Genomic DNA, 114,367 nt, shown 5'->3' with positions numbered 1-114,367 from the left:
AATAGCCTCGGTAAGTCTATCTATGACAAAACCAGCCCAAGAATCCATGCCTTTATTAGCATCTTTTAAAACTATATATCTAGTTTGAGGAGTTATTTTGGTCTCTCCTAGATTAAATAGTCTAGCTAAATCTATCAAAGGCGTAACCATTCCACGCATATTAAAAACACCCAAAACATACTCAGGAACGCCAGGCACCCTTGTGTATTCTATAGGTTTAATTATCTCTTGTATGTTTAAAATAGGAACAGCATACTCCTCATCACTTACGATAAAGCCTACAAGTTGCACAATCTCATCATCTTTGTGATTTTGAAAAGGCTGTGCGATTTGTTGTTTTTGTCTCTTTAAAACCTGGTCTAATTTGTTGCTCATAGCCTATCCTAACTTCAAATTTTTTCTAACTACATTTTCTAGGTATTCTGATGAGTAAGGTTTTGTTATATACTCTGTCATACCAACCTCAACACCTCTTAGTCTGTCTGTCTTGCTAGTCCTTGAAGTAACTGCTATAAGAGGTAGATTTCTGTATTTTGAATACTTTCTGATTTCTCCAGCCAGAGTGTATCCGTCCATTTTAGGCATTTCAATGTCGATTAGCACAGCATCTACTTCCTTATCGTTGGATTTAATAATCTCTAAGGCCTCAACGCCGTTGGTTGCTTCTAATGTACTAACTCCAAGCGGCTCAAGCGCTTTGTGCATAAGGGTTCTATCCATCTTAGAATCATCAACAAGTAAAACTGTGTAATCACTAGGTTTTTCCTTAGTCTTTTTAGCCCCTGACTCTGCTTGTGCCTTTATGTCTATCTTGATATTTTTAGCCAAATCCATCATAGCAGCAACATCAACTATAAGCATAATCCTGCCATCGCCTCTAACGGTGGCACCGGCTATCCCTCTTATGTTTTGCAAATAATCACCCATTGACTTAACAACGACTTCCTCTTGCCCTACCATTATATCTACTATAATTCCAAGCTTTGACTCAGCTACTCCAATCACAACAACATAAACAAGGTCATTGCTTTCAAACACCTGCTTAACGCCAAAGACATCAGATAATCTAACCAAAGACAAAACCTCATCTCTTAAACGAAGAACATTTTTACCTTCTATGGTATATATGCTATCTATGGATACTCTTACTGTTTCTAAAACGCTAGTAAGCGGTATAGCATAAATTTCTTCTTGAGTTCCCACCACCAAAGACTGCATAATAGCAAGAGTGAGTGGAATTTTTAGCTTAAAGGTGCTTCCTTTTCCAAGCTCGCTATCTATATCTATAACGCCATTTAGCTTTTCTATGTTTGTTTTAACAACATCCATACCAACGCCGCGTCCTGAGACATTAGTAACCTTGGCCGCAGTAGAAAAACCCGGTCTAAATATAATACCAAAGGCTTCTTTGTCGCTCATCTCGTCAGCTTCTTTTTCTGTGATGAGTTTTTTCTCAACAGCCTTCATCTTAAGCATATTTGTGTCTAAACCCTTGCCATCATCAGTTATTTCTATAACTATGTGGTTGCCTTCATTATAAGCTTGAAGTTGGATTATTCCTTTTTCTGGCTTACCATTTGCAAGTCTTGTAGCTGGATCTTCTATACCATGATCGCAAGAATTTCTAATCATGTGCATTATAGGGTCGCCTATTTCCTCAACTATTGACTTGTCAAGCTCGGTTTCCTCGCCTGTGATTTCAAGTTCGATTTGCTTTCCAAGCTCTCTACTTAAATCCCTTACAACTCTAGGGAATTTGTTAAAGACCTTAGCAACAGGCTGCATTCTAGTTTTCATAACAGCAAGTTGTATATCTGTCGTAACTACGCTTAGCTGTGCTACTACTTGATTAAGCTCTTCTAGGAATTTCTCGCCCTCATATCTTTCCTCAACATCATTATGGATATTGATAATTCTGTTTTTATTTAAAACAAGCTCGCCGGCTAAATTCATAAGCTGATCAAGTCTTTTTACATCAACTCTAATCGTTTGCTCCATAGCAGAAGCATTGCCTGAGCCTTGTGCTGGAACCTTATTAGCATTCGCATTAGCAGCTACAGCTTCCTTTGGCTTGGCACTTGCAGGGCTTGGTGAAGGTGTGTTGGCCTTAGCCTGTCTTCTTGCTTGATCTTCGGCCTTTCTAACCTTTAAAAGCCTTTCTATTTCAGCTTCTACCTCAGCATCGCTTAAGCTATTCACATCCACTTCATCAGCAGTATCATTTTGTGCTGCCTGCGGTGCCTGCGCGTCTGCTTGCGGTGCGGCTTGCGTACTTTCCTCCTTAGGAGTATCAGCACTTAACGAACCCTTTTCAGAAATATCAGTTAGCTTTTGGCAAATAGGGCCTATATCCATGCCTATTGAAGTATCGTTACCATTATCTCTAATGCAGCTTAACAAGGTCTTCATCTTATCAATGGATTCTAAGACAACATCCATTATATCAGGTGTTATTTCTAATTCACCGTGTCTAGCTTTATTAAGCACATCTTCCATATGATGAGTTAGCTTTGTTAAAACATCGAAATTTAAAAAGCTTGACGAGCCCTTGACCGTGTGAGCAACACGGAAAATACTATTTAGTAATTCTAAGTCACCAGGATTTGCCTCAAGCTCTACCAAGTCGTGGTCTATTTGCTCGACCAGCTCAAAAGCTTCGACCAAAAAATCCTCAAGTATTTCTTGCATATCTTCCATCGTCTTACCTCTGCTTTTCTTCGTGTTCTTTTATAACACGAACAATTTCACTGAAGAATGTATTGGCATCAAATTTAACTAGATAGCCTTCTCCTCCAGATTCTTGAACACCCTTTTCATTCATAAATTCATTTGAAAGAGAGGAATTAAAAATCAAAGGGATATCTTTAAATCTATTATCTGCCTTAACCTGGGCAGAAAAATGAAAGCCGTCCATTTGAGGCATTTCAACATCGCTTACTATTATCTTTAAGTGCTTGCCTAAATCATCTCCATGAGTAGCATATAGTTCCTCAAGTTTTTGTAAGCCCTCAACCCCGTCTCTAGCCTCAATAACAGTAAGCCCCATTTTCTGCAACATATCTTTTACTCTTCTTCTAGCTGTTATGCTATCATCAAGCGTTAAGGCTAAACCACTTAAGCGTTCTATCTTAGCAGTGTCAATCTCTGTTCTAGGAGTGTAAATTCCTAAATCCTCAACAACACTTTCTAAGTCTAATATCAGCAAAACCTCATCATTTTCTATACGAGTTACGCCTGTTATCCTGCCCTTATCAAAGGCACCCGCACCCGTTGAAAAATTTGCTGGCTCTATATCTTTCCAAGAAATTCTACGAATTCTTTTAGCCTCATGAACTATAAAGCCTATTAGGATATTACTAAATTCGGTTATGATAACCCTAGGTTTTAGCATTTCGCTACTTGGCTCGGCAATTTGCATCCATCTTGCAAGGTTTACAACGGGTATAACAACACCGCGAAGGTCAAATATGCCTTCTATATACTCTGGTGCACCCGGTAGCTCTGTGAGATTGGGAATTTTAATGATTTCTCTAACCTTAGAGACATTAACACCATAAATTCCCTCATAAATTTTGTCTTGACCTTGCTTAAAGATACGAAAATCGACAAGCTCCATTTCATTTGAACCCGTTTTTACGATTTTTTCATCAAGCATCTTTACTCCTGAGAATTTGCAAAAATACCGCAAAAAAGTGGTAATTTTGCTTCATTGGCAACATTCTACTACAAAAAAACTTTCCTTATATGCAAAACTTGGCAGATTGATGTATTTAATTTCATCCTCATTTAGCATGAAATTTTGATGATAATGTCCTTCTATAACCAACTCATTTTTTACATCATAATGCTTAAATCTCTGCCTTGCCAAGTCATCAAAATTATCTATCTTGTAAAACAAATTCTTTTTTGTTTGATTTTTCTTGATTTTATTGCTTAGTGAATTTTTTGTTAGCCTATCTAGTAAATTCAAAACACTTAGCAAAAAATGGCCTCTTAAGCTTCGTAAGGCAAGGCCTAAAAAGAATTTTAAAAATATATCTCCGTGGGAAAGTTTAAGTGCTTGTAAGTTAAAAAACTCGGTAGTTTTATACTCTAAATTTAAGCTTCTTTCTGTGAATTTTAGCCTTTGTTTGCACTGTAAATTTAAAGGTTGTTTTTGAATCGGTATTACCTTTACTTGTTTAAAAAATTTGCTTAGATTAAAATCGTGATTTCCCTCTAAATAAATAATTTCAATCCTAGCACTAAGACCTTCCAAAAGCTCAATATAAGGCTTTGCGAAGTGATGCGTGGCTGAAATTTCGCCTACTAACAAGTCAAAAATATCGCCCATTAAAATCAACTGCTCGCACTCTATCTCAGCTTCTTTAAGTGCCAACAAAAACCTTAAAAAGCCATCTCTTTGTTCATTTTCGTGTGCGTCGGCTAGAAAGATAGCCTTATTTTTAAGCTCAAACAAATTAAAACTTAAGCTCTTCGTATCTTATGGATAAAATTTCAAACTCGCTCTCACCCTTTGGCAATTTTACCTTAAAATCATCCCCTTCTTTTTTGCCAAGCATAGCCTTTGCAAGCGGCGAATTTATGGATATATAACCCTTGTCCAAGTCAGCTTCTACCACGCCTACTATGGTGTAGCTTTTCTCCTCATCTGTATCCAAATCACTTATAACAACGGTGGAGCCAAATTTAACGGCATCGTGTTCATACTCGCTAGGATCGATTACATTTGCTCTTGAAATAAGGTCTGAAAGCTCTGAAATTCTGCCTTCTATAAAGCTTTGTTTTTCTCTTGCTGCGTGATACTCGGCATTTTCTTTTAAATCCCCATGACTTCTTGCTATGTCGATTTCTTCAACAACCTTTGGACGCTCTTTTGTTTTTAAATTTTCTAATTCAGCCTTGATTTTTTCATACCCATACTTACTCATAGCCTCTTTTTGCATGCTTTGTCCTTTTATGTTTCGTATAAAATTTGTGCTAAATTTTTAGCACAACCAGATTTTAAATATTCTTTTAAAAATGAAACTTTAGCAAAAAATTCCTTATAATCATAATTTTTATAAGCCTCATAAAGATTTTTTACGGTTACAGCTTCTTGTATGAACTCGGGGTGCAAGCTTTCATTTTTCGCAAAATCAAGCATAATGTTTGCAAGACCTATGTATTTTAGCTTAACAAAGGCTTTAGCTATTAGATAATCAAGTTTTTTAGCCTTATAAGCTAAGACAAAAGGAGTGCCTATTAAGGCTGCTTGAAGCGTGGCAGTTCCTGAGCAAATAAAGGCAAAATCGGCTTCATTTAAGGCTAAAACGGCATCATCCCTTAAATCAAATTCGCTTGTATCGCCGTAAATATCAAGCTTTGAAAAATTAAATTTAGGCACAGCTAAAAGCTTTTTGCCTTTAAAATTCTTTGATAAATCCCTAAAAATAGGCATTAGTCTTGCTATCTCTCCTCTTCTTGAGCCAGGCAAAAAAGCTATAGTTTTTTCATCATCATTCTTGTCTTGCGTAATAGTTTGCTTAAAACTTTTAATCTCATCTAGTAAAGGATGTCCCACATAAGTGCTTTTGCTAAAGAATTTATCATCAAAAGGAAGTATGGAAGCTAGGATGTCAAAATTTGCTTCTATCACAGGAATTCGCCCTTTTTTCCAAGCCCAAACCTGAGGCAAGATGTAATAAATCTTTTTTTGCCTTGCCTTTGCCTTATTTAAAGCCTTTGCTAAGGGTATGTTAAAGGCTGGCGAATCTATACATAAAAAGCTTGTGGCGTCTGAGTTTTTAGCCAAAGATACAAGCTCTTTTATGGCTCTTTTTGCTTTAAAGATGAGAGGCAGCACTTCCACAAAACCCATAGCAGAAAACTCGTGAGAGCTGTAAAGAGGCCTGCTTTTAAGCTTAAATTCCTCGCACAAAGCCTCATCATAAATTCCTAACAAATCAAATTCCTTACCCTGCTGCTTTAAAACAAGTAAAATTTCTCTTAAATGCAAATTTGCGGACGGCTCTAAGGCACTTACTAAAAAGCTTTTCATCGTCTAAGCCTTGTTTTTTTAGTTCTAAAAAGTCTTATCATGCTTGATGATTTAGCCTCATATAAAGGCTCATCAAGCACTATATCTGCTACTTTTTTAGCCCAAAGTTCATCAAAATTTTGCCCGTGTTTATTGGCTGAACTTGAGTAAAAAAAGCCAAATTTTTTTAAAAATTTACTATGTCTTTCGTCATTTACAAAGCGAAAAGAAAAGGAATTTGAAAGCACAAAACTTGTTTTTTTAGCCTTTCTAATCATATTGCGAAATTTAACAGGACACCTTGTAAAGCTTTTTAGCTCGCTTAAAAAGGCTGTGCTAAGTATGCAAGGTGTGTCTAGCTTTCTATTTTTAATCTTATTTAAAAGCCTAAAATCCTTGCTTAAAAAACCAACAGTCGTGTCAGTTTGCGCCAAAATTATCTTATTTTCTAACTTATTCATTTTCAAACTTTAAATTTAAACAAATTCTACTACAAAAACTTAGCATGTAAAATACTTTTTTAATTCTAATAAAAAAAAATAAATCCAAAATCTAAAGTAATTAAAATACCTGTCGATATAGAGATTGAATCTTTTCAAAATATTGCTAATTTAAGTTGGGCTAGCCCCAACTTTCTTTTACTTTCTTGTGTTACAATCCTTAAAAATTTAACTTGTTTTTCTTAGATAAAAAAGGATTTAAATGAAAGAAATTTTAGTTACAAACGATGATGGTTTTGACTCAAAAGGCTTAAACAAGCTTGTAAAAATGCTAAGAAAAGAATTTAAAGCAAAAGTAACTGTTGTAGCGCCCGCAAGCGAGAAATCAGCCTGTGCTCACTCCATCTCACTTAAAAATCCTTTAAAATTAATCAAGCTTTCAAAAAGATTTTACAAGCTTGATGATGGCACCCCGTCAGACTGTATATATTTAGCACTTTTTGCCCTTTATAAAAAGAAGCTTCCAGACCTTGTGATAAGCGGCATAAACCACGGAGCAAACATAAGCGAAGATATAACATACTCGGGCACTTGTGCAGGGGCAATGGAAGCTGTTTTGCAAGGAATTCCAGCCGTGGCACTGTCACAGTATTACACAAAAAAAGAAGATAGCAAAAACTTAGATTTTTCAAAATCTTTAAAAATTCTTAAAAAAATCATAGCTTCCTTGCTAAAAGATGATTTTCCTCTTGATAAAAAGCAGTTTTTAAACATAAATTTTCCCTCCGCAAACACCAAATTCAAAGGCTTAAAGGTAGCTAGAGCTGGCAAAAGGGTATATAATTACAAGGCTTACGAGAAAAAAAATCCTCATGGAATGAAGTATTATTGGCTTGGAACTAGCGAGCTAGAACATATTCATGAAAAGGACTCAGATGTTAGCTTGCTTTTACAAGGCTATGCTACAATTACTCCTATCATGCTTGATTTAACGGCTTATGACAAGCTGGAGAAAGTTAGAAAGTGGATTGAAAATGCAAGATAGATACACAAGGGTAAAATGGCTAGTAGGAGATGAAAATTTCGCTAAATTTAAATCTACTAAAATTTTACTATGCGGACTTGGCGGGGTTGGGGGCTTTTGTGCTGACGCTTTGTTTAGAAGTGGCTTTTGCGATATCACAGTAATTGATGCTGATAGCTTTGAGCTTACTAATCAAAACCGCCAGCTTCACAGCGAAAACATAGGCGAAAAAAAGGCCTTTGTATATGAAAGAATTTACGGCTTTAAGGCCGTGGTTGCTAGGATAGATGAGGATTTTTTAAAAGAATTTAAGCTTGATAATTTTGATGTGATAATAGATGCGATAGATGATATAAAGGCTAAGGTAGCTTTGGCAAAGGCTGTAAATTTGCAAGAACAAATTTTTGTTTCTTCTATGGGCGGTGCAAGGAGAATTGATAGTTCAAGGATAAAAATAGCACCCATTTTTAAAACTCACACAGATGCTTTTGCTAGAAAAGTTCGCTATGAGCTAAAAAAGGCAAATTTTAAAGGCTCTTTTGATGTTGTTTTTTCGGATGAAAGTGCAAAATGTGTAAATTTGGGCTCTTTTATGGGCGTTACTGCTTCTTTTGGTTTGGCACTCTCATCTTTGGTGTTACAAAAAGTGCTTAGCAAGGCTTAGGTTTTGCAAAGGCGCATTTTTTACAAAGCTCTTGTGTTAAAATTCCTTTCTTAAAACCCTCTTTCATATCCATAGCCTTTTTTCCTTTTAAAAGCTCATCTAAATCGCTATCAAGGAGATTTCCTAAAGACAAAACTCCGTCATAATCCATACAGCAAGGCACAAGCAAAGCATTGCTTAACACGCCAATTTGCTTGCTTAAGGCGTGACAGTAGCCACTTTCTTGCACTGTGTTTTTAAAAGACCAATCAAATCTATACTTTTGTTCTAAAATCACATAGTCTTTTAAGCGAATTCTAGGCTCTTTTGTATTTATTTTTATCTTAAAAAAATCCTCAAAAAGGCTGTAAAAACGCTCATTTGTTTTTAAAAATTCAGCATTTTTATCTAAATTCCACAGTCTTAAATTCACGAATTTATGCTTAAAATCAAGACTTAAAAACTCAAGCAAGGGTCTTGTGTATTCATCAAAGCTTTTTTTATTTTGCGAAAAAAACGAGGCCAAAGAAAAATTTATCTGCCTTATGTTTTTAGCCTCGTACAAAAGCTTTTGTATATTTTCATCAAGATAAAAGGCACTGCTAGTAAGCTCTAAGCTCATATTGTATTTTTGCGCTACTTCCACATAAGCCTTTATGTCAGGCAGACAAAGCGGGTCACCTAAGATATGAAAGGTGAAAATTCTAGCTTTATTATGAATTTTTTTAGCTATTTTTTCAAAATTTTCAAGCCCCATTACGCCCCGCCTAGCCTTTTTGGCAGGGCAAAACTCACAGTTTAAACCGCAAATATCGCTTAATTCTATATATATTTTTTGAAATTTCATAAAAAAATTATATGTTTTTTCCGTAAATTTAAGCTGTGCAAAGTGTGATATAAAATGTATGAAAACTTAAGGCAAAAGCAAAATATCTACCAGCTCATTTTCTTTTATTTCTTTTTTATCATTCATAAGTAAGGCAGCCTTGCTTAGATTGCTTATTATCGCGCTTGAGCCTTGTTTTTTGCCCTCTAAATTTGCATAAATTTTTGCATCCTTAAACACTAAATTACAAGTTAAAAATTCCAACAAATCATGTTCTTTTGCGTGTGAGCCTTGAAAATACGCCTTTAGATAATAATTTTTTTCTTGCAAAAGCCAAGTGTAGATGATGTGTCTTGCAAAAAGCGTGAAAGTACATATCGCAGAATACGCAAAACCGGGCAAAGCTAAGATAAATTTATTTTCAAAAGAAGCTATTTTTACGTGTTTTCCAGGCTTTATGCAGACCTTATCAAAGATAAGTTCGTAATCTTTTACAAGCTCTTTTAAAAAATCAAAGTCCCCCATCGACACCCCGCCCGTGCTCACCACTATATCAGAGCTTTGCAAAGCACTTTCTAGATGAAAGGCTATCTCGTCTTTATCATCCTTTAGCAAAGGATAAAGCACAGGCTTAGAATGAAGCTTTTTGGCTATATTGGCTAGGGCTATGTGGTTTGAGGAGCGAAGCTGGGCTGGATTTTGCAAGCTCTCGCCTAAATCCTTTAGTTCAGAACCTGTGCTTAAGATGCTTATAACAGGCTTTTTAAACACAGTTATATGAAAATAACCAAGCTCAGCTAAAAGCGCTATCTCAGCAAAGCCAAGTTTCGTGCCTTTTTTCAGCAAAATTTCACCCTTTTTGTAGCACTCAGCTACCTTTCTTACGGCAAAACCTTTTCTAAGCTTTTCTTTTATGCGAATTTCATCGCCCTCGCGCTCGACAAATTCAACAGGCACCAAAGTATCGCTATTTTTGGGCATTAAAGCACCTGTCATAGTCTTTATACAAGTATTTTCACTTATGCTTAAGTCTTTAAATTCTCCGGCTGCTATTTCTCCTACAATCTTGAAGGCTTTATCAAGCGATGAAAAAGAAATCGCATAGCCATCCATTGAAGCTGTGGCAAAGCTTGGATTATCATCCATTGCACTTATATCTTGTGCTAAAATTCTATCTAAACACTCTGTAATGCTTACTTTTTCGATGAAGTTGTAATCTTTTATGTGTAAATCTAGCAAAGATAGGGCTTGCTTGTAAGTTATCATTGTAAAAGTCCTGCTTCTTTTAACACCGTAGAGCGGTCTTTAGCATAAATTCTTTGAGAATTTTTAATATCATACTTCCAAATCGGTGCCCTGGCCTTAAAATCCTCCACAAAGTCATTTAAAATTTGCAAACCCTTTTTTCTTTGAGGCGATAAAACAGCCACAAAATAAGAACTTTCATGAATTTTTACATCCCCTCTTGAGTGGGCAAAACAAAGCTTGATATTATCCTTTTTAACGCTTTCTTGCCACTCATCAAACCAAGTTTTTAGCAAATTATCATATATATCAAAGCTTAAAGCTTGTATATTATCCTCAGCCCTTACTATGCCGCAAAAACTCAAAAAGGCACCAAAATTTTTATCCTTATAAAAATTAAAATACTTCTCATAAAAATAAGGCACATTTAAGGGCCCATCAACAAGCTCAAACACTTTAGCCTCCACTTACTGGCGGCAAAAGATTTACCACATCATCATCTTTTAACTTTATATCTAAGGAGGAAACTATCTTGTCATTTACAGCGACAGCACAAAGACTAAGCCATTCTTTTAAGTCTTTATCCTCGCTTAAAAACTCTTTTAACTCTTTTAAGGATGAGCAAGTTACGGAAATTGATTTTTTATTTATGGGACCCAAAAAATTCACAGTTGCCATCAAAAACCCTTGAAAATAAATATATAATAACATAAGTTAAATTAAAAAGGTTTGATTATGCAAATTTTACAAAATTTAGACAAGATTGAAAAAACTCCAATTTATGTTGTGGAGGAAGCTGCATTAAAAAGAAATTGCGAACTTTTAGCTAAAATTAAAGAACAAAGCGGAGCGAAAATTTTACTAGCCTTAAAAGCCTTTTCATTTACAGCAAGCTTGAAATTAATCTCTAAATACCTAGATGGCGCCACTTGTAGCGGACTTTGGGAGGCAAAGCTAGCAAAGGAGTTCATGGGCAAGGAAATTCATACTTATTCTCCAGCCTTTAAAGATGATGAGATAGATGAGATAACAGAACTTTCAAATCATATAGTTTTTAACTCCTTAAACCAGCTAAACAAATACAAAGACAAAGCCTTAAAAAAAGGAAAAAGCATAGGACTTAGGGTAAATCCTGAACTATCGCTAGCTCCAAAAGCTTTGTACAATCCTTGTGCCAGGTTTTCAAGACTTGGAATTTTAGCCAAAGATTTACAAGATGAGCATTTGCAAGGAGTAAGTGGCTTACATTTTCATGCACTGTGCGAGGAAAGTGCTGAAAGCTTGGAACTTGTATTAAAATCTTTTGAGGATAAATTTGGCAAATTTTTTAAAAAACTTAGGTGGCTAAATTTTGGCGGAGGACATCACATAAGCAAAAAAGGCTACAATGTAGATAAGCTAATAAAGCTATGCAAGGATTTTTCAAGCAAATACAATCTTGAAATTTACCTTGAACCAGGCGAAGCGGTTGCGTGGCAGTGCGGAAGCTTGGTAAGCTCTGTAATTGACATAGTGCATAATGAAAAAAATATAGCCTTGCTTGACACCTCAAATGAAGCTCACATGCCAGATACAGTTATCATGCCTTATACTAGCGAGGTGGCTAATGCTAGAATTTTAGAAAAGAACTCAAAGCCAAAGCAAGATGAACACAGCTTTTTATTAGCAGGAATTTCTTGTTTAGCAGGCGATGTCATGGGAGAATATGCCTTTAAAAAGGAACTTAAGGTAAATGATAAAGTGGTGTTTTTAGACCAGGCGCATTATAGTATAGTGAAAAATACTACTTTTAATGGGGTTAGGTTGCCTAGCCTTGGTTTTCTAAGGGAAAATGGGGACTTAGAGCTTGTTAAAAGCTTTTCTTATGAGGACTTTAAAAGGAGAAATTGATTGATTTATTTACAATTAAGCTTAAATTTTTGTAGAATGCAAAGAAAGCCGTAAGGAGTTTTTATGTTTAAAAGCATAGGCTTAAAAATTTCGCTTATACTGTTTATAGTTCTCATCTTTAGTTTTTCAATCATACTTGCTATTTTGTATTTTAATGTAAAAGAAACTACCGCAAAAATGGCTTTATCAAATTTAAATAGCATAAGTGCTTCCGTTTTTCAGTCTATGAGACTATCTATGGACTTTGGAATGCGCGAAAAGATAGATGAGGCAATAGCCAATGCAAAAAGCATAGAGGGCGTGGCTGACATTAGAATTTATCCATCAAAAGAGGTTATAGAAACTTTCGATATGAAAAATCCTCAAACCAGCGATGAGGATGTGATAAAACAGCAGTTTAAGAACCCGAGCATAGTATCCATGCAAGCAACCTTAAACGATATAGCACATCTAAGGCTTATTAGGCCACTTTTGGCTGATGATTCTTGCATAGCTTGTCACGGCGATGTGAAAAACGGCGAAGTGCTGGGGGTTATGGACATATATCATAGTCTAGAGGAGACGCAAAGGGACTTAAATACAACCTCTAATATATTTATATTTATCTTTTGCATAGCCTTGATTTTAACACTAACTGTTATAGGATTTTTCTTAAAAACTGTAGTTGGAAAGCCTATTTTAGAGCTTTTAAACACGGCCAAAGAGCTATCTCAAGGCAGTGGAAATTTAAAAAGTAGATTAAGGATAAGAGGAAAGGACGAGATAGCTAGGGCTTGTAATTTCATAAATCTTTTCATAGAAAAAATTCAAAAAACAGTATCAGCAACGGCTGCAAATTCAAACAACATAGAAAAACAAGTAAAGCTTTTAAATACAAATGCAAGTTCGCTAAGCCAAATTTCAAGCAACACAGCCTTAAAAATTTCAAACTCATACAAAACTAGCAAAGATGTGAATTTAGAGCTTAACAATCTTTCCCAGCTTTCATCCTTAGCAAATGAGGCTAATGACAAATCCTTTGCCTTGCTTAATCAAATGATTGATTCTTTGTTTGCTTCGGCAAATAAAATCAACACGGTTGCTAGCAGTGAAAGCGAGTTAGCAACTAGGGTTGAAAGCATGGTTGAGTATGCGGATAAGATTAAAGACCTTACAAACAAAATGGATGATATAGTAGAGATGATAAATTTGCTAGCGCTGAATGCAGGGATTGAAGCAGCCCGTGCGGGAGAACACGGACGCGGCTTTGCGGTGGTAGCCGATGAGGTAAGAAAGTTAGCTGAAAATAGCGAGGAATTTTTAAGCAATATGCAAGCAACCATCAAGGACTTAGTAAGTAAAATTCACGACCTAAGCTCTACCTTAAAGCAAAACTCAAACAATATAATATCCTTAAACAAAGAGGCAACTTCTTTAGTAAATGACGCAAAAGAAGTAAAAGATAAAAATCAAGAAGCTAAGAACTTAGTAGAATCTTGCATGGACAAGATAAAAATTTCACAAGATAGCATACAAATCTTGCTAAAGGATATGGAAGAAAGCGTTTATGCCTCAGAACAAAACGAGGAAATTTCAAAGACCTTATCAAAGGTGGCTGATGAGTTAAAGATAGTTTGCGATAATTTAGAAAAAGAGCTTAGTGCTTTTAGAATTTAAAGTTAGGAGAAAAAATGTTAAAAAAACTTACATTGTGTCTTTTCGCTCTTCTTTTCATAACATCTTGTGCCAAAAATACAAGTGAACTTTCTAGCGAAAAAGAAAAATCTGTGCTGGCAACTTACGAACTTAGCGTGATGAAAATCAATAACAAAAGCATTAAAGTGCCAAAAGGCTTTGAAATAATACTTTTTGATGATAATACCTTAAGCTACAAGGGCTGTAATGTAGGCTTTGGAAGCTATCAAAAATCAGATAGTGAAATTTCGGTGCAAATTTCAGGTCTTACAAGAAAGATGTGTGAAAAAAACTTAATGGACCTTGAAAATACCTTTGTTGGTGCTTTTAGGGGCGAGTTTAAAACTCAAACATCTGGCAAGAATATATCATTTATAAATAAAAATTCAAATTTTTTCTTTAATATACTAGAAAAATAAGCTAATCTTAGGCAAAAGCCTAAGATTAGTAAAGAATTATATGCACCTTTTGTGAGCCGTGTACTCCAAAAACGGTTATGAGCTCTATATCAGCGGTTCTTGAAGGTCCTGCTATAAATAAGATATTATTAGGCAAAATTTCATTTTCTTTTTTTACCAAATTTAAAGCCTGCGATAAGCTTTTTACTATATTTTCCTTTTTTAGCAAGATTATACACAGCGTTGGTGCTAATGAAAGCATTCTTGGCTGTTCTTTTGAGGATAATACTAGGGCTACTCCATGAGAGCTTACTCCAAGCCTAGCGTGAATTACTGAAAATTCACTGTGAAAAACTTCTTGCCTTAAATTTTCTATCTCTTTATCAAAGCAAATTTTTTCATTAGCTTCAAGCTTAGACAAATCAAGCCCAAGAGAGCTACCATGTATAAGCTTGGCATAGCCATAACTTTTAGCTATCTCATTTATCTTTTCTTCAAGCTTATCCTCAGTGCTTTCTTCTACTATGTATTTGTTTGCCTCCATCTTTTGCTTGAGCTCTTCTAAGGCAGTGCCACTGCTTTGTATGTGAGCTACAGGATCGACACTGTCCTCAAAAACAAAGTCTTTTATACTATGAGCAACATTTAGTGCGTTTAAAATCTCTTCTTTGCTTTTCTTGCTTATCTCATCTATTCTACTCATAGACAACTCCTTCCATATTTTCAAGCTCTTTGTAAAGGTTAATTTTAATCTGTGGCAAATCCTTAAATTTGCTCCATTTTTTAATCACAGGCATGGATTTTCCCACGCTATGAAGTAAGGAGTTAAACAAATGCGTTTTAGACAAAGAAAATCTCCACAAAGCACCATTTGTAGCCATTTTTTCATAGCTTTTAAAAACAAAGGCTTCGCTAGAACTATGTTTTAAGGACTTTGCACCTAAAGGAGGATTTTTGCCCTGCCCCACCTTGTTGCTTCTTAGCTTTCTAATCAAATCAGCCAAAGGAATTTTCACAGGACACACTTCAGAACACCTTCCACAAAGTGAGCAAAAGCTTAAAATATCGCCCGTGTTATCTATACCAAAGATATTTGGACTTATCACCTCTCCTATTGGACCTGGATAAACTGTTTGATAAGTATGCCCTCCTATCTTATCGTACACAGGACAAAAATTCATACAAGCACCACATCTAATACATCTTAAAGCCTCGTAATAATCCTCGTGAGCTAGCATATCGCTTCTGTGGTGATTAAAAAGCACTATATGAACTTCCTTTGGTCCGTCTAAATCTCCATTTTTTCTAGGTCCAGTGATGATGTTATTATAAGTTGGGATAAATTGGCCTGTAGCTGAAGGAGTTAGCAAAGACACCATAGTAGCAGCATCCTCAAAACTTTGCATAACCTTTTCTATGCCACAAATCGCCACATGTATATCAGGTGCCGTGGTACACATCCTACCATTTCCCTCATTTTCTATAAGCCAAATAGCACCTTCCTTTGACATAGCAAAATTTACCCCGCTAAGCCCCATAGTTAAGCTCTCAAATTCACTTCTTAAATGCTCTCTAGCTATGGCATTTAGCTTTTCTATCTCATTTTCTAGCGGTGCGTTTAGTTTGTCTTTGAAAATTTGCCCTATTTCATAGCGGTTTCTGTGTATGGCTGGAACCACTATATGAACGGGAGTTTCGCCATTTAGCTGCAAAATAAGCTCGCCCAAATCAGTCTCAATCGCCTTAATCCCCTTTTTTTCTAGGTAGTGATTAAGCCCTACTTCTTCTGAGGCCATGGACTTACCTTTTAGAATTTTATTTATATTTTTTTCTTTCATAAGCTCGTAAATGATTTCACAGGCCTCATCGCTTGAATTTGCCCAATGCACCTTCATACCATTTTTCGTAGCGTTTTTTTCAAATTCTAAAAGCCTATCTTTTAAGGACATCAAAGCATTATTTTTAGCCTTTTTTGCCTTAGCTCTTAGTCCTTGCCAATCCTCAAATCTATCCTTAATGACATTTAGCCTATTTCTTTGCAAGGTGTGCATAGCATTTGAGAGGTTTTGCCTCATTTGAGCATCGTTTAGCTTTGTATTTACTATTTCTTCGTGTGGAATTTTATCTATACTCATAAAGCTACTCCTTGCACTCTTTTAAGTAAAAAATCATAAAGATGAATGCCCTTTATATCAAGGTTCATACGGCTCATAGTCCCGCTAATATTTAGCAAACAGCCTCCATCGCCACTTACTACATACTTAACGCCCGTTTTTTGTATATCAGCTATCTTTGCTCTTGCCATAGCATCTGAAATTTCAGGCTCTTTAACAGAAAATGTCCCGCCAAAACCGCAGCATTCCTCCTCAAATTCCAAAGGCACAAGCTCAACATTTTTAAGCTTGTTTATAAGAGATTTTGAAGCCTCTATACTTTTTTGAACCCTTAAAGCGTGGCAGTTTGAGTGCCAAGTTATCTTAATAGGCTCTCCTTTATCCTCTAAATTTACCTTTAAAACATCATTTAAATACTGCGAAAGCTCTATAACTCTTGAGCTAAAGGCTTTTACCTTTTCATAGTCCTTATCGTCTTTAAAAAGCTCTAAATAATCATGACTCATCATACCAGCACAAGAGCCACTTGGCACAACGATGGGATAATCCTCATTAAAAAGCTCTACATTGTAAAGGGCTACATTCTTGCTTTCTTTAAAATAGCCTGTGTTAAAGGAAGGTTGAGCACAGCAGGTTTGATTTTTCTTAAAAATCACTTCCACGTCATTTAGACGCAGAAGTTTTATAGCATTTAAAACGCTCTCTTGCATGGCAGCAGAGCCAAGACAAGTAGCATAAAAATACACTTTTTTCATACTACTTCCTACCTTTGTAAAGGCACAACATCAGGTATAATGCCTTGCATAAAGAAAGCTATGATAGCAGTCCAAATGGCTATGATAACTATGAAGCCTATGGAGTATTTAAGCGTAAATTTAAGCAAGTCAGATTCTCTTCCTACGAGCCCCACAGCAGCACAAGCAATGGCTATACTTTGAGGCGAAATCATCTTACCAACAACACCACCAACTGAATTTGCTGCTAAGAATAAGGCTTCGCCTATTCCAAGCTCTCTAGCTGTAACTTGCTGAAGCGTTCCAAACAAGAGATTTGAGCTTGTATCAGAACCGGTTAAGAATACTCCTATCCAGCCAATTACCGGACTAAAGAAAGCAAAGGCCTCGCCTGTTTGTGCAAAAGCCATACCCAAGGTTGCACTCATACCGCTATTTTTAGATATAAAGGCAAAAGAAACAACCAAACCTATGGTTACACAAGGTATAAACATTTCCTTAAGGGTTTCCCAAAAGCTTTCAGAAATTTGCTCTGCCTTAATCCTTAAAAAGACTATGCTAAGAAGTGCGGCTACTAAAATCGCTGTTCCTGCTTGAAAACCTACAAAATGTATAGGAAGTCCTAAGGATACTTGCTTGTTATTTGGATCTAAAATGCTTCCTTCAAGATTTGAAAAAACTAGGCTTACTTGAGTGTAAGAAAAAATTCCACCCTTTTCAAAAAGAGCCTTAAACCAAGGCTGAACCCAGATTACTATACAAAGGATTAAAAGCAAGAATGGCAACCAAGCTTTAAAAATTTGCCCAGCACTTAAAGAGCTTTTATTTTCAAAATTTGTTTCATTGTCAAGTCTAAAGATGTTTTTTGGAGACCAAAATTTTAGGAAAATTGTAGTACATATCAAGGAAACAACAGCAGATACTATGTCAGGAAGCTCGGCACCTAGGTGATTTGAGCTGTAAAACTGAGTTGCGGTAAAAGATATGGCAGCCACTAAGATAGCAGGAAAGGTTTCTTTAAGGCCTTTAAAACCATCCATCAAAAAGACTATGAAAAATGGAACTGTTAAAGAAAGTGGCACAAGCATACGACCTGTCATTGCTGATACTTGAAGTTGCTCTACTCCAACTAAATTACTCATAGCTATGATAGGAATTCCAACAGCACCAAAGGCAACCGGTGCGGTATTTGCTATCAAACAAAGTCCAGCCGCATACAAAGGCTTAAGTCCAAGCCCAACAAGCAAGGCAGCGGTGATGGCAACAGGACCTCCAAAGCCTATCGCACCTTCTAAAAAAGAACCAAAACAAAAGCCTATCAAAATCACTTGAATTCTATGATCAGGGGTGATTGACATAACGCTTTGTCTTATAACCTCAAAAGAACCAGACTTAACAGAAAGCTTATAAAGAAAGATTGCTGCTATAATTATCCACGCAATAGGCCAAAGTCCGTTGATAAAGCCTTGTACAAAGGAAGCTCCCACCAAAGAAAAAGGCATAGAATAAACAAAAACAGCCACCACAGAAGCAAATATAACAGTAACAAAACCTGCCACATAAGCTTTCATCTTAAGCACTAGCAAACACAGCAAAAAGCACAGTATGGGCAAAAAGGCCACCAAGGCACTTAAAAATATGTTTGAAAGTGGATTAAAATTTTGTATATACGCATTTGCAAGATCCATCGCAAAGCTCCTTTCAAATAAATTCATAATTACATTTAAATTCTATATACAAAAACGAAAAGTAATCTTAAAAAGCCTTTTTATGCGTAGAAATAAAGATAGTACTGTGTAAAATTTGCAAGTATAAATTTTATGTTATATTAAATTGTAACACCGTATAGGCTCTCATAAACGAAAGCTGTAAAAATTATCTTAAAAAATAAATTCTTTTCTAAATTTTATTACAAAATTAAACAGTAAGAAACAAAAACAAATAAAAAATTATAAAAAACAAATAAATTTTTGTAGAATGTATAGTTTACAAGTTTAAATTCAAATTTTAGGAGATTAAAGTGAATGCTATCGTTGAAGAAAGCTTAAAATTTGCACAAAGTTTGCAAGAAAAAGTTACAGCAAATATTGATGAAAGCGAAAGAATTTTTCATCAAAAAATGCAAAAACTACTAAACAATCCAGAAAATAAAGTAATGCTAATAGAATTACTAGACCGTTCTTTTCGTTGTAAGAATAAAGCCGCTTCGTTTGACCTTATAGAACATACCTTAAACAAATTTGGGATAGCTGATTTTTTCACAGCTTTTGAGAAATTTTTACTCTTTTGTTTTTTAAATTTTGGAAAAATTGCACCAAATTTCAGCGTGCCTTTCTTTGTATCGCATTTAAGAAAGGATACAAGTGCTATGGTGCTAGATGCTAGTGATGAATTTTTAAGGGCTCACAGCGAAAAGAGACAAAAAGAAAACAACATAACCTTAAATATAAATTTAATCGGCGAGGAAGTCTTGGGTGAGGCTGAGGCTAAATACAGACTAGAAAAATACGAAGAAACCATAAAAAAAGACTATATAAAATACATCTCTATAAAAATTACGACTATTTTTTCGCAAATTAACATTATAGATTTTGAGTACTCAAAAGAAGAGGTTGTAAAAAGACTTGATAGACTTTATGCTTTGGCCTTAGAGGAGGAGAAAAAACAAGGCGTAGAAAAATTCATAAATCTTGATATGGAAGAATACAAAGACCTAGAACTAACAGTTGATGCTTTTATGGAGAGCATTGCCAAATTTGACATAAAGGCGGGTATTGTTTTACAGGCTTATATACCTGATTCTTACGAGTATCTTAAAAAGCTTTTTGCCTTTTCAAAAGAAAGGGTTTTAAAAGGAATGAAGCCTATAAAAATTCGCTTTGTAAAGGGTGCAAATATGGAAAGCGAGGAAACTATCGCAAGCCAAAGAGGCTGGGAGCTTCCTACCTTTTCTAAAAAGGTTGATACAGATAGCAATTACAACAAAATGCTTGATTTTATCTTGCAAGATGATAACTACAAATACATAAACATAGGCATAGCAAGCCATAATATCTTTGAGATAGCCTACGCTTATACTAGGATAAAAAACGCAAATGCGTTGGATAGCTTTAGCTTTGAAATGCTTGAGGGTATGAGCTTGCAATGCTCTTATGAGCTTTCAAATTTCCATAAACTCATACTTTACGCCCCGGTTTGTGATGAAAAGCACTTCAACAACGCCATAGCATACCTTGTAAGAAGACTTGATGAAAACACAAGTGCTGATAATTTCATGCGTTATTTTTTCAATTTAAAAGTAAATGATGAAAACTACAATGCACAAAAAGAACTCTTTATAAGCTCCTTAAAAGGCATAGCAAATCTTGATAACAGCCCTAGAAGAAAGCAAGATAGAAACAAAAAATCAGACATAAAAGGCACTTATGAGACAAACAGCTTTAAAAACGAGCCAGATACTGATTTTATCTTAGCTGCAAATAGAACTTGGGCTAAGAAAATCAAAGAAAAATATGAGAATTTAAAAGCACTTGAAATTTATCCTGTAATTGGCGATGAGCTTAAAAACACCGAGCTAAACAAAATGACTGTAAACGATAAAATCAACAATCAAAAAGTAGCAGATGTGTATCTAGCAGGAGAAAAAGAAATCAAACAAGCCTTAGAGGTGGCAAAAAATTCTAAATTCAAAGAACTTGATACTGAGGAAATTTATAAAATTCTAAATCAAGTAGCCATAAATTTAAGAGAATCAAGAGGCGATTTAATAGGCATTGCTGCCTTAGAAGTGGGCAAAAATTTCATAGAAATTGACGCTGAGGTGAGCGAGGCGATTGACTTTGTTGAGTTTTACCCTCACTCTTTAAGAAAATTAAAAGAGGATAATAAAAATACCAAATTTAAGCCAAAGGGCGTTGGAGTTGTCATAGCACCTTGGAATTTCCCTGTTGGAATTTCAGTAGGAACCATAGCTGCACCACTTGCTGCGGGCAATACCGTGATTTACAAGCCATCTTCCTTATCAAGCGTTACTGGTTATATGCTTTGCAAATGCTTTTGGGATGCTGGTGTGCCAAAGGATGCTTTGATTTATTTACCATCTAAGGGTTCTGATATATCAAAATATCTCTTAGTTGATGAGGCTGTTAAATTCTCTGTCTTAACGGGTGGAGAAGAAACTGCTTATGCGATGTTAAAGGCAAATCCTACCCTAATGCTTAGTGCTGAAACAGGGGGCAAAAACGCTACAATCGTTTCAAAATACGCAGACAAAGACCAAGCTGTTAAAAATATAGTGCATTCAGCCTTTTCAAATTCAGGGCAAAAATGCTCAGCCACTTCCTTGCTGATACTTGAAAAGGAAGTTTATGAGGATGAGGACTTTAAAAAGAATTTGGTGGATACTGCCATGTCCATGTCTCTTGGCTCGCCTTTTGTGCTTAAAAACAAGCTTTGTGCCTTAGCTGACAAGCCAAATGATAAGCTTAAAAAGGCTATGGGTGAGCTTCAAAGCTATGAAAGCTGGGCTTTAGAACCTAAATTTAAAGATGGTAATGAATATTTAATGAGCCCGGGCATAAAATACGGCACCAAAAAAGGAGATTTCACGCACAAAACCGAGCTTTTCGCACCGATTTTAACAGTCATGTGTGCTAAAAATTTACAAGAAGCCATTACAATTGCAAATTCGACAGATTACGGTCTTACTGCTGGCTTTGAAAGCCTTGATGAAAGAGAGTGGGAGTATTTTCACACAAATATAGAAGCTGGAAATATTTACATAAACAAACCAACAACCGGTGCTATAGTGCTTCGTCAGCCTTTTGGTGGTATTAAAAAATCCGCCATTGGTTTTGGTAGAAAGGTTGGTATTTATAACTACATAACGCAATTTACAGATATAAGCCAAGATAGTGCAGATGAAAATTTACTTGACTGCGAATTTGCTAAAAAACTTGATGAAGCCTCACAAAATAGTAATTTTGCTTCTATAAAAGATGAGCTTAAAAAGGCTGCTTTAATGGCAAAAAGCTATGCTTACCACTACAAACACGAATTTTCTCAGGTAAAAGAATATGTAAAGGTAAGGGGTGAGGAAAATTTATTCTCATACAACAAGGTATCAAGTTTTGCGTATAGGATAGATAAAAACGATAGTTTAAGCGATATTTTAGGCGTAATCTTGGCCTTAAATATACTAAATATTAACGCTGTGCTAAGCTATAAAAACAATGCTAACATAGAGCTTATAAAAGAAAATTTACAAAACTTTGGCCTAAAGGCTAAATTCGTAAAAGAGGATGAAAAAGCCTTTGTAAGCTCGATACCAAACTACGAAAGAGTGCGCTTTATGGGCGAGGTCAGCAAGGACAGTGCTATATATAAAGAAGCTGCTGCAAATGCTAAGATAGTTATTAACACAAAACCGCTGATAAATGGTCGTTTCGAGCTTTTACTCTACCATAATGAAAAATCTGTGAGCATTTCTTATCACAGATATGGAAATCTAGGCAATAGAGCACTAAAAGAAAGGAGTTGAAATGGAACAAGTTGTAATAAGCACTGAAATTGCCATAACCTTTGTGGCATACTCGGCTTTAATGCTATACATAGGTTTTTATTTTTACAAGAAAAATAAAAACACAGAGGATTATTTCTTGGGTAACCGCTCTTTAGGGCCTGTTATATCGGCACTAAGTGCGGGGGCTTCTGATATGAGCGGTTGGCTTTTAATGGGTTTGCCAGGTGCCCTTTATGTAAGCGGCTTGGTAGAAAGCTACATAGCCATAGGTCTTAGCATAGGTGCTTTGCTAAATTGGAGCTTAGTAGCAAAAAGACTAAGACTTTACACAGGCAAGGTAAAAGAGTGCATAACCATACCTGATTATTTTGAGTCAAGATTTCAAGATGATAAGCATGTGTTACGTGTGGTGTGTGCCTTGGTTATCTTGGTGTTTTTTACCTTTTATGTTTCATCAGGACTTGTGGCTGGTGCAAAGCTTTTTGAAGCCACATTTGGCATAGAATACTCTTATGCGCTTACAACAGGAACTTTGATCATAGTTATTTATACATATTTGGGCGGATACAAGGCTGTGTGCTGGACAGATATGATACAAGGGCTTTTGATGATGCTAGCCTTAATTACTGTACCTATTGTTATGCTTTATCATATAGGCGGCTTGGATGAGACTTACAAGTATGTATCAAATTCAGATGAGGCGAAAAAAGAGTTGGTAGAATTTCAAAAGCAAATTCCAGAGCTAAGCACTAAGCTAACTCAAGACTTAAATGGTGTAAAAGCTGAACTTGAAGCCTTTGCTAGCAATTTAAGAAAAACTCAAGATAAATCCTTAAGCATAAAGGATATAAACACAAACAATCAAGACTTAAGCACTTTGGCAAATTATAAAGAAATCGTGGAATTATTTGACGGCGATACAAGCAAATTTATCTTCTTTAAAGACATAGCAACTAAGCTTGAAAATGCACTGAATCAAGCGGATGTGGCTCAGATAAATAGCATTTTATCGGCCTTTGCAAGCATAGAGCTTAAAACAAGCGATAGACTTGCAATGACTTCAAATATATCTTTATTAGCCGTTATTTCAGCGCTTGCTTGGGGGCTTGGATATTTTGGGCAACCTCACATAGTCATACGTTTTATGTCCATACGCTCGACTAAAGACATACCAACAGCTACCTTTGTGGGCATTTCTTGGATGGTGATTTCACTTATAGGTGCTTGCTTCATAGGAATTTTAGGCGTTGCTTATGCTAATAAATTTGAGCTTTCCTTGCAAGACCCTGAAAAAATCTTTATAGTTATGTCGCAACTTTTATTTAATCCTTGGATAACAGGTATCTTGCTATCTGCTATCTTGGCGGCCATTATGTCAACTGCCTCATCTCAGCTTTTAGTATCTAGTTCTACAATAGCTGAGGACTTTTACAAAAGAATTTTCAACAAAGAAGCTGAATCTCAAACAGTTATGAGGCTTGGAAGATTTGGCGTTTTACTTGTTGCTGTTGTGGCCTTTTTGATTTCGACCGATAAAAATTCTAGCGTTTTAAGCATAGTAGCTTACGCTTGGGCTGGTTTTGGCTCGGCATTTGGTCCTGTTATGCTCATATCTTTATTTTGGTCTAGGATGAGCAGGGCTGGTGCAATCAGCGGTATGATTGTTGGTGCTGTTATGGTTGTGCTTTATAAAAATGTTTTAGCGGATGCTTTAAATTTCCACATATATGAGATAGTTCCGGGCTTTTTATGTGCTACGCTAACTATAATCATAGTAAGCTTGCTAAAAGAGGATAAAAAAAGCGAAAAAGAATTCGAAGTTATCTCGAAAAATCTTTAAACATAGCCCCTTTAGGGCTATTTTCTCATTTTACACAGGCATTAAAAAAAATATTTATTTCTTTGTATAAAAAATAAAAACTATGTTAGAATTATATGTGACATATTTTTTAAGGAGTCATTATGAAAAAAAGCCTTTTGTTGGTTTTTGTTTTGTTTTCTTTTGTTGCAAATTCTTTTGCGTACACACATACATACGAAGACAATCCATATAAATGTTCATTGCAAAATCTAATAAAACCAAATTCTTGCAAACCTCAGTATATGTGGAATGACAAATATAAATGTTACGCTATACCTTATATAACAGTAGGCGGAGAGCCTGTTTGCAAGAGCTAAAATATGCTTGTCATAGCTGCTAGTAGTTTTTACAGAACGCAAAATGAAGCTGTTTTTAGAGCTGAATCTTCAGAGCTTAAGATAAGACAAAAAGAGGATTTTAGCCTAGATAAAAACGAAAACAGCTATGGCGAAAACACCCTTGTTAAATTCTTTAGTGATGAAAAAGAACTTTCTTTAAAACTTAACAAACAAAGCCTAGAACTTTTAAAATCTAACTTTGCTGAAACAAATTTTATAGATTTGGGCAGGGGTGTGATAGGCTTGAGTGGATCTGCGGCCTCTTTTGTTGATTCTTGGTATAAGGACATAAGTATAAATAGGAATTTTTTAAAGGCTGATTTAAACAGAGACGGCAAGATAGAAGGCAATGAATTTAAGCTTTTAAGAAATTCTGTAAAAGATTTCAACGAAAATCAAGATTTAAGAGAGTTAAAAGACGCACCTACTGTTGTGCTAAGAGAGGTTACAAAAACGCAGGGCTACATGCAAAGCGAAATAAAAGATAAGGCATTAAGCCTTGAAGAGCTCTTAAATCAAGCTATAATAAGCGATAAAAATTTAGACGGCAAAATTACCAGGCTAGAATATGCTGCACAAGGACAAAGTGATGAAGAGGGCTATAAAAACTGGGCTTTAGAGGAAGTAAAGGATATGGGCAAAATAAAGGCTATGATAATAGACCCTAACAATACCATAACTCCTTTTTTTGAGGGCAAGTCTATTTATGAAATTTATAATGCCTTTGCCAAACAAAGCTCTACAAATGCCTTTGAAGGCATACAAGAAAATTCTAAGCAAATAGGGGTAAAGGACATAAAAAAGGGCGAAAAAGACGAGGAGAAAGAAAAACTGCTTAGAGAATTTCCTGAACTAAAAAGTATCATACAAAACAACCCAAACATAAGCAAAGAAAGCCTAGAAAAGATAAGAGAAAAAAAGAAAATAGCTAGTGCTTACAGTCAAGAAGACTTAAAAACACTCTTTTCAAAAACTCTTTTATCCTTTGAAAAAAGAGCTTAAGAAAGATATAATAATCTCACTTATAAGTAGCATACTAAAGAAAATATTTTAAAAACACTAAAATAAAATTAAGAAAAAACAAGCTTTAAAAGTAAAAGAATAAAAATCAAAGCCCACCGAGGCAGGCTTTAAAGAGTAAATTACGCAGGATAAACAGAAACTTTTTTTCTGTTTTTATCCTTTCTTTCAAATTTAACAAATCCATCAATTAGAGCAAATATAGTATGGTCTTTGCCCATGCCTACATTGTTTCCCAAATGAGTGGCAGTGCCTCTTTGGCGGATTATGATATTTCCAGCTCTTACAAATTCACCGCCGAATTTCTTAACGCCTAAGCGGCGACCTATGGAATCTCTGTTGTTTTGAGTTGAACCTTGACCTTTTTTGTGTGCCATTTTATCTCCTTAAGCCTTTATATCACTTACTCTTACGCGAGTTACTTGTCTTCTAAAGCCTCTTTTAAGCTTAGAATCTTTTCTACGCCTTTTCTTGTAAATAATCACTTTCTTATCTTTAGAGTGTGCTAAAACCTCTAAGACAACCTTTGCACCAGCTACAAAAGGTGCACCTACCTTTAAGTCCTTGTCATTCACAGCAAGCACTTCGCTTACTTCTATGCTAGACTTTACTTCAGCTTGCAAACGATCAAGCTTTAGCTCATCGCCAACGCTTACTTTATACTGTTTGCCGCTATGTTTAAAAATAGCATACATCTTTAACCTTTCTTGGTAAGTTACCACAAAGCACCACGAGGGATTTATAAGCTTTAATGGCTTTGATAAAAGCCTAGATTATAGTGAAATTTACTTAAATTTTATATTAAATTTACTCATACGCAAAAGATAGATAAGTATATTTTGACTTTTATTTTAAAATTTTCGTGAATTTTACCGTGTTCTTTAGATAAAAATATTTTGAAATTTTTAAAGCCCATTTAAGGGCCTTAAAAATCAAAAGCCTAAATTTACGCCGCCGCCCTCGCCTAGCTTATAATTTGCTTCCTTGCCTTTATCGTTTTCAAGACGGCACACATCAGCTAGCCTTGGCTGGCCTTCAAGTATCTTTGCACTTGAAGTATTTTTTGATGAGCTTAGTATCTGCACTTTTGAGTTGGTGCTTCCCTCGCACAGATAAACATCACCCTTTTTTAACTCTGCTTCAAAAACAACCTCTTTATCGCTAGCCATGGCCACATACAAAGGATATAGCTTGGAAATAAGCTCGGCAGAAATGGCATTAGCTATCTTTTTGCTAGCCTCTTCATTGCTTTTAACATCATCTTCCTTTACAGAAATGCTAAGGATGAGGCTATCTGCTGCTTTAATTTCTTTCGTGGCAAATAAAAGCAAGCGGTAATCAACCACAACATCACCCTTTAAGCTTGAATTTTGCACCGTTATATTAGAGCTTTTAGATGATGAGGCTCCTATATCTCTTAGGTTAAAAACAAGCATATAATCAGAGCCTATAACATTTCCAAGTTTGTATAGGTCCTCGCCTGAGCTATCCTCGCTTTGCATTAAGGCTTTTTCTGTCTTATAGTATTTATCACTCTTTCTATCAAGAACAGTGAATTTGCCGCTTTTTATAAGCTCATTATTTAAATTTATAAGTATATTATCGCCCAAGGTTTTAAAATACGAGTCATTAAAAACGGCTATAGTAGGCTTTTCATCTCTTTTAAATAGTGTTTTATAGGCATTTACAGACACTGTATATCTGCCATTCTCATCTATCTCAACACTTGTTATCTCATAAGTATCTATCCTGCCCTTAGTTAAGGAGTAAATTTGAGTATCCAAAGTAGAGCTATAACCAACATCAAACACATGCAGCTTTTGCTTTGCTAAAGCGGTTCTTACATTAGCCGTGCTAAAACCTCTCATCTTGGTAATAGCCTCAAGCAAGGCATTTATGGTAGCTTCTTCCTTGCTTAGCCCGCTGCCTTGCCCCGCAGAGACATTTATATAGGTACCATCCTTTGTGCTTAAAGATAGGCCTATTTCCTTTTGAAAATTCACACTCGTGTTAGTTTCAGCATACATAAAACAAGATAAGATAGCAAAAACAAAAAGTGCTTTTTTCATATCTTATCCTTACCAAGTTACAGATTTACTAGAACCTGTTTTGCTAACAGTTTGCTCATCTTCCCAATATGCCAAACCGCTTGTTAAATCAGTTACGGTTAGGTGAAAGAAATATTCAGCTTGAATTTTACCATTAGGTAGTTTTACTGTGTCTTGTCTTATCTTACCTGCTAGTGAGAAATCAGGCGATACAAGTGTGCCTTTTTTTGCTATGGTGTTTTGATTAAACTCATCATTATCTCTTAAAGATCTTACATCATGGCTCATACTATCCTTTGCCCCGCCAGCTGCAACTGCGGTAGTTAGCACGAATTTGCCTGATTTTCTGAGAGCTATGGTGATTTTAGAAATCATTCTATCAGTGTCTATCCTTTGAGGAGTATCATTTACTATCCTACCTATGGCTATAACCTTTCTTTGTCCCGGTCTTATATTAGCAAAGGCTGGATCTCTTAGCATGGACTGTATCATAGTATCAGCAGCATTTTCAAAATCCTCTCTATCAAGTCCTAGCGTTAAAGCTGCTCCTTGTTTTTCCTGAGTAGCCTTGCCATCTGTGTATGAAACCGCAGCGGTAGAACAAGCATTTAAAAGAAAAGCCGTAGCTAAACCTAAACCTAAAATTTTAATCTTTTTCATATCTTATCCTTTCTTAAGTATTATTTTAAAACTAACAGCATCTTTATTTGCTGCAACTCTTTGTACGACAAATTCCTTATTTTTCTTAAGCTTTAACTTATCTTTTTTATCAGCATAAGCAGGGCCTTGAATTTTAAAGCCATCCTCATCAAACCAAGAAATCTCATAAGATATAGTTTTGTCATTTCTACTAAGTAAGATAAGCTCTACTTCTAACAAGGAATTTGAGTTTGTCCTATAGTTAAAACTTTTAACTATATCTTTACTAAGCCCTTCAAAAACTATATGCTTTTCAATCCTTTCTTGCATAGGATCAACAGCCTTGCTAGCACAAGCATTAAAAACAAAAAGCACAGCAAAAGCTGTGAAAAACATAAAAATTCGTTTCATACTCTTCCTTTATTATTTTTGTATAAGCCAAACCTTGCTTGGAGAATTCTCACTAAAGGATCTTAGCACAAGTAAGGCATTTTTATTTTTATCTAAATTTTCATTAGTGTATAGTATCTTTCCCGTATTTTGCTCAATGCTTATGCTTCCCTTATTTTCAAGCATTACAACCTGAGCACTCTTAGGCAAGGCTGACCAGTATCTAAGGTCTGCATTTGTTGTAACAGCATTTAAAACACTAGTTGCAAGGCTTAGCAAACCTCCGGTTGAGTCATTGTTTGCCACTGCCATATTAATAGCAGTTTTTGATATGGAAGAACTTACTGCCTTTAGAATTTTTAAAGGCAGTTTTATCTTAAATTCAGTGGCTATGATATTATCAAAATTTACCAACTCAACGCTTTGTTGATCATTTGCGATTAAATAAGGATAAGAATAAGACCTAGTCTTTAAAACCGGCAGGGCAAAAGAGGTATTTACAATGTTATCATTAAACACATAAGGAATACTAAATTTAAACTCCTCAAGCCCGGCACCAAGCCCATTTTCATATACCACAAAGATGTATTTTTTAAGCCTTTGAGGAGAACTTGAGTTTGCGTATTGGTTAAATACCCTAAGCTGGGCATTAAGCTCTGCTTTCTTAGAATTTACAACAGCCACTTCTTTGAACAAATCAGCAGCCTTTATATAATCATCATCCAAAAAGAAAAATAAAGCACTCATATAGGTAGCATAAGGATTTACAAAATTTTTAGTCGTTTGAAAGTCCTTTAACAAATGCTCGTACTGCTTACTTATATCATTAAAGCCTGAATTTATTTGTCCGTAGTTTTCGTCCTTTTTATTCTTATCAAATTCAGCCCTTAAAGCCGCTATGTCGCTTGCGAAATATTCCTTTGCTCTGTCTTGTCTATTTAGGGCTCTGTTAAATTCAACTCTAGCATTTTCAAAGTCGTTTAAACTCATGAAATTTAAGCCCTTGTATACATTTAACATAATTCTTTCGTACAAGGTTCCGTCATAATCGCTGATATTATCATTTATCAGCGTGGTTCCAACTGTTTTTAGGGCTTTTGAACCCACACTTTTAAGGTCAACATCGTATTTATAAGAATCCTCAACCTTATCAAACAAATAATTACTTCTATTAAAATCATCGCACTGCCTAGCTATATAGGCTGCATTTAAACCAACATAAATTACATCTTTTTTATTCTCTACCTTTTCTTGTTCCTTATCTAAAAAGCTATTAGAACAAGAGTTAGCTAAAAGTGCGTTTGCGTAAATTAGATTATCAGAGCTATGATTTGAGCAAGCAATAAAAAATAAAGATAAAACAGTAAAAATTAAAATCCTTATCATAAATGCTCCATTTATAAATTTATGAGAATTGTAATCTTAAAAGGTTAACAAATCCGCCATTAAGGCGGATATTAAAGAGCAAAAGGAACTATTAAAAAGCCAAGAGCCACAGATATAGCTATAGCCATAACTCCCGGTAAAAAAAAGGCGTGATTAAAGATAAATTTGCCTATGCGAGTTGTGCCTGTATCATCCATTTGCACCGCACCAAGCAAGGTAGGATAAGTAGGAAAAACACACAATGCAGAAACTGCAGCAAAACAAGCAACAAGCATGTAAGAATCTGCCGGATTTGCAGCTGAAATTCCAAGTGCTGATATGATGATAGGCGTGATTGCCTTAGCAGTTGCGGCCTGAGAATGCAAAAGTATGGAGGCAAAAAAGAAAGCAACAGCTAGCATAGCAGGGCTTTGTTTTACCCATTCACCAGCCACATCTTTAATGTCTTGCTCATGACCACTTACAAAGGTATTTCCAAGCCAGACCACACCAAAAACGCAAATGCAAGCAGTCATACCGGCCTTAAAAAGGCTTGTATCTGTTATCTTGCTAACATCAACCTTGCAAAATATCACAATCAAACAAGCCGCACTCAATAAAAAGCTCATAATCGCCGCATCTCTTGTTACAACAGGATTTTCTATCAAGGCAACATTACTTGAAATAGCAGTTGCATAAAGCACAACCGCCAAAACTGTAAATAAAAATATAAGCACAGAAAGCTTTGCACCCGGTTTATCCTCAACTTGTAAAACCTCTTGTGCGTCCTTTACAAGCCCAGCCTTTAATCTAGCTTGATAAACAGGGTCTGTATCTAGACGGGTATTTGTAAAAAGTCCTATGATAAGAGAGATTAGTATGCAAGCTAAGATGGTAGTTATAAGCCAAATTCCAAGTAAGGTAGGGTAATTCCATCCAAGTGGCTCTAAAACACCGCTCATATAAACAACCGCAGCTGAAACAGGAGAAGCGGTAATTCCAATTTGCGATGACACGACAGAAACCGAAAGAGGTACTGAAGGCTTGATGTTTTGTGCTTTTGCCACATCGATAATAACAGGCATTAGCGAAAATACCGCATTACCTGTTCCAGCTAAGATAGTAAGCCAATAGCAGCAGCAAGGTCCAAGATAGTTTATATACTTAGGATTTGCACGCAAAAGCTTTTCTGTAAGCCTTACTAAATAATCAAGGCCTCCGGCTTGTTGCATAGCAGATATAGCACAAATCGCAGCAGCTATGATTAAAATCACGTCCCAAGGTATGTTTCCGGGTTTCATTCCAAGCACTATACCAAGCACAACAACGCCAAGCCCACCAGCATAGCCAATGCCAATACCACCTAAGCGAATTCCCAAGAATATAGCACCTAAGAATACGACAAGTTGTATGATGATTTCCATAACACTATAATCCATAATCTCTCCTTATTTTTTAGCCTCTAAGTGAGGGTTTAGCATATTTTCAGGCAGAATTATAAACGAAATCAGAGCAAACTTTTTCATTTGCACTAATTCCGTCTATACATTTATCAGCTAAAGTATACATGGCCTTTTCAAGCATTATTACAGAATTAAATAAATTATAAGCAGCCACAGGCTCAAAGACATTTAGTTGTAGCTGTCCTCCCTCGCAAGCCATAGTAATGGTCACATCAGAGCCAATTACTTGAAAGCATACTTGATTTACAACCTCTAGAACAAGAGTTAGCTAAAAGTGCGTTTGCGTAAATTAGATTATCAGAGCTATGATTTGAGCAAGCAATAAAAAATAAAGATAAAACAGTAAAAATTAAAATCCTTATCATAAATGTTCCATTTATAAATTTATGAGAATTGTAATCTTAAAAGGTTAACAAATCCGCCATTAAGGCGGATATTAAAGAGCAAAAGGAGCTATTAAAAAGCCTAGAGCAACAGCTAAGGCTATGGCTAAAACGCCCGGTAGAAAAAAGGCGTGATTAAAGATAAATTTGCCTATGCGAGTTGTGCCTGTATCATCCATTTGCACCGCACCAAGCAAGGTAGGATAAGTAGGAAGAACAAACAGTGCAGAAACTGCAGCAAAACAAGCAACAAGCATGTAAGAATCTGCCGGATTTGCAGCTGAAATTCCAAGTGCTGATATGATGATAGGCGTGATTGCCTTAGCAGTTGCGGCCTGAGAATACAAAAGCATGGAGGCAAAAAAGAAAGCAACAGCTAGCATAGCAGGGCTTTGTTTTACCCATTCACCAGCCACATCTTTAATGTCTTGCTCATGACCACTTACAAAGGTATTTCCAAGCCAGGCCACACCAAAAACGCAAATGCAAGCAGTCATACCGGCCTTAAAAACGCTTGTATCTGTTATCTTGCTAACATCAACCTTGCAAAATATCACAATCAAACAAGCCGCACTCAATAAAAAGCTCATAATCGCCGCATCTCTTGTTACAACAGGATTTTCTATCAAAGCAACATTACTTGAAATAGCAGTTGCATAAAGCACAACCGCCAAAACTGTAAATAAAAATATAAGCACAGAAAGCTTTGCACCCGGTTTATCCTCAACTTGTAAAACCTCTTGTGCGTCCTTTACAAGCCCAGCCTTTAATCTAGCTTGATAAACAGGGTCTGTATCTAGACGGGTATTTGTAAAAAGTCCTATGATAAGAGAGGTTAGCATACAAGCTAAGATGGTAGTTATAAGCCAAATTCCAAGTAAGGTAGGGTAATTCCATCCAAGTGGCTCTAAAACACCGCTCATATAAACAACCGCAGCTGAAACAGGAGAAGCGGTAATTCCAATTTGCGATGACACGACAGAAACCGAAAGAGGTACTGAAGGCTTGATGTTTTGTGCTTTTGCCACATCGATAATAACAGGCATTAGCGAAAATACCGCATTACCTGTTCCAGCTAAGATAGTAAGCCAATAGCAGCAGCAAGGTCCAAGATAGTTTATATACTTAGGATTTGCACGCAAAAGCTTTTCTGTAAGCCTTACTAAATAATCAAGGCCTCCGGCTTGTTGCATAGCAGATATAGCACAAATCGCAGCAGCTATGATTAAAATCACGTCCCAAGGTATGTTTCCGGGTTTCATTCCAAGCACTATACCAAGCACAACAACGCCAAGCCCACCAGCATAGCCAATGCCAATACCACCTAAGCGAATTCCCAAGAATATAGCACCTAAGAATACGACAAGTTGTATGATGATTTCCATAACACTATAATCCATAATCTCTCCTTATTTTTTAGCCTCTAAGTGAGGGTTTAGCATATTTTCAGGCTTTAAAATTTCATCGATTTGTTCTTTGCTTAAGAGCCCACGTTCTAGTGCAAGATCAGCTACAGGCTTGCCTGTTTGCATAGCTTCTTTTGCTATAGAGGCTGAGTTTTCATAGCCTATGTAAGGATTTAAGGCTGTTACAATACCAACAGAATTATAAACGAAATCAGAGCAAACTTTTTCATTTGCAGTGATTCCATCTATACATTTATCAGCTAAAGTATACATGGCCTTTTCAAGCATTATTACAGAATTAAATAAATTATAAGCAGCCACAGGCTCAAAGACATTTAGTTGTAGCTGTCCTCCCTCGCAAGCCATAGTAATGGTCACATCAGAGCCAATTACTTGAAAGCATACTTGATTTACAACCTCTGGGATAACAGGATTTACCTTGCCCGGCATTATAGAGCTACCTGGTTGCATTTTTGGTAAATTTATTTCATTTAAACCACATCTTGGACCAGAGCTTAACAATCTTAAGTCATTACAAACCTTAGAAAGCTTCACAGCAACCCTTTTTAGCACACCGCTAACTTGAACGAAACCACCGGTATCTTGGGTAGCTTCTATCAAATCCTCGGCCACAACATATTCATATCCGGTTACTTCTCTAATCTTTTTTTCAACCACTTTTGGATAATCAGGGTGCGAATTTATGCCCGTTCCTATGGCGGTGCCTCCCAAATTTATCTCTAAAATAAGCTTTCTAGCTTCTAAAACTCTTTGTATATCCTCTGCAATCATAACAGCAAAGGTTTGAAATTCACGTCCTAATGTCATAGGCACGGCATCTTGAAGCTGAGTTCTACCCATTTTTAAAACATTTTTAAACTCATCAGCCTTTTTTTCATAAGACTTTTTAAGATGTTCCATAGCCTTAGCCAAATCACTTAAATAATCATGCAAAGCAAGTCTTATGGCCGTAGGATAAGCGTCATTTGTGCTTTGAGACAAATTTACATCGTCATTTGGGTGCAGGTATTGGTATTCGCCCTTTTTGTGTCCTAAAATTTCAAGGGCTATGTTAGCTATAACCTCGTTTGCGTTCATATTTGTGCTAGTTCCAGCACCGCCTTGTATCATATCAACAACAAACTGATCGTAATATCCGCCTTCTAGAATTTTATCACAAGCCTTAACTATAGCTTCTTCCTTAGTCTTATCTAGCAACTTAAGCTCATAATTTGCCATAGCAGCAGCCTTTTTTACTCTAGCTAAAGCCCTTATAAAACGCGGAAAATCCTTTAATTTATCATGTGAAATATTAAAATTTTCCACAGCTCTAAAGGTTTGCACACCATAATAAACATCGTTAGAAATTTCTAACTCGCCGATGAAATCGTGTTCTTTTCTAGTAGACATAAATAAGTCTCCTTAAAATATAATTTAAAATACCTACTTGGCATTTTGCAGATATTTTAACAAAAAATTAACGGATATTATATAAAAAGTAACAAAAATCTTATCAAGTTGTTTTTTTAGATAGAATTGCACTGAATTTAAAAAATGCAGATATAAACAAGGATTAGAAAGACTTTCTAATCCTTAAAAGTATCAAAAGAGCTAAAACATTACACTATGCAAAAGCATTAAAAGATAAGTATTTCTAAAGGCTAGAAATTATAAATTTAAAACTTATAAGCATAGCCTATATAAATACCAACATCGCTAGTTTCAGGTTTTACTTTAGAGGTTGGGTCGTCCGGATCAAACGCCTTTTCTGAATAAGTTCTTTGTGTGTATCTTAAGCTAAGATCTATTTCATTGTTTTCATTTATATCAAAGATAGTACCAGCTTTTACACCATAGGCAAAACCTGAAAAATTTTGTTTAAAACTTTCATTTACTGCAAAGTAATCACCTTTCTGTTCAACTTCTGTTTTTAAGCTAGAATGACCGACATAAACACCAAATAAACCTCTAATACCGTCTGTAAGACTAGGTGTAAAATCATATCCTACTAAGATATCTGTAGTTGAATTTTGTACATCATAATTTCCTGACAACAAAGAAACTCCAAAAGCAGTAATATCTATTTTTGTTTCTTTACTAGCTCTATGACCCATTCCTACACTTAGATATAACCTATGATCTGGATTAAATCTATAACCAAGCTTTAAAGCTCCGTCAAATCCTGCATAGCTAATAGGGTTTTTAGTAAAATCCGGACCACCACCTATTATATCTACACCTGTGGGTAAGTTTGAATTCTTATCTTTAAAAGTACTATAGCCAATTCCTGCTTCAACACCTAAAAAAATCCCCGAATTCTCATCAGCAAAAGAAAAAGAGGAAAGCAAAGAAAGAGCTATAACAGAGCCTAAAATTTTCTTTTTTGCAACCATAAATATACCTTTCAAATGTAAAAATTAAAGGGCAAAATTATAAAAAAAAAAAAAACAAAAGTCAAGGATATTTTTATACTTTATATCAAGTACTATTTTAAAGAATTTATTAAGCTATACTTTAAAACATATCGCAGGAAAGGTATTTTAAGCTAAGTAAAAAGTATAGGTAGACCTTTAGTTAAAAATTTTCAAGTAGCTTTAACTCAAAAAAGTTAAAGCCTTACGAGCCTATCTCTTGTATCAAAGTAAATTTCACTTTTTGCTTTTATTTCTATCTTAGCTTTTGGAATTTGTTCTAAAACTATGATAGGACTTAGATTGTAAGGATCAAAAAGCTTAGCTCTTATCTTAATTTCTTCTTCTATGCTAAGTGTTTTTTCTAAAAACTCATCAAAGTTTTTAAATTTATTTTCACAAAGCTCGTTAAAAGACTTAAAGGAAAGTAAAAGTATCTCATCTTTTGAGATGAAAATTTTTTCGCACTCATTTTCTAAGCTAAATTTGGAAAGCTTGTTTTTAAAATGAGAATAAAAAAGTATATGAGATTTTAAAGGCTTTTTATCAGCACTTACAAGAGCAGATAAAAGGCGGTAGTTTAAAAATTTCTCCTTAAATATATCATAGTCCTTGCCCTCTTTTTCAAGCCTTGCAACCTCTTCGTAAGTTTGTATCCTTTCTTCTACGCTAGCTGGTAGAATTTGTTTATTTAAGGGAGAGGAAAATTCATTTGTTACTATTTTGTTTAAATTTTGTTTATTTAGGGCAAAAAAGCAACCGCAGTAGTTTTGATGATAAAGCTTTTCTTTTTTGGATAGCTCAAACTGCTTTTGTGTGCCACCGCCTTTTCTAAAATCCGGGGTTAAAAAGTTGATGTTACTATCCTCGCACTCTTTTTTTATAGATCTTGTGAGTTGCTCTAAGTCCTTTTTAGGGCTCATCAAAAGGGTTGAGGTAAAAAATTTTTTCTTAAGTTTTTTTGCAAGTTCAACGCTTCTTTGCATCCTAACATCAAAGCAAACATCGCAGCGAAGCCCTTTTTCTGGCTCATTTGCATACTCTTTAGCCTGCAAAAACCAAGCTTCATAATCATACTCGCCCTTGATAAGCTCGATACCCAGCTTATCACAAGATCTTTTTACATCCACATATCTTAGCTCGTGCTCACTTAGGGGATGTATGTTTGGATTATAAAAAAAGCCTGTTATCTTTTCTTCTGGGTAAAGCTTTCTAAGCTCTGTCATAAAATAATGCGAATCCACACTACAACAAATATGCACTAACAAGCCAAATCCTTAAGCAAAATGTCTATGTGCCCCTTTGCCTTTACATTTTTATAAATTTTAGCTATCTTTCCGCTTTCATCTACAACAAAGGTGCTTCTTATAAGCCCTTCATATTCTTTGCCATAATTTTTCTTAAGACCCCAAGCACCGTAAGCTTTGATAACCTCTTTTTCAGTGTCGCTTAAAAGTATGTGTTTTAAGCCGTATTTATCTATAAATTTTGAGTGAGACTTGCTATCATCAGGACTTATACCAATGACTACTATATCATTAGCCCTTAATCTTTCATAATTTTGTGTAAAATCACAGGCCTGTGTGGTGCAACCCGGAGTATCATCCTTTGGGTAAAAATAAATCACAACTTTTTTGCCTAAAAAATCTTTCAAAGAGATTAAATTTTCATCGCTATTTTTTAAGGCAAAGTCAGGCGCCTTATCGCCTATGCTTAGCTCTTTCATTGCTTAGCCTTAAGTTTTTCCACGGTTTCTCCGCCAAAGCCTATGTCAAAGCTTTCTATATCTTCTATTTGCACTACTATCCTTTCTTTTGTTTTATTGTATTTTGTAGAAAGTAGCTCTGTTACATCCTTTATCAGCTCAGCCTTTGTTTCTTTATCAAGTGCTGGTTTTGCTAGTTTTATATTAACAATTGGCATCTTCATCCTTTCTTTTTTCTTAAGTCTAGCATAGATTTATGAACCGCCATCACTTAAAAACCTATTCTAAACAGCTTTTTGGGTAGAATTTACAAGAAAGGATAAAAATGATAAAACTAGAAGATATAAAGATAAATGAGGATTGGAAAAATTTTTTAAAAGATGAGTTTTTAAAGCCTTATTTTGCAAAAATAAAAGAAAATTATATAAAAGAATTAAAACAAGGCAAAAACATCTTCCCTCCCGCAAATTTGGTTTTCAACGCCTTTAATCTATGCCCTTTAAACAAGATTAAAGTTGTACTTTTAGGGCAAGATCCATATCATCAAAAGCATCAAGCCATGGGGCTTTCTTTTTCTGTACCAAAAGATCTTTCAATACCTCCTTCTTTAAGAAATATTTTTAAAGAATTAAAAGATGATTTAAACCTTGATATAGCCAAGAGCGGAGATTTAAGCAAATGGGCTAAAGAAGGCGTTTTGCTCTTAAATTCTATCTTAACTGTTGAGGAGGCTAGGCCGCTGTCTCACGCTAATTTTGGCTGGGAAATTTTTAGCGACGCAGTGATAAAAAAGCTAAGCGATGAAAAGGAACATTTGGTCTTTTTGCTTTGGGGAAATTTCGCTAAAAGTAAAAAAAATTTAATAAACCCAAAAAAACACCTAGTGCTTTTAGCAGCACATCCAAGCCCTCTAGCAAGGGTTGGGTTTTTAGGCTGTAAGCATTTTTCAAAGGCTAATGCTTATTTGATAGAGCACAAGAAAAACCCTATTGATTGGGATTTATCTAAGTAAAATGCTTGATTATATCACTTGCGATTTCTTTTTTATTAACACCTTTTATCTCGCTAATATATCCATCTTGAGCTAGCAAAATTCTATCTGCTGCGTCAAAATAAGTCTCATCGTGACTTATCGTAAGTATGGTTTTGCCTTGCTTTTTAAGTAAAGGCAAAAGCTCTTTATAAAAAAATCTCCTAAACACAGGATCTTGATCTGCTGCAAATTCATCAAAAATCAACACATCTCTTTCTTCTAGCAAACAAATCAACATCGCAAGACGTTTTTTCTGCCCGCTAGAAAGCTTAGTATCCGTTAATTCTGCGTCTTTTACCTTAATTTTATTTTCTAACTCAAGTATTTTAAGATAATGCTTTATATCTTTTTCATCAGCGCAAACGCCGTTTTTTATGGTTTGAGTAAAAAGATGAAATTCGCTAAAAATCGCTGATATAAGTGCCCTGTAAGCATAGACATTATCATCATCTATCTTGTGCTCATCTAAATACAGCTCCCCGCTCTTAGCTTTTATCAAGGCCGAAAAAAGCAAGGAAAAGGTTGATTTGCCGCTGCCGTTTTTTCCTATTAAAAATATCAATTCTCCTTTGTGAATGTCCAAAGTTGTGGGCTTTAAGGAAAAATTGCCGTAAGAAAAGGCCAAATTTTTAAAGCTAATTTTGCTCCACTTACTAAAGGGTTTTGCGATATGAAAGCTATCATCATACGAATTTAGCTCTAAATTACTTATCTTATCAAGCGCAATCTTAGCCGTTAAAAGCGTAGGCACAGAAGAAAGCAAAGAAAGTAGGGGTGCTCTTAAGAAAAATATAGCCAAGGCTATGGTTGTGGCGTTTTCTATGCTTGTTAGCTTAAAATTTAAGGCTAAGAAAAATTCAAAGCCAACAAGGGATAAAAAGCTTATATTTGTGAAATTGCTTGAAATGCTGTGCATTAAATTTGCTCTTATATTGCTAAATCTTTTGCTAGAAGCTGCTTTTTCAAAGTATTTTTCATAATACAGCTTCGCTCTGTGCGAATTTAAGCTTAAATTCTTGTGCCCGTCTATTATGTTTTGATATGAATTTTGCAAGGCATCATCGCTATTTCTTGATAGTTTAAAATACCTGTGTATTTTACTAGCTAAAATATAATTTATAAAAGCTGTTATCGCAAAAAACACCAAACACAGCAAAAAAATTTCTCTTGATAGATAAAAGATATAGGCTAAAAGTGCTATAAATAAAATGCTTGCTTGTAAAAAATCAGGCACTCTAAGCAGGGCAAAGGATATAGAGCGAACATCAGAGCTAAGAGAGGCTAAGAGCTTGGCTTTTCCTATCTTTTCTATCTGCAAGATGTTGGTGTCTAAAATTTGCTTTACTACTTTTCTTTGCATTTTAAAGATGAAATTTTGTCCAAAAACAGATAAAGCAAATTCCACGCACACGGACGATAAGAACAGGGCAAGAAGCAAGAGGATGAAATAAAAAAGTAAAGAAATATGAAAACCTTGCAATTTGAGCAAATAATTATTTATAAAAGATAAAAGCCAAATGCTAAAAAAAGAGGATAAGGATGAAAAAAATACGAACAGTGTTATTTTTACTTTATTTTCTTTGATAATTTTTAAAATAAAATCCATAAGCAAGACTCTAAATGATATTTTTTATCAATTATATGAAAAAATAGTAAATTTAAAGCCGTTTAAACTTTACATCCAAGAAAATTTATTTTAAAAATTTAAGCTTAATTTCTTTTTTAAAAACTCATTTTCAAGCTCTTTTTTTTCTTAACTTTTCTTCTAAAATTTGCATTTTTAGCTTAAATTCATAGCCTTTATAATGCGATAAATCTTGCTCTAAAGCTTTGATTTTTTGCTCTAAACTTTCTTTTTGGCTATTTAAGTGCTTAAGTTCAAAGCTTAAATTTGAGTTTTTATTGTATAAATTTTTGATTTGCCTTAAATTTAGCAAATTATTATCCAAGATTTTTTATCCTTATTTTTTAGGCTTTTCTCAAAGCTAGAAAAGTCCTTTTCATCATAATCAAAAAGCTCAAAATCATCTTTATAAAGCTCTTTTACCACAGCAAAAGCCGTCTTATCATAGTATTTTTCAAAACTTAAATGCTTGCTTTTATTTGCCTTGCTTAAGCTTTCTTTTCTGTTTAAAATTCTTAAAAGTTTAGAAAAATCCTCCTCTAAATTCTCAAATTTCCCAAGAAAATCCACCAAGACATTTTTATCCTCATCGCAAACATAAATATACTGTGGCACAAAGTGCATCCAAGCTAAAATTTTTTCCTTGAAAGCATCATTTTTTAATGCAAAATAAAAGATTTAAAATCAGCACAGTCCTTTAAATGCTCATCAGCAAAGTTTTTATCTATAGCATTTCCGCCACCTTGCTTAAGATAATGAAAGGCAGAAACCATCCTATCAAAAGGATTTATAACAAAGGCAAAAGAAAAATAACTATGAAATTTCTCCTCATCAACTCTCACATAATCAAGAGCCTTTCTATGCCCCACAAGCCAATGCTCAGTCTTAAATATCGCTCTTTCTACGCTTGTGCCTGCGGTTTTTGGGATGTGTATAAAGATACAAGAAAATTCATCATGAAAGCTTTGAAACATATTTTTTCTTTTTTGTTTTAATTTTTACAAAAAAAACGAATTGTTAATAAATAAAGAAGTGGTGCGGATGAAAGGACTTGAACCTTCACGCATTGCTGCACCAGATCCTAAGTCTGGCGTGTCTGCCAATTTCACCACATCCGCATAAGTGGTACGCTCAAGAGGATTCGAACCTCTGACCTACGGCTTAGAAGGCCGTTGCTCTATCCAGCTGAGCTATGAGCGCTCAAACAATGTAAAATGGTGCGCCCGATAGGAGTCGAACCCATAACCTACAGATCCGAAGTCTGTTGCTCTATCCAGTTGAGCTACGAGCGCGACTGGGGTGAGTGATGGGAATCGAACCCACGACCCTCAGGACCACAATCTGATGCTCTAACCGACTGAGCTACACTCACCATTTTAAAAAATGGTCGGGGTGAAAAGATTCGAACTTTCGACCCCCTGGTCCCAAACCAGGTGCGCTAACCAGACTGCGCTACACCCCGAAGTTGCAAACTGTAAAAAAAGAAACATGGATTATACAGCAAAAGAAATTAAAAGTCAAGAAATATAAAACAGTTTAAAAAAGTTAAAAACTAAAAATTAAAATTTTAATAATTATTTTCAAAATAAATTTAGTTTTTTATATTATAATAACCATTATTAAAATCGTTAAGGAGAAAAAATGCAAGTATTGGTAATAGGCGCTGATGAAATAACTCCTATAAAAGCAGTTCTTAAGGATTTGGGTGCTGAAAATATCGAGCATTGGGACGCTAGAAACGAAAATAGAGTCAATAAAAAGCCCATACCAAAGAATGTTGAGTGTATAGTTATGCTAACTAGCTTTTTAAATCACAACACCATGAAAAAGATTAAAAGCGAGGCTAAAAAAAGAAAGATAGCCTTAGTATGTGCCAAAAGAAGCGTATCTTGCGTTTATGCTGAGTATTGTAAAGTGTTTAAGCTACACTCAAATTTCAACTGTAACGAGTGCGTTCAAAAGCACTGCACTAACCAAAGCTTTTAAATCAAATGGCTAAATTTTGGTGTAAAAAATTTCGCATAAATAAAAAATATTATCTAAACTGTGCTAGAATTTAGGCTTTAAATTAAGAAAATTTCAAAAAGGAGAAGTAAATGTCTGTTGCGGTAATTTACGGAAGTTCTATGGGAAACACAGAAGGTGCGGCAAATTTAATAGCTGAAAAGCTTGGGGTTTCTGATGTATTAAATATATCTGATATAGACGCTGCTAAGATTAATTCTTATGACAAGCTAATAGTTGGCTCATCTACTTGGGGAAGCGGTGATTTGCAAGATGATTGGGATGCTTTTGATTTCTCAGGCTTAAAGCTTGACGGCAAGACTGTAGCTGTATTTGGCATGGGAGATAGCGAATCATACTCTGATACATACTGCAATGCTATGGGTAAATTAGCTGAAAAATTACAAGCTGCTGGCGCTAAACTAGTAGGCCAAGTTTCAACTGATGGCTATAGCTATGAAAGCAGCGAAGCTGTAGTTGATGGCAAATTTGTAGGACTTGCCCTAGACAATGACAATCAAGAAGATTTGACAGAGGAAAGAATTTCTAACTGGGTAGAGCAAATCAAAGCCGATTTTAACTAAAAATAAGCTAGGTTTAACCTAGCTTTTGGTTCCGTAACTCAGTTGGTAGAGTGTCACCTTGACATGGTGGAAGTCGTTGGTTCGAGCCCAATCGGAACCACCATTAAAAACCTTCCTTTATAATCTTATACATATCGCTTACTTCATTATCATCAAAGATAGACGAGTTTTTGTTTTGATAAAAGTGCTTTAATTTATCTTGTGCTACCTCATATACAAAGGCGCAATCCTTGTGTGCTGGCAAAAAAGCCCTTACCAAGCCTATATTTTCATTATCTATAAGTTCATCGCAAACAAAACATCTAAATTTTGTATGCAAACGCCCCTCAAAGCTTAAAAGTTCAAGATAAGCATCTAAAATAACACGCTTTGAATTCTGCCTAGCAAACCTTTTTGCACTTTCGTTTAAAAGCTCAAAATAAAAGCTATCGCACTCCTCAATATCTTTTAAATGTCTATAAAAAAGCCTTATAAATTCTTGCCAAATAAGCATTTTCTCTCTATTTAAAATCCACTCAAAACCAAGGTGCATAGTATCTTTAAGCCTTGGCAAGAAAGACATGTGCTCTTCTAAAGCAAAATCTATCTTGTAGCCGCTTAATATACTAGAATGCCTAAGCCCGTAAAAACGGTATGCCTTTAAAAGCTTGTTTTTGCTTAGAATATATACTATCAAATCCTCATCACGCACCCTTTGCGTGTGCAAGATATAGCCTTGCATTAAGCCTTAAGCTCCTTGTAAAGCTTAAATTTCAGCTCTGTTAAACTATCTTGTTTTAAAGAAGAAATCAAACTCACAAACCTAGCCTCACCCAAAACACCCTCAAGCTCCCTTTCTTCCTCATCAAATTTAGCTTTAAAATACTCATCTTCAAGTAAATCAGTCTTTGATAAAAGCACAGCAAAGCTCTTTTTAGCCAAAACAGCAGAAAAATTTTGCAGCTCTTTTTGTAGGGTTTGAAACTGGGTTTTAAGGCTCATCTCTCTGCTTATATCTAGCAAAAAAAGCAAGAAATTTGTTCTTTCTATATGCTTTAAAAACTTTAGTCCAAGCCCCTTGCCTACACTAGCTCCTTCTATAATGCCTGGTATATCAGCCATCACAAAGCTATCATACTCATCAACCTTTACCAAACCAAGTTTTGGAGTAAGAGTTGTAAACTCATAATTAGCTATCTCAGGCCTTGCGTTAGATAAAACTGAAATAAGCGTGGATTTACCAACATTTGGAAAGCCAACAAGCCCAACATCTGCGATGAGCTTTAGCTCTAAATTTACAGTTTTTTTAAGCCCTTTTTTGCCCTGCTGTGCGTATTGTGGAACTTGATTTGTAGGGCTTTTAAAGTATGTATTTCCTTTACCGCCTATCCCTCCTTTTAAAAAGAGCTCTTTTTGTCCCTCGACCTGCAAATCAAGCAAAAGTTCCTTAGTTTCGCTGTCTATCACCTGGGTTCCGGCCGGAACTCTTAGCTCTAAATCCTCTCCTTTTTTGCCACTTTTGTTTCGTTTTTGCCCATCTACCCCGTTACTAGCCTTAAATTCTTTCTTTCCTTTGAAGTGCAAAAGCGTATGCAAGTTATTATCACAAACAAAATAAACATCGCCGCCATCGCCGCCATCGCCGCCATCAGGACCGCCCAAAAGCACATGTTTTTCTCTACGAAAACTAACGGCTCCCTTGCCGCCGTCTCCAGAGGCTATATTCAGTTTTACACTATCTATAAACAAGATTTATCCTTAGTTACTTTAAAAATGTATTATAATACAAATTTCACAAATGAATTTTAAGAGGTAAAGATGTCAAAAATAAAGCTTGGGGTGCTAGGTTCAAATGGCTATGTGGGTTATGAGTTAGTAAGGCTTTTGCTAAATCACGAAGCAGTGGAGATAAAATACCTAAGCTCAAGAACACATAAGGGTAAAAAATACTACGAGCTTTATCCAAATTTATACGGCAAGATAGATTTAGAATTTGAGGATGTAAATTTAGAAAAATGCAAGGAGCTTGACCTGCTTTTTTGCGCCACTCCTCAGGGCTTTTGTGCAAGTATAATTAACGAAAATTTGCTTAAAAGTACAAAAATAATAGATTTAAGTGCTGATTTTAGGATAAAAAATGCAAAAGTATATGAGCAGTACTACAAGATAGAGCACAAAGCAAAAGACTTTTTAAACGAGGCCGTGTATGGTTTGTGCGAAATTCATAGAAACGAGATAAAAAAAGCTAGATTGATAGCAAATCCAGGCTGCTACACCACCTGTTCCATACTAAGTCTTTATCCTTTAGTAAAGGAAAATTTGATTGATAAAGACTTCATCATAATAGACGCAAAAAGTGGCACAAGCGGTGCTGGAAAGGAAGCAAAGCTTGATTCCTTATTTTGCGAGGTAAATGAAAATATCAAAGCTTACGGCTTAAAAACACATCGTCACACACCAGAGATAGAGCAAGAGCTTTCTTTGGCCTTAAATGATGAAGTAGTGCTTCAATTCACCCCTCATCTAATACCTATGCAAAGGGGAATTTTAAGCACTTCTTATGTAAGACTTAAAGAAAAGTTAAGTGAAGAGGAAGTAAGAGCGATATATGAAAAATACTATAAAGATGAGCATTTTATAAGATTGCTTCCAAAAGACATCTTGCCTCAAAGCAAATTTGTAAGAGGCAGCAACTATGTAGATATCAACATCAGCCTTGATACAAGAACTAATAATTTGCTTGTTTTAGCCTCTCTTGACAATCTAATCAAAGGTGCGGCAGGGCAAGCCATACAAAACATGAATATACTTTTTAATCTTGACGAAAAGACAGGATTACAAGGGCTAGCAGAAATTTAAAGAAGGAAAAATTATGATAATTAGAGCTATGCAAAAAGATGATTACGACGGCGTTTATGAGCTTTGGTCTAAGATTAAGGGTTTTGGGATACGAAGCATAGACGATAGCAAGGAAAATATACACAGTTTCATAGATAGAAATCCAAATTTAAGCGCAGTTGCAGAGCATAACGGCTTGATAGTTGGCAGTATTTTATGCGGGCATGATGGCAGAACGGGTAGTTTTTATCATGTCTGCGTTGATGAGGATTACAGAAAACAAGGCATAGCGCATAAGATGAGCAAATTCTGCCTTGAAGCACTGAAAAATGAAAAAATCAACAAAATAGCCCTCATAGCCTTTAAAAATAACGACCTAGGAAATACCTTTTGGTCACATTATGGCTTTTGCTTAAGGGAGGACGCAAACTACTATGATTTATCACTTAATGAGCTAAATTTAACGAATTTTAACGAGTAAAATTACACATACTCTATCTCATCTTTTAAATTAGCCTCTTTAAAGCCCCTTAGCCTAAGCAAGCAGCTATCGCAGTGCCCGCAGGCCTTGTCATTTCTTTCATAGCAAGAATATGTAAGGTGCAAAGGCACGCCCTCTTTGTGAGCTAAAAGCACAACATCTTTTTTGCTTAAATTTATAAGCGGTGTTTGTATGCTAAGCTTTATTTTTGTTGCTCTCCCTTCGTTTATAAAATCCTCAGCCTTTGTTATAAAAGCTTGAGAGCAGTCAGCATAGCCGCTATTATCCTCTTGCAAAACGCCTATAAATATGGCTTCGCACTCCTCTTTTTCAGCCACGGCAGCAGCTATGCTAAGAAAAATTCCATTTCTAAACGGCACATAGGTATTTGGCGTGTCGTATTTGTTTAGTTCATCTTTTGGAATTTGCAAATTCTCATCTGTTAAAGAATTTGCACCTATGCACTTTATAAAGCTAGTATCAAAAACATATCTTGAAACAACACCCAAATCATCGCAAATTTGCTTAAAGCAAAGCTCTTCTCTTTGCTCTGTTCTTTGCCCGTAATTAAAATGCAAGGCTACTATCTCATAGCCATTTTTTCTTGCTAAATACGCACACAAAGTGCTGTCCATGCCACCGCTGATTATGCACAAGGCTTTTTTCATTTTCTTTCCTTAACTATAATAAAAGCTAATTTTAACCAAAAAAGGCATATTTATGATACTTTGCGAAAGAAATTTTAAGCTTTTAGATGAGATAGCAAAAAGTCTTAGTTCCAGGGATATAGAATTAATCTTTGTAGATGATGAGCAAATGAAAGAGCTAAATTTAAAGCATAGAAACATAGACAAAATCACAGATGTGCTTTCTTTTCCCTTAGAAAATGTGCCAAATGCGATACTAGGAAGCATAGTGATAAATGAGGATGAAGCACAAAGAATGGCCACTAAGCTAAATCACAGCTTAGAAGATGAGTATGCCTTGCTTTTCATACATGCTTTGTTGCATTTGCTAGGCTTTGACCACGAAACAGACGGCGGGCAAATGAGGCAAAAAGAAGCAGAACTTATAAGCAAATTTAAGCTGCCAACAAGTCTTATTGTGAGGAATGAGGGCTAAACAAGGCTTTTATTTTGTCTAAATTTTCTTGCATAATTTTTAAGTTTTTTTCAACGCTAAGCTTTAAATCTGCAAAAAATGGGTTTCTAAGAGTAGAAATTAATATCCACTTATCCCCGCAGCAAAGGTGATTTGTGTCAAATTTTTTCACCTTTATTTTTGTAAAAATTTGCTCTAAATCTTGGTTTAATTCTTTATTTACATCTTTTTGGGATTTTATAAAAATTCCGCAAAACGCCCTTTTTACCTCATCTTTAAAAAAAACATCATAAACTGTAAAATGCTTAAACTCAAAGCTATTTAAAGACTTAAAATCATTAAAATTAAGAGAGCTTAAAGTTGCAAAGTCCTTTTCTTTTATGCCTAAAGATTTAAATTTGGCATGATTTTGCCTCAAAAAAAGCCTGGTAATTTCAAGCTCAAGCATGGATTTTTTTTGCAACAAAGTTTTGCTTGTAAGCCTAAAAAACAAAATTCCCACAAAAACAGCAAGCACTATGCAAATAATCAAATCCTTAGTAAGCACAAAGGCTAAAAAAGCCACGATAAAAGCTTCTATTATGCTTAAAATTCTTAAAATTCCAAGTCTTTTTAGTATAAAAAGTCTATTGTCTTCTAATTCTTGCATTTAAGAATTTTGCCTTTGCATTCTTTTTCTTTGGTTTGGATCAAGGTATTTTTTCCTAACTCTTACATTTAGCGGAGTTACCTCTACAAGCTCATCTTCTTCTATCCATTCTAAGGCTCTTTCAAGGCTTAGCTTTCTAGGAGGCACAAGTTTTATAGCATCATCGCTTCCGCTGGCTCTAACATTTGTTAGGTTTTTGCCCTTTATAGGATTTACATCCAAATCATTTGGACGCGAATGCTCTCCTATTATCATACCCACATAAACCTTAGTTTGAGGCTCTATAAAAAGCACTCCTCTATCTTGCAAGTTAAAAAGAGAGTATCCCAAAGCCACTCCATCTTCCATAGATATTAAAGCACCATTGCCTCTTTTTTCAACCGCTCCGCTAAAAGGACGAAATTCTAAAAAGCTATGATTCATCACGCCCTCGCCCTTTGTATCGGTTAGAAACTGACTTCTAAAGCCTATTAAAGATCTTGCTGGAATTTCAAATTCAAGCCTAGTTTGCCCATCTGCAGTTGGGACCATAGTTTTCATCTCAGCCTTTCTTTTGCCAAGCTTTTCTATAACAGCACCGCTAAATTCGTCAGGCACATCTATAACTAGGTGCTCAAAAGGCTCTGTCTTTACTCCGTTTTCTACCTTTATGATGACCTCAGGCCTCCCCATACAAAACTCAAAGCCCTCTCTTCTCATATTTTCAGCTAAGATTGTTATTTGAAGCTCTCCACGTCCACTTACCTTAAATTTGCCCTCTCCTATATTTTCATACTTCATGGCTATATTTGTCTTCATTTCAGCTTCTAATCTCTCGGCTATTTTATTTGCCGTTACATGCTTACCTTCCGTGCCCGCTAATTTGCCGTCATTTACTGAAAAAACTATGCTTAAGGTAGGCTCTTCTATGTGTAAAGGATCAAGTGGCAAAGGATTGTTAAGATCAACTATGCTATCTCCCACATCAAGAGTTTCAAAACCAGCAATAGCGACTATATCTCCGCAACTTGCTTCTTCTATATCCATCTTTTCAAGCCCTAAAAAGCCAATTAGCTTTGAAACCCTGCCATTTACCTTTTCGCCATCAGCCTTTGCTAGTAAGACAGTTTCATTTTTCCTAACCTTACCATTAAAAATTCTAGCAATGCCAATCTTGCCCACAAAATTATCATAGCCAAGGGTGAAAACTTGTAGCTGTAAAGGATTTTCTGCCTTGCCACTTGGTGCTGGAACTCTGTCTATAATGGTTTGAAAAAGCGGCTTCATATCCTTGTTTTCATCATCTAAATTTAGCTTTGCGTAGCCATTTTTAGCAGCCGCATAAACAACAGCAAAGTCAAGTTGCTCATCATTTGCTTCTAAGGCAACAAAAAGGTCAAAAATTTCATTTATAACTCTGTCAGGCTCGGCTGCTGGCTTGTCTATTTTATTTATCACAACTATGGGTTTTAAGCCCAAAGACAGGGCTTTTTTAACCACAAATTTAGTTTGGGGCATAACGCCTTCTTGAGCATCAACTAAGAGCAAGACCCCATCTACCATTTTTAAAACACGTTCAACCTCGCCACCAAAATCAGCGTGTCCGGGAGTGTCTATGATGTTTATCTTATAGCCTTCGTATTTTATGGCAGTATTTTTTGAAAGTATGGTTATGCCTCTTTCCTTTTCTATATCATTGCTATCCATAACTCTTTCAGCGATTTGCTCTCTTTGAGAAAAGGTTCCTGATTGCTTTAAAAGCTCATCTACAAGCGTAGTTTTTCCGTGATCAACGTGAGCGATAACAGCTATATTTCTAATGTTTTCCAAGATTTAGCTCCCAATTTATTAAATTTAAAAGCAAAAGTATATTAAAAAAAACTTTAAAAGCAAAATATAAAATTTGGAACATTTGTTGCTTTTAGATTGCAAACACAATTTTAGATTAAAGGATAAAAGATGTCAAAACCAGTTAGGGATGAAGTTTTTGAACTACTTAAGGGTGAAATAGTAGAAAGCAAAATGCAAAAAAAAGATGAATTTTTTATGCAAATTTTAGCCCTTTTAGAGAATTTAAAACAAGGTAATAATGCTAAGTTATTTAGAATTTCAAGCGAATTATCAGAACTTTTAAGCGATGAAAAGGCATTTAAGAAAATAGAAAAAGCAAGAAATTTAGAAGAGCTTTTATGTGTCTTAGACGAGCTTAATAAAAACAATAAAATGCTAAAAATTTATTCTACTGATAATTTAAAGCTTGATTTTCCAACCTTGGCAAAGAAAGAATTTTTACAATAAGGACAAAGCATGCAAGGACTTGCTACACAAGCTAATTTCTTAGATCTTAACGCAGTAGCCAAAGTAGAAGGCATTGAGACTAAGATAGATGTTGACTTAGAGTCTAGTACCTCTGGCGATAATGGCTTTTTATCAAGCTTGTTAAACGCCATTGATGAAACAAACAAGTTCTTGCCAGATAGATTAAAAATAAGCGATAAAGAAATCATGCAAGAAGCTATAGCGCAGCTTCAAAGCGGTTCGCCTTTGTTAAGTGCGGGCTTAGAGCAAGATGAGAAAATGTCGATTTTTGAATCCTTAAGCTTTATGGAAGTTTTGGGAATTTTAGAAAAATTACAAATCAAAAGCTTTGATGTAAAGCTTGCAAACCTCTCAAACCAAAGCCAAGAGCTAATTAAAACCCAAAGCAATCTTAATGCCTTAAAAGACGCTAAAAGCCTAGATGAGCTTTTTAAGATAGCAAATGATTTAAATTTAAATGTCTCTAAGATAAAGGTAGATAGGTTGCTTGATTTAAAAAACACCTTTCCAAATTTAGATAAGGCAAATTTCTTTACAAGCTCGGTAGAAAGCGTGTTTAAAGACTTTTTAAATAATAAAATTTCAAATATACTAGATAAGGTAGAAAAAAAGGATAACACCCAATCCTCCATACTAAGCTCCTTGCTAAATAACAAAAACATAACAAAAGATAGTAAAAACAAAGACGCTTTAACGCAGCTTTTAAAAACAGTAAATCACACAGAAAAGACTGCTAACAAAGTGGATAAAAAAGAAAGCAAAGACACAGCAAACAAAGAAAATGACGATGTTTTAAACATCAAAACACAGAGCAAAGATGTAAAAATCGAAGCTTTAAACGAGGAAGTTACTAAAATAAAAGAAGAAGTTAGCAAGGTAACACCAACACAAAAAGATGAAAAAATCATAAGCAAAGAGCTAGTTAGGGATGATAAAAACATCAAAAGTGCTGATTTTGAGACTAAAAAACAAAATTTAAACCCTTTAGAGCCTGATACAACACAAAGCAAAGACACAAAAACAAATGAGATAAAAACCGATACAAAAGAGCTAAATTTTACGCACAGTAAAGAACAAACCCAAACCCAAACTACGACAAACACACAAAACACAACAAACAGCATAACAAACAAAGAAATGCCAAAAAAAGATTTTGTAGCTCAAAATGAGATAAAAACAGATAACACAAAGGAAAGTGAAAATTTAAGCAAAAATCAAAGCCAAGAAAGCAAGCCAACAAGTAAGTTGGAAAGCAACGAGGTCTTAAAACAAACAACTGAGCCACAAAGCAAACAAAATCAAGATAATAAAATAAATTTAGAAAATACACAAAATAAAACAGTAGAAAAAAATCCTACAAAAAGTGCTGAAAACCTAACTATAAGCACTCCTTTAAGAGATGAAAATTTGCCTAATGAAAGCAAAAATACAGAAAATTTGGCGCAAAAAACAGTGCAAAATAAAACAGTAAATCTAAACACAGTTTTACAAAATTTGCAAAATACAAATGAAAATAACTCACAAAAGCAAGAACAGAGCAAAAACAGCGAAACTCAACCAACAAAAGATCTTTCTAGCAACCAAACAGTAAGCAAAAACGAAAACACAAACGAACTAAATAATCTTTTAAACAGTCTAAGCAAGGTAAGCGCAAACGAATTAAAATCCAATGCTAACATAAGTACGAGGGAAACTCTTTCTTATTTTTCACAGGATTTAAAAGAGCAAATGCAGCAATTTAAAGCACCAATTACCAGGCTTAACATCACATTAAATCCTTCAAATTTAGGAGAGGTTGAAATAACTCTTATACAAAGAGGAAACAACCTGCACATAAATTTCAACTCAAATCCAAATACTATGAATTTATTTATCCAAAATCAAGCTGAATTTAAAAATTCACTTGTAAATATGGGTTTTACAGGGCTTGAGATGAATTTTAGCGATCAAGGAAAAAAAGAGCAAAGAGAGCAAAATCACAAGTCCAAGCACTCTTATAAATTTGAGGAAAGCACAAGTCAAAGCATTAGTTCTAGCCCTTTGGAATTAATTTTGGCTAAGTATTTTTAATCTTGGAATTAAATTTGCTTTTAATTAAAAAATATTTTAAGGAGTAAGATATGGCGGTATCAGGAATAGCAAGTAACAATAATTTTGCAACAGCAACAAATACTAATACCAAAAACACTACAAACACAAATGATACAGGTGTGTCAGATAGCACAACACAAGGTGCTATGAATGCGATACTTGGTAAAGATGATTTCTTGAAATTACTTTTGATAGAAATGCAGCACCAAGACCCAACCGACCCTATGGATACTGATAAAATGCTTACTCAAACATCACAGCTTGCAGCTCTTGAAATGCAGCAAAATACAAACACAGCTATGCAAAACATGGTTGATACCATGATAACTCTTTCTGAAGTTATGCTAGCAGGACAGAATTTAAGCGCCTTAAATGCCCTAGGCAAAATGGCTGTCATAGAGGATAACTATGTGCCAATGGGAGACTCAGCAGAAAATATCGATATAACGATGTATTTGCCAAAGGATACCAAAGACGGGGCTACCTTTCAGGTATTTGACGCTAATGGCAATGTGGTAAAAAATATAAAAATAGGCAAGGACGATCTAAAACAAGGTGTAAATACCATAACTTGGGACGGAACCGATGATGAGGGAAATTTCGTTGGAAAAGGAAATTACACAGTAAGAGCAAGCTATACAGATGTTGATGGCGGCACTTCAACCTCTTCCTTTGGTGCTTATCCTATAGAATCGATTAAATTTAAGGAAGGAATTCCTTATGCTGTGCTTGCTGGAAAAGAAATTAAATTTGATTTGATAGCCCAAATAACAGCTTAAAGGAGCTAAGATGTTTACGGCTTTTTACAATGGAATTAATGGAGTTAAAGGACAAAGCTTTGGTATAGATACAACATCAAATAATATTTCTAATGTAAATACCCCAGGCTTTAGATACTCCATAACAGAATTTAGCGACATTTTTAATAAAACAGTAAATACTCAAGGCACAAATCCAGCCCAAGTAGGTTTTGGTGCTGTTCAATGGTCTAATAAATTGGTATTTGAGCAGGGCTCTTTTATTGACGGGGGCGGCGAATTTGATGTTGCTTTAGCTGGCAAGGGCTTTTTTGGCGTTACTAGCGGAGATGGGGTGTATTACACCAGAAATGGCTCTTTTATGAGGGACGCAAATGGCAACCTAGTAGATAGTAACGGAAATTATGTGCTAGGCACTATGAATCCAAATTTTACAAACATAACTTATAGCGATAGAGTGTCGCAAATCATGGGTAGCATAAACGGCGAATTTGTTAGCTCAGGATTTACTGTAAATAATCCTAGTGCAAATTTTAGCTTAGATGCAGCCACTAATCAAAGCATTTTATCAGTGCCTACAAATTTATACTATCAGCCTCAAATAACAAATAATGTATCTTTCAAGGGCAACATAAGCTACGATACAAACACAGAATTAGTAGAAGTTGAGTTAGACCCTGAGAATTTCACTATCACAGAGCAAAACGGCAAGATAGTAGTAAGCGGTAGAGTGGGACAAGAGGATGTATTTTCCGCAAAGGCAGGCGAAAGGGTGGTAATAAATTTCACTGACGCAAATGGAGTAAAAGCGAGTGCTGAGGTGCTTTTGGACGAGAATTTAAATTTTCAAACAAATGAGCTAGAATTACAAGGGCTTGATAGAGATAGCTTGCAAATTAGCAGTGCTTCTGTATATACCGAGCAAGAAAGGGCTGATAATCAAACTTTAGCAGCTGAGCTAGTAAATAGCGACGGAACAAGGTCAAAGCTTATCATCACGCTAACAAGGGTTTTGCCGCAGGTTGGAGAGAATTACGAATTTGAAGCAAGTGCACAGATAACTGATTGGGACGGCAATCCTCAAGGCGGTGCTACAAATGGACGCATAGTCTTTAACCAAGCCGGAGCCTTGATAGAAAACACCATAACAGCCATCACAAATCCAAATAACAATAACACCATAAATATAAATTTAGGCTCAACCCTAAATGATACAGTCGGTTCTGGATATGATGGAATTTACATAAGAAAAGACGGCGGTGCAAACCAAGATATAGTTTATACTCAAGATGGTATACCAGAGGGCTTTTTCTCTCAATACGATGTTTTAGAAGATGGTTCTTTGGTGGCACAATTTACAAATGGCAAAACAGCTACAGTTGCAAAACTAGCACTTTACAACTTCATAAACGAACAAGGCTTAGCCTCTGTTGATGGAACAAATTTTGTGCAAACAGGAAATAGCGGCGAGGCTTCGTTTTTATACGATGAGCAGGGAAATTTGATATATACAGCAAGCTTTGTCGGGGATAAATTAGAGGCTTCAAACGCTGATTTAAGTGTGGAGCTTACGAATTTAATAGTTATGCAAAAAGCCTTTGACGCAAGCTCTAAGAGCATAACTACAAGCGATGAGATGATAAGACAGGCGATTAATATGAAAAATTAATCAGGCAGATTGTTTACAAGTTGTTCTTTGTGCCAATCGCCTATGACCATATCTTCCATTAAAATATGCTCTAAAAGCCATTTTTGCATTACAACATATAGTTTTTCTTTTAAATCATTAGTTGTTTTTATGGTGGTTACAATCTTAACCATATCTTCTGTTATGCGGCGGTGAGAAACCTTGTGCTTATCTAAATTTGGGTACGAAATTTCTTGCATGTATTTTTCTTCGTAGGCAAAATGCTCTTTCATATAGTTAAAAAGCTCGGTTAGCATTTCTTTTATCTCATCTTGATACACATTTTCATTTGTAGCTTTTTCAATCCTCAAAGCTATCTCAAATAATTTTTTATGCTGCGCATCTATCATATCATTGCCTATACGGTACTTATCGTCCCAAGTTGGAAGCAAACTTTTTGGCATAACAGCTCCTTTATGAAGTGTAAAATTTTAAACTTTTGCAACTTAAAATCACTTTATAAGCGCTGAAATGCTTTTAAAATTCGCCTCCTTTGCATCAATCATAAGCCCAAATAAAAAGCTTTCTGTGTTGATTATATTTACCCCTTTTTGCCTTAAAAAAGACAGCGCATTATCGTGATTTTCCTTGCTTCTAGAGCCCATGGCATCCTCTATCGCATATAGTTCATATCCGTGTTCTAGGGCATGGATTAAACTTTGTAAAACACAAACATGGCTTTCTATGCCAAATACAATAAGCTTTTTGCAGCCACTTTCTTTGATAACCTTCACAATTTTTTCATCATTAAAGATAGAAAATGAAATTTTTTCCAAACAAAGACACTGCAAGTGCGTATCTTGCTCATCGAAATCTTCAAATTTTGATATCGTCTTAAATTCTATACTGCTGTGGGTGTTGCCTAAACCCTTTGGGTATTGCTCGCTTACAAGGGCTTTTAGCCTAAAAAGCCTAGCCGCTTCTAGCAAGATATTTGCATTTTTTAAAATTATTTCTTTGTTATACATCACGGGCAAAAGCTTTTCTTGTATATCAATACAAATTAGCAAACAGTCCTTACTCTCAAACAGTGCTTGTTTTTGCATACTTAACTCCTTGAATTTTTATAATTATATCTATGTAAGTAAGCAAAATCAAGCAAATTTGTTTTATTGTAAGTTTGATTTCAAAACTTGTTTAAATTCTTTAATTCTATCTACCATAGTAGGCGAAAGTCTTAATAAAGAATGCGTTTTATCGTAAGAAAAAATATGCCCATTTTTATAAGCTTTTGTATTTTGCAAGACTTGATTTTGCTTTATAAGTTCCTTTGAATCTTCAACCGTTATACCAAGTATTATCATATCAGGGTCTTGTTTTAGTATAAATTCGCTACTTATGATAGGTCTTTGAATTTCGCTTTTAACTGTTAAATTTTTAATGCCTAAAATTCTAAGTATATCAGCAACTAAGGAATTATCACTAAAAGCCATTAAAGGATTTGAGGCAAAAAGATATATAGCACTTTTATCAATCGGGTCTTTTTTAAGCTCGTTTAGCTCTTTGTTAAAATTTTCAAGCACTTTCTTAGCTTCTTTTTCTTTCTTTAAAAACCTTGCTATCTCATAGACATTTTTTTCTAAGTCCTTAAGCTCTTGTGCCTTTAAAAAAAGCGTTTTTATACCAAGCTGTTTTAGTCTTGCTTCTAAATTCGTAGAATACGATGAAAGTATGACAAGGCTAGGTTTTAAGGCTACGATTTTTTCAAGTGAAGGGTTTGAAAAAGTACCTACTGAAGTTAGCTTTTTTGTCTCTTGTTCTGGGTAGATGTTTGAATGCTGCAAAGAAGCAATACCTACTATCTCATCACCACTTCCTAGCATATAGATGATTTCTATACTAGCAGGATCAAGCACAACAAGCCTTTCTTTTGCAAATAAAGAACTAGCAACTAAGATTAATAAAATAAAAAATTTTTTCATATCTTCTCCTTTGAAGCTAAAATGTAAGGTTTATCATCTTTATAAATAATTTCACAAGAAAAATCATAAATTTCTTTTAAAATTTCCTTTGTAAAAAGCTCTTTTACGCCGCCTTTGTGCCTTACTTCTCCGTCTTTTAGCAAGATGAGTTTATTACAAAAAAGCGAAGCTAAATTTAAATCATGCAAGATACAAATCACTGTAAGCTTTTTTTGCTTCACAAGCCTTTCGCATAGTGATAAAAGCTCTATGGCGTAGTTTAAATCAAGCGCAGAGGTAGGCTCGTCCAAAAACAAAATTTTAGGATTTTTAAGCAAAGCCCTAGCTAGCAAAACCCTTTGAAATTCGCCCCCACTTAAAGAAAAAACATTTCTATCTAAAAAATTCTCTAACTTAAATTCCTTAGCCCTTAGCAAAATATCATCGATATCTTCCTTGCTATACGATGAAAAGGAGTGTTTTAAGCCAAGGTATTTTCCCATTAAAAGCACATCAATCACCTTTAAAGGCACGAAAAGTTGGGAGCTTTGAGGCACAAAGCCTATTAATTTTGCGTATTCTTTTAAAGAATAGTCCTTTAAATCCTTACCAAGTGCGTAAATTTCGCCTTTTTCGTAAGTTAAACTTTTTATCATGGTTTTAAGCAAGGTGCTTTTGCCACTTCCATTTGGCCCTAAAATTCCTAAAAAATCCCCCTCTTTTATCTCAAGGCTAATATCCTTTAAAATAGGCCTTTCATAAGCAAAGCTAAGGTTTTCAACCCTTATCACATCATCCTCCTTGTCTTTAAGGCAAGGTATAAAAATACCGGTGCGCCAATTAAAGAGGTGATAACTCCAAGCGGAATTTCAACCGGTGCTAAGACAAATCTAGCCAAGGTATCACACAAGAGCAGAAAAAGCCCTCCAAGCAAGGTGCAAAGGGGCAAAACCACCGTATTGCTATAATCTTTCATAATAATCCTTACTAAATGCGGTATTATAAGTCCCACAAAGGCTATAAGTCCTGTAAAAGCTACTCCAAATGAAACAGCTATGGAGGATACGATTAAAAGCATTCTTTTAAGCTTTAGTGCATTGACACCCATGCTTAAAGCCTCCTCATCGCCGCTTAAGATGATATTTAGCTCGTTTTTGTAGTAGTAAAAAAATCCTAGGCAAAAAAGCAAGGCAAGGCTGAGCAAAAAGACTCTAAGATAAGATACAACGCCAAGATAACCCATAAGCCAAGCCGTGATTTTAAAGGACTCCTCGCCTATTACATAGCTTAAAAAGGCACTAATACTACCTAAAAAAGTCGCTGCACTAACACCGATGATTAGCAAGGTAGCAAGTGAAGCCCGCGAGGCTATCTTAAACACAAGCAAGGAAAAAACGCAAGAACAAACAAAGCCTAAAATTCCGTAGTAATAATCAGCCATATCAAGCATAAAAGCTAAGGTAGCTCCAAAAGCCGCAGCTGAAGCTATGCCTATGATGTAAGGGTCTGCTATGGGGTTTGAAAACACGGTTTGTGTGATAGCTCCTGAACTAGCCAAAAGCATGCCAACTAAAATCGCCATTAAAATTCTAGGTGCTCTTATCTCAAAAAGAATTTGCCTACTTAACTCATCGCCATTAAACAAAACCTCAAAGGGATTTAAAAACTCATCTCCCAAGCAAAGGGCAAAAAAAGAGATGAAAACATAAGCAATAAGCGAAAAAATCACAAAGAAAAAAAATCTTTTATTTAACATTCATATCCTTAAAATTTGTATTTAGCCTCTAGGTAGTAAGACCTTGAAGCACCGGGGATGTAATCATCTCTTGCTTTATTTTGATAAGTGAGGTATTTGTTGTCAAAGAGGTTTTTAACCCCTGCAAAAATGTCTAAACCCTTGTTTTTGTAAATCAGACCTATATCGCTTAAAAAATACTCCTTTATCCAAGCATTGCTTTCATCCTTTGCCTTTGAAAAATAGCTCATATCAACAAAGCCTGAAAGATTTTTACTAAAATCGTAATTTATCCCCGCACTTGCTTTATATCTTGAAACAAGGGGAATTCTTTTTCCCTTATCAGCACCTGCTGAAATTTCAGCATTTACAAAACTAAAATTCTCATATAAATAAAAATTCGCAAAATCCTGTCTTAAAAAAAGCTCGACTCCGTATCTTTTAGTCTCATCTATATTTTCAAAACCCCCGTTTGCAACAGTTCCAAAGCTTCTTATCTCATCCTTGCTATTTGTATAAAAAAGGGCTAAATTCACAGCATAAAAGTCAAGTAAATAATCACTAAGTCCAAGCTCGTAAGTATCGTACCTTTGAGACTTTAAATTTGTATTTGAGTAATATACGCCATTTTGCCTTGAGCGGAATTGATAAGGAGTTGGCGAAATAAAGCCTCTTTCATACTTTGCATAAAGCTTGCCTGTGTCTGAATATCTAGCATTAGGGCCTAGCTCAAGGGCGAAATTATCGGTATTTGTATCTATCTTAAAACCACTTTGTGAGCCTGAAAGTGCCTTGTGCGTGTAATTTGCATGCTCATATCTTGCACCTAAAAAAAGAGAGAAAATATCATTTAATTCCTGATAATCAAGTGCGTATAAAGAGTGGCTTTGCTTTTTATCATCTGCTTTTGTAGCACCTATTAGGCTTTGTGAGTTTAAAAAGCCTGAATGCTCCTCAAAAGAATAGCCCAAAACTAGATAAGAATTTTCAAGATAACTTAGCCTTCCCTTTAAATTTGCACCATAAAGTCCATCCTTAAAAAAGCTATCATTTGCATAAATTTGTAAAGCGGCATTTGAGTTTTTTAGCTTTACTTTTTGCACCTGATAAAAGGCTTGTAAATTTACATCTAAAAACTCGTTTGCCTTGATTTTAAGCTCTGCATTAAATTCTGGCTTACTTGAAAGATATGTGGTTTGGGTTTGCGAAGCACCAAATCTATTAGCTTGAAGCTCCTCATAACTAAGGGCGTCATTTAGAGTATTTTCACCTTGATAATAAGAAAAGCCTAAATTTAAGCTTATGTCATCACTAAAGTCAAAATTTAACTTTGAGTTTTGATAAAAGCCTCTTAAAAGGTCTTTTTCTCTGTAACCTTGCTTGTTAAAGCCTTGTATGTTTGAGCTAAAGCTTATGCTATCGTTTAACTTTAAGCCTAAATTTAGCTTCAACTGCGTGTCTAAATTTGCATTTTCATACATGGAGCCTCTAAGGGCTATATCAGCTGCATTTTGCTTTCTTTTTTTAGTAATGATATTTATAACACCGCCTCTTGTGCCGTTTCCATAAAGCACAGCACCGCCTCCGGGGATTATCTCAATCCTTTCTATATCATCTATGCTTATGCTATCAAGAGGCGATATAGAAGTTCCAGCAGCGTGCAGCCTGCTTTCATCAAGCACATTTGTAGGGATATTATCTATCATTACCTTAACAGCTGAATTTGCACTTGCACCTTGTCCTCTCATATCTACAACTCTTGAGGCATTGCCATTTACGCCCAAAGATATGAAAGAAAGTCCTACTACTCTTTGCAAGGCTTGTTCTAAGGAAGTAAAGCCTTTGCTTGCTAAGTCCTTTCCTTGTAAGACCAAAACAGTTCTTAAATTCGAATCAGCATCTTGCTCAAAGCCGCTTGCTGAGATAACTACCTCATCAAGCTCTGCTTTTTGCATAGAATTGGCGAGTAAGCAAGTAGCTAAGCTTGAGAGTAAAACAGTTTTTTTAAGCATTATCACCTTCCTTAATATGTATATCTAAGCGAGAGATAATAGCTCCTGCCATCGCCTGCTAGGTATTGATTAGCGCTTGAGTTTTGATAGGTGTAATACTGCTTATCAAAGATATTGCGAATACCTGCTAAAAGTGAAAAACTTTTATAATCATAAGAAAAACCTATATCTGTTAAGAAATAATCCTTCATCCAAGCATTTGCTGTCATCTTGCCTGTATTTGCATCAACTACACCACTATCCTTTGCCCTTGAAAAATAAGTTAAATCTATAAAGCTTGAGAAATTTTTATTAAAAGCATATTCAAGCCCAGCTGTTGTTTTTACACGAGAGACATAAGGTATGAGTTTGCCATCGTTTATGCCATCTGTAATCTTTGCGTCTATATAACTTAAACTTTGATAGGTTCTTATACTATCATCTAAAAAGCTTTGATTGAGATTTATCTCCGCTCCAAATCTCCTTGTTTGGCTGATATTATAATAATGCCAAAAACTTCCTCCTATGGCATGCGGGTCGCCTAGATAAGAAATCTCATCTTTGCTTTGTGTGTAAAAAAGCGAAACTTGCCATTGATGAAAATCCCACCAAAAGTCCTTTATGCCTATTTCAAAGGTATTGTATTTTTCTGGATTTAATTTGGAGGTATAGTATCCTAAATTTTGGTCTCTGCTTACAAGCTGTGCTGGTGTAGGGCTTACAAAGGAGCTTTCAAATTTAGCATAGATTGAGCCTGTGTCTGAGTAAGAAAAATTTGGCGTTATCTCAAAGGCGTAGTTTGTGGTGGATTTATCATCTATGCTAAATAAAGTTGTCTCATCTGTTGTACTACCTGGTAGCGGAAAATTCATTTGCATTTGGTTTCTATAAATTCTATCACCTGTGTATCTTGCATACTCCATTCTAGCTCCGCCTGAAATGGAAAAATAGTCATTAAAACTGTGATTTTCTAGGAAAAAGATAGAATGACTTTGCTTATTCATATCCAAATCTGTAGTCATAGTATGATAAGGTATTATAACAGGCACAGAGTAGTGCACTATGGATAGCCTCTTAGCATCGTGGTATGCAAAATCATAGCCTAAGATAAAATAAGACTTATCCATATAATTAAATTTAGTCTTTAAATTTGCACCACTTAAGGCATCTTCAAAGCCAGAACCGTCTTGATAAGCCGTAACCGTCATACCTTGCATAGTATAAGGCAGTCTATCCTTTAAATACTCTATCTTTTGTTGTTGATGATAAGCTAATAAATTTAGCTCAAAAAAATCGCTGAATTTGTGGTTTAAATCTAAGCTAAATTCTGGTCTTGTAATCTTTGTAATATTTTCAGAGCTTCCTCTTTGTCTAGGATTATTTTCAATCTGTTCCTTTGTAAGATAGCCAGATGAAGTATTTTTGCTTTGAAAATAAGAGAAATTTAAATTCATATCAGTATCATCGCCAAGACTAAATAAGGCTTTAGCATCGCCAAAAAATCCCTTTTGAGAATAGCCCTCTTGATAGCCTTGTTTATTAAAGCCATTTAGGCTGAAATTCAAGGATACATTATCATTTATATACTTATCAACTCTAGCATTTACATCGCCAAAAACACCCTTTTTATCATATCCTCCACCCTTTAAGGCTAGGGAGTAATTATCGCTTTTGCGTTTTTTTGTTATGATATTAATCACACCGCCTCTTGTGCCGTTTCCATAAAGCACAGAGCCGCCACCGGGGATTATCTCTATACGTTCAACATCATCTAAATTTATGCTATTAAGAGGGGTTACACCATGGCTATTATCAAGCACATTTATAGCCCTATTATCAACCATAACCTTTACAGCAACATTACTTTTATCGCCTTGTCCTCTTAAGTCTATATTGCGTCCAAGCCCAAAATTCACAAAAGAAACTCCAGAAATTCGCTCAAGTGCTTGTTCTAAAGATGTGTAAGCTCTTTTATTTAACTCATCTGCATTAATTACTAATACATTCCTTAAATTTGAATCCGCACTTTGCTCAAAGCCACTTGCCGAGATAACTACCTCTGTAAGCTCTGCTTTTTGTATTTCATTTGCAAAAACTGTTGCTGAACTTAAAAGAGCTAAGAATGCTATTCTTGAAGCTTTCATTAAAAATCCTCCTTATTTTAAATATCTTTGATTTATGATAATATATATCATTAAAAATTAAGATAAAAATTTATGATAATTATTATTAAAATAAAATAAATTTTATATGATTTCTATTTTTAGAGATAAATTGCACAGATAGCTTTACAAAAATTCACTTTAAGTCTAATTTAATATGATAGATATTATTATTTTTATAAATTTTTTTACAAAGGAAAAAGATGAGTTTTGAATCTGTTATTTCTCATATGAACTCTCACCACAAAGAGAATTTGGTGGATTTATGCAAGAAATTTGGTGGCATTAAAGAGCCTAAAAATGTATCTTTGAAGGGTGTTGATTACGAGGGACTTGATATAGAATACAATGATAAAGAAATCTTAAGAGTTGACTTTCCTAAAAAATGCGATGAAAGCACCTTAAAAAACGCTATTATCGAACTTTGCCAAGGTGCAAAACCTAAGCCTGATTTAGCTACTATAAAACAAGAATTACTTGATTTTAAGAAAGAATTTGGCTCTGTGTGTATGGCAACTGTAAGCAAAGAAGGCGAGGTTGTTTGTTCTTACGCACCTATTATACAGTGCGAGGCTGGGGATTTTATTTATATCAGTAGCGTTGCAGAGCATTTTGCAAATATTAAAAACAATCCAAACAATGTAGAAGTGATGTTCTTAGAAGATGAAAGCAAGGCGGCATCTGTCATAGTTAGAAAAAGATTAAGATATAAAAGTGAGCTTGAATTTGTAAGTAGAGATGATGCACTATTTGATAAAGTTTATGATGAATTTGAAAAACAAAGAGGAAGTGGCGGCGGAATCAAAACCATAAGAGGAATGCTTGATTTTCATTTGATAAAACTTTCTTACAAACAAGGTCGCTTTGTAAAAGGTTTTGGTCAAGCTTATGATATAGATGAAAAAGGCGAACTATCTTTTGCTGGAGCCGGTGGTATGCCGCATAAATTCCCGCACAAAAAATAGTTCTTGATGTATTTTGTAACAATTTGTAATATTTTATAAATAAATATACAATATAAAAAAACTTAGAATTAATTTTTGTGTTATCATAGTATAAATTTATTATCTCAATGAAAGGACTTTACTATGACAAATGTAAAATCTTACAACATTAGATGGGTGCTTTCCTTATTTGGAACAGCTATTGGTGCTGGGGTGCTTTTCCTACCCATTAACGCTGGTATGGGCGGAATTTTGCCTCTTTTAATTATCCTAGTTTTGGCTTATCCTATGACTTACTTAGCACACAGAGGGCTTTGTAGATTTGTTTTAGGTTCATCTAATCCAAGCGATGATATAACCTTTGTTTCTGAAACATATTTTGGCAAAGGCGGAGGATTTTTAATCACCGTGCTTTACTTCTTTGCTATCTTGCCTATCTTGCTGGTTTATAGTGCGAATTTAACCACTACCTTTATAGAATTTTGGGTAAATCAACTAGGCTACGAAGCCCCTAATAGACTATTAGTCTCTTTTGTTATAGTAACCTTGCTTATGTTCTTTTCTTTACTTGGTGAAGAACTTGTAACTAAAGTTATGTCCGTTCTTGTCTTTCCATTCATAGCTGTTTTAGTTATAATATCTTTGATGCTAATTCCTTACTGGAACGGTGCAATTTTCCAAAGCTTTGATTTTTCAGTTGTGGGAACTTCAAATTTCTGGCTTACCTTGTGGCTGGTAATTCCTGTTATGGTTTTTTCATTTAACCACTCGCCTATCATCTCATCTTTAGCCTGCTCATGCAAAAGAGAATTTCACGATGACGCCGAAAAACACGCAGCAAACATAATCAGTAAGGCTGTAATACTAATGGTTGTTGTTGTTTTCTTTTTCGTGTTTTCTTGTGCATTGTGCTTAACACCTGAGGATTTTGCTAGTGCCAAAAGCCAAAATGTAAATATCTTAACCTATATAGCAAATCACTTCCCTGAAGCCACTATACTAGCATTCTTAGCACCTATCATCGCTTTGATAGCTATGTCAAAAAGCTACCTAGGACACTATCTTGGCTCACAAGAAGGCTTAAATGGAATTCTTTATAAGGTAAGTTCAGGTAAGCTAAAAGGCAAAAGTGCAAACACAATAACAGCTATCTTTACCTTCATAGTAGCTTGGTATGTAGCTTATGCAAACCCTTCAGCTATAGGAATTATCGAAAGCATAGGTGGTCCTGTTTTGGCAATCTTGCTTTTCTTAATGCCTGTTTATTGTGTATACAAATTTGATGTTCTTAAGAAATTTAGACATCCAGCATTTGATACCTTTATAGTTATAATGGGTCTTATAGCTATATCAGCTGCTATTAACAACCTTTTATAAGGGAGGTGTAAGATGAGTAGTAATTTAAGTATATTTAAAATCGGTGTAGGTCCTTCCTCATCACACACTTTAGGACCTATGCTAGCTGGAAATTTATTCTGCAAAAAGGTAGATAAATTTTTAGACCAAATAACAAAGGTAGAAGTTGTTTTATACGGCTCTTTGTCTTTAACAGGCAAGGGGCACTTAACCGATAGGGCTGTGCTTTGGGGTTTAAACGCACTTGAAGCAAAGAATTTAAGCTCAAATATACAAGAAGAGGTCAATAAAAGAGTTTTAGAGGATAAAATTCTAAATTTATGCGGAAAAAAGGAAATCCACTTTGACTACGACAAACATTTAGTTTTTTCTAAAGAATTCTTGCCGCTTCACGAAAACGCTCTTAAGATAAGCGCCTTTGATGATAATGATGAGCGTATATATAGAGAAGTGTATTATTCAACAGGCGGAGGCTTTGTAAAAACCGAAGCTGAGCTTGAAAAAGAAAAGAATTCAGGCGGACTTAAACCTAAAACACAGTATGCCCTAAAGGTAGATAACGCAAAAGAAGCACTTGAGCTTTGCGATAAAAATAATTGGAATTTAGCACAGCTTTCTTATGAGTATGAGTTGCAATTTAACACGAAGGATGAAATTCGTTCTTACTGTTTAGAAATTTGGGAAGTTATGCAGGAGGTGTATTACAACGGCACTCATACAAAAGAAGAATATTTGCCCGGAAAACTTCATTTGTGGCGTAGAGCAAAGGGACTTGCCTCACGTGTAAACTTAACAACTGATCCAATTGGCATCATAGATTTTATCTCACTTTATGCCATATCAGTAGCCGAGGAAAACGCCAGCGGGGCTAAAGTGGTCACGGCTCCTACTAATGGTGCTTGTGGGGTTGTACCTGCTGTTATGCTTTATCTTCACAATCACACAACAGGCTTTAATGATAACAAAGTAGTTGATTTCTTGCTAACTGCCATGCTAATAGGCTCTTTTTACAAAAAGAACGCTAGTATAAGCGGTGCAGAGGCTGGTTGTCAAGCTGAAATAGGTGCTGCTTCATCTATGGCTGCAGCTGCCATGGCAACTGTTATGGGTGCAGACCCTCACAGTGCCTGTAATGCCGCTGAAATCGCTATGGAACACCACCTAGGTCTTACATGCGACCCGGTTGGAGGCTTAGTTCAAATTCCTTGCATAGAAAGGAATGCTTTTGGTGCCATAAAAGCTATCTCATCGGCTAGAATGGCTATGACTAGAAAGAGCAAGCCTATAGTAACCCTTGATGATGTCATTAAAACTATGTATGAAACCGGAAAAGATATGAACCTAAAATACAAAGAAACATCGCTTGGAGGACTTGCAGTAACCCTACAAAGAATGTGCTAAGACACTAGGCTTTAAAGCCTAGTGTAAATTTAAACCTCTTAGATAAGCCCAAAAGCACAATGAGCCTTTTCCGCTGACACTATAAATTTACTTGTAATCACGGTTGCGGTAGTGATTGAAAAGCTTTAAGTTTCTTTTATCACCAAAAACATAGCAGCAAAGAAACATAAAGCTGCAGAAAAAGTTAAAATTTCCATTATAACTCCTCTGTCTCTTTGATAAATTTTAAAATCTTTTTTTTGCAATACAAAAATAACTATTCCAAGTACAAAAATAACTAAAACAGTCAAAACAGTATGTAGATATTGGTTTCGTCTGTTTTTGTGAAAATAAAGCCTATTAGAGCCAACAATGAAGTAAGAGCAAAATTTCTATAAGTTTTTAGTTCTTACAATCTCTCTTGTTTCCCGTCTAATTTAGACATTTACTTTCCTTTTTTCCTTATCAGCAGAATGCGATAGCACAAATTCACACTTTTAGCAAATTCTTAGCCCTTAAGATAGCTCTTATACTCCTGCAAGGGCAAATTTGAAGCATCAGCACTATAAATAGCAAATTCATCCACCAAAGTAGCACCGCAGTATTTAAAAGCGTAGTATATAGGTCTTAAAAGCTCATTTAAGGTATAGCCGTGGTGTCCATCGTAAGTGTCTTTTGCCCCGCCTAAAGTGCTTACTATGCCAAATTTTTTGCCACTTAAAAGCTTAGGATTTTCTCCGTGTAAAATTTGACTCAAAACCACATCCTGCCATTCTTTCATAAGGCTTGGTGTGCTAAACCAAAAAAGTGGAAATTGAAATACGATAAATTCAGCTTCCTTTAAAAGCTCTATTTCTTTAGCAGCGTCTATTTTGCCGTCTTTATAAACCTCGTTTATATTATGCACCTTTACATAATCAAGACCTAAAGCCTCCCTAGCAAGAGCCTTATTTACTTTTGAATTCTCCCAGTATGTATGAGACAGTATCAGTAGCGTTTTCATGCTCGTCCTTAAATCACTCATTTTCTTTTTTAGCATGGTCTACGTCAGCATCGCTTATCGAATTTGGCTCATTTTGCCTTATAAATTCTATTTTTGCCTTTTCACACCTCTCATCTCTTAGCTTTCTGTAAGCATTTCTTATCTCAAGTTCCTTTTGCGTAAGAGGCCTATCCTCTAAAAACGAGATGTGAAAATAAGTATCATCAGGCTTTGAGTGAGACTCATAAAAGTCTATGTAGTCAAAATAATCCTTCTCGCTCTTATACTCCACAGTTTCTTCTATGTATATGGTGGGACCAAAGCCTCTGTGATTTTGCGTATAGTGTCCAAAACCAGCTGCGTAGCGAATTTTATAAGTATTCATCATTTTCTCCTAAAAATTCTTCAAAACTTCCTTGGAAGTCTCTTAGTTTGCCATCTTTTAAATGCCAAATTCTATTTGCAAAAGCAGAGATTAGCTCTCTATCGTGGCTTATGCAAAGCACCACACCCTTGAAATTATACAAGGCCTCACCCAAGGCGATAATGGCTTCTAAGTCAAGATGATTATCCGGCTCATCCAAAAGCAAGAAATTCGGCCTCTCAAGCATTAGCTTAGAAAGCATAAGCCTGTGTTTTTCCCCACCGCTTAAGCTTGAGGCTAGTTTTTCTTGTTCATTACCACCAAATAACATTCTACCCAAACATTTTCTAATTTCATCCAAATCTTTAAATTTATCGCTCATAAGCCACTCATAAAGTTTCAAATTTTCATTTATCACCGAGCTAGTATCTTGTGGAAAATACCCAAGCTCTATCGTGGCTCCAAGGTGCACCAAGCCCGTATCAGGCTTTAAAGCAGCTGTGATTATCTTTGCTAAGCTGCTTTTGCCAACGCCGTTTGCTCCTATTAAGGCTATCTTATCGTTTTTATTGATTTTTAAATTTAGCCCCGAAAAAAGCTCTTTATCATAGCTCTTGCTTATGTCCTTTAGTTCTAAAATTTCATTGCCGATTTCTTTATTTATCCTAAAAACTATGCTAGGATCGCGTCTGCTTGAAATTTTTATCTCCTCTATCTCAAGCTTAGAAAGTGCCTTTGCCCTGCTCGTTGCTTGCTTTGACTTAGAAGCATTTGCGCTAAAGCGTCTTATAAAATTTTCAAGCTCCTCTTTTTCCTTTAAAGCCTTGTTTCTTTTTAGCTCAGCCTGTTTTGCAAGCAAGGTTGAAGCCATATACCAGTCATCATAATTCCCCGCAAATTCCCTTATCTGCTTAAAATCCACATCTAAAATTCTAGTGCAAACCCTGTTTAAAAAATGCCTATCGTGGCTGATTAAAAGCAAGGTCCCCTCGTGCCTTAAAAGCTCATTTTCAAGCCAGGCTATGCTTTTTAAATCAAGATTGTTCGTAGGCTCATCAAGCAAAAGCACATCAGCATTTACGAAAAGCAGCCTTGCTAAAAGCACCTTCACCTTGTCCGTGCTTTGAAGAGAGGACATAGAATTTTCTATATCACTTATGCCAAGCGAACTTAAAAGCTTTTCACACCTTAGTTCGCAGTCATAGTTAGGATCCTCCTCAGCACAGATAAGCTCAAGCTCGCTTAGCCTATCATTTATGGCGTCCGTAAATTCCTCACTCATATACAGCTTTTCTTTTTCTTTGATAGCCTCATATAGTCTTTTATTTGCACTCAACAGTGCGTCTTTTATGCTTAAGCTCTCAAAGGCAAATTGATCCTGCTCTAAGACAGCCATTTTAAGCCCAGCGTCAAGCTCTATTTCGCCGCTACTTGCCTCAAGCTCTTTTGCTAGGATTTTTAAAAAGGTTGATTTTCCAGCCCCATTCGCCCCGATTAGCCCGTATCTTTCGCCTTTTTTTAAAGTTAAATTCACATTTTCAAACAAAAGCTGACTTGCAAAACGCATAGAAAGATTTTTGATTTCTAGCATAGTAAAACCTTAAATTTTTTAAGGGATTTTAGCAAGAAAATTTTAACTACATATCTAAATTTTTATTTTCTTAATGATACAAGGCTTGTCATATAGTGAAATTTCAAAAATTTTAAAATTTTTTGCTTTTTTGTTAGCCTCATTAATCGTTTTTTTTGTTATATAATCTTTTCCGCATTTTTAACTTAAATTTAAAGGTTTTGCTGCGAAAAGGGCTCTTTTTTTACTCTCCTTTTTAGCTTCTTTTGTCTTTGCTTTGAAAAGTGAATGGGTGGGTGAGATAGAGGATAGTACTTCGGATTTAAAGCCAGGAGACGATGTTACAGTAATACTAAAAAGAGACCCTAGTAAAGATGGCAATATATTTGGGCAAGGAAGCAATGTAGATTTTACATATTCTGGTAGATCTGGCACTGCCAAACTTGCATTACAAAAAGACCCAAGCACTTTTTCTTCCTCTCAAGGAAGTGATATGAGTTACTATATAGAGGGAGATATATTTATAAATCCAGGATCTCAATTGATTATGAATTTAGATAGCACAGGAAGCAAGGGTCTATTTAAGCTAGACGAAGGAGCGATAAAGGTATATAACTCAAGCTTAGAAATAAATGATGTAAATAACTTTGTTATAGATACTACGCAAGGAGGTGGTGGTATAACGGTTTCAAACGGAAGCACCTTATATAAATAATGTAGATATTTTAACAAATAAATCAAATAGCAGTGATTCAGCTTCTATATACAACAATAATTCCACCATTTATATAGATGCCGATGTTTATAATTATAATAAAGATACTACACAGGGTGCAGGATATTTGCTTCAAACAGGCGAAAACGCTAAAACAACTATAGGGGTTCTTTTTATAATGCTGGTTTTAAGAGTGATAATGGAGGTAGAGAGTACGCTTTAGTAGAGATAAACGGCGGAACTTTTACTGTAACTGGAAATTTTTATAATGGCAAGAATGATCCTTCCTCTTCTTCTAATGACTATCGCGGTATTGGAAATTTAAAAGCCTATAATGGAGCTGTGATAACAGTAGAGGGAGATTTCATAAGCGATGCACAAGGAGATAGCTTTAGCACTTCGACAAGCTATCGCTCAACCGTTGATTTAAATGACGCAAATTTAGTGGTAAAAGGCAAATTTGACGCTTATAGAAGTGATATCTTTCTAACAAATTCGGCTAAAATTTACACTACCGATTTTACTTTAAATAATACTGCTACTATGAATTTCGTAGGAGGAGATTTAGGCTTTGGTTATATAAATGCTTCATCTTCTGCTAATTTTAATGGCGTAACTAACTTTCAACTCATAGGGGCAATTGCTAAAAATGATAATATGTCTTATCTTTTTCTAGAAAGTAAGGATGTTAGTGGCAATATAAAAGAAGGTTCTGTAACTGTATATGATAATTATGGAAATCCTCTTTCTGATTCTGGCTACACCACAAACATAGTTAAGGTGGGAGATAAATACTTCTTAGTCTTTGGCGAAGCAAATAATGAGGGGAATGAAAATTACCCTAATGCAAATGCTCAGCCTCCCGGAGGACACTTAGCCGGTTATGAAAATGGAATTCAACCGGACGGCGATACTGAAGGCGGAGACAATCAAGGCGGAAATGAGGGCGGTAGCGATGATAAACCTATAACACCAAGTCCAAACACTCCACCAAGCTCCTATATATAATGCTATTTATGAAGCCTTAGATGGCTCTATCATAAACAATAATAATCTTATAAGAACTGCTACTAGTACTGTTGAAAAACAGATTGAGACTATGCAAGATGAAAGAAAAACATATCAAGGAAATCTTATACATCACAATATGTTAGGTCGTATAGCAAATAATCTTAATAAACCAAAATACGCCTTTAACACAAAATCTAAATTTGCAAGCTTAGCAAGTTATTATAAACCTTACTATGTAAATTTAGAAGAACAAGAAAGTGATAATTTCTATATCTCTGCCTTAGCAGGATATAGTAATTATAAAAGTAGTTCAGGCTCTGAATTTGGTCTAAGCTTTGGATATGATAAAGAAATAGAAGATGAGTTCTTTGCTGGTTTTTATGCTTCTATAAGTAAGTCTTATATAAACACAGAGGGTATGAATTTAGATGGATTTAACTATAGTTTAGGTTTATACTCAAGAGTTTATATGCCATATTCACTTGAGCTTGATGTATTAGGATACTATGCAAATAATCATAATAAATACGATAGAATTTTTGCTGGTTTAAGTCTTCATCAAGGAGATTATAAAAGACATAATATAGGAGCACAAGCTAGACTTGGATATAGATTTGAATTTAAAAATGAACATAGTTTAAAACCTTATCTTGGTATATTAGGAAGTTATTATCATATGCCTTCTTATAAAGAAAATGGAATACTACCTATAAGCAGAAGCACAAATACTTTTACAAGCTTATATGGTGTTTTAGGTATAGAGTATAGAAAAATACTAGATAGTGGAAGCTTTTTTATATCCTTAGAAGGAGTTAATGGAAAAGCTGTCTTTGGAGATAAGAACTATGAAATGAGCATAGGACAAGAAAAAATATCTTATGAAAATGAAAAAGAATTATTTGCAAATGTATTTGCAGGTGCATCTTTTTCTGTATCAAAACACTTAGATTTTACAGCCTCTGTGATGCCTCAAGCATATGAAGGTGGCTTTATAAATGTGAATGGGGGTCTTTGATTTAGGTTGAGGTTTTAGGGCTATAAAACTTCATATAAATTTAAAACAAGCACGCAAAATTTAGAACTCGGCGTATTTAAAACACTTAAATTTAACCCATATCCAGCAAGATGAGGCTTATAGCCATTACTCCCATTCCTGCGAAAAGGCCGTACAAGCAGTGATGAGCTTCCCCATAAGCTCTCGCGGCAGGTAACAGCTCGTCAAAGGATATATAAACCATTATCCCAGCTATGATAGCAAAGGTAAAGGCTAGGGTAAGTTCGCCTATAAAGGGTAAGATTAAGAAAAAGCCCACAACAGCACCGATTGGCTCTGTAAGACCCGATAAGGCGGCGTATTTGAAGGCTTTTTTCTTGTCTCCTGTTGCGTGGTATATAGGCAAAGACACAGCCATGCCCTCAGGGATGTTGTGAATGGCTACTGCTATGGCTATGGCAAGGCCAAAGGAAATGCTATCAAGAGAGGATACAAAGGTAGCAAAGCCTTCTGGCAGGTTGTGTATAGATATGGCAACTGCTGTTAGCACCCCGGTTCTTTTCAAGGCCTTGTTTATCACGGGTTTTTCGTTTATGGAGCAAATTTTTAGCTCCTCGTAATCTTGGGTTTGTTTTACATGCAAATCCTCAGGTATTAGCTTGTCCACCAAGGCAGAGATTAAGATTCCCAAGAAAAACAACAGCAAGGCCACTATTTGACCGCAAAAATTCCCGTAATGCCTTGAAAAATCCTCAAGACTTGTAGGCAAAATTTCCATGAAAGATATGTAAATCATAACTCCTGCTGAAAAGCCAAGCCCTATGGATAAAAAGGTGAAGTTATTTTGCCTTGAGAAAAAGGCTATCAAAGCACCTATTGCCGTGGAAATTCCCGCTAAGGTGGCTAAGATAAAGGCTACCGTTATTTGTTCTAAATCTAAAGACATGCACACTCTTAATAATTTTTATTATCTACAAATTTATACTACTAAAATACTGTAAATAAAAATTAGATTTTTTGCAAATTTCGCTCAAATTCAAGCTTTTAAGCCTATACACAGACTATCACTAAAAATGGCGAGTTAGGAAGTCTAAAAGGAGATCCTAAGATCTTTAGCGGGGAGGTAAGGGTTTCAATACTTTTTAAATCAAGCTCTTGGAGAGAATTTAGCGGAGCCTTAGTAGAATTTAGCAAAAATGCTAGGTCTGCCTGGCATACACACCCAGCAGGACAAACACTAATTGTTACAGAGGGAGAAATTCTTACTAAGATACCGGGTCAAGTAGCAAGTATTGCAAAAAAAGGCGATGTGATTTCTTGTCCACCAAATATTAGACATTTTCATGGAGCAAGTGATACAAGCCATGGAAGCCACATAGCCCTAACACAAGAAAAAGACGGGAAAAATGTGAATTGGCAAGAATTAGTAAGCGATGAGGAATACGCTAAAGCTCTAAAAGAAGCAAGGAAATAAGACAAAGCTAGGGAGGTATTTTGCTAAAAAGCTACGCAATATGATGAGGGAGTTGCCGTTGTTTTAGGTAAATATTTCAATGCTTTAAAAGAGGAATTTAGGGTAAAAGTTAGTAAAACTAAGAAGTTATGAGCAATAATTGTAGTCAATGCAGCAGCTATACTCACTATCACAAAAACTTAGGATTAATTCCTTAGCACAAATGCTGTGTGCGTAGCTCCTCTAGTAAGATACTAAGCTTCACACTTGCAAGATACTCCTCTAGCACTCTTTGAGCCTTTATAAAATGAGAATCTAAAAGGCTATGGATATTTTTACCCAAAGGACAGAGCAAATTGGGATTAGTATGGAATCTAAAAAGCGTATAGCCTATTTTTTCTTTTGTATAAGCACTTTCTTTGTGTATACTTTCTTTAGATTCTTTTTTGAGTGTTAGAAAATCTTTGCTTTTAGGCGTAGATTCTACCGCATAAAAAACATCTAAAAGGCTTATTTGCGTGGCACTTTTCGCAAGTCTTGCACCATTGCTACCACGAAAAATACTAATAAGTCCAGCATTTTTTAAAAGCGCTAGGATATTTCGCACGATAACGCTATTAATCCCCACAGATTCAGCTAAAGCCTCTAAGTGTCAAAAATACAGCAGGTTATGACCCACAAATCGGGGATTTATTTTATTTTTCTCCTTGGGGCAATGTGGGGATTTTTTATGCCAAACAAGCTCCTTATAATGGCTTGGTTTATCTTGGCAGGGTTTTAGAAACTAGCAGTGGCAAAAATGGCATAGAAATTTTAAAAAGCAAAAAAGATGATTTTAAGGTGCTGATAAAAAGATAAAAAATATTTTTAGCATAAATTTTACATAACAAACACTAGCTCTTAGCTTTTATAGCTTTATTAAATATATAAAATTTCTACAAAGTTTAACTAAGAGCTTATCTTAACTTTTGTGCTAAATTTACATAAGACTTTAAATAAAAGCTAACACTTGATGTAATATGCTATAATATTTTAAAAAAGAGGATAAAACTATGGCATACACTATCATAGAAGTAGAGAGAAAAACAGGTGTAGCCTCTAGAACACTTAGATTTTGGGCGGATAAGGGGCTTTTTCCTTTTGTGCAAAAGGATAGCAATGGCGTGCGGTATTTTAGCGAGAAAGATGTGCAATGGGTGTTTTGGATAGATTGTTACCGTCAAATTGGTATGAGTATAGAGGATATCAAATACTACATTACACTATGTGCTAAGGGCGAGAATACTGCACAAGAGCGGCTAGAGATTATCCAAAGACAGAGACAAAAAACGCTTGATGATATAGAAAAACTCCAAGTAGTGCTAGAAAAGCTTGATTATAAAGTAGCATATTATAAAGAAATGATAGCCAAACAAAAAGATGATATAAATCCACTTAATAAAGACTATGTCAAACGCAAGAAAAGGGCGAAGTTTTAGAAGCTTTTCCTGCTGTAGTTTCTAATGATTGTATAGATTTTATCAAGCCCAAGATAGAAATTTAATCAAATTTTTCTTTTTCTCCTTGACAGACACTAGGTGTTAGGTTTTAGAATTTCATAAAAAATTTTCAAGGAGAAAAGATGAAAAAATCGAGTCGTAGGAATTTTTTAAGAAATTTTGTAGGTTTAGCTAGTGGAGTTTTACTTGCGGGTGCATTTTCAAATGCTTTTGCAGATTCTAACAAAAACCAAAAAGTTAAGTTTAAACAAAATACGCTAAACCCAAGCAAAGAAGCCGAGCGTAACGCCTCTAAAAATCCCTTTGGCTTAGTGTATGAAAATGCCATAAGCAAAAACGAAAAAGGCAAGGTAAATATAAAGCAAGTCTCTTATAAAACAAGAGGGCTTAAGGCAGTGGCAAATGTCTATCTACCAGCAAACTTTACAGCTAGTGGCAAGTATCCTGCTATAGTGGTGGCTCACCCAAATGGTGGCGTTAAAGAGCAAGTGGCAGGCTTGTATGCACAAAATCTCGCACAAATGGGCTATGTAAGCATAGCTTTTGATGCACTCTATCAAGGAGCAAGTGAGGGAATGCCGCGAAATGTTGATACTCCGTCTAATAGAGTGGAGGATATACGCGCGGCTGTGGATTTTATCTCGAATTTTAAGGGTGTGGATAAGAATCGCCTAGGGATTTTAGGGATTTGCGGTGGTGGAGGCTACACTTTAAAAGCCACGCAAACAGACAAACGCCTAAAAGCAATAGCAACGCTTAGTATGTTTAACACAGGACTTGTAAGACGCAATGGCTTTTTAGACTCTCAAAAATCAAGCATACAAACTCGCCTAGAGGAAGCTTCAAAGGCAAGAGAAAAACAGGCTCTAGGAGAGATACTCTACACTGGAGCTGCCCCCGTGAAATTAGGTGAGGCAGAACTAGCCAAGATTGACACGGATTTATACCGCGAGGGAATGGTGTATTACGGCGACACACACGCACACCCAAATTCTAGCTTTGCTTACACCACGGCTTCACTTTTAAAACTTATAGCTTTTGATACGCTCAATCAAATCGAGCTTATAAATAGGCCCTTGCTGCTAATGGTAGGCGATAAGGCAGATACGGCATATATGAGCGAGGAGGCGTATAAAAGGGCAAGTGGCACAGATACAAAGGAGCTTTTTAAGCTTAAAGATTCTACGCACATACAGACATATTTTAAGCCAAATGTGGTGGCACAGGCACTGGGTAAGTTAGAGGAATTTTACAAACGCTATATTTAAGCTTGATACAAAAAAAACTTATCAGGCTTAAAAATTTTAGGACTATATCTTTGAGTAAAAATTTATACATCAATGCTTACAGCAAAACTTTGCAAAGGCTTAAAACTACCTCTCTTGTAAGGGGTATTTTGCAAAGAGTGAGACTAAGAATCAAATCCTAGTATTAGTCCAAGAAATTTACAAAAATAATTAATTATAATTTTTGTATAAGCTCTTTGCTAACTTTTAACTCTTTTTCATTCCATAAAACTACTTCTTTTATAAGTTCTTTTTGCAGAGCTTTTATAAAAGATTCTATATACTCAAAGGCTATTTCGCCATTTGGAAGTACGGGCAGGGAGATAAATTCATTTTCTACTTTATTATCCCAAGTCGCTAAATTTTCCCTAGAAAATCTTTCATATAATGATTTTTCTAAGGCACATTTTAAAAATAAATTTACTTCAAAACTTACCTTGTATTCTTTAAGCCTTATAAAATAACTTTCCGCCAAGATTCCCGTTTTTTCTTTTTGAGCATACACTTTACCAGCTGCTATTGCGCCATTATATACAATTGAAATAATATTGTCGTGTGTTTCAAAATCTCCCTCCCTAGCCCAATACATAATGCCATTATCTCCAAATTTGGCATAGACGACAGGTATTTTATAGATATTATCTTTTGTTTTTGAAACAGCTTTAAATTTATCGCCTTTTCCTACGAATTTCGCTGATACCTTTTTAAACAAATCGCCGATTCTAACTTCCTGCCATTGTAGTTGCGTGCTATGTGCTTGTGTAGTTTTATAGCTTTCATAAAAGCTTAAATACTCCTCTAGCTTAAAGCTTAATGCCCCCCCCCCGTTAGTTTCTAGCACTTCATTATAGGCACTCATTTCTTTATGATAATACTCTATGAGGCTTAAAAAATGCTCTTTCTCAATCTCTTTTATGAAAGATTCCATAAAGGCAAAGTCTATGTTGTATTTGTCATTGACAGATTCTGCCTTTGTAGAATCTGGAGGAAGCACTGGGAGGAGAATTTGTAAATCCGGCAATTTATCGGTAGCGTTTTGGGCGTATTCTATAAATTTAACTTGCAACATATTGATAGCAACAACAAAGAATAATCTTACTTCTTTTGAGACATTTTTATTTTTAAAAATCAAAGCTTTTACCCTTGTGCCTATGTGAAAATCTTGACTTTGCGTAAAAGCACAAAATACACCTCTATCAGCTAAAGAAATAGTAGTCTTGTGGTCAAATAAGATTCTATTATCAAGCTTTTTTATATATTTTGCCACGCCATTATTATTATTTTGGTGGCTAATGAGCGGGATAGTGCCATTTTCGACTCTACCTATAATCACATCTCGTCCTGTATGAATCTCAAACAAATCGCCGATTCTAAATTCCTGCCATTTGCTAGTATCAAGGCTTTTTAATGCCCTTTGTGTGAGGCAAGAAAGAGCGTGAGTGATGAAATTTTGTTTCTTAGAATCTAAAAGAGAGCCACCATAGAGTAAATAATCCTCTAGGCTACTAAATGCCCCCCCCCGTTTAGAATTTTCATCTTGTAATTTTGCAAAGTCTTGCAAAATTACTTTTTCTTGCTCTGTAAGCTTATAATCTTTTAAGCCAGTAGTTAAGAGATATGCCTCAAGTTCTTCTAGTCTTTCTGCCTCAAGTTCTTTAATATAGGATTCCATATACTCAAAGGCTATTTCGCCATTTGTAAGCACGGGCAAGGAGATAATGATGTCTTTTATAGAATCTTCTGTTGAGCCTATACCCCAAGTAAAATCTTGTAATACTTTGCTGTATATAGAAGTCATAAAAATTGCAATTTTGCGATTAAATTTTTTTATTTTTGGAATTAAAATTTTAACCTTATTTCCCGTAAAATATGCTTGTTCTTGATAAAACACACTAAAAGTATCTTGTGCGAAAGACAGGGTATTGGCTGGATTTAAAAATTCTTTATTTTCCATAATGTAGCCTCTTATACCATTATTCCTAGTAGAACGAACAACATATGGATAAGATTTTTCTGCCTGATTATCGAGTATTTCTATATTGTTAGCGTGAAAAATTTTTTTACTAGATTTGACACTAAACAAATCGCCGATTCTAAATTCCTGCCATTTGCCCCCGCTTTGCTTGAAATTTTCTTCAAGCTTTCTCAAGCGAGGGCTTAGTATTTTCCCAGCAAGTTCTCTTTGGCATTATTTTTTAGCACATTGCTAACCTCCCACGCTAGATACTCGCTTACGCATTTTTTAAAGTCCTCTAGTGTGGGCTTTGTATCTATGCTTTTGTGCTGTGCGTAAGTCCAGTCCTTACCTTCTAAATTTATACAATCCTCGATATAATGATCTTTGTAATAATTCAAATAAGAGCTTCCATATAGCACGACATTTACAAGCTCTTCATATCTTGCCTTAGCGTTATCCGTGTCTTTTAGATTCACGCTTGCTTTTGATTTTTTCCTTGCGGCTCTTGTGTAGCCATCTGTGCTAAAATCTATAAATTTTACCTTTTGTTTTATATCGTGCTTTGTGCCTACATCAAAGACATAGATAGCTGTTTGCACACTGCTTTTGCCTACAAATAAATCTGAAGGCATTTTAATACTTGCTATAAGTGTGGAATGCTCTAAAATCTCTTTTGTGTAGGGAAGTCCATTACCTGAACCTGCGTTTTCTTGGATAATGATAACCGCTCTACCCTTAGACATACGTTTTAAGGCTCTCTCTACAAAGATAAAGCCCTTGCCACTTGCAGAATAGGGAGGATTTAGCAAAAAGACATCGGCTGGGAAGTTCTTACCCTTTTTCTCGCCTTGCTCATAATTGCCCTCAAACTGCGTAAGACTGTCTTTGTTGAGTAAATTTGCACTACCATCATCAAGCAAAATCATATTTAAGATTCCAAGCAGATAAATATCAACTCGCTTTTCTATACCTAAAAGCTGGTAGGCTTTGATATTAGCGATTTTTAGTCCTTTTTCCTTGGGGCTTTTTATATTTTCACAATCTTTTATCATCGCATTCATAGCAGAGATGAGAAAGGCTCCCGAGCCTGTGGCGTAATCCCACACATAAGAATCTTTATTTACCTTAGCAAGTTTTACCATTACATCAACGACATAGCGAGGTGTTAGCACTACATCGTTTTTTTCATTATCTGGCACGGCTAGCCATTTGGTCAGGGAATTAAAGAGTCTACCTGCGATGTCAGCGGTTTGGAGCTTTTTGACAAGCGGGAGGATATTATCGCACACGATTGTGTAGGTTTTTTTAAGTGGGGTCTCATCGTTTGTTTGCAAAAGAGTGTTGGTATAGCTTGATTTGTTCCATAAATTTGAGTGGATAAAGGCTTTTTCTAATTCATTGATTAACAGGGCAATTTTTTCTTGTGGGAGCTTCCTTTCGGCTAGAAAATCTTTGATTTTATTGATAAAGATAATGCCATCGTTGGAATTTGCTCCTAGCTCTCCTTTGAGCTCATCGGGCTTTAGTGGTGAAACCTTGTCCTTTACGCCCTGTGCTGCCATTATCATACCTACAAGCAGAGCTACACGCATATTTGGGTTGATGTTTAAAAGCTCATCGTGTAGGAATTGATTAAGGGTGTTTAACTTAGATTCTATATCGCTTTCTAAAGATTCTATAGTTTTTTCACGTTCTTTATCACTAAGACTTAAAGAATCTATGGTGCGTAAAAATTCACTTAAATGCTCTTTAGAAAAGATTGAGAGGTCTTTGAAATCGCCAATCTTTTTAGGCACAGAGAGATTTTTGCGATTAAGATAATAAAAGGCGTATTCTTGCTTTAGCTCTTTAGTGTCCTCATAGCCATTGATACCTACGGCTATAACTTCATCATAATCAGTGTAATCCAAAATAGCATTGGCATAATGCACCGCACCATTTAAGGCATAATCACTAATGTTTGTGAAATTAAAATTACCATTTTTATCAAGATTTTCAACTTCATCGTGTTTAAGCTTTTGCAATTTGCCTCTTGTGCCTTTGACTTCTATCATCACAGGCATTTTGCGTAAATTTTCATCTTGCAAGAAAAGTTTTATATCGGGGCGATTGCCTCCCTCGCCTCCCTTTTTGCTTGGGTATCTTTTGAGGGCTTCTTCTATCTGCGTGTTGATATTTTGCGTTTTTGTGAAATACGCAATGCCTAGATTTCTTAACTGCTCTTTTGCATTATCCTCTATTATTTCCTCTATACTTGCCATTTTATGCCTTTGTTTTTTGTGTTAAAGGTGCTATTATAACAAATTTATGAGAGATATTTTATTTGTGTTATGCCTTGTTGTATCAAATATAAAATCTACAAAACCTCTTGACTTAGACTAGCTCTTATCTTTTATAATGCTTTTTAGAATTTGCTTTGCTAAATTCTATGATTTCATTCAAAGGACTGTGTGATGAAAAAAACACTATTTATACTAACACTTTTAGGAGGTGTGGCGATGGCTGATACACAGACAATCACAAAAAGCGGTGAGCTTGCTAGCTTAAAAGGAGATTCTAAAATCTTTAGCGGCGATGTTAAGGTTTCTATGATGTTTAAATCAGATTCTTGGAGGGACTTTGGCGGGGCTTTAGTAGAATTTAGCAAGAACGCTAGATCTGCGTGGCATACGCATACCGCAGGACAGACACTCATCGTAACAGAAGGTGAGATTCTTACAAAAGTGCCCGGACAAAAAGCAAGTATCGCTAAAAAAGGCGATGTGATTTCTTGTCCTCCAAATGTGAGGCATTTTCACGGCGCCACTGATACAAGCAAAGGCTCTCACATAGCTTTAAATCAAGAAAAAGACGGCAAGAATGTAGCTTGGGAAAATTTGGTTAGCGATAGTGAGTATAAAGAGGCTTTAAAAGAAGCTAGGGGTAAATAAAATATAAAAGAGGGGCGAGTTTTAAAACCCCTTCGCCCTTGTATGCTTACACACAAAGCTAAAAATAAAGTTATCCTTAATCTTGCTTTTAAAACAAGTTTAATTAAATATTTTGTTTTTTTTTTTTTTGATAAAATGAGCCTTTATTTTTAAAGAGGGTTTATGAGTAAGATTAGCATTTTTTTATCTAGCGATGAAAGGTATGATTTTGCCTTAGCAAATGTCATCATAGGGCTTAAAAGATATAACGAGCATTTGATAGATAAAATTTACATAATGTATGATGGCATAGATGAAAGCACCTTAGCAAAAATTCAAAGTATTTACAGCGAGGCTATAGAGTTTATAAGATATAGCGATGAGGATTTTTCAAGGGATGTAAGGCATTCAAGCTATATAAAAGAGCACCAATTCTTAAAAAATTATAGCAAATTTGCCTTTGCTAAATTTTATATTTTTGATTTGCTTGAAAAAAGTCCTAAAAGCACTAAGGGTTTGGTACTTTTAGATGTGGATATGTTAGTTTGTGATTCTTTTGAATGCTTACTTGATTTAGAGCAGGATTACTGTGCAAAGGTTGATGTATATAACACTCAAAGTGCAAATGCCTACTTCAAAGAAAGAGGCTTAGCTGTGGATTTAAGCACCCATCCAAAGTGTAATGGAGGCTTTTTGTATTTTAACAAAAAGATTTTTGAAAAAGAAGGCGTTAGAAATTTGACCACTCTTTGCTTTGAGCTTTTATACTCTATAATGCACGAAAAGGACTATAAATGCCTTTATGATGAGGAAATCTTTTCTATAGTGGCTAAGAGCTTTGATTTTTCTTTTAAAAATGCAAAAGATTTAGGCTTAAATTCCTTGCTTTATCTTTTTGAAAATGTGGATATAAAAACAAAGCTCATACACGGCTTAGGACTTTCTAAATTTTGGTATAACCCAGCCTCTTTTTACTGCTTTAATGAATGGTATGTAAATCATAAAATTTGGCTAAAAAGATACAAGGGCGAGGATAAAATTCCTATACCAGCCTTGCCTGTAAATGAACTTAAAGATAGCAGAGACTTTTTTATGTTTTTAAGCTTTTATAATAAAAATATAAATGCCATAAAAGATTTGCAAAATTTTGCCTTAGAAAATGATATAGCTTTGCAATGCATACAAGAAGGTTACAATGTAAAAATTTTCTTAAGCGACTTTGATATAAGCATAAATTTAATCCACAAAGCAAGTGATATAATAGGGCAAAATGAAGAGCTTTATCAAATTCAAGGCTTGGATGAAAGGCATTTAGATATAGTGCAAAATTTAGGCTTTAAGGAAAATGGAGCTTTTTATGAGAAAAGATTAATGGCTCTTGTTTTTGATTTCTTTTTCTTTAAATATCTAAATGATGTAAAATCTTTTATCATAGCACTTTATGAGAGCTTTTTACCTAAAAATAAGACAGGAAAAAGGCAACTTTTAATGAATGAGCTTTGCCCAAATATCTACACAAGTGCAAAATTTAGGGTGCAAAACCATCTAGCTTATAAACTAGGACTTGCCTTTTTGCAAAATTCAAAGTCCTTAAAGGGCTTTATAAGAATGCCTTTTATTCTATCTTATATAAAAGAAAAACACAAAGCTGAGCAAAGAGCTTATGATGACAAAATTTCAAACAACGCTTTTTTAAAGCTTCCTCCTTTAGATAGTTATCCAGACTATGAAAGTGCCTTAAAAGAAAAAGAGAGTTTAGCTTATAAACTTGGAGAAGCTTTAGTGCAAAATATAAAACGGGGGGGGGCATTGAAATATATAAGATTTATGAAAGATGTGCGTAGGATAAAAAGGGAGTTTGAATAGAAAAATCAAAACATAATTAAATGCGTATAAAGTAAAATTTCCTCATTTAATCTTAGTCAAAAATTATATAAGAGCCTTTCAAAAGCTTAAAAATAATTCTGCACTAAAGTTTAAATTTTAATTATTTACCCCTTGACTTAGACCAACTCTCATCTTTTATAATTTTGCTACGAAACTAAAATTCTAAAATATCTTGATTTAAGGAGTTTTTATGCAAGAAAGGCGTGAGTTTTTAAAAACAGGTGCGAAAGTTGCCGGCGGAGTGGCGTTAGCTGCTATGGGAGTTAGTGCGCTTTTTGCAAATTCTAGGACAGACCCTACAAACACAGGTGTAAGGCTGTTAGGAGATTCTAAAATCCCTTTTAAAAGTGGAGAGAGAATACCAGCACGCGGCTATGCGGCATTTAGCAAAGAATGGAAATTTAAACCCTATGAATTTACCCGCCATCCGCTAGGGCAAAATGATGTGCTTTTAGAGATTTTATATGCGGGGATTTGCCATAGCGATTTGCACGCTGTTAGTGGCGATCATGGCTCGCCAAGCTATCCTATGGTGCCAGGTCATGAGATAATGGGCAAAGTCGTGGCAGTGGGCGATAAGGTGAGCAAATTTAAGGTCGGCGATTATGCTGGAGTGGGCTGTATGGTCAATAGCTGCGGGGAATGCGAGGCGTGCAAAGCAAGCAAAGAGCAGTACTGCAGCAATGCCAAAACGGTTTTTACTTATAATTCCAAAGATGTCTTCCATGGGGGCGAGAATACCTATGGCGGGTATTCAAACAACATTGTTTTGAGCGAAAAATTTGCTATCAAAGTACCTAAGAATGCCGAGATTGAGAAAGTCGCACCACTTCTTTGTGCCGGTATTACCACCTATTCGCCTATAATGTTTAGCAAGGTTTCTAAAGGGCAAAAGGTTGCTGTGGCAGGTGTTGGCGGACTTGGACATATGGCTTTGCAATACATGGTAAAGCTAGGAGCTGAAGTTACTTGCTTTGATATTGTGGATAAAGAAAATGCGTGCAAGGCCTTGGGGGCAAAGGAATTTGTCAATGTCAAAAGTGCGAGATTTAAAGAATTTGCTAATACTTTTGACTTCATCATCTCAACAATCCCCTATCATTACGACATCAACGCTTACCGCGCAATGCTGAAATTTGGCGGGGAAATGGCGATAGTGGGACTACCCTCACACAAAGACGCACCCAGCTTAAATTCACAGACTTTCATCTGGCAACTTCAAAACAAAAGGCTTTATAGCTCACTTATAGGCGGGATTAAAGAAACCCAAGAAATGTTGGACTTTTCGGTAAAACATAGCATTTATCCAAAAGTGGAGATTATTAAAATTAGCGAGTTAAACTCTGCGTATAAAAAGGTTGCCGAGGGCAAGGCAGATTTTCGCTTTGTGATTGATATGAAAAGCTTGGAAGCTAAACTATAAAGGAAAAGCAATGAAAACGATACTTTTACTAAATGGCTCTAAAAAATTTGGAAGTAGTGAGGGCAGGCTCTCTGCAACCTTACAAGAAGTGGCAAAAGAGACTTTAAGCTCTCTAGGACATAAGGTGCTTGAAACACATATCGACAAAGGCTACACGGTAGAATCTGAAGTAAAAAAGCTCCTAGATTCTGATGTGTGGATATACCAAATGCCCGGCTGGTGGATGGGCGAGCCTTGGATAGTCAAAGAATACATCGATAAAGTCTATATGGCCGGGGCTGGTAAGTTTTTCACTAGCGATGGACGCCACAGGGATAATCCGACTAAGAATTACGGCACAGGCGGGCTTTTGCAAGATAAAAGATACATGTTTAGCCTCACTTGGAATGCCCCGCTAGAAGCCTTTAATGATAAAAATGAGTTTTTTGGCGGCGTGGGTGTCGATGGGGTGTATTTACATCTGCATAAGGCGCACGAGTTTATGGGCTTAAAGGCGTTGCCAACTTTTATCTGTAATGATGTGGTGAAAAATCCGCAAGTTGAGAAATTTAAGGCTGAGTATAAGGCGCATTTAGAGAATGCTTTGAAAATCTAAATATACAAAGGAAACACAATGCAAGAAAGCACAAAAGATATTTTTGAAAAAGATAAAAAGCGGGGCGTTAAAAGCTTTGAATTTAAGGCTTTGAGTGTTTTAAAGACAAAAAAGGGAGGGTGTGTAAAAAAGCACTTATAAAAAGGTGAAAATTAATCCCTAGAAGCTCTAGGGATTTTATTGGCAACCCTCGCACTCTATGCTTCTATCTACTGTGTCTATTTTGTTGCTATCTGGGCTTTCGCTTCTTAGATAATAAGTTGATTTCAGTCCAAGCTCCCAAGCAAGCATATAAATATCATTTAGATAACCCCCGCTTGCCTTGTCTAAGGACATAAAGATATTTAGGCTCTGTCCTTGGTCTATCCACTTTCCACGCACAGCAGCAGCCTTTACAAGCACTCTTTGGTCTAGTTCGTAAGCTGGAGTGTAGTAGTTCCAGGTGTTTAAATTCAAATTTGGCACCACGCAAGGTATCATCCCGCTTAAATTTTGCTCAAACCACTTGCGTTTATATATAGGCTCTATGGTTTGAGTGGTTCCAACCAAAATAGATATGGACGAAGTCGGAGCTATGGCCATAAGATAGCCATTTCTCATGCCTACCTTTTTCACCCTAGCTCTTAGCTTCTCCCAATCACAGTCGCTTTGCTCAAAAAGCCCGTCTCTTAGGGTGAGCGCCTTTGCCTTTTTGTTTGCTAAGTCTATAGGAAAAATCCCTTTGCTCCAATTAGAACCCTCAAATTTAGGATACACGCCTTTTTCAGCAGCCAAAGAAGCAGAAGCGTTTATGGCCTCATAGCTTATATTTTCCATTATCTTATCTATCTTGTGAAAATGCTCCTCAGAACCCCAATAAATGCCCTCCTCAGCAAGCATTTGTGCCTCGCCCATAACCCCAAGTCCTATGGCTCTTGTTTGTAAATTTGTATCCTTTACCTTTAAATGAGGATAGAAATTTAAATCAATCACATTATCAAGCATTCTAATGGCAGTAGGCACGACCCTTTGGATATCCTCTTTTGTTTTTACCTTGCTTAAATTCACAGAGGCTAGGTTGCAAACCGCGGTTTTGCCGTTGTGCTTGTGCTTTTCTACTATATAGACTTTTTTGCCGTTTATGCTATCTAGGGTGCTTATCTTTTTGGCTGGCTTTTGGTGTCCTGTGTCTATGATGATGATTTCCTCCTCATCGTAGCAATCGACACTGCCGTCCTCGTATCTTACTTCTATTTGATAATAATTTGGCTCTGTGTTTTGAAAAATTTCAGTGCATAAATTTGAGCTTCTTATAAGCCCGTCATGTGCGTTTGGATTTACGCTATTTGCACTATCTTTAAAGCATAAAAAAGGAAGTCCTGTTTCAAAATAATTTAGCAAGACCTTTTTCCAAAGCTCTTTTGCCTCTATCCTTTCTTTTACTATGCTTTCATCTTTTTCGTATTCTTCGTATCTTGCTTTAAACTTATCTCCGTACAAATCGCATAAATCAGGCGTATCAGCCGGGTCAAAAAGAGTCCAAATTCCATTATCTCTCACCCTTTGCATAAATATATCGTTTATCCAAAGTGCTGGGAAAAGCTCGTGCGTTCTTCTTCTTTCCTCGCCTGAATTTTTCCTAAGCTCCAAAAAATCATTTATATCCATATGCCAAGGCTCGATATAAACAGCGATAGCTCCCTTTCTTGTGCCTAGCTGATCAACTGCTACTGCTATGTCATTTGCTATCTTTAAAAATGGCACTATACCTCCTGCGGCGTTTTTGTGTCCGTCTATACTACCGCCCATAGCCCTGACCTTAGACCAATCCCAGCCTATGCCTCCGCCAAATTTTGAAAGCAAAGCCATTTCCTTAAAAGAATCAAAAATTCCTTCTATATTATCAGGCGTGCTTCCTATATAACAAGAGCTTAGCTGATGTCTTGTGGTTCTTGCATTTGAAAGGGTTGGAGTAGCTAACATAACTTCAAATTTGGAGATTAAATCATAAAATTTCTTAGCCCATTCCTGAGGATTAAACTCATTTTGAGCTAAAAACATAGCTATGCCCATGAACATTTGTTGCGGCAGCTCGATAGGATTTGCCTTTTTATCCTTTATAAGATACCTATCATAAAGGGTTTTTATGCCAAGATAAGTAAATTGCAAGTCTCTTTCTGGCTTTATATACTCATTTAAGTCATCTAAATCATACTTTTCTTTTAAGCCAAGTATCATCCTGCCTTCTTTTTCAGCCTTTGAAAAATAATCCCTTAAGTGATTGTATCTATTCATACCATTTGCTTTTTTATATAAGTCATACAAAAAGAGCCTAGCTGCCACAAAGGTCCAATTTGGACAATCCACATCTATCTTATCAACAGCAGTTTTTATAAGAGTTTTTTGAATTTCTTCGGTTGAAATTCCGTCTCTAAACTGAATTTTAGCATCTAGTTCTAGCTCACTTACATTTACACCCTCAAGCCCTGCAACTGCGTCATTTGTGCATTTTTTGATCTTTGATATATCAAGTTCTTCTGTGCGACCATTTCTTTTTATAACTTTCATAAAAAACCTTTAAATTTATTTAAATACTCTAGAAAAGATAGAATTTACATTTCTTAAGTAGTATGAGTAATCAAAACAAGCTCTAATGTCCTCCTCGCTCATCCTAGCCCTTAAGTCCTCATCCTCAAGCAGGGCTAGTAAGAATAAGCTTTCATTTTTTTCATTTATCGCCTTTTTACCCTCGCCTAAATCTTGCCAGACCTTCATAGCATTTCTTTGCACTATCTTATAAGACTCTTCTCTGCTAAGTCCTTTTAATGGTAATTCTAAAAGCACTCTTTGCGAAAAGACTAAGCCCCCTGTTAGATTTAAATTTTTCATCATATTTTTTGGATAAACAAGTAAGTTCTCTATAAGCTTTGTAAGTCTATCAAGCATAAAATCACTTGTGATAAAAATATCAGGCAGCATAAATCTTTCCACGCTTGAATGACTTATGTCTCTTTCGTGCCACAAAGCTACATTTTCTAAGGCTGGATTTACAAAGGCTCTTATAATTCTGCAAAGTCCGGTTACATTCTCACTTAGCACGGGATTTCTTTTATGCGGCATAGCTGAACTTCCCTTTTGTCCCTTAGAAAAATACTCCTCCGCCTCATAAACTTCAGTTCTTTGAAAATGCCTTATCGCAACGGCTATCTTTTCACAACTTGCAGCCAAAATAGCTAGGGCTGATACGACTTGTGCATGTCTATCTCTTTGCACTACTTGATTTGAAATAGGGGCTGCTTTTAAGCCTAAAAGCTCACAAGTTTTTTCCTCAAGCTCAAGCGGTGAGTGTGCAAAATTTCCCATAGCTCCGCTTAATTTTCCATAGCTTATAAGCTCTTTTGCGTTTATTAGCAAAGACCTTGCATTTTTAAGCTCATCATACCAAATCCCAAGCACAAGCCCAAAGCTTATAGGCTCGCCGTGAATTCCGTGGCTTCTACCTACCATAAGGGTATTTTTATGCTCATAAGCTCTTTTTTTAATGGCTTCAAGCAAGAGCTTTAAATCTTCTAAAATAAGTTCTAAGCTTTCTTTCATCTGTAAAGCCAGAGCCGTATCTATACAATCAGAGCTTGTCATGCCGTAGTGTAAAAAGCGGCTTTCCTCGCCTAAATTTTCACTTATGGATGTTAAAAAAGCTATCACATCGTGCTTTGTTTCTTTTTCTATCTCATCTATCCTAGCTACATCAAAACTTGCATTTTTGCAAATCTTTTCACAATCCCCATCGCTTATAAAACCTAGCTCATTCCAAGCCTTAACAGCGGCTAACTCAACCTTTAGCCAATATGAGTATTTTGCTTCTATACTCCACTTATCAGCCATAATTTTTCTGCTATATCTTTGAACCACTTTTTAAGCCTTTTGTTTATAAAATGAGTTTTGATTTTACTGAAAAAAAGTTTTATTATGTATTAAAATTTTTTAAATTTAATCTTAAAATTGAGGATAAAAATGCCCTACATAAAAAAGGAGCTCAAACTCCGGAATTTAAGAGCTTACGAGCTTCTTATGCAAGAACAAAATATATCTATGTCCCGTGCTCAAAGATTGATAGATAAAAAAAGATTATTTTGTAATGATGTGCCGGTGAGCAAAAAAAACGAGTTTTTAAGCGGCAAGATAGAATTGCTTGTATATGAAAACAAGGCACAAGGCGTGGAAGTAGTGTTTGAAGAAGATGATTTTGCCGTGCTTGAAAAGGCTAGTGGCGTTTTAAGCCACCCAAATGGCAGACACTGCAAATACAGTCTCTGCGATGAAATTTGGGCTCTTTGGGGTGAGCAAGCTTGTGTGGCACACAGACTTGATAAGCAAACAAGTGGTCTTATATTAGTTGCAAAAAATAAAAATGCACAGATTGAGCTTAAAAAGATGTTTGAAAACAAAGAGATAAAAAAGCAGTATTTAGCCCTAGTTAAGGGCGAAACTCCTAGGGAATTCACGGTTAATAAAGCTTTGGCTCTTGCTGATGATTACGATGATGTAAAAATTAGAGTAAGGCCTTGTGATAGTGGGAAAAAGGCTATTTCACTCTTTACAAGGCTTGAGTATTTTAAGGATTTAGACGCTTCTTTTTTGCTTTGCAAACCACTTACAGGCAGACAACATCAGCTAAGAGCGCATTTATTTTACAGCGGATATAGAATTTTAGGAGACTGTTTGTATGGTTTAGAAAAAGGTGATATTGAAAGAATTTTAGATGAGCTTGTAAGCGAAAAAGAACTTTTAAAATTATGCCTAGCAACCAGGCTTTGCTTGCATTCTTATAATCTTAGCTTTGAATTTAAGGGAAAATTTTATGATATATACTCAAAAAAAGATGCAAAAAAGGACTTTTTAAAAGCCTTGCATTTGTAAATTTTTTGTCAATAAATTAAAACAGTCCGTGCAAAATAGCACGGACGAGGGCGTTGCGGCCGTGACTGAGCAAATTAAGAAACTGACTACAAAGTAAGAGCTTTATAAGGCTCCAAAGGCTTGAATTTCCACCAAATACCCCTCAACCAAAGTAGCTCCCACGCAAGCTCTTGCAGGTTTTGGGATGTCTTTTACCCACTCATCATACACTTCATTCATGGCTTCAAAGTCGCTCATATCATTAAGCCAAATTTGAATTCTGCTTATATTAGCCTTTGTGGCGCCTATGCTTTTTAAAACCTCGTCTATATTATCCAGGCTTTGTTTAGTTTGTGTTTTTATATCTTGTTTTGTGTCCTCACAAACCTGCCCGGCAGTCTCGAAAAAGCCATTGTCGTGCAATACAACTTGCGACATTCTCTCATCTTCTAAAAATCTTTTCATTATCTCTCCTTTATGTTAAGTAAAATTTAACGATACCCAAGCCAAAACATGCAAATACCGCTTAGCTAGGGCTGATTAAGCTATAGCATGAAATTAGCCAGCAAAGGCTAGCCTGTAAAAATCTAACAAGGGCAAATTCAAAATCAAGCTTTTTATATATCATTTGCCGCATTTTTTTGCTCGTACCACAGTCTTATCTTAGCGCCTATGGATCTTAGTGGTTCAGGCGGTATAAAATTTGCCTTGTTGTGCTTGATTATAAAGTCCAAATTTTCTGAGCTCTTTTTCGCTATCAAATCAGCCATATAATACCCAAGATAAACCCCTTTAGCCATGCCAACTCCATTGCTTCCGCTCATTGCAAAAACATTATCATCAATTTCACCAAAAACGCTTTCGTGATTTAAAGTCATACAAAGCGTCCCGCCCCAAGTAAATTCGAAATTCTTGTGTTTAAGATTAGGAAATCTAGCCTCAAAAGAAAGCCTGTGTTGCTCAAAGGCCCTTCTTAAATCATGCTCGCTGCAAGTTAAATTTGGCATAAAATCAAGCACATTTCTAACAAAAATTCTCCTATCGGGAGTGAAGCGAACCGTCGTTCCGGCAGGGTGTGCGGAGGTTAATCCATAAGGCTTTATGTCTTTAAAATACCTTTCATATTCCTCATCACTTAGCCTCTGGGTTAAAGAACCGTAAGTAAAAATAGGTGCTTGTCTGTTTTTAACTAAGCCAAATTCCTCTAAATAAGTATCAAGTGCTAGAACCAAAATTTCGCAAGTTACAGAGCCTGCGTAGCTTTTAAGCACCTTTTGCTTGCCGTATTTTACTTCTATGATAGGGCTTTGCTCAAAAACTTCTACATTTTTAGGCAAGCTTTTTATTAGGCCTCTCATTAGGGCTGATGGGTTCATTAAGATATTATTAGGCGTAAATACAGCCTCCTTGTAATAGCTAGTTCCTAGCCTTGCTTCCAAATCCTTGCCTTTTATCCTTTGAAATTCAAATCCACACGGCTTTAAATGTTTTTCAAAATTATCTAAACCTTGCAAATTCGAGCTTTCGTGAGCACACATGTATTTTCCTATTTTTTGCCAATCACACTGTATGTTGTTTTCTTTCACAATCTTATCTAGGATGTCTATGGCAAAGCAATTTAACTCATATATCTTAAGATCATGTTCTAAATTTGGCTCAAATCCGTCAACATTGTGTGGTAAATCTATTATAAATCCGGCATTCCTGCTGCTTGTTCCTTGACCTATTTTTAGTGCTTCTACTAGGGCGATTTTTGAATTTGGATACTGTTTTGCTAGGAAATTCGCTGTGCTAAAACCAGCTATACCAGCACCCACGACGCATATATCTACATTTATATCGCTTTTGAGTTTTTTGCCTATATCTTCGTTCTTATCCTTGCAAAGCTCAAACCAAGCTAGGTCTCCGTCTAGTCTAGGAAATCTTTTTATCTTCATTTAAACTCCTTGTGCATATATTTTACTAAATATATTTTGCTTTGCTTGAATTTTTTTCTTTATTTAGTACAAATTTTATCGCTAAATGATAACAACTGCTAGTTCATTAATCAAGAGTGCAAACTTAATAACAATATATGAGTGATGACAGTCTTGTCAAGTGTTTTGCTTGCTTGAATTTATTGCGTTAAAAACACCTGACATTAAATCTTTTTAAAGTCCTACGCTTTTAGCTTGTGCTGAGCCCACAGGGTATCGCTCACCTACTATTTTTATCGCTTTTATCCTTGTATCTATCTCTTGCAATTCTTCTTTGCTAAAGCTTATCTTTAAAGCTCCTAAATTTTGCTTTAGGTGTGCTAGTTTGGTAGTTTCAGGGATTGGCATTATAAAGGGCTTTTGTGCTAGTAGCCAAGCTAGGGCAATTTGTGCTGTTGTGGCTTCTTTGCCATCCACCTTTTTGCTTTTTGCTAACTCTCTTAGATACTCTATAAAGACTTGATTTGCCTTTAAAGCTTCAGGCGTAAATCTAGGAAAAGACGCCCTCATATCAAGCTCTGGATGAAATTTGGTATTTTCATTCATAAGCCCACCTAAAAAACCTCGCTCTAATGGAGAATACGCGCTAAATCCTATGCCAAGCTCCTCGCAAGTGCTTAAAACATCATTGCTTTCAACCTCCCTCATCATCATAGAATAATGACTTTGTATTGAGGTAATAGGACAAACCTTGTGTGCCCTTCTTATAGTCCTTGCACCCGCCTCGCTTAAGCCATAATGCCTAATCTTGCCCATTTTTATAAGCTCACTCATCGTTTGTGCCACCTCCTCAATAGGCGTATCCGTATCCACTCTGTGCTGGGTGTAAAGGTCAATGTAGTCTGTTTGAAGACGTTTTAAGCTCTCATCCACCGCACGAAAAATCGACTTTTTACTAGAATCTTGTTGCTGCACTTTAAAAGGATAGTAAAGTCCAAATTTAGTTCCAATCACTACCTTATCGCGTCTATCCTTAAAAGCCTTGCCAAGCAAGATTTCATTAGTATGTGGTCCATAAATTTCAGCCGTATCAAAATACCTTACACCCAGCTCGAAAGCTTCGTGCAAAAGCCTTATCATATCTTTTACAGGCGGTGGCACTCCGTGATTTGCACTCATACCCATACAACCAAGCCCTAGTGCTGAAACCTCTAAAGCCGCTTTATCTTTGCCTAAAATTCTGCTTGGTAAAGTTTGAATAGAGCTTTTTGAGCTTTTAAAATCTTGTGCAAAAACTCTCGTGCCTAAACTAGCCAAAGCCGCTGCACCTAACATCACCTTGCCTGAGTTTTTTAAAAACTCTCTTCTTGAATCCATGCTTTTCAAGTTTTCCCCCTTAAAAGAATTTAAAGTTACAAAAGCATTATAAAAGATGAGAGCTAGTCTAAGTCAAGCATTTTTCTTAAAATTTTTTTTTGAAATATTTTATTTTTCTCTTGACTTAGACTAACTCTAATGCTTTATAATAGTACAAAATAAAAGAAAGGTTGAAAATGGCTTATACTATCATAGAAGTAGAAAGAAAGACAGGGGTTTCATCTCACACCTTGCGTTTTTGGGCGAAAAAAGGGCTTTTTCCTTTCGTGCAAAAGGACGATAACAAAGTAAAGTATTTCAGTAAAAGAGATGTGGAGTGGGTTGGCTGGATAAATTGGCTTAGAAAGTCCCAAATGGACATACCTAGCATAAGGCACTACATACACCTTGCAAATCAAGGCGAAGGCACAGCACAAGAAAGAAGAGACATGATAGCAAGGCAAAAAGAAATTGTTGAGGACAATATAGAGGAGCTTCAATCCGTGCTTGAAGTGCTTAGCAAAAAGCTTAAAATGTATGATGAAATGCTTGCTAACAATATAGACGGCTTTAACCCTCAAAGCTCGCAATACAAATCCTGCGACACCGTAAAAAAGCTCTAGCACGAGCTAGTTTACGATGAAAATCTTAACTTTTGCATTTGTATGTACTAAGATATTTTTAAGCCAAGCTAAGCCAATTTTTAAAAAGCCTTTTGCCATAAGTGCTTAAAATCGCTTCTGGGTGAAATTGCACACCAAAAGTTGGGTAGCTTTTATGAGCTAGTGCCATTTCTACGCCCTCACTACTTTGCACTAAGCTTACTTTTGCCTTTAAAATCTTTAGAAGGCTTACGAGATTAGTAGAAATTTAAAAAATTTTAAAATTTTTTGCTTTTTTGTTAGCCTCATTAATCGTTTTTTTTTTGTTATATAATTTTTCCTCGTTTTTAACTTGAATTTACAAAGATTTTTTATGAGAAAAGCATTATTTTTGCTCACACTTTTATATTCATACTCTTTTGCCTTAGATATATATGGTTTCAATATGGGCGAACGCTATATTACTTTAAATGATGGAGAAATTAGAAGATTTGATGGCGACGCATTACAATTTTTCAGTAGCTACTTTGAAAAACAGTTCATATACCAAGGACCTGAAAACTCAACATTCATAGTAGCAGACAACCGACTAGTCACGGATAAGTCCTACAACATGAGAGCTTATATTATAGTAGATTCAGGCAGGTTGGTTATGAATTTAAATAGCACAAATAGCAATGGTGTGTTTGCACTAGATAATAGCTATCTTCATGGCGTGTATTTTAATTTTAGTAATAATCATACAAGTAATTATGCGTCTTTTACTGGTCCACTTATACTTGCAAATCCTGGTTCAACTATAGATATAACTACTATTAATACTTTTTTTATAGGTCGGGGTAATTTAATACTTGATAACTCCACCATAAATATAACTAATGTAAAAAGATTAATAAATCAAACTCTTGCAGATCATGGTGCAACCATAATCAATCATTCCGGCACACTTTATATAGGTGCTGATGTGTATAATTATTATTATATTGATCAAGAATTCTATTATATGGGGAAGGCTTATACTCGTGAAACACACGGGGGACATTTTTATCAAAGTGCGGGCACTAGCACTATAAAAGGTTCTTTTTATAATGGAGGCACTGAAAATATCATTATAAAAGACGGACCTTATCCTGGAGGAGAGTTTGATCCAACAGCTCCTCAAGAAAGACTAGACGCCTTAGTAGAAATAGAAAACGGCGGAAAATTTACTGTAAATGGCAACTTTGAAAATGGTAAAAATGATCCTAGTATTGGCTGTATTGATGAAGATAATTGCGATTATTTAGGATATCTAGTGGCCAAAGGAGGATCTGAAATTATAGTAGGTGGAGATTTTAAAAGCGACGCACAAGGAGATAGCTTTGTAAGCAATGGCTTTTATTACCGCTCAAGTGTGGATTTGCAAGATTCTACCCTAAAAGTAGGTGGCTCTTTCTCAGCTTACAGAAGCAATATATCATTAACAGGTAATTCTAGCATACATGCAAATTCGTTTTTTCTAGATCATTCAGCTACTTTAAATTTCATAGGAAGTGATACCGGCTTTAGCTTTATAAATGCTACAACTTCAGCTACTTTTAATGGCTCGGTTTCTTTTCAACTAACAGGAAGCTTGCTTAAAAATGATGATATGTCTTATCTAATCCTATTGGCATTTTGTGATGTAAATACTGGTTGTAGTTCTGATGAGGGCGGAGACGGCAATCAAGGCGGAAATGAGGGCGGCAGTGATGATAAACCTACTCCACCAAGTCCAAACACTCCACCAAGCTCTGACCCTATATATAATGCTATTTATGAAGCCTTAGATGGCTCTCTTATAGAAAATGATAATGTTATAAGAACTGCTGCTAGTACTGTTGAAAAACAGATTGAGACTATGCAAGATGAAAGAAAAACATATCAAGGGAATTTAATATATCATAATATGTTAGGTAGAATTGCTCATCTTAGTAGTAGAAATAATAATATTGCTTTTAATAGAAATACTAATAATTATGCACTTTCTAAAAGTAACTCTCGTATAGAAACTGAAGGAATGTATTTAGATAGATTTAACTATAGTTTAGGTTTATACTCAAGAGTTTATATGCCATATTCACTTGAGCTTGATGTATTAGGATACTATGCAAATAATCATAATAAATACGATAGAATTTTTGCTGGTTTAAGTCTTCATCAAGGAGATTATAAAAGACATAATATAGGAGCACAAGCTAGACTTGGATATAGATTTGAATTTAAAAATGAACATAGTTTAAAACCTTATCTTGGTATATTAGGAAGCTATTATAATATGCCTGAGTATAAAGAAAGTGGCTTACTACCTATAAGCAGAAGCACAAATACTTTTACAAGCTTATATGGTGTTTTAGGTATAGAGTATAGAAAAATACTAGATAGTGGAAGCTTTTTTATATCTTTAGAAGGAGTTGATGGAAAAGCTGTCTTTGGAGATAAGAACTATGAAATGAGCATAGGACAAGAAAAAATATCTTATGAAAATCAAAAAGAATTATTTGCAAATGTATTTGCAGGTGTATCTTTTTCTGTATCAAAACACTTAGACTTTACAGCCTCTGTGATGTCTCAAGCATATGAGGGAGGTTTTATAAATGTGAATGGGAGCTTGGGTTTAGGTTATCTTTTTAAGAGATTTTAAATTAAACTAGTGTTTAGGGCTTAGCTTGACTTTTCATATTTTTTTAATTATAATCTAGCATATTAATCTTGTTGGCGGAGTATCGCGAAGTCTGTAAAAGCGTTTGCAAGTTTGAACTGGCGTTTGGAGATTGATATACTATTTTAGCACCAGCATTTATCTTGTTTTTCAAATTTCTTACTTCTTTTATACCGTTAGATATGCTTACTAGATATTCTCCGTTATCAAAACTAACATTTACAAAGCAATCATCAAGTTTTAAATATTTAACAAGTAATATTTCTTCACTTAGCTCCTTTATAATTACATCAGGTTCATCAAGCACAGCTTTAATATGTGGTATAAATTCTTGTCTTCTTTGTGAAACTAATTTTAACAAGCTTCCTTTTTGTACTCTTATTTCCTTTCCATTCAAAGCTTCTTGTATGGCTTTATTATGCTTTGGTATACAACCTTGTTCTAAATTTTCAAGCTTAAAAGTAGAAAGCCATTGTTCTTGTGTTTTTTTGTGTAAGTATGTGTTTTTTGCCTTTTTGGTCTAAAAAAATTTCATCTTTTAACATTGTATAGTCCATATACCTTTAATAAGGCTTTTCAACTAGCCTTCAATCCTTGCTTTAATTTAGCCTTGCATTTTTGGAGTGTTTATTTGCACCTGTTGTGTGGGTTGAATTTCTATCTCTTTTAGCATTTCTATAGTGTCTTTAAATTCAAAGCTTTCTTCTGGGTTTTGGCTTAGAAATTTTTGCATAAAGTCCTTTTTAGCTATAGCCATATCAAGCTCTTTATCGCTTCCTTTTTGATACGCACCTATACGGAGCAAAACCTCATTTTCTTTTAGCAAAGAATTTAGCCTCTTAAATTTCCTAGCTAAGTGCCTGTGCTCATCACTTATAATGTCATTCATCACACGAGAGGCTGAATTTTGTATATTTATAGGCGGATAAATTCCAAAATCCGTTAACTCTCTGCTTAAAACTATGTGTCCATCTAGTATAGAGCGGCTTTGGTCAGCTATAGGATCGCTCATATCATCGCCATCCACAAGCACGGTAAAAAAAGCTGTGATAGTGCCTTTGCCCTCTTCTTTGCCCGTTCTTTCCATAAGCTGAGGCAGTAAGCTTAAAACACTAGGTGGATAGCCCTTTGTAGTTGGTGGCTCACCAAGTGCAAGGCCTATTTCTCTTTGTGCCATAGCAAATCTAGTTACGCTATCCATTATAAAAAGCACATCTTTTCCCTGCTCCTTAAAATACTCAGCCACACTCATAGCACAAAAGGCGCCGTATTTTCTCATCAAGGCAGAATCATCGCTCGTAGCTACTATGATAACGGTATCATCTAGCTTACCGCCTAGGTTTTTTTGTATAAATTCAGGGATTTCTCTGCCTCTTTCGCCTATTAAGGCTACTACTTTTATGGCTGCTTTTGAGTTTTTTACTATCATACCCATAAGAGTTGATTTTCCGACCCCACTTCCTGCAAAAATTCCAAGCTTTTGTCCTACACCACAAGTTAAAAGCGCGTCTATGGTTTTAACGCCCACAGGAAAAACTTCTTCTATAAGTCCTCTTTTCATAGCGTCAATGGGTGCTCTCATTATAGGCATAAATTTGCTAGGCTCTATGGGAGCTTTGCCATCTTTTGGACGCATAAAAGGATCAACCACCCTGCCTAAAAGCTCATCACTTACACCTATTTGCATACCAGCGTCACTTAAAAATGCTTTATCGCCTATCTTAAAGCCCTCCACAAAAGAAAAAGGGCTTAGATAAGAAAAATTTTCTTTTACCTCCACAGCCATAGCCAGAGTTTGCAAGGCTTCATTTTCACTTGAAACAAGCCTAACTATGTCTCCAACGCTAAGCCTTAAGCCTTTAAGCTCTATATTTGTGGCTGAAATTTTGGTTATCTCTCCAAAAACTGAGCTTAAATTTTCCTTGCCAAGCTTTTTTTTAAGGCTTTCTAGGCTCATTAAAATTTAACCTGTTTGCTTGAGTTGATCAAGGAAAAAAACTCCTTTCTAGTCTTTTCATTTGCTAAAAAAGAACCTCTTAGGGCTGAAGTTAAGGTTGTGGCATTTGCCTTTTGCACCCCACGCATTTCCATACACATATGCCTTGCTTCAAGCACCACTCCAACGCCTTTTGCACCTACAAAGCTTATCAAGGCTTCGGCAATTTGCTCTGTTAGTTGCTCTTGTATTTGTAATCTTCTTGCGTAAAGCTCTACTAAGCGGGCAAATTTACTAAGTCCAAGAACCTTTTTATCCGGTATATAAGCTATATGAGCCCTACCAAAAAAGGGCAAAAGATGATGCTCACAAAGGCTGTAAAATTCTATGTCTCTAACTAGGATCATTTCGTTGTTTGTGCTGTCAAAAAGAGCCTTGCTTAAAATTTCTTTTGGGTCTTGCTTATAGCCACTTGTTAAAAATTCAAAGGACTTAAAAACGCGGCTAGGAGTTTTTAAAAGCCCGTCTCTTTGGGGGTCCTCTCCTATGAGAGTGAGTATATCTTTTATGTGATTTTCAAATTTTTCTTGCATTTCTTAACCTTGTCTAAAAAAGTAGATTTTAACATAAATAACTTGAATTTTTATGCAAGTAATTAGTAAAAATTTGGTATAGTATAGCTTTTATTTTAATTTTTTTAAGGACAATATATGGATGTAAAGGCTAAAGCATTAGACACAGTTAATACCTCACTAAGTATTGATATAAGCTCTTTAGACATAAAACAAGAGTTAGAAAAACTTGCTTCAAAAGCGGCAAAAACTATGAAAATGGACGGATTTAGAGTGGGCAAAGTCCCTGTTAGTGCCGTCATAAAAAGATATGAAAAAGAGCTAAGACAAGATGCTGAACAAGCCTTGATAAAAGAAAGCATAGATAAGGCTTTAAAAGATAGTGGCAAGGAAGTAAAAGACCTAGTCGGTGAGCCTTATTTTGAAAAAGTAGAAAGAAAGGATGAGGGTTTGCAAGGCGAACTTATACTTTCTTTTAAACCAAGCTTAAATTTAAACGGATACGAAGAACTTATACCAAGCTATCAAAGCCCAAAGGTTACGAAAAAAGAGATAGATGAAAAAAAAGAAAATTTGCTTAAATCTTACGCAAAAACTGAAGCCATTAGCGAGGATAGAGAGCTTAAGGAAAAGGACTTTGCTAAATTTGACTTTGAAGGCTTTGTGGATGAAAAGGCTTTTGATGGAGGCAAGGCAGAAAATTATGTGCTAGAGATAGGCTCAAAGCAGTTTATACCGGGCTTTGAAGATGGTATGCTAGGTATGAAAAAAGGTGAGCAAAGAGATGTGAAGGTGAAATTTCCTGATGATTACGGTGCTGCTAACTTGGCAGGAAAAGAGGCTGTATTTAAGGTAAAACTACACGAAATTCAGGAGTTAAAGCTTCCAAATTTAGATGAGGATTTACTAAAAAAACTCTTGCCAAATGAAGAAAATGCAAGTGAAGAGCTTTTGGATGAAAAGCTAAAAGAACAAATTAAAAATGAAAAAATTTACAAGCTTATAAACGAGGAGCTAAAGACAAAACTAGCCGATGCCTTGCTTGAAAAATATGTCTTTGACATACCAAAGGGCATTGTAGAGCAAGAAATGGATGTGCAGTTTAGGAACGCTGTTAGCACTTTCACAAAAGAAGAGCTTGAAGAATTTAAAAATGATGAAAACAAATACAAAGAAAAAAGAGAAAGCTTTAGAGATGAGGCTGTAAAGAGCGTGAAGCTTACTTTTATAATCAACGAGCTAGCCGCACTGAGAAAAATTGCAGTGAGTGAGCAAGAACTTATACAAACTGTGTATTTTGAAGCCTACAGATACGGCACTGACCCTCAAAAACTGCTTGAAAGCTACAAACAACAAGGAGTTTTACCAATTATAAAAATGTCCTTGCTAGAGGAAAAGCTCTTTAACGATATTTTCATGCCAAAAGATAAAAAGAAAGCAGAGGCTAAGTGATGTTTATCCCTTATGTCATAGAAAGAACAAGCAGAGGCGAAAGAAGTTATGATATATACTCTCGCCTTTTAAAAGATAGGATTGTAATGCTTAGTGGCGAGATAGATGACGCTGTGTCTGCTTCTATCGTGGCACAACTACTTTTTTTAGAGGCTGAGGACTCTCAAAAGGATATTTATATATACATAAATTCACCCGGCGGAGTGGTAACTAGCGGTCTTAGTATATATGATACTATGAACTATATAAAGCCCGATGTTTGCACTATCTGCATGGGACAGGCTGCTTCAATGGGAGCTTTTTTGCTTTCTTGCGGAACTAAGGGTAAAAGATTTGCCCTGCCAAATTCACGCATCATGATACATCAGCCCTTAGGCGGAGCAAGAGGCCAGGCAAGTGATATAGAAATTCAGGCTAAGGAAATGCTAAGACTAAAGCAATCTTTAAACGAAATTCTAGCCAAAAACACAGGACAAAAACTAGCTAAAATTCAAAAAGATAGCGATAGGGACTTTTTTATGAGTGCTGATGAAGCTAAGGATTACGGGCTTATAGATAAGGTGTTGCAAAAAAGCTTTAAGTGAGGGCACTATGGAAAATGATTTTTTATCAGATTTTGGCAAAGGTGGCTTTGGTGGCGATAGCCATAAAATTCAAAAAATAAGCGGCGGGGAGCTAGAAAAATTTTCAAAATCAGTCCTAGAACAGCTAATCAAAGACAATGTCCCGCCAATACCTGAAAACTACAAAATCTACTTTATCAAAGCCTTACACGAACAAAGCACCATGACATTTAGAAAAAAAATAAGCGAGATGATGAATTTCGAGGATGTGGAGGATAGCAAACAAGTTTTCATAGAAAAGGCTGTCAAAAAAGGCTTTGGCGATCTTTCCTTGCTAATGCAAGATGTGGCCATGGTTTATAAGAATGTCGAAGTTATGGAAGATGTCTTGCAAAAGGCTGCGGATGATTTGTCTGTTAAGTCTTATGATTTATCTTTAAAAGAGCTTGTTTCTAGCTTACAAAACAACTTACAAAGGTTTGAAGCTGTCCTTAAAAAGTATTCCTCTGATATAAAAGAGCATTTTGAAAATGTCCTAACTCATTACAAGCAAATAGAAGAAAAAAGCGATTTTGACACTGTTTACGAAGCCTATAGCAAAAAATCTCTTTTGGATTTGATAGAAAAGTGCAAGGATGGCTACGCGAAATACAACTACCAAAACTCCATCATAATGCTAAAGATAAAAGATGATTTGATAAATAAAATATCCAAGCAAAAAGATAAGGTAATCTTGCAAAAAAATATAGTAAAAACCTTAAATAAAAATGTAGATAACAGCGATATAGTAGCCTACTATGGAGATGGAATTTTTGCTATCTTGCTAAGACATACAAATATGCAAAATGCGCAAAAAAAGACTGAAAACCTAATAGATGCCATTTACAACACAAATTTCTTCATAGACGGAGTGGAAATAGACATGAATTTAGAGGCTGCTTTGGCTGTGATAAAAGATGATATTGTGGTGGATAAATTCTTACAAAAAATGATAAAGTCTTTGTCTAAGACAGGCAAGGACCAAGAGCCTTTTGCTATTATAGATTAGGATAAATCTTGAGCTTAGATATAATCACTTATCCAAACAAACATTTGTTTTTGCCTTCAAAAGAGGTTGAGAATTTCGACAGCAGCTTGCATACCTTGCTTGATAATATGTATGAAACTATGATACAAGGGCAAGGCGTTGGACTAGCTGCGATTCAAGTGGATGTGCCACTAAGAATTTTTTTAGCAAATCCGCCCAATGAACAAGATGAGCAAACAAAAGAAACCTTGCTAGAAATCATCAACCCCGAGCTAGAATTCATAAACGATGAAAAGATACTTTTTACCGAAGGCTGTCTTAGCATACCGGGCTTTTACGAGGAAGTGCAAAGAAACAAAAATGTATATGTAAAATACCAAGATAGACACGGCAAATACAAAGAGCTTGAGGCAAGCGACTTTTTAGCAGTTATTTTGCAGCATGAATTTGACCATTTGAATGGCAAATTATTCATAGAAAGACTTTCTTACTTAAAAAGACAAAAATTTGACAAGGAATTTAGAAAAACACAAAAAAATAGCAAGAAAGCAAAATGAAAAAGCTAAAATGTGCTAACCTGCTAGATGAATTTTGCGTTATCGATGTAGAAAGCACTTTTACAAGGGGTTTGCCCGGCTTTAGCATAGTAGGACTTGCAAATACCGCTATCAAAGAAAGCACAGAGAGGATAAAAGCCACTTTAATCAACAAAAATTTCTCCTTTCCAGCACAAAAAATCACCATAAATTTAAGCCCTTCCGGTATCCCAAAACAAGGCTCACATTTTGATTTGGCAATAGCATTATTAATACTGCTTCAAAAAATCGACTTTGATGAATTTTTTGCCTTTGGAGAGCTTGGACTTGATGGAAGCGTAAAAGATACCAACGAGCTTTTTTCTTTGCTTTTGTTTTTATCGCATAGAAAAAAAAATATAAAAACTATCATACCAAAAGCTCTAGCACAAAAGGCTTGCATGATACCAAACATAGAATTTTTCGCGGTTGATAATATAGATGAAGCTTACGAGCTACTTAGCACGAAAAATTACGATAAATTCAGGGTTTCAAGCACTCACCCGCTTTTTGAAAATCCTTTGCTTATCAATAACGAACTTTTTGTGCCAAATTCAAATTTTCCTTATGATTTTAAAGATGTAAAAGGACAAGAAAAAGCAAAACAAGCCTGCTTAATAGCCGCTCTTGGCATGCACAATATCCTTTTTGAAGGGAGTGCTGGAAGTGGCAAAAGCATGTGCGCTAAAAGGCTTGTTTATATAATGCCTCCGCAAAGTTTGGATGAAATTTTAAGCGCGAGTGCTTATAAGTCTTTGAATTCAAAGGACTGCGAGTTTTCTAGCGTGAGAGCCTTTAGAAATCCTCATCACACAAGCACCAAGGCTAGTATCTTTGGTGGTGGCACGAAATCAGCTAAGATAGGCGAGGTAGCTTTGGCAAACGGCGGGGTGCTGTTTTTTGATGAATTCCCACATTTTAGCAAAACCGTTATAGAAAGCTTAAGAGAGCCCTTAGAGGATAATCAAATTCTAGTTTCAAGGGTAAATTCCAAGGTGCTTTATGATACGAAATTCATCTTTGTGGCAGCGCAAAATCCTTGCCCTTGCGGAAATTTATTCTCAAAAGATTTGCTCTGTCGTTGCAACGAACTTGACATAAAACGCTATAAGCAAAGAATTTCCCAACCCATACTTGATAGGATAGATTTATATGTAGCAATGGAGGAGATAAGCAAGGATGATAAGCCTAGTTTTTCATCAAAAGAGCTCTCACAAATTGTTCTAAATGCTTTTATTTTTCAAAGAAAAAGGGGGCAAAAGGAATTTAATGCCAAGCTAAAAGATGAGGAGATAAAAGAATTTTGCATACTAAGCAAAGAAGCCGTAGATACCTTGGAGCAAGGCATAAGTAGGTTTAAGCTGTCGCAACGTTCCATTAATAAAACTTTAAAGGTCGCACGAAGCTGTGCTGACATACAAAATAGCGAACTCATAGAAAAAACACACATACTAAACGCACTTTCTTTTAGGATAAAAGCATGAATGAATACATATACGCCGCCATTATAGTTTTATGTTTTGCTTTGCTAAATTTTTATTTCATAAGGGCTAGGGTTTTAAAGGCTGAAAATTTGCTCCTTAAAAAAAGCCTCAAAGAAAGCCAAGAACTTTTGCTAAAAAATAAAGAAGAATTTAAAAACGAGCAATTAGCCTTGATAAAGGCCTTAAAAAAAGAGGAAGAGGAGCTAAAAAAAGAATACGAACAGCAAAGCTCGCAGCTTTTAAGCAAAAATTATAATCTACTAAATGAGGGCTCAAAAAAGATTTTAAATGAAATTTTTAAGCCCATAAATGAAAAGATAAAAGCTTACAACGAAAGACTGCTAATCAATGAAAACAAGCTAGAAAACAGCATAAAATACATGTTTGAGTATAGTCAAAAAATAGGAGATGAGGCAAATAAATTAGCCAAAATTTTAAAAGGCGATAAAAAAATCAGGGGAAATTTCGCCGAACTTCAGCTAAAATCCTTGCTAAATTCAAGCGGCTTAAAAGAGGATGAGCAGTATAAAACCCAGGTGAATTTAAAAGAAGGTGGGAATAATTACTTCCTTGATGCTGTGGTCTTTTTGGATAGAGAAAAAAATATAGTAATTGACGCTAAATTCTCTCTGCCTAGCGACTTTGCCCTAGATGATAGCAATGAAGAATTGTGCATGAATTTGGCAAAAAACTTAAAAGACAGGATAGATGAGCTTAGTAAAAAGCCGTATTACAAATACAATGCCTACACTTATGATTTTATCTTGCTTTTTATACCTTATCAAAACATACTTGATTTAGCCCTAGAAGCCATGCCAAACATCTATCAGTACGCTTATAATAAAAAAATTTATCTAACAAGCCCGCACACGCTTTTTATGGCGCTAAACACCATAAATATTTCTTGGAAGCACATACAAAGCAACGAAAACATCCTAAAAGCCTTTGATGAGCTTGGTTCCTTTTATGATAAATTTGTGTCTTTTACGGATGATTTTAAGAGGCTAAAAGCTAGCATAAATGCGGTTGAAAATAATATAGAAAAAATGGAAAATAAGCTCATAAGCGGCAGAGGAAATTTAAGCTTGAAATTTGAAAAGCTAAAAGAACTTGGTGCAAAAACAAACAAGCAAATCGCTCTAGAGTATGAAAAATGAAAGCACTTTGTAAAAACTCAAAAGAACTTGATTTAAAAGCCATTCAAAAGGGGCTTGATGAGCTAATGCTTATGGAAAATGCCGGTGCAAGCTTAGCAAGACTAGTAAAAAAAGAGGCAAAAAAACTAGGGCAAAAAAATGGCAAAAGAGCTAAAATTTTATTCTTACTTGGTGGGGGAAATAACGCAGCTGATGGGCTTGTAGCACTTAGACAGCTAAAAAATAGCTACGGCTTTAAACTAGCTTTTAAAGAAAATGAGAATTTTAAAAAACAAGAGCAAATTTTAAAAAACTATGGTTTTAAGTTTTTAGAAAAAGAACCAAATTTTAATGATTTTCACATCATAATAGACTGCATTTTTGGCACAGGCTTAAATAGAAAAGTGGATGAAAAAACGGCTGAAATTCTAAAAAAAGTAAATAAAAGCAAGGCTTTAAAAATAGCCTGTGATATGCCTACAAATTTAGGCTTTAAGCCTTGTTTTAGGGCTGATATAACGCTTTGTATGGGAAGTTTAAAAGAAAGCTTACTTGAAGACTTTGCAAAAGAAAAGGTAGGAAGGCTAAAAGTAGCAAAACTTGGCTTAAGGACAAGGTATTTTAACGAAAAGGCCTCTAGCTTTTTGCTTGAGAAAAAGGATTTAAGGCTTATAAAAAGAAAAAAAGTATCAAACAAGGGCGATTACGGGCATATCTTTGTCTTGGGTAGTAAAAGTGCTGGCTCGCTAGCTGCAATGGCAGCCTTAAATTTTGGAGCAGGGCTGGTGTCCTTGCTAGGCAAAGAGAGCTTTTCGCCGCTTATAATGTGTAAAGAAGTCCTAGATGAAAGAGCCTCAGTGCTTTGTGCTGGTATGGGGCTTAAAGATCTTAGCTTCTTAAAAGATGAATTAGCCTTTAAAAAGCCCTTGGTGCTTGATGCAGAGTGCTTTTTAAGTAAGGATATACTGCCTCATTTAAACAGAAGTGATGTTGTCATAACACCTCATCCAAAGGAATTTACAAGGCTTTATAAGCTTTGTTTTGATGAGGATTTAAGCCTAGATGAGCTTTTTAAAAAACGTTTCTTTTATGCAAGAAACTTTGCTAAGCATTATGAGTGCGTGCTCGTCTTAAAAGGAGCAAACAGCATAATCACACAAAAAGATAAGCTCTTTGTGATAAATTTAGGAAACGAGGCTCTGGCAAAGGGCGGAAGTGGCGATGTCTTAGCCGGTATGATAGCTGCTTTAATGTTTAAATTTAAGCCCTTAAAAGCTGCGAAAAATGCCGTCCTAGCGCACGCTTTAGTTGCTAGAAAATACAAATTTAACAAAAATAGCTTTGATGCGTTAAAACTCATAAAAGGACTTAAATGCTTGTAAAACTTGCCGTGCTTTTTAGTGGAAATGGGAGCAATCTAGAAAATATCTTAGAAAAACTTCACAAAAAAAGCTTTGGAAAAAATAGCTTTGAAGTCGTGCTGTGCTTGTGCAATAAAAAAGAAGCTTACGGCATACAAAGAGCTTTGAAATTTGGACTTCAAACTGTGCTTATAGAGCATAAAAACTATGAAAGCAGGGAGGATTTTGATAGGGCTTTAGTAAAGGAAATTCAAAAAAGCGGGGCTGATTTAGCGGTTTTAGCAGGATTTATGCGAATTTTAAGCCCTGTTTTTACCAAAAATATAAAAGCCATAAATTTACACCCCTCACTTTTGCCGCTTTTTAAGGGAGCAAATGCCATAAAAGAAAGCTTTGAAAGCGATATGAAAGTAGCTGGAGTTAGCGTTCATCTAGTAAATGAGGAGCTTGATGGAGGTAAAATCATCGCTCAAAAAGCCTTTGAAAAAGATGATAATATGAAGTACGAGGATTTTGAGGCTAAAATTCACGCCCTTGAACACGAGCTCTTGCCTCAAAGCATAATTAAATTCTTTGATGAGTAAGAAAAATTAGCTATAATCTTGCTTTTCATAAATAAGGATAAGAATGTTTGAATGGTTATTTAGTATAGATGCTTGGCTTACTTTACTTACTCTTAGCGCGCTTGAAATAGTGCTTGGTATAGATAATATCATCTTGCTTGCTATATTAGTAAATAAACTTGAGCCTAAATACCGAGACAGAGCTAGATATTTAGGTCTTTTCTTGGCGATGTTTGCGAGGATTGCACTGCTCTTTTCTTTATTTTTGATAATGAAACTCACGGCCCCGCTTTTTAACATATATGTTCCGGGCATAGTCGAAAACGGCTCTAAGGCTTTAGCACTCTTGCCTATGGAAATTTCTGGCAGGGATTTGGTGTTATTTTTTGGAGGTTTATTTCTCATTATAAAGCCTATTATGGAGATAGTAGAGCAGTTAAAACAAGCTCACGGAGAGGAACACCACAGCTCTGGCTCAAGCAAATTTTGGGTAATAATCGCGCAAATAATCCTACTAGACATAGTTTTTTCATTAGATAGCGTTATAACAGCCGTTGGGATTGCACAGAATTTAGAAATCATGGTCTTAGCCGTGATAATAGCAGTTTGTGTTATGCTCTTTGCTTCCAAACCGATAGCAGACTTTGTAGAAACATATCCTAGTATCAAAATTCTAGCGCTGTCCTTTTTGATAATGGTTGGTGTTGTTTTAGTTTGTGAAAGCCTTGATATACACATCAGCAAGGCCTATATCTACACTGCTATGGTATTTTCTTTAGCTGTTGAAATTCTAAATATCTTAGCAAATAAAAAACAGGCTGATTAAAGCCTTTCTAGCCTTTTTATCTGTTTTAAAAGCACTATGTGATTTATGATAAAAAGGACTAGAAAAAGTGAGAAAATACACAAGAAAAATAGGTCTATTTCCAAAAAATTGTTATAAAAAAATAAGAACAAAAAGCATAAAAATGCGCAAAGGGATATAAACAATAAAAGAGAGGATTTTATCCTTGCTTCCTTGAAATTATTAAGGTTTTTGCTTAAATTTCTAAAAAGCACTATCTTATTTTCTTTTCTAAACAAGGCCAGCTCATCGCCTAAATTTAATAACTTAGGTTTTAGGCTTATATAAGTTAGTTTTTCTTTATCTAAACTAAGCTCGTAATTTGAGTATTTTACGCCTCTTTTTTCAGAGCAGTTTTCAATCCTAGCTCTTAAAAAGCTATTTTTGAAGTTCATAAATGCCATAAGAATCACCGCCTAATTCTCCCCTGTAAATAGCCTTAAAATTTAAGTCTAAAGAAAGGGACTTTTCTGCTGTAAATCTAGAATTTGAAAAGATTAAAAAAGCATCCATATCATTTTTAAAGCTTTTTAAAAAATTCTCCCCGCCCTCAAACATCATAAATTTGGTATCTTTTGGGATGTGGTCATAATAATTTCTTCCCTTTATGCAAAAAGCAGATATGTTTTTATCGAAACTTTCTAAACTCTTGTGGCTTAGGATACACAAATTTGGCGCCTTTCCATCAACAAGCCTTGCATCAAGTATAGGTCTATCCATTCTCATGGTTCTGCCGCCTATAACTAAAAGATCAATTACAGAGCGAATTTTATGCGCATAAATTCTACTTTCCTTGCTAGAAATATCCTTGCCCAAGGCCGAACCATTCAAGCTTAGGGCTAATTTAAAAAGCTTAAAAGCCTCTCCTCTTTGCCATTTGTAAAAAGGCTTTAGCAAATCCTTTGCCCTTTCCTCGCACAAAGTGCTATGTTTGCTTATGCCTTTGTTTTTCAGTATCTCAAAGCCACCGCCTGCCTTGGTATTATCCAAAGCGGCTATAAAAACCTTTTTAAATTTAAGACCTGTGAAAAGCTCCACACAAGGCGGGGTTTTGCCTTGATGAGAACAAGGCTCAAGGCTCACATAAGCAATGCCGTCTTTTAATAAATTTGAATGATTTTTAAGTATAAACTCATGTGCTTTATTTGGCTCATCTGGTATATCTAAATTTGGATTTAACTTTTTTAAAGCCTCTTTTATAGCCTCTAGTTCAGCGTGTGCTAAACCGGCTTTTTTATGTGCTTGTATGCTTAAAATTTGTTTATTTTTATCTAAAATCACGCAGCCAACCGCTGGATTTGGATATGTTAAAAACTGATATTTCCAAGCCTCATCTATGGCTAAATTCATATAAAATTCATCATTCATGCTAAACCTCTTTCTAAAAGGATAACAAAAATACTTAAATATCACATGAGATTTTTAAGGATAGCAAGAAATTTAGTGGAATTTAATTTATAAAGTTGAGTAAAATTTGGTATCAAGGGGGAGACTTGAACTCCCGACCTCCGGCTTATGAGACCAGCGCTCTAACCAGCTGAGCTACCCTGACTTAGCAAAAGCTTAATTATACAATATTTTTGTTTAAATGTTTACTAAAACTGATAAATAAAGAAAAATATTTTACATTTTTTGTTATAATTCATCTTTTAGACAGGTGTCCGAGCGGTTTAAGGAGCACGCCTGGAACGCGTGTATAGTGAAAGCTATCGAGGGTTCGAATCCCTTCCTGTCTGCCATAAATTCATAAGGCTTAGCCTTATAAATTTATACATCTAAGTGTTTGACGTCTTTTGCGTGTGCTTGTATGTACTCGCGTCTTGGTTCTACCTCATCTCCCATGAAAAGATTAAAGGTATCATTTGCACGGATAGCATCTTCTATGGTGATTTTAAGCAAGCGACGATTGCTAGGGTCCATTGTAGTTTCCCAAAGTTGTTCAGGGTTCATCTCACCAAGCCCCTTGTATCTTTGTATATAAGCACCTTTTCTGGCATTTTTTTCAACCTCATCTAGAATTTCTAAGATGTCTTTGTTGAAATTTAACTCTCTTTCTTTAATCTTTTTATATATGTAAATTCCTTCCTCAAAAAGTGCATTTGAGAACAAATCATCATTTATCAAGAGCTCCTCAAGTCCGTTATTTGTCTGTATAAACAAGCGAAGTTCATTTTCATTTATGTATGAATTTAAGATATTATGCCCGTCTTTTTCAAGAAAAATCTTTATCTTTTCAAACAAATCCTCGTTAGAAAGTTTTAACAAATCCTCATTTTCTATCAAGTATCTAATAACAGAAATGACATTAAACCTATTTTCAAGTTCTTTTAAAACCGTCCTGTAAGCAGACACTATCTTTAAAAAGTCTTTTAAGTCGTTAAGCCCTATGCCCTCGTAATTTGAGCTTTCAATGCCGGTTTCTATCAAATAATCATTCAAAGCCCTTTCATCTTTTAGGTAAATTTCTCTTTTTTGACCCTTTTTATATCTGTAAAGCGGGGGCTGGGCTAGATAGATATGACCATTTACAACAAGTTCTTTCATGAAGCGGAAGAAAAAGGTTAATAACAATGTCTGTATGTGAGAGCCGTCAACATCAGCATCCGTCATTATGATGATTTTATGGTATCTTAATTTTTCTATGTCAAAATCCTCGCTTATGCCGCAGCCAAAAGCTGTTATCATGTTTTGAATTTGCTCTGATTTTAAAATCTTTTCTAATCTTGCCTTTTCAACATTTAAAATTTTACCCCTAAGTGGCAAGATGGCTTGAAAGCTCCTTTCCCTGCCTTGCTTCGCAGAACCACCTGCTGAGTCACCTTCAACTAGATAAATTTCGCTTTCACTTGGATTTTTACTTTGACAGTCCGCTAACTTTCCAGGCAAGGTTCCAACGCTTAAGCTATCTTTTTTCCTAGTAAGCTCTCTTGCCCTTTTTGCAGCTTCTCTACCTCTTGCTGCCATTAAGGCCTTATTCATTATGGCCTTGGCTTCGTTTGGATTTTCTTCAAAGTATTTACTTAAATATTCATAACTTACTTTTGAAACTATCGGTTTTACATAAGATGAGCCAAGTTTTCCCTTAGTTTGTCCCTCAAACTGCGGCTCAGGAACCTTCACGCTTACTATTGCGATGAGCCCCTCTCTTATATCATCGCCAACTATCTTGCTATCTTTTTCCCTTGAATTTGCATTTGCATCTATGTAGTTTGTTATAACCCTCGTTAAGGCCATTCTAAAACCAGCCTCATGAGTTCCTCCATCCGGGGTTTTGATATTATTAACAAAAGAAAGCAAATTTTCGCTATAAGTTTCGTTGTAAAGCAAGGCTATATCAACTTCTACATCATCTTCATGCTTGGAAAAATAAATCACCTTTGTAAGAGCTTGTTTGTTTTTGTTTATGTCCTCCACAAACTGCGCTATTCCGCCGTCAAAATGGAAAAGCTCCTCTTTAGCTATCCTGTTATCTTTGAATTTTATGCTTATTTTTGGGTTTAGATACGCTAGTTCTTTAAATCTTTTAGCCAAAATTTCATAATCAAATTTAGTTATTTCAAAAATACTATCATCAGGCCAAAATTCTATTATAGTGCCTCTTTCCTCGGTTTTTCCTATTACTTCAAGCTCACTTACAGCCTTGCCTTTTTCAAATTCTTGTCTATAAATGTTTCCGTCTCTTTTAACAGTTGCTATTAATTTGGTTGAAAGTGCATTTACAACAGAAACACCCACACCGTGAAGCCCTCCAGAAACCTTGTAAGTATCTTTGTCAAATTTTCCTCCGGCGTGAAGTACGGTTAAAACAACAGTTAAGGTAGGTATGCCCTCAGTTGGGTGAATTCCAACAGGAATTCCTCTACCGTTATCCCTTACTATACAGCTTCCCTCATCTGTGAGTTCTATTTCTATGTTATCGCAGTATCCTGCCATCGACTCATCTATGGAGTTATCAACTACTTCGTAAATCATATGATGAAGACCGCTTATATTAGTATCACCAATATACATCCCCGGTCTTTTTCTAACTGCTTCTAGGCCTTTTAGAACTTTTATATTACTTTCGCCGTAGTTTTTGTTGTTCTCTTGCATAAAATTATCCCTTTATAAAATCGTAGGTATTATTATAGTTTGTAATTCTTGTGATGAAATTATGAAAGATAAATTTGGTTCATTTATCTTAAGTTCAAATTCCTCTGTTTCTATGGAATTTAAGAAATCCATAAATTGGTCTACTTGAATTATCAAAGAAAAGTTTTCATTTATATTAAGCTCCGTGTCAAGCTCGGTTTTAGCTTCGTTATTATCCCCGCTTCCTTCAAAAACTATTTTATTTTTAGCAAAACTCACCCTTATTTTGTTAGAAACAACCTTAATTACCTTAAGCCTGCTTAAAAAATCCTCCACGTTTAAAGTTAAATTTATATTTATAGTTTTTGGTATAACCTTTTCATAGTCTGGGAATTTATCGTTTATAAGTTTTGTGTAAAACTCGAAATTTTCATTTTTTGCTATGAGTATGTTTTCATCATAAAATAGTTCTATCTTTTCGTAAAATAATTTTTGCATTTCAGCTATAGCTTTTTTTGGAATGCTTAGTTCTAGCTCTTTATCATTTTGTTTGTTCAGCGTAAATACAGCAAGTCTTTTTGTATCAGAGCCTACGAAATTTATCCTGTCTTGTTTTATGTCTATTAAGGCACCATTTAAAGAATATTTCGCATTTTGAGTGTCTATTGCTGGAAAGATTTTTTTAAGACCTCTGCTTAAGTCGCTTGAGTCTAAATCAAGTTTGTTTTTATTTTCTATGCTAGGAAATCTAGGAAAATCCTCGTAATTAAACATCGAAAGCTTGTATTTTGTATTTTTTTGTCTGATAAATAAAGAATTATCTATAGTTTCTAAAACCAAATCTTCATTACTTAAATTCTTTATCATATCCATGATGTTTTTTGCATTAACAGTTGCAAAACCTTGTCTTTCAATGTTTAATTTTTTTATCTTATAAGTTAATCCTATTTCATAATCAGTTGCTTTTATGGTTAATTTATCATCACTTGCTTCTAGCAAAAAGTGAGAATTTATAGCTGATATGTCTTTTTTTTCAACATATGCGTTACAAAGCGTGAGTGCTGATTCAAGATTATTTTTGTTTATGCTTAGTTTCATTTTTTCTCCTTTATTTTATTTTAAATTCAGTACTAATAATAAGTGCTAGTGAAAATGTGAAATTTCAAAGCAAAATATTACAACTTGGTTTCTTTTTATGTGAAATTATTTTTATTTTTTTCACATAATTTCACTTTCATTCCTTCTTTTTATCAAAATTTTGTTTTTAAGTTCGTTTATTCTAGCTTGTAATTCATTATCTTTTTCTATTTCTTCTCTTATCTTTTTTATGTTATGTGAAATTGATGTGTGATCTTTCATACTAAATACCCTAGCAAGCTGAGGAGTGGAAACAGTCGTAAGCTCCCTTGCTAGAAAGATTATAATCCTTTTTATTTTCACTATATTACTTGTTTTTTTGTTTGATTTCACATCCGCACTTTTTACGTTAAATTCCTTGCAAATCACTTCAAATATATCATCTAAAGAAATATTTTCCTTAGTTTCTTTTATGTGATCTTTCATTATCATTTTTACTATTTCTAAATTTATCTCAATGCCCATGATCTTAGAATAAGCATTTATATTTGTTATCATACCTTCTATTTCTCTTATATTATCACCCATGGAACTTGCTATGTAAAAGATTATATCATCATTTAATCTTATATCATTCATTTCGCATTTTTTTCTAATTATAGCTTTTTTAGTGTCAAGCTCGGGCTGGGTTATATCAGCTATTATACCATTTGCAAAACGCGATTTTAGCCTATCTGTAATGCCTCTTAGCATATTTGGCGGATTATCGCTTGTTACGATTATTTGACCTGCCTTACTTTTGATTTCGTTAAATATAGAAAAAAACTCATCTTGTATTCTATCTGTTTTACCAAGAAATTGCACATCATCTATGAGCAAAACATCGCAGCTTGTGTATTTTTCCCTGAATTTAGCCAAGATATTATTTTCTAAGTGATACACAAAGTCGTTTGCAAATCTAGTGCTAACTACATTTACTATCTTTTTGCCAAATTCAGCACAGGCATTACCCACAGCTTGCATAAGATGCGTTTTGCCAAGTCCTGTTGGCCCATATATGAAGATAGGATTATAAAGCTTGCCTAAATTTTTTTTGTTGCTAACGGCTTTGCACACGCTGTAAGCGTATTCGTTCGAAGGGCCTACAACAAAGCTATCAAAGGTAAAATCAGGTATTAAAATATCGCCTTGAACTAAATTTATAGTGTTTTGAACGGGTATTTGTTTGGATTTTTTTTTATTTTTGCCATGAATATATACTTTGGCCTTGTTTCCGCTTAGAATTTCGTAGTGTTCTGAGATTTTGTTTGCGTATCTGGTTTGTATGAATTTGGCTATTAAGTCATTTGGAGCATTAAAAACTATATAATCAGGCTTTGTAAGCTTGTCATCTAAGCTTAAATTGCTTATAAAGGTGTCAAATTCACTCTTTGAAACCTTTTCTTTAAAAGCGCTTAGCAGTTCTCTTGCGTCCAT

General features: G+C 35.4%; 110 protein-coding genes, 8 tRNA genes and 4 pseudogenes (1 of these 122 cut by a window edge). 49 read left to right on the top strand and 73 right to left on the bottom strand.

From position 1 onward, the window contains the following. The 7 genes in view from CAV_RS00595 to CAV_RS00565 are tightly spaced (at most 51 nt apart) and all read right to left on the bottom strand, a layout consistent with a single transcriptional unit that may run on beyond the window. Positions 1–375, bottom strand: partial view of a chemotaxis protein CheW gene (locus tag CAV_RS00595; protein ID WP_094324582.1) — the 5' portion only. Its footprint begins 138 nt before the window's first position; 375 of the gene's 513 nt are visible here — the first part of the coding sequence; its start codon is at positions 373–375; the stop codon falls past the left edge of the window. Between the two features lie 3 nt (positions 376–378). Beyond that, on the bottom strand, positions 379–2,697 hold the full coding sequence (locus CAV_RS00590) for a hybrid sensor histidine kinase/response regulator (protein WP_094324581.1): 2,319 nt from the start codon (positions 2,695–2,697) through the stop codon (positions 379–381). A 4-nt stretch (positions 2,698–2,701) separates the two neighbouring features. Then, positions 2,702–3,655 carry a chemotaxis protein gene (locus CAV_RS00585; RefSeq protein ID WP_094324580.1) on the bottom strand — a complete coding sequence of 318 codons (954 nt, stop codon included), beginning with the start codon at positions 3,653–3,655 and terminating at the stop codon, positions 2,702–2,704. Between the two features lie 51 nt (positions 3,656–3,706). Further along, entirely contained in the window at positions 3,707–4,459 is a 753-nt protein-coding gene (locus CAV_RS00580) for a UDP-2,3-diacylglucosamine diphosphatase (RefSeq protein WP_148131209.1), read from the bottom strand. A 1-nt stretch (position 4,460) separates the two neighbouring features. Further along, on the bottom strand, positions 4,461–4,946 hold the full coding sequence (greA, locus tag CAV_RS00575) for a transcription elongation factor GreA (RefSeq protein WP_094324579.1): 486 nt from the start codon (positions 4,944–4,946) through the stop codon (positions 4,461–4,463). A gap of 11 nt (positions 4,947–4,957) precedes the next feature. Next, positions 4,958–6,040 (bottom strand): lipid-A-disaccharide synthase, encoded by a 1,083-nt coding sequence (gene lpxB / locus CAV_RS00570; RefSeq protein ID WP_094324578.1) that lies wholly within the window; start codon positions 6,038–6,040, stop codon positions 4,958–4,960. Next, entirely contained in the window at positions 6,037–6,480 is a 444-nt protein-coding gene (locus tag CAV_RS00565; protein ID WP_094324577.1) for a Sua5 YciO YrdC YwlC family protein, read from the bottom strand. The genes lpxB and CAV_RS00565 overlap by 4 nt, the downstream gene beginning before the upstream one ends. A 241-nt stretch (positions 6,481–6,721) precedes the next feature. Between CAV_RS00565 and surE the strand changes: the two genes are divergently transcribed. Then, on the top strand, positions 6,722–7,504 hold the full coding sequence (surE, locus tag CAV_RS00560; RefSeq protein ID WP_094324576.1) for a 5'/3'-nucleotidase SurE: 783 nt from the start codon (positions 6,722–6,724) through the stop codon (positions 7,502–7,504). Further along, positions 7,494–8,147, top strand: a complete 654-nt coding sequence (locus tag CAV_RS00555) for a ThiF family adenylyltransferase (protein WP_094324575.1) — start codon at positions 7,494–7,496, stop codon at positions 8,145–8,147. Before surE ends, CAV_RS00555 begins: the two co-directional genes overlap by 11 nt. Here the strand turns inward: CAV_RS00555 and CAV_RS00550 are convergent. The 4 genes from CAV_RS00550 to CAV_RS00535 all read right to left on the bottom strand — a co-directional run bounded on the left by CAV_RS00550 (position 8,134) and on the right by CAV_RS00535 (position 10,875). Continuing rightward, positions 8,134–8,973, bottom strand: a complete 840-nt coding sequence (locus tag CAV_RS00550; RefSeq protein WP_094324574.1) for a radical SAM/SPASM domain-containing protein — start codon at positions 8,971–8,973, stop codon at positions 8,134–8,136. The genes CAV_RS00555 and CAV_RS00550 overlap by 14 nt on opposite strands. A 66-nt stretch (positions 8,974–9,039) precedes the next feature. Further along, entirely contained in the window at positions 9,040–10,218 is a 1,179-nt protein-coding gene (locus tag CAV_RS00545; protein WP_094324573.1) for a molybdopterin molybdotransferase MoeA, read from the bottom strand. Beyond that, positions 10,215–10,652, bottom strand: a complete 438-nt coding sequence (locus tag CAV_RS00540) for a molybdopterin synthase catalytic subunit (protein WP_094324572.1) — start codon at positions 10,650–10,652, stop codon at positions 10,215–10,217. Before CAV_RS00540 ends, CAV_RS00545 begins: the two co-directional genes overlap by 4 nt. Position 10,653: 1 nt before the next feature. Then, complete coding sequence (locus CAV_RS00535; protein WP_094324571.1) at positions 10,654–10,875, bottom strand: MoaD/ThiS family protein; 222 nt, start codon at positions 10,873–10,875, stop codon at positions 10,654–10,656. Between the two features lie 57 nt (positions 10,876–10,932). Here CAV_RS00535 and nspC point away from each other — a divergent pair, with 57 nt between their 5' ends. The 3 genes from nspC to CAV_RS00520 all read left to right on the top strand — a co-directional run bounded on the left by nspC (position 10,933) and on the right by CAV_RS00520 (position 14,180). Next, positions 10,933–12,087 carry a carboxynorspermidine decarboxylase gene (gene nspC / locus CAV_RS00530; protein WP_094324570.1) on the top strand — a complete coding sequence of 385 codons (1,155 nt, stop codon included), beginning with the start codon at positions 10,933–10,935 and terminating at the stop codon, positions 12,085–12,087. 63 nt (positions 12,088–12,150) lie between these two features. Then, positions 12,151–13,743 (top strand): methyl-accepting chemotaxis protein, encoded by a 1,593-nt coding sequence (locus CAV_RS00525; protein ID WP_094324569.1) that lies wholly within the window; start codon positions 12,151–12,153, stop codon positions 13,741–13,743. A gap of 14 nt (positions 13,744–13,757) precedes the next feature. Then, positions 13,758–14,180, top strand: coding sequence for an META domain-containing protein (locus CAV_RS00520; protein ID WP_094324568.1), 423 nt, complete (start codon positions 13,758–13,760; stop codon positions 14,178–14,180). 25 nt (positions 14,181–14,205) lie between these two features. On the opposite strand, the gene CAV_RS00515 is transcribed toward CAV_RS00520, so the two are convergent. From CAV_RS00515 to CAV_RS00500, 4 genes are read right to left on the bottom strand one after another with little or no spacing between them, the layout of a single operon-like run. Then, on the bottom strand, positions 14,206–14,862 hold the full coding sequence (locus tag CAV_RS00515; RefSeq protein ID WP_094324567.1) for a LutC/YkgG family protein: 657 nt from the start codon (positions 14,860–14,862) through the stop codon (positions 14,206–14,208). Beyond that, complete coding sequence (locus tag CAV_RS00510; protein WP_094324566.1) at positions 14,855–16,294, bottom strand: LutB/LldF family L-lactate oxidation iron-sulfur protein; 1,440 nt, start codon at positions 16,292–16,294, stop codon at positions 14,855–14,857. Before CAV_RS00510 ends, CAV_RS00515 begins: the two co-directional genes overlap by 8 nt. Then, the gene (locus tag CAV_RS00505) at positions 16,291–17,028 is read right to left on the bottom strand and encodes a (Fe-S)-binding protein (RefSeq protein WP_094324565.1); all 738 of its coding nucleotides are present in this window, start codon (positions 17,026–17,028) and stop codon (positions 16,291–16,293) included. Before CAV_RS00505 ends, CAV_RS00510 begins: the two co-directional genes overlap by 4 nt. A gap of 8 nt (positions 17,029–17,036) precedes the next feature. Then, complete coding sequence (locus tag CAV_RS00500; protein WP_094324564.1) at positions 17,037–18,695, bottom strand: L-lactate permease; 1,659 nt, start codon at positions 18,693–18,695, stop codon at positions 17,037–17,039. 341 nt (positions 18,696–19,036) lie between these two features. Here CAV_RS00500 and CAV_RS00495 point away from each other — a divergent pair, with 341 nt between their 5' ends. The 5 genes and pseudogenes from CAV_RS00495 (at position 19,037) to CAV_RS09015 (ending at position 25,729) form a co-directional block, all read left to right on the top strand. Further along, the gene (locus tag CAV_RS00495) at positions 19,037–22,546 is read left to right on the top strand and encodes a proline dehydrogenase family protein (RefSeq protein WP_094325504.1); all 3,510 of its coding nucleotides are present in this window, start codon (positions 19,037–19,039) and stop codon (positions 22,544–22,546) included. Between the two features lies 1 nt (position 22,547). After that, positions 22,548–23,213, top strand: a pseudogene (locus CAV_RS09270) (sodium:solute symporter family transporter); the annotation flags it as partial. A gap of 327 nt (positions 23,214–23,540) precedes the next feature. Then, positions 23,541–24,368: pseudogene (locus tag CAV_RS09265) on the top strand (sodium:solute symporter family transporter); the annotation flags it as partial. A gap of 122 nt (positions 24,369–24,490) precedes the next feature. After that, positions 24,491–24,706, top strand: coding sequence for a hypothetical protein (locus CAV_RS00485; protein WP_094324562.1), 216 nt, complete (start codon positions 24,491–24,493; stop codon positions 24,704–24,706). A 3-nt stretch (positions 24,707–24,709) separates the two neighbouring features. After that, positions 24,710–25,729, top strand: a complete 1,020-nt coding sequence (locus CAV_RS09015) for a hypothetical protein (RefSeq protein ID WP_186821773.1) — start codon at positions 24,710–24,712, stop codon at positions 25,727–25,729. A 140-nt stretch (positions 25,730–25,869) separates the two neighbouring features. Here CAV_RS09015 and rpmA read toward each other — a convergent pair whose 3' ends face one another. The 15 genes and pseudogenes from rpmA to CAV_RS00410 all read right to left on the bottom strand — a co-directional run bounded on the left by rpmA (position 25,870) and on the right by CAV_RS00410 (position 37,775). Further along, positions 25,870–26,124: a 50S ribosomal protein L27 gene (rpmA, locus tag CAV_RS00475; protein WP_094324561.1), complete on the bottom strand. Its 255-nt coding sequence runs from the start codon at positions 26,122–26,124 to the stop codon at positions 25,870–25,872. 9 nt (positions 26,125–26,133) lie between these two features. Then, positions 26,134–26,442, bottom strand: a complete 309-nt coding sequence (rplU, locus tag CAV_RS00470) for a 50S ribosomal protein L21 (protein ID WP_094324560.1) — start codon at positions 26,440–26,442, stop codon at positions 26,134–26,136. Positions 26,443–26,679: 237 nt separating this feature from the next. Continuing rightward, positions 26,680–27,816 carry a hypothetical protein gene (locus CAV_RS00465; protein WP_094324559.1) on the bottom strand — a complete coding sequence of 379 codons (1,137 nt, stop codon included), beginning with the start codon at positions 27,814–27,816 and terminating at the stop codon, positions 26,680–26,682. A 9-nt stretch (positions 27,817–27,825) separates the two neighbouring features. Next, positions 27,826–28,455 carry a penicillin-binding protein activator LpoB gene (lpoB, locus tag CAV_RS00460; protein ID WP_094324558.1) on the bottom strand — a complete coding sequence of 210 codons (630 nt, stop codon included), beginning with the start codon at positions 28,453–28,455 and terminating at the stop codon, positions 27,826–27,828. Positions 28,456–28,458: 3 nt separating this feature from the next. Next, positions 28,459–28,845 carry a DUF1425 domain-containing protein gene (locus CAV_RS00455; RefSeq protein WP_094324557.1) on the bottom strand — a complete coding sequence of 129 codons (387 nt, stop codon included), beginning with the start codon at positions 28,843–28,845 and terminating at the stop codon, positions 28,459–28,461. 12 nt (positions 28,846–28,857) lie between these two features. Beyond that, the gene (locus CAV_RS00450) at positions 28,858–30,210 is read right to left on the bottom strand and encodes a COG3014 family protein (RefSeq protein ID WP_094324556.1); all 1,353 of its coding nucleotides are present in this window, start codon (positions 30,208–30,210) and stop codon (positions 28,858–28,860) included. A gap of 71 nt (positions 30,211–30,281) precedes the next feature. Further along, a complete protein-coding gene (locus CAV_RS00445; protein WP_425426155.1) occupies positions 30,282–31,613 on the bottom strand; it encodes an anaerobic C4-dicarboxylate transporter in 1,332 nt (443 codons plus the stop codon). A gap of 67 nt (positions 31,614–31,680) precedes the next feature. Beyond that, a pseudogene (gene aspA, locus CAV_RS00440) lies at positions 31,681–31,914 on the bottom strand (aspartate ammonia-lyase); the annotation flags it as partial. After that, a complete protein-coding gene (locus CAV_RS08850) occupies positions 31,865–32,017 on the bottom strand; it encodes a hypothetical protein (protein ID WP_157676297.1) in 153 nt (50 codons plus the stop codon). The pseudogene aspA (CAV_RS00440) and the gene CAV_RS08850, both read right to left, overlap by 50 nt. A 71-nt stretch (positions 32,018–32,088) precedes the next feature. Continuing rightward, positions 32,089–33,420 (bottom strand): anaerobic C4-dicarboxylate transporter, encoded by a 1,332-nt coding sequence (locus CAV_RS00435; protein WP_390088821.1) that lies wholly within the window; start codon positions 33,418–33,420, stop codon positions 32,089–32,091. A gap of 24 nt (positions 33,421–33,444) precedes the next feature. Continuing rightward, on the bottom strand, positions 33,445–34,851 hold the full coding sequence (gene aspA / locus CAV_RS00430; RefSeq protein ID WP_094324552.1) for an aspartate ammonia-lyase: 1,407 nt from the start codon (positions 34,849–34,851) through the stop codon (positions 33,445–33,447). A 266-nt stretch (positions 34,852–35,117) separates the two neighbouring features. After that, positions 35,118–35,834: an outer membrane beta-barrel protein gene (locus tag CAV_RS00425; RefSeq protein ID WP_094324551.1), complete on the bottom strand. Its 717-nt coding sequence runs from the start codon at positions 35,832–35,834 to the stop codon at positions 35,118–35,120. A 215-nt stretch (positions 35,835–36,049) separates the two neighbouring features. Then, positions 36,050–37,120, bottom strand: coding sequence for an epoxyqueuosine reductase QueH (locus CAV_RS00420; protein WP_094324550.1), 1,071 nt, complete (start codon positions 37,118–37,120; stop codon positions 36,050–36,052). Next, complete coding sequence (bcp, locus tag CAV_RS00415; RefSeq protein ID WP_094324549.1) at positions 37,114–37,578, bottom strand: thioredoxin-dependent thiol peroxidase; 465 nt, start codon at positions 37,576–37,578, stop codon at positions 37,114–37,116. The genes CAV_RS00420 and bcp overlap by 7 nt, the downstream gene beginning before the upstream one ends. After that, the gene (locus CAV_RS00410; protein WP_094324548.1) at positions 37,575–37,775 is read right to left on the bottom strand and encodes a tautomerase family protein; all 201 of its coding nucleotides are present in this window, start codon (positions 37,773–37,775) and stop codon (positions 37,575–37,577) included. The genes bcp and CAV_RS00410 overlap by 4 nt, the downstream gene beginning before the upstream one ends. 107 nt (positions 37,776–37,882) lie before the next feature. Here CAV_RS00410 and ung point away from each other — a divergent pair, with 107 nt between their 5' ends. Next, positions 37,883–38,569 (top strand): uracil-DNA glycosylase, encoded by a 687-nt coding sequence (gene ung / locus CAV_RS00405; protein WP_094324547.1) that lies wholly within the window; start codon positions 37,883–37,885, stop codon positions 38,567–38,569. On the opposite strand, the gene CAV_RS00400 is transcribed toward ung, so the two are convergent. The 9 genes from CAV_RS00400 to CAV_RS00360 form a co-directional block, all read right to left on the bottom strand. Then, positions 38,562–40,196 carry a multidrug ABC transporter permease/ATP-binding protein gene (locus CAV_RS00400; RefSeq protein ID WP_094324546.1) on the bottom strand — a complete coding sequence of 545 codons (1,635 nt, stop codon included), beginning with the start codon at positions 40,194–40,196 and terminating at the stop codon, positions 38,562–38,564. The genes ung and CAV_RS00400 overlap by 8 nt on opposite strands. A gap of 130 nt (positions 40,197–40,326) precedes the next feature. Further along, positions 40,327–40,539 carry a hypothetical protein gene (locus CAV_RS00395; RefSeq protein WP_094324545.1) on the bottom strand — a complete coding sequence of 71 codons (213 nt, stop codon included), beginning with the start codon at positions 40,537–40,539 and terminating at the stop codon, positions 40,327–40,329. Next, entirely contained in the window at positions 40,521–40,838 is a 318-nt protein-coding gene (locus tag CAV_RS09170) for a sulfotransferase family 2 domain-containing protein (RefSeq protein ID WP_094324544.1), read from the bottom strand. Before CAV_RS09170 ends, CAV_RS00395 begins: the two co-directional genes overlap by 19 nt. Positions 40,839–40,873: 35 nt before the next feature. Next, positions 40,874–41,188: a sulfotransferase family 2 domain-containing protein gene (locus tag CAV_RS09165; protein ID WP_094324543.1), complete on the bottom strand. Its 315-nt coding sequence runs from the start codon at positions 41,186–41,188 to the stop codon at positions 40,874–40,876. A 59-nt stretch (positions 41,189–41,247) separates the two neighbouring features. Continuing rightward, positions 41,248–41,332 (bottom strand) — tRNA-Leu (locus tag CAV_RS00380). Between the two features lie 5 nt (positions 41,333–41,337). After that, a tRNA-Arg gene (locus CAV_RS00375) sits at positions 41,338–41,414 on the bottom strand. Positions 41,415–41,429: 15 nt separating this feature from the next. Then, positions 41,430–41,506, bottom strand: a tRNA-Arg gene (locus CAV_RS00370). Between the two features lie 3 nt (positions 41,507–41,509). Further along, positions 41,510–41,586: transfer RNA gene (locus CAV_RS00365), tRNA-His, on the bottom strand. A gap of 12 nt (positions 41,587–41,598) precedes the next feature. Then, positions 41,599–41,676 (bottom strand) — tRNA-Pro (locus CAV_RS00360). Positions 41,677–41,855: 179 nt separating this feature from the next. Between CAV_RS00360 and CAV_RS00355 the strand changes: the two genes are divergently transcribed. From CAV_RS00355 to CAV_RS00345, 3 genes are all read left to right on the top strand, one after another. Continuing rightward, positions 41,856–42,200, top strand: a complete 345-nt coding sequence (locus CAV_RS00355; RefSeq protein ID WP_094324542.1) for a DUF2325 domain-containing protein — start codon at positions 41,856–41,858, stop codon at positions 42,198–42,200. A 110-nt stretch (positions 42,201–42,310) separates the two neighbouring features. Continuing rightward, positions 42,311–42,802 carry a flavodoxin FldA gene (fldA, locus tag CAV_RS00350; protein ID WP_094324541.1) on the top strand — a complete coding sequence of 164 codons (492 nt, stop codon included), beginning with the start codon at positions 42,311–42,313 and terminating at the stop codon, positions 42,800–42,802. A gap of 27 nt (positions 42,803–42,829) precedes the next feature. After that, positions 42,830–42,905 (top strand) — tRNA-Val (locus CAV_RS00345). Here the strand turns inward: CAV_RS00345 and recO are convergent. Together recO and obgE are read right to left on the bottom strand one after the other, a co-directional pair. Continuing rightward, positions 42,906–43,523, bottom strand: a complete 618-nt coding sequence (recO, locus tag CAV_RS00340; protein WP_094324540.1) for a recombination protein RecO — start codon at positions 43,521–43,523, stop codon at positions 42,906–42,908. After that, positions 43,523–44,530, bottom strand: a complete 1,008-nt coding sequence (gene obgE, locus CAV_RS00335; RefSeq protein ID WP_094324539.1) for a GTPase ObgE — start codon at positions 44,528–44,530, stop codon at positions 43,523–43,525. Before obgE ends, recO begins: the two co-directional genes overlap by 1 nt. A gap of 69 nt (positions 44,531–44,599) precedes the next feature. Here obgE and argC point away from each other — a divergent pair, with 69 nt between their 5' ends. Together argC and CAV_RS00325 are read left to right on the top strand one after the other, a co-directional pair. Then, the gene (gene argC / locus CAV_RS00330; protein ID WP_094324538.1) at positions 44,600–45,640 is read left to right on the top strand and encodes an N-acetyl-gamma-glutamyl-phosphate reductase; all 1,041 of its coding nucleotides are present in this window, start codon (positions 44,600–44,602) and stop codon (positions 45,638–45,640) included. A 13-nt stretch (positions 45,641–45,653) separates the two neighbouring features. Continuing rightward, a complete protein-coding gene (locus CAV_RS00325; RefSeq protein ID WP_094324537.1) occupies positions 45,654–46,100 on the top strand; it encodes a GNAT family N-acetyltransferase in 447 nt (148 codons plus the stop codon). A 2-nt stretch (positions 46,101–46,102) separates the two neighbouring features. Here CAV_RS00325 and queC read toward each other — a convergent pair whose 3' ends face one another. Then, complete coding sequence (gene queC / locus CAV_RS00320) at positions 46,103–46,768, bottom strand: 7-cyano-7-deazaguanine synthase QueC (RefSeq protein WP_094324536.1); 666 nt, start codon at positions 46,766–46,768, stop codon at positions 46,103–46,105. Between the two features lie 52 nt (positions 46,769–46,820). Here queC and ybeY point away from each other — a divergent pair, with 52 nt between their 5' ends. Continuing rightward, a complete protein-coding gene (gene ybeY, locus CAV_RS00315; protein ID WP_094324535.1) occupies positions 46,821–47,222 on the top strand; it encodes an rRNA maturation RNase YbeY in 402 nt (133 codons plus the stop codon). Here ybeY and CAV_RS00310 read toward each other — a convergent pair. Together CAV_RS00310 and typA are read right to left on the bottom strand one after the other, a co-directional pair. Next, the gene (locus tag CAV_RS00310; RefSeq protein WP_094324534.1) at positions 47,200–47,850 is read right to left on the bottom strand and encodes a hypothetical protein; all 651 of its coding nucleotides are present in this window, start codon (positions 47,848–47,850) and stop codon (positions 47,200–47,202) included. The genes ybeY and CAV_RS00310 overlap by 23 nt on opposite strands. Continuing rightward, positions 47,851–49,659: a translational GTPase TypA gene (typA, locus tag CAV_RS00305; protein WP_094324533.1), complete on the bottom strand. Its 1,809-nt coding sequence runs from the start codon at positions 49,657–49,659 to the stop codon at positions 47,851–47,853. Positions 49,660–49,788: 129 nt separating this feature from the next. Here typA and CAV_RS00300 point away from each other — a divergent pair, with 129 nt between their 5' ends. From CAV_RS00300 to CAV_RS00285, 4 genes are read left to right on the top strand one after another with little or no spacing between them, the layout of a single operon-like run. Further along, a complete protein-coding gene (locus CAV_RS00300; protein ID WP_094324532.1) occupies positions 49,789–50,127 on the top strand; it encodes a hypothetical protein in 339 nt (112 codons plus the stop codon). A 9-nt stretch (positions 50,128–50,136) separates the two neighbouring features. Then, positions 50,137–52,218: a flagellar hook-length control protein FliK gene (locus CAV_RS00295; protein ID WP_094324531.1), complete on the top strand. Its 2,082-nt coding sequence runs from the start codon at positions 50,137–50,139 to the stop codon at positions 52,216–52,218. Positions 52,219–52,268: 50 nt separating this feature from the next. Further along, positions 52,269–53,018: a flagellar basal body rod modification protein gene (locus tag CAV_RS00290; RefSeq protein ID WP_094324530.1), complete on the top strand. Its 750-nt coding sequence runs from the start codon at positions 52,269–52,271 to the stop codon at positions 53,016–53,018. Between the two features lie 10 nt (positions 53,019–53,028). Then, a complete protein-coding gene (locus tag CAV_RS00285; protein WP_094324529.1) occupies positions 53,029–54,666 on the top strand; it encodes a flagellar hook-basal body complex protein in 1,638 nt (545 codons plus the stop codon). On the opposite strand, the gene CAV_RS00280 is transcribed toward CAV_RS00285, so the two are convergent. From CAV_RS00280 to CAV_RS00250, 7 genes are all read right to left on the bottom strand, one after another. Then, positions 54,663–55,088, bottom strand: coding sequence for a bacteriohemerythrin (locus tag CAV_RS00280; RefSeq protein ID WP_094324528.1), 426 nt, complete (start codon positions 55,086–55,088; stop codon positions 54,663–54,665). The two genes, CAV_RS00285 and CAV_RS00280, sit on opposite strands and share 4 nt — an antisense overlap. 48 nt (positions 55,089–55,136) lie before the next feature. After that, positions 55,137–55,730: an isochorismatase family protein gene (locus CAV_RS00275; protein WP_094324527.1), complete on the bottom strand. Its 594-nt coding sequence runs from the start codon at positions 55,728–55,730 to the stop codon at positions 55,137–55,139. 63 nt (positions 55,731–55,793) lie between these two features. Further along, the gene (locus CAV_RS00270) at positions 55,794–56,606 is read right to left on the bottom strand and encodes an ABC transporter substrate-binding protein (RefSeq protein WP_094324526.1); all 813 of its coding nucleotides are present in this window, start codon (positions 56,604–56,606) and stop codon (positions 55,794–55,796) included. Beyond that, positions 56,603–57,376: an ABC transporter ATP-binding protein gene (locus CAV_RS00265; RefSeq protein WP_094324525.1), complete on the bottom strand. Its 774-nt coding sequence runs from the start codon at positions 57,374–57,376 to the stop codon at positions 56,603–56,605. Before CAV_RS00265 ends, CAV_RS00270 begins: the two co-directional genes overlap by 4 nt. Beyond that, positions 57,373–58,341 (bottom strand): FecCD family ABC transporter permease, encoded by a 969-nt coding sequence (locus CAV_RS00260; RefSeq protein ID WP_094324524.1) that lies wholly within the window; start codon positions 58,339–58,341, stop codon positions 57,373–57,375. Before CAV_RS00260 ends, CAV_RS00265 begins: the two co-directional genes overlap by 4 nt. A gap of 8 nt (positions 58,342–58,349) precedes the next feature. Further along, complete coding sequence (locus tag CAV_RS00255; RefSeq protein ID WP_094324523.1) at positions 58,350–60,332, bottom strand: TonB-dependent receptor; 1,983 nt, start codon at positions 60,330–60,332, stop codon at positions 58,350–58,352. Between the two features lie 11 nt (positions 60,333–60,343). After that, a complete protein-coding gene (locus CAV_RS00250; RefSeq protein ID WP_094324522.1) occupies positions 60,344–62,455 on the bottom strand; it encodes a TonB-dependent receptor in 2,112 nt (703 codons plus the stop codon). Positions 62,456–62,676: 221 nt separating this feature from the next. Between CAV_RS00250 and CAV_RS00245 the strand changes: the two genes are divergently transcribed. From CAV_RS00245 to CAV_RS00235, 3 genes are all read left to right on the top strand, one after another. Then, the gene (locus tag CAV_RS00245) at positions 62,677–63,438 is read left to right on the top strand and encodes a HugZ family heme oxygenase (RefSeq protein WP_094324521.1); all 762 of its coding nucleotides are present in this window, start codon (positions 62,677–62,679) and stop codon (positions 63,436–63,438) included. A gap of 123 nt (positions 63,439–63,561) precedes the next feature. After that, positions 63,562–64,794, top strand: a complete 1,233-nt coding sequence (locus CAV_RS00240) for an SLC5/6 family protein (protein WP_094324520.1) — start codon at positions 63,562–63,564, stop codon at positions 64,792–64,794. A gap of 12 nt (positions 64,795–64,806) precedes the next feature. After that, positions 64,807–66,174 (top strand): L-serine ammonia-lyase, encoded by a 1,368-nt coding sequence (locus tag CAV_RS00235; protein WP_094324519.1) that lies wholly within the window; start codon positions 64,807–64,809, stop codon positions 66,172–66,174. Between the two features lie 487 nt (positions 66,175–66,661). Here the strand turns inward: CAV_RS00235 and CAV_RS00230 are convergent, their stop codons facing one another. Genes CAV_RS00230 through CAV_RS00220 form a run of 3 tightly spaced genes read right to left on the bottom strand, consistent with a single transcriptional unit; the run spans position 66,662 to position 69,090 of the window. Beyond that, positions 66,662–67,156, bottom strand: coding sequence for an NAD(P)H-dependent oxidoreductase (locus CAV_RS00230; protein WP_094324518.1), 495 nt, complete (start codon positions 67,154–67,156; stop codon positions 66,662–66,664). A gap of 13 nt (positions 67,157–67,169) precedes the next feature. Beyond that, positions 67,170–67,520, bottom strand: coding sequence for a hypothetical protein (locus CAV_RS00225; protein ID WP_245807413.1), 351 nt, complete (start codon positions 67,518–67,520; stop codon positions 67,170–67,172). After that, entirely contained in the window at positions 67,507–69,090 is a 1,584-nt protein-coding gene (locus tag CAV_RS00220; protein WP_094324516.1) for an ABC-F family ATP-binding cassette domain-containing protein, read from the bottom strand. The genes CAV_RS00225 and CAV_RS00220 overlap by 14 nt, the downstream gene beginning before the upstream one ends. A gap of 271 nt (positions 69,091–69,361) precedes the next feature. On the opposite strand from CAV_RS00220, the gene CAV_RS00215 reads away from it, so the two are divergent. From CAV_RS00215 to CAV_RS00205, 3 genes are all read left to right on the top strand, one after another. Beyond that, positions 69,362–69,784: a hypothetical protein gene (locus CAV_RS00215; protein ID WP_094324515.1), complete on the top strand. Its 423-nt coding sequence runs from the start codon at positions 69,362–69,364 to the stop codon at positions 69,782–69,784. A 342-nt stretch (positions 69,785–70,126) separates the two neighbouring features. Continuing rightward, on the top strand, positions 70,127–70,792 hold the full coding sequence (locus CAV_RS00210; protein ID WP_094752779.1) for a hypothetical protein: 666 nt from the start codon (positions 70,127–70,129) through the stop codon (positions 70,790–70,792). Between the two features lie 91 nt (positions 70,793–70,883). After that, the gene (locus tag CAV_RS00205) at positions 70,884–71,810 is read left to right on the top strand and encodes an autotransporter outer membrane beta-barrel domain-containing protein (protein WP_094752778.1); all 927 of its coding nucleotides are present in this window, start codon (positions 70,884–70,886) and stop codon (positions 71,808–71,810) included. Positions 71,811–71,901: 91 nt separating this feature from the next. Here the strand turns inward: CAV_RS00205 and zupT are convergent, their stop codons facing one another. After that, complete coding sequence (zupT, locus tag CAV_RS00200; protein WP_094324511.1) at positions 71,902–72,735, bottom strand: zinc transporter ZupT; 834 nt, start codon at positions 72,733–72,735, stop codon at positions 71,902–71,904. Positions 72,736–72,852: 117 nt separating this feature from the next. On the opposite strand from zupT, the gene CAV_RS00195 reads away from it, so the two are divergent. Next, positions 72,853–73,263, top strand: coding sequence for a cupin domain-containing protein (locus CAV_RS00195; RefSeq protein ID WP_094324510.1), 411 nt, complete (start codon positions 72,853–72,855; stop codon positions 73,261–73,263). Positions 73,264–73,456: 193 nt separating this feature from the next. Here the strand turns inward: CAV_RS00195 and CAV_RS00190 are convergent, their stop codons facing one another. Then, complete coding sequence (locus CAV_RS00190) at positions 73,457–73,870, bottom strand: Rrf2 family transcriptional regulator (RefSeq protein ID WP_094324509.1); 414 nt, start codon at positions 73,868–73,870, stop codon at positions 73,457–73,459. A gap of 2 nt (positions 73,871–73,872) precedes the next feature. Between CAV_RS00190 and CAV_RS00185 the strand changes: the two genes are divergently transcribed. From CAV_RS00185 to CAV_RS00175, 3 genes are all read left to right on the top strand, one after another. Beyond that, positions 73,873–74,100 carry a cyclophilin-like fold protein gene (locus CAV_RS00185; protein ID WP_261786918.1) on the top strand — a complete coding sequence of 76 codons (228 nt, stop codon included), beginning with the start codon at positions 73,873–73,875 and terminating at the stop codon, positions 74,098–74,100. Between the two features lie 194 nt (positions 74,101–74,294). After that, a complete protein-coding gene (locus CAV_RS00180) occupies positions 74,295–74,720 on the top strand; it encodes a MerR family transcriptional regulator (RefSeq protein ID WP_094324508.1) in 426 nt (141 codons plus the stop codon). A 143-nt stretch (positions 74,721–74,863) separates the two neighbouring features. Next, on the top strand, positions 74,864–76,009 hold the full coding sequence (locus tag CAV_RS00175; protein WP_094324507.1) for an alpha/beta hydrolase: 1,146 nt from the start codon (positions 74,864–74,866) through the stop codon (positions 76,007–76,009). A 193-nt stretch (positions 76,010–76,202) separates the two neighbouring features. Here CAV_RS00175 and CAV_RS08955 read toward each other — a convergent pair whose 3' ends face one another. Continuing rightward, positions 76,203–78,176, bottom strand: coding sequence for a restriction endonuclease subunit S (locus CAV_RS08955; RefSeq protein WP_094752777.1), 1,974 nt, complete (start codon positions 78,174–78,176; stop codon positions 76,203–76,205). 8 nt (positions 78,177–78,184) lie between these two features. Further along, the gene (locus CAV_RS00165) at positions 78,185–80,245 is read right to left on the bottom strand and encodes an HsdM family class I SAM-dependent methyltransferase (RefSeq protein ID WP_094324504.1); all 2,061 of its coding nucleotides are present in this window, start codon (positions 80,243–80,245) and stop codon (positions 78,185–78,187) included. Positions 80,246–80,482: 237 nt separating this feature from the next. Here CAV_RS00165 and CAV_RS00160 point away from each other — a divergent pair, with 237 nt between their 5' ends. The 5 genes from CAV_RS00160 to CAV_RS09160 all read left to right on the top strand — a co-directional run bounded on the left by CAV_RS00160 (position 80,483) and on the right by CAV_RS09160 (position 84,939). Then, positions 80,483–80,914: a cupin domain-containing protein gene (locus CAV_RS00160; RefSeq protein WP_094324514.1), complete on the top strand. Its 432-nt coding sequence runs from the start codon at positions 80,483–80,485 to the stop codon at positions 80,912–80,914. Between the two features lie 162 nt (positions 80,915–81,076). Beyond that, positions 81,077–82,759: a glycosyltransferase gene (locus tag CAV_RS00155; protein ID WP_094752776.1), complete on the top strand. Its 1,683-nt coding sequence runs from the start codon at positions 81,077–81,079 to the stop codon at positions 82,757–82,759. Between the two features lie 337 nt (positions 82,760–83,096). After that, positions 83,097–84,203, top strand: coding sequence for an NAD(P)-dependent alcohol dehydrogenase (locus CAV_RS00150; protein WP_094324513.1), 1,107 nt, complete (start codon positions 83,097–83,099; stop codon positions 84,201–84,203). A gap of 10 nt (positions 84,204–84,213) precedes the next feature. Further along, complete coding sequence (locus tag CAV_RS00145) at positions 84,214–84,798, top strand: NAD(P)H-dependent oxidoreductase (protein ID WP_094324502.1); 585 nt, start codon at positions 84,214–84,216, stop codon at positions 84,796–84,798. Positions 84,799–84,816: 18 nt separating this feature from the next. Further along, positions 84,817–84,939, top strand: a complete 123-nt coding sequence (locus CAV_RS09160; protein WP_261786917.1) for a hypothetical protein — start codon at positions 84,817–84,819, stop codon at positions 84,937–84,939. A 36-nt stretch (positions 84,940–84,975) separates the two neighbouring features. Here CAV_RS09160 and CAV_RS00140 read toward each other — a convergent pair whose 3' ends face one another. Both CAV_RS00140 and purB read right to left on the bottom strand, forming a co-directional pair. Further along, on the bottom strand, positions 84,976–87,345 hold the full coding sequence (locus CAV_RS00140) for a ribonucleoside-diphosphate reductase subunit alpha (RefSeq protein ID WP_094324501.1): 2,370 nt from the start codon (positions 87,343–87,345) through the stop codon (positions 84,976–84,978). 15 nt (positions 87,346–87,360) lie between these two features. Then, positions 87,361–88,689 carry an adenylosuccinate lyase gene (gene purB / locus CAV_RS00135; RefSeq protein WP_094324500.1) on the bottom strand — a complete coding sequence of 443 codons (1,329 nt, stop codon included), beginning with the start codon at positions 88,687–88,689 and terminating at the stop codon, positions 87,361–87,363. 102 nt (positions 88,690–88,791) lie between these two features. Between purB and CAV_RS00130 the strand changes: the two genes are divergently transcribed. Beyond that, positions 88,792–89,697: an RluA family pseudouridine synthase gene (locus tag CAV_RS00130; RefSeq protein ID WP_094324499.1), complete on the top strand. Its 906-nt coding sequence runs from the start codon at positions 88,792–88,794 to the stop codon at positions 89,695–89,697. A gap of 102 nt (positions 89,698–89,799) precedes the next feature. Here CAV_RS00130 and CAV_RS00125 read toward each other — a convergent pair whose 3' ends face one another. The 3 genes from CAV_RS00125 to CAV_RS00115 all read right to left on the bottom strand — a co-directional run bounded on the left by CAV_RS00125 (position 89,800) and on the right by CAV_RS00115 (position 92,969). After that, complete coding sequence (locus CAV_RS00125) at positions 89,800–90,144, bottom strand: RidA family protein (protein WP_094324498.1); 345 nt, start codon at positions 90,142–90,144, stop codon at positions 89,800–89,802. Positions 90,145–90,293: 149 nt separating this feature from the next. Continuing rightward, positions 90,294–91,613, bottom strand: coding sequence for an NAD(P)/FAD-dependent oxidoreductase (locus CAV_RS00120; protein WP_094324497.1), 1,320 nt, complete (start codon positions 91,611–91,613; stop codon positions 90,294–90,296). Between the two features lie 213 nt (positions 91,614–91,826). Beyond that, the gene (locus CAV_RS00115) at positions 91,827–92,969 is read right to left on the bottom strand and encodes an aldo/keto reductase (RefSeq protein ID WP_094324512.1); all 1,143 of its coding nucleotides are present in this window, start codon (positions 92,967–92,969) and stop codon (positions 91,827–91,829) included. A 176-nt stretch (positions 92,970–93,145) separates the two neighbouring features. Here CAV_RS00115 and CAV_RS00110 point away from each other — a divergent pair, with 176 nt between their 5' ends. After that, on the top strand, positions 93,146–93,571 hold the full coding sequence (locus CAV_RS00110; RefSeq protein WP_094324496.1) for a MerR family transcriptional regulator: 426 nt from the start codon (positions 93,146–93,148) through the stop codon (positions 93,569–93,571). Between the two features lie 58 nt (positions 93,572–93,629). Here the strand turns inward: CAV_RS00110 and CAV_RS00105 are convergent, their stop codons facing one another. Beyond that, positions 93,630–93,788: a glutamine amidotransferase-related protein gene (locus tag CAV_RS00105; protein ID WP_286006192.1), complete on the bottom strand. Its 159-nt coding sequence runs from the start codon at positions 93,786–93,788 to the stop codon at positions 93,630–93,632. 135 nt (positions 93,789–93,923) lie between these two features. Between CAV_RS00105 and CAV_RS00100 the strand changes: the two genes are divergently transcribed. After that, positions 93,924–96,212 carry an autotransporter outer membrane beta-barrel domain-containing protein gene (locus CAV_RS00100; RefSeq protein ID WP_094752775.1) on the top strand — a complete coding sequence of 763 codons (2,289 nt, stop codon included), beginning with the start codon at positions 93,924–93,926 and terminating at the stop codon, positions 96,210–96,212. A 43-nt stretch (positions 96,213–96,255) separates the two neighbouring features. Here the strand turns inward: CAV_RS00100 and CAV_RS00095 are convergent. The 3 genes and pseudogenes from CAV_RS00095 to folE all read right to left on the bottom strand — a co-directional run. Then, a pseudogene (locus CAV_RS00095) lies at positions 96,256–96,693 on the bottom strand (hypothetical protein); the annotation flags it as partial. Between the two features lie 141 nt (positions 96,694–96,834). After that, positions 96,835–98,187, bottom strand: coding sequence for a flagellar protein export ATPase FliI (gene fliI / locus CAV_RS00090; RefSeq protein WP_094324479.1), 1,353 nt, complete (start codon positions 98,185–98,187; stop codon positions 96,835–96,837). Continuing rightward, positions 98,187–98,759 (bottom strand): GTP cyclohydrolase I FolE, encoded by a 573-nt coding sequence (gene folE, locus CAV_RS00085; RefSeq protein WP_094324478.1) that lies wholly within the window; start codon positions 98,757–98,759, stop codon positions 98,187–98,189. Before folE ends, fliI begins: the two co-directional genes overlap by 1 nt. A gap of 117 nt (positions 98,760–98,876) precedes the next feature. Here folE and tig point away from each other — a divergent pair, with 117 nt between their 5' ends. The 9 genes from tig to CAV_RS00040 are packed head-to-tail and all read left to right on the top strand — an operon-like array spanning position 98,877 to position 107,725. Continuing rightward, the gene (tig, locus tag CAV_RS00080; protein WP_094324477.1) at positions 98,877–100,190 is read left to right on the top strand and encodes a trigger factor; all 1,314 of its coding nucleotides are present in this window, start codon (positions 98,877–98,879) and stop codon (positions 100,188–100,190) included. Beyond that, positions 100,190–100,774: an ATP-dependent Clp endopeptidase proteolytic subunit ClpP gene (gene clpP, locus CAV_RS00075; RefSeq protein ID WP_094324476.1), complete on the top strand. Its 585-nt coding sequence runs from the start codon at positions 100,190–100,192 to the stop codon at positions 100,772–100,774. The genes tig and clpP overlap by 1 nt, the downstream gene beginning before the upstream one ends. Positions 100,775–100,781: 7 nt before the next feature. Then, positions 100,782–101,801 carry a GGDEF domain-containing protein gene (locus CAV_RS00070; protein WP_094324475.1) on the top strand — a complete coding sequence of 340 codons (1,020 nt, stop codon included), beginning with the start codon at positions 100,782–100,784 and terminating at the stop codon, positions 101,799–101,801. Between the two features lie 8 nt (positions 101,802–101,809). Next, positions 101,810–102,337 (top strand): peptide deformylase, encoded by a 528-nt coding sequence (gene def, locus CAV_RS00065; RefSeq protein WP_094324474.1) that lies wholly within the window; start codon positions 101,810–101,812, stop codon positions 102,335–102,337. Beyond that, on the top strand, positions 102,334–103,839 hold the full coding sequence (locus CAV_RS00060) for a YifB family Mg chelatase-like AAA ATPase (RefSeq protein ID WP_094324473.1): 1,506 nt from the start codon (positions 102,334–102,336) through the stop codon (positions 103,837–103,839). The genes def and CAV_RS00060 overlap by 4 nt, the downstream gene beginning before the upstream one ends. Continuing rightward, complete coding sequence (locus CAV_RS00055; protein WP_094324472.1) at positions 103,836–104,996, top strand: DNA recombination protein RmuC; 1,161 nt, start codon at positions 103,836–103,838, stop codon at positions 104,994–104,996. The genes CAV_RS00060 and CAV_RS00055 overlap by 4 nt, the downstream gene beginning before the upstream one ends. Then, positions 104,993–106,357 (top strand): NAD(P)H-hydrate dehydratase, encoded by a 1,365-nt coding sequence (locus CAV_RS00050; protein ID WP_094324471.1) that lies wholly within the window; start codon positions 104,993–104,995, stop codon positions 106,355–106,357. The genes CAV_RS00055 and CAV_RS00050 overlap by 4 nt, the downstream gene beginning before the upstream one ends. Further along, entirely contained in the window at positions 106,348–106,920 is a 573-nt protein-coding gene (gene purN / locus CAV_RS00045) for a phosphoribosylglycinamide formyltransferase (protein WP_094324470.1), read from the top strand. The genes CAV_RS00050 and purN overlap by 10 nt, the downstream gene beginning before the upstream one ends. 43 nt (positions 106,921–106,963) lie before the next feature. Beyond that, positions 106,964–107,725: a TerC family protein gene (locus CAV_RS00040; protein WP_094324469.1), complete on the top strand. Its 762-nt coding sequence runs from the start codon at positions 106,964–106,966 to the stop codon at positions 107,723–107,725. Here CAV_RS00040 and CAV_RS00035 read toward each other — a convergent pair. The 3 genes from CAV_RS00035 to CAV_RS00025 form a co-directional block, all read right to left on the bottom strand. Continuing rightward, on the bottom strand, positions 107,722–108,138 hold the full coding sequence (locus CAV_RS00035; RefSeq protein ID WP_094752774.1) for a hypothetical protein: 417 nt from the start codon (positions 108,136–108,138) through the stop codon (positions 107,722–107,724). The genes CAV_RS00040 and CAV_RS00035 overlap by 4 nt on opposite strands. Continuing rightward, entirely contained in the window at positions 108,122–109,111 is a 990-nt protein-coding gene (gene ribD, locus CAV_RS00030) for a bifunctional diaminohydroxyphosphoribosylaminopyrimidine deaminase/5-amino-6-(5-phosphoribosylamino)uracil reductase RibD (RefSeq protein WP_094324467.1), read from the bottom strand. Before ribD ends, CAV_RS00035 begins: the two co-directional genes overlap by 17 nt. Before the next feature lie 107 nt (positions 109,112–109,218). Beyond that, a tRNA-Met gene (locus CAV_RS00025) sits at positions 109,219–109,295 on the bottom strand. Between the two features lie 99 nt (positions 109,296–109,394). Between CAV_RS00025 and CAV_RS00020 the strand changes: the two genes are divergently transcribed. Continuing rightward, positions 109,395–109,482: transfer RNA gene (locus tag CAV_RS00020), tRNA-Ser, on the top strand. A 28-nt stretch (positions 109,483–109,510) separates the two neighbouring features. Here the strand turns inward: CAV_RS00020 and gyrB are convergent. From gyrB to dnaA, 3 genes are all read right to left on the bottom strand, one after another. Continuing rightward, entirely contained in the window at positions 109,511–111,835 is a 2,325-nt protein-coding gene (gyrB, locus tag CAV_RS00015) for a DNA topoisomerase (ATP-hydrolyzing) subunit B (protein WP_094324466.1), read from the bottom strand. Between the two features lie 12 nt (positions 111,836–111,847). After that, positions 111,848–112,912 (bottom strand): DNA polymerase III subunit beta, encoded by a 1,065-nt coding sequence (dnaN, locus tag CAV_RS00010; protein WP_094324465.1) that lies wholly within the window; start codon positions 112,910–112,912, stop codon positions 111,848–111,850. A 120-nt stretch (positions 112,913–113,032) separates the two neighbouring features. After that, positions 113,033–114,367, bottom strand: a complete 1,335-nt coding sequence (dnaA, locus tag CAV_RS00005; RefSeq protein ID WP_094324464.1) for a chromosomal replication initiator protein DnaA — start codon at positions 114,365–114,367, stop codon at positions 113,033–113,035.

Origin of the sequence: Campylobacter avium LMG 24591 (genome assembly GCF_002238335.1) — a bacterium.
Classification (GTDB): domain Bacteria; phylum Campylobacterota; class Campylobacteria; order Campylobacterales; family Campylobacteraceae; genus Campylobacter_D; species Campylobacter_D avium.
The sequence above is the reverse complement of the archived record's forward strand: the minus strand, read 5'-3'. Positions and strand labels throughout refer to the sequence as shown.

What these genes read in the sequence shown, in the direction of transcription:
- CAV_RS00590 (WP_094324581.1), bottom strand. Translation starts at nt 2,697, where the DNA reads ATGGAAGATATGCAAGAAATACTTGAGGATTTTTTGGTCGAAGCTTTT.
- CAV_RS00585 (WP_094324580.1), bottom strand. Translation starts at nt 3,655, where the DNA reads ATGCTTGATGAAAAAATCGTAAAAACGGGTTCAAATGAAATGGAGCTT.
- greA (WP_094324579.1), bottom strand. Translation starts at nt 4,946, where the DNA reads ATGCAAAAAGAGGCTATGAGTAAGTATGGGTATGAAAAAATCAAGGCT.
- lpxB (WP_094324578.1), bottom strand. Translation starts at nt 6,040, where the DNA reads ATGAAAAGCTTTTTAGTAAGTGCCTTAGAGCCGTCCGCAAATTTGCAT.
- CAV_RS00565 (WP_094324577.1), bottom strand. Translation starts at nt 6,480, where the DNA reads ATGAATAAGTTAGAAAATAAGATAATTTTGGCGCAAACTGACACGACT.
- surE (WP_094324576.1), top strand. Translation starts at nt 6,722, where the DNA reads ATGAAAGAAATTTTAGTTACAAACGATGATGGTTTTGACTCAAAAGGC.
- CAV_RS00555 (WP_094324575.1), top strand. Translation starts at nt 7,494, where the DNA reads ATGCAAGATAGATACACAAGGGTAAAATGGCTAGTAGGAGATGAAAAT.
- CAV_RS00550 (WP_094324574.1), bottom strand. Translation starts at nt 8,973, where the DNA reads ATGAAATTTCAAAAAATATATATAGAATTAAGCGATATTTGCGGTTTA.
- CAV_RS00545 (WP_094324573.1), bottom strand. Translation starts at nt 10,218, where the DNA reads ATGATAACTTACAAGCAAGCCCTATCTTTGCTAGATTTACACATAAAA.
- CAV_RS00535 (WP_094324571.1), bottom strand. Translation starts at nt 10,875, where the DNA reads ATGGCAACTGTGAATTTTTTGGGTCCCATAAATAAAAAATCAATTTCC.
- nspC (WP_094324570.1), top strand. Translation starts at nt 10,933, where the DNA reads ATGCAAATTTTACAAAATTTAGACAAGATTGAAAAAACTCCAATTTAT.
- CAV_RS00525 (WP_094324569.1), top strand. Translation starts at nt 12,151, where the DNA reads ATGTTTAAAAGCATAGGCTTAAAAATTTCGCTTATACTGTTTATAGTT.
- CAV_RS00520 (WP_094324568.1), top strand. Translation starts at nt 13,758, where the DNA reads ATGTTAAAAAAACTTACATTGTGTCTTTTCGCTCTTCTTTTCATAACA.
- CAV_RS00515 (WP_094324567.1), bottom strand. Translation starts at nt 14,862, where the DNA reads ATGAGTAGAATAGATGAGATAAGCAAGAAAAGCAAAGAAGAGATTTTA.
- CAV_RS00510 (WP_094324566.1), bottom strand. Translation starts at nt 16,294, where the DNA reads ATGAGTATAGATAAAATTCCACACGAAGAAATAGTAAATACAAAGCTA.
- CAV_RS00505 (WP_094324565.1), bottom strand. Translation starts at nt 17,028, where the DNA reads ATGAAAAAAGTGTATTTTTATGCTACTTGTCTTGGCTCTGCTGCCATG.
- CAV_RS00500 (WP_094324564.1), bottom strand. Translation starts at nt 18,695, where the DNA reads ATGGATCTTGCAAATGCGTATATACAAAATTTTAATCCACTTTCAAAC.
- CAV_RS00485 (WP_094324562.1), top strand. Translation starts at nt 24,491, where the DNA reads ATGAAAAAAAGCCTTTTGTTGGTTTTTGTTTTGTTTTCTTTTGTTGCA.
- CAV_RS09015 (WP_186821773.1), top strand. Translation starts at nt 24,710, where the DNA reads ATGCTTGTCATAGCTGCTAGTAGTTTTTACAGAACGCAAAATGAAGCT.
- rpmA (WP_094324561.1), bottom strand. Translation starts at nt 26,124, where the DNA reads ATGGCACACAAAAAAGGTCAAGGTTCAACTCAAAACAACAGAGATTCC.
- rplU (WP_094324560.1), bottom strand. Translation starts at nt 26,442, where the DNA reads ATGTATGCTATTTTTAAACATAGCGGCAAACAGTATAAAGTAAGCGTT.
- CAV_RS00465 (WP_094324559.1), bottom strand. Translation starts at nt 27,816, where the DNA reads ATGAAAAAAGCACTTTTTGTTTTTGCTATCTTATCTTGTTTTATGTAT.
- lpoB (WP_094324558.1), bottom strand. Translation starts at nt 28,455, where the DNA reads ATGAAAAAGATTAAAATTTTAGGTTTAGGTTTAGCTACGGCTTTTCTT.
- CAV_RS00455 (WP_094324557.1), bottom strand. Translation starts at nt 28,845, where the DNA reads ATGAAACGAATTTTTATGTTTTTCACAGCTTTTGCTGTGCTTTTTGTT.
- CAV_RS00450 (WP_094324556.1), bottom strand. Translation starts at nt 30,210, where the DNA reads ATGATAAGGATTTTAATTTTTACTGTTTTATCTTTATTTTTTATTGCT.
- CAV_RS00445 (WP_425426155.1), bottom strand. Translation starts at nt 31,613, where the DNA reads ATGGAAATCATCATACAACTTGTCGTATTCTTAGGTGCTATATTCTTG.
- CAV_RS08850 (WP_157676297.1), bottom strand. Translation starts at nt 32,017, where the DNA reads ATGATAAGGATTTTAATTTTTACTGTTTTATCTTTATTTTTTATTGCT.
- CAV_RS00435 (WP_390088821.1), bottom strand. Translation starts at nt 33,420, where the DNA reads ATGGAAATCATCATACAACTTGTCGTATTCTTAGGTGCTATATTCTTG.
- aspA (WP_094324552.1), bottom strand. Translation starts at nt 34,851, where the DNA reads ATGTCTACTAGAAAAGAACACGATTTCATCGGCGAGTTAGAAATTTCT.
- CAV_RS00425 (WP_094324551.1), bottom strand. Translation starts at nt 35,834, where the DNA reads ATGGTTGCAAAAAAGAAAATTTTAGGCTCTGTTATAGCTCTTTCTTTG.
- bcp (WP_094324549.1), bottom strand. Translation starts at nt 37,578, where the DNA reads ATGAAAGAGCTAAGCATAGGCGATAAGGCGCCTGACTTTGCCTTAAAA.
- CAV_RS00410 (WP_094324548.1), bottom strand. Translation starts at nt 37,775, where the DNA reads ATGCCAATTGTTAATATAAAACTAGCAAAACCAGCACTTGATAAAGAA.
- ung (WP_094324547.1), top strand. Translation starts at nt 37,883, where the DNA reads ATGATAAAACTAGAAGATATAAAGATAAATGAGGATTGGAAAAATTTT.
- CAV_RS00400 (WP_094324546.1), bottom strand. Translation starts at nt 40,196, where the DNA reads ATGGATTTTATTTTAAAAATTATCAAAGAAAATAAAGTAAAAATAACA.
- CAV_RS09170 (WP_094324544.1), bottom strand. Translation starts at nt 40,838, where the DNA reads ATGCACTTTGTGCCACAGTATATTTATGTTTGCGATGAGGATAAAAAT.
- CAV_RS09165 (WP_094324543.1), bottom strand. Translation starts at nt 41,188, where the DNA reads ATGTTTCAAAGCTTTCATGATGAATTTTCTTGTATCTTTATACACATC.
- CAV_RS00355 (WP_094324542.1), top strand. Translation starts at nt 41,856, where the DNA reads ATGCAAGTATTGGTAATAGGCGCTGATGAAATAACTCCTATAAAAGCA.
- fldA (WP_094324541.1), top strand. Translation starts at nt 42,311, where the DNA reads ATGTCTGTTGCGGTAATTTACGGAAGTTCTATGGGAAACACAGAAGGT.
- recO (WP_094324540.1), bottom strand. Translation starts at nt 43,523, where the DNA reads ATGCAAGGCTATATCTTGCACACGCAAAGGGTGCGTGATGAGGATTTG.
- argC (WP_094324538.1), top strand. Translation starts at nt 44,600, where the DNA reads ATGTCAAAAATAAAGCTTGGGGTGCTAGGTTCAAATGGCTATGTGGGT.
- CAV_RS00325 (WP_094324537.1), top strand. Translation starts at nt 45,654, where the DNA reads ATGATAATTAGAGCTATGCAAAAAGATGATTACGACGGCGTTTATGAG.
- queC (WP_094324536.1), bottom strand. Translation starts at nt 46,768, where the DNA reads ATGAAAAAAGCCTTGTGCATAATCAGCGGTGGCATGGACAGCACTTTG.
- ybeY (WP_094324535.1), top strand. Translation starts at nt 46,821, where the DNA reads ATGATACTTTGCGAAAGAAATTTTAAGCTTTTAGATGAGATAGCAAAA.
- CAV_RS00310 (WP_094324534.1), bottom strand. Translation starts at nt 47,850, where the DNA reads ATGCAAGAATTAGAAGACAATAGACTTTTTATACTAAAAAGACTTGGA.
- CAV_RS00300 (WP_094324532.1), top strand. Translation starts at nt 49,789, where the DNA reads ATGTCAAAACCAGTTAGGGATGAAGTTTTTGAACTACTTAAGGGTGAA.
- CAV_RS00295 (WP_094324531.1), top strand. Translation starts at nt 50,137, where the DNA reads ATGCAAGGACTTGCTACACAAGCTAATTTCTTAGATCTTAACGCAGTA.
- CAV_RS00290 (WP_094324530.1), top strand. Translation starts at nt 52,269, where the DNA reads ATGGCGGTATCAGGAATAGCAAGTAACAATAATTTTGCAACAGCAACA.
- CAV_RS00285 (WP_094324529.1), top strand. Translation starts at nt 53,029, where the DNA reads ATGTTTACGGCTTTTTACAATGGAATTAATGGAGTTAAAGGACAAAGC.
- CAV_RS00280 (WP_094324528.1), bottom strand. Translation starts at nt 55,088, where the DNA reads ATGCCAAAAAGTTTGCTTCCAACTTGGGACGATAAGTACCGTATAGGC.
- CAV_RS00275 (WP_094324527.1), bottom strand. Translation starts at nt 55,730, where the DNA reads ATGCAAAAACAAGCACTGTTTGAGAGTAAGGACTGTTTGCTAATTTGT.
- CAV_RS00270 (WP_094324526.1), bottom strand. Translation starts at nt 56,606, where the DNA reads ATGAAAAAATTTTTTATTTTATTAATCTTAGTTGCTAGTTCTTTATTT.
- CAV_RS00260 (WP_094324524.1), bottom strand. Translation starts at nt 58,341, where the DNA reads ATGTTAAATAAAAGATTTTTTTTCTTTGTGATTTTTTCGCTTATTGCT.
- CAV_RS00255 (WP_094324523.1), bottom strand. Translation starts at nt 60,332, where the DNA reads ATGCTTAAAAAAACTGTTTTACTCTCAAGCTTAGCTACTTGCTTACTC.
- CAV_RS00250 (WP_094324522.1), bottom strand. Translation starts at nt 62,455, where the DNA reads ATGAAAGCTTCAAGAATAGCATTCTTAGCTCTTTTAAGTTCAGCAACA.
- CAV_RS00245 (WP_094324521.1), top strand. Translation starts at nt 62,677, where the DNA reads ATGAGTTTTGAATCTGTTATTTCTCATATGAACTCTCACCACAAAGAG.
- CAV_RS00240 (WP_094324520.1), top strand. Translation starts at nt 63,562, where the DNA reads ATGACAAATGTAAAATCTTACAACATTAGATGGGTGCTTTCCTTATTT.
- CAV_RS00235 (WP_094324519.1), top strand. Translation starts at nt 64,807, where the DNA reads ATGAGTAGTAATTTAAGTATATTTAAAATCGGTGTAGGTCCTTCCTCA.
- CAV_RS00230 (WP_094324518.1), bottom strand. Translation starts at nt 67,156, where the DNA reads ATGAAAACGCTACTGATACTGTCTCATACATACTGGGAGAATTCAAAA.
- CAV_RS00225 (WP_245807413.1), bottom strand. Translation starts at nt 67,520, where the DNA reads ATGAATACTTATAAAATTCGCTACGCAGCTGGTTTTGGACACTATACG.
- CAV_RS00220 (WP_094324516.1), bottom strand. Translation starts at nt 69,090, where the DNA reads ATGCTAGAAATCAAAAATCTTTCTATGCGTTTTGCAAGTCAGCTTTTG.
- CAV_RS00205 (WP_094752778.1), top strand. Translation starts at nt 70,884, where the DNA reads ATGCAAGATGAAAGAAAAACATATCAAGGAAATCTTATACATCACAAT.
- zupT (WP_094324511.1), bottom strand. Translation starts at nt 72,735, where the DNA reads ATGTCTTTAGATTTAGAACAAATAACGGTAGCCTTTATCTTAGCCACC.
- CAV_RS00180 (WP_094324508.1), top strand. Translation starts at nt 74,295, where the DNA reads ATGGCATACACTATCATAGAAGTAGAGAGAAAAACAGGTGTAGCCTCT.
- CAV_RS00175 (WP_094324507.1), top strand. Translation starts at nt 74,864, where the DNA reads ATGAAAAAATCGAGTCGTAGGAATTTTTTAAGAAATTTTGTAGGTTTA.
- CAV_RS00165 (WP_094324504.1), bottom strand. Translation starts at nt 80,245, where the DNA reads ATGGCAAGTATAGAGGAAATAATAGAGGATAATGCAAAAGAGCAGTTA.
- CAV_RS00160 (WP_094324514.1), top strand. Translation starts at nt 80,483, where the DNA reads ATGGCTGATACACAGACAATCACAAAAAGCGGTGAGCTTGCTAGCTTA.
- CAV_RS00155 (WP_094752776.1), top strand. Translation starts at nt 81,077, where the DNA reads ATGAGTAAGATTAGCATTTTTTTATCTAGCGATGAAAGGTATGATTTT.
- CAV_RS00145 (WP_094324502.1), top strand. Translation starts at nt 84,214, where the DNA reads ATGAAAACGATACTTTTACTAAATGGCTCTAAAAAATTTGGAAGTAGT.
- CAV_RS09160 (WP_261786917.1), top strand. Translation starts at nt 84,817, where the DNA reads ATGCAAGAAAGCACAAAAGATATTTTTGAAAAAGATAAAAAGCGGGGC.
- CAV_RS00140 (WP_094324501.1), bottom strand. Translation starts at nt 87,345, where the DNA reads ATGAAAGTTATAAAAAGAAATGGTCGCACAGAAGAACTTGATATATCA.
- CAV_RS00130 (WP_094324499.1), top strand. Translation starts at nt 88,792, where the DNA reads ATGCCCTACATAAAAAAGGAGCTCAAACTCCGGAATTTAAGAGCTTAC.
- CAV_RS00120 (WP_094324497.1), bottom strand. Translation starts at nt 91,613, where the DNA reads ATGAAGATAAAAAGATTTCCTAGACTAGACGGAGACCTAGCTTGGTTT.
- CAV_RS00115 (WP_094324512.1), bottom strand. Translation starts at nt 92,969, where the DNA reads ATGGATTCAAGAAGAGAGTTTTTAAAAAACTCAGGCAAGGTGATGTTA.
- CAV_RS00110 (WP_094324496.1), top strand. Translation starts at nt 93,146, where the DNA reads ATGGCTTATACTATCATAGAAGTAGAAAGAAAGACAGGGGTTTCATCT.
- CAV_RS00100 (WP_094752775.1), top strand. Translation starts at nt 93,924, where the DNA reads ATGAGAAAAGCATTATTTTTGCTCACACTTTTATATTCATACTCTTTT.
- fliI (WP_094324479.1), bottom strand. Translation starts at nt 98,187, where the DNA reads ATGAGCCTAGAAAGCCTTAAAAAAAAGCTTGGCAAGGAAAATTTAAGC.
- folE (WP_094324478.1), bottom strand. Translation starts at nt 98,759, where the DNA reads ATGCAAGAAAAATTTGAAAATCACATAAAAGATATACTCACTCTCATA.
- tig (WP_094324477.1), top strand. Translation starts at nt 98,877, where the DNA reads ATGGATGTAAAGGCTAAAGCATTAGACACAGTTAATACCTCACTAAGT.
- clpP (WP_094324476.1), top strand. Translation starts at nt 100,190, where the DNA reads ATGTTTATCCCTTATGTCATAGAAAGAACAAGCAGAGGCGAAAGAAGT.
- CAV_RS00070 (WP_094324475.1), top strand. Translation starts at nt 100,782, where the DNA reads ATGGAAAATGATTTTTTATCAGATTTTGGCAAAGGTGGCTTTGGTGGC.
- CAV_RS00060 (WP_094324473.1), top strand. Translation starts at nt 102,334, where the DNA reads ATGAAAAAGCTAAAATGTGCTAACCTGCTAGATGAATTTTGCGTTATC.
- CAV_RS00055 (WP_094324472.1), top strand. Translation starts at nt 103,836, where the DNA reads ATGAATGAATACATATACGCCGCCATTATAGTTTTATGTTTTGCTTTG.
- CAV_RS00050 (WP_094324471.1), top strand. Translation starts at nt 104,993, where the DNA reads ATGAAAGCACTTTGTAAAAACTCAAAAGAACTTGATTTAAAAGCCATT.
- purN (WP_094324470.1), top strand. Translation starts at nt 106,348, where the DNA reads ATGCTTGTAAAACTTGCCGTGCTTTTTAGTGGAAATGGGAGCAATCTA.
- CAV_RS00040 (WP_094324469.1), top strand. Translation starts at nt 106,964, where the DNA reads ATGTTTGAATGGTTATTTAGTATAGATGCTTGGCTTACTTTACTTACT.
- CAV_RS00035 (WP_094752774.1), bottom strand. Translation starts at nt 108,138, where the DNA reads ATGAACTTCAAAAATAGCTTTTTAAGAGCTAGGATTGAAAACTGCTCT.
- ribD (WP_094324467.1), bottom strand. Translation starts at nt 109,111, where the DNA reads ATGAATGATGAATTTTATATGAATTTAGCCATAGATGAGGCTTGGAAA.
- gyrB (WP_094324466.1), bottom strand. Translation starts at nt 111,835, where the DNA reads ATGCAAGAGAACAACAAAAACTACGGCGAAAGTAATATAAAAGTTCTA.
- dnaN (WP_094324465.1), bottom strand. Translation starts at nt 112,912, where the DNA reads ATGAAACTAAGCATAAACAAAAATAATCTTGAATCAGCACTCACGCTT.
- dnaA (WP_094324464.1), bottom strand. Translation starts at nt 114,367, where the DNA reads ATGGACGCAAGAGAACTGCTAAGCGCTTTTAAAGAAAAGGTTTCAAAG.